Here is a 115,343-nt window from a genome sequence, read left to right as displayed (position 1 = left end):
TTTACCAGCTTCTACCAGCTTCTTGAGTACAGCAATTGTAGTACCTCCTGCGGTTTCGGTGAAAATTCCTTCAGTTTCTGCCAGCAACTTCATCCCTTCGATAACTTCTGCATCAGTGACGGATTCAATGTTTCCGTTAGTTTTATGAGCTATTTCTAGAGCATAGATGCCGTCGGCTGGGTTTCCAATCGCAATGGATTTAGCAATGGTGTTGGGCTTGACTGGAGTAATAAAGTCCCGTCCTTCTTTGAAAGCTTGAGCGATTGGGGAGCAACCTTCTGCTTGAGCACCACTGAAGCGCACTGATTTATCTTCTACTAGACCGACTTTGACGAATTCTTGGAAGCCTTTGTAGATCTTGGTGTATAGGGAACCTGATGCCAAGGGAGCAACAACATGGTCCGGTAGTTGCCAACCTAGTTGTTCAGCCACTTCAAAGCCCAGAGTTTTAGAACCTTCTGAATAGTAGGGACGTAGGTTAATGTTCACAAATCCCCAACCGTGGCTGTTAGCTACTTCACAACAGAGGCGGTTGACTTGGTCGTAGTTGCCTTTGACTGCCATTAATGTGGGGTTGTAAATCAGAGTGCCCATCACTTTACCCGCTTCCAGGTCAGCAGGGATAAACACGCAGCAGTCGAGTCCAGCATGAGCTGCGATCGCAGCAGTAGAATTCGCTAAGTTTCCAGTACTAGCACAGGATACCGTTGAGAAGCCTAACTCCCGTGCTCTACTTAGAGCTACTGATACCACCCGGTCTTTGAAGCTGAGGGTGGGCATGTTGACCGCATCATTTTTAATGTAGAGATTTTTTAACCCTAAGCGTCTAGCCAAGCGAGTCGATTTCACTAAGGGAGTCATTCCTGTACCCACATCAATATAGTTATCAGTGGCAAGGGGTAAGAAAGAACGATAGCGCCAGATGGATTTCGGACCTGCCTCAATGCTTTGCCTGGTTACATGGCGTCTGAGGGTACCGTAGTCATATTTTACTTCCAACGGACCAAAGCATTCCTCACAAACGTGCATTGCCTTGGGCTCATACTCCGCACCACACTCTTTACACTTCAACTTGGTAAATGCGGTAGATGCCTGGGTTTTGGGAGTAATTGTGGCTTGGCTCATGGGTATATCTCTAATTACGCTCTCTAATTACGTTCAGTCAAGACTTGATTAAAAGTAACATACCTCAAAATGTCCGTCAAACATACCCGACTTTTTTAGTCGGGATTAATTGCAGGGGTTAAAGATTAACCATTAACCAGTCAAAATTACTGTCAATTGAGATACAAACGTTTGGTTCGATTAGTGATACACGGCTGTGTGTAGGCAAGAGGCAAGAGGCAATAGGCAAGAGGAACCCACCCCTAACCCCTCCCAGGAGGGGAAGGCAAGAGGCAAGAGGAACCCACCCCTAACCCCTCCCAGGAGGGGGAGGCAATAGGCAAGAGGAACCCACCCCTAACCCCTCCCAGGAGGGGAAGGCAAGAGGCAATAGGCACCCACCCCTAACCCCTCCCAGGAGGGGAAGGCAATAGGCAATAGGCAAGAGGCAATAGTAATCCCCCCGACTCCCGATTCCCGATTCCCGATTCCCGATTCCCGATTCCCGACTCCCGACTCTCGACTTCCAACTCCCTAGTAGCGCTGGTGGAAACCGTTATAGTATCTTTCCGAAAGCGGAAAATCATTTCCAATCTCTCACTATTCGATCAACTATCCTATGGGCAAGATCGCCAGAAAATATAAATTCATCATCATTTGCCTCACTACTCTAATTTTCATTAGTGCTGGCAGTGCCTCTGCTCAAGACACAGTTATCTTTAGCAGAAAAGATATCTTTCATCCCGTTATTGCTAACAACGGTATGGTTTCCTCTCAAGAACGCTATGCCTCACAAGCTGGTTTAGCGGTTTTAAAAGAAGGTGGCAATGCTGTTGATGCTGCGGTAACCATTGGGTTTACCCTAGCGGTAACCTTACCGCGAGCTGGGAATCTCGGTGGCGGTGGCTTTATGCTCTTACATCTGGCCAAGGATAACCAAACCATTGCTATTGATTATCGGGAGAAAGCACCACTAGCTGCTACTCGTGATATGTTTCTGGACAATAATGGTGAGGTTGACCCAGAAAAGTCTCGATACAGTTATTTATCTGTTGGTGTTCCTGGTACCGTAGCTGGGTTAACCATGGCACTGGAAAAATACGGCACTATTTCCTTAGAACGGGCATTACAACCAGCTATAGAATTAGCAGAAAAAGGGTTCCCAGTTTCTGAAGATTTGTTCCGCTCTCTGAGAGACGTTAAGAAACGAATGCAGTCTTATGAGGCGAGTATGGCTATTTTTTATAAGCCAGGAGGTGTCCTTTATCAGGTAGGGGAAATCTTAGTACAAAACGATTTAGCCCGTAGTTTAAAGCTAATTGCTAAACATGGGGCTAAAGCCTTTTATGAAGGTGCGATCGCATCGGCTATCGTAGCAGACATGGAAGCCAATGGTGGTCTGATTACCAAAGAGGATTTAGCTACCTACAAGCCCGTGATTCGAGAGCCGATTCGAGGCACTTATCGGGGCTATGAGATTTATTCTATGCCACCTCCAAGCTCTGGGGGTATCCATCTGGTGCAGATGTTGAATACTTTAGAAGCCTTTCCGATTCGGAAACTGGGACATAATACTGCCCAAACCATTCATTTAATGGCGGAAAGTATGAAGTTAGCCTATGCTGACCGTTCTAAATTTTTAGGAGATCCTGACTTTGTTCCCGTTCCCGTTGCTGAATTAACCTCTAAAACCTATGCTGAACGAATCCGTCAACGGATTAATCCCTATCGAGCAACCCCCAGTTCAGAAATTGCCCCTGGTAATCCTACTCAACGGGTAGAAAGCAATGATACCACCCATTATTCAGTGATGGATAAGTATGGCAATGCTGTTGCTAATACCTATACTTTAAACTTTAGCTATGGCAGTAAAATTACAGTACCGGGAACGGGTATTCTCCTCAACAATGAAATGGATGATTTTTCAGCTAAGCCAGGGGTACCCAATGCTTATGGATTAACTGGAGCAGAATTCAATGCAATAGCACCGGAAAAAAGGATGCTGAGTTCTATGACTCCAACAATTGTGCTCAAAGATGGTAAGTCGTATCTGGTCACTGGCAGTCCAGGGGGGAGTAGGATTATTACCACCGTTTTGCAATTGATTATGAATGTAATTGATCACCAGCTCAATATTGCTACAGCTACTAATGCCATTCGGGTACATCATCAATGGTTACCGGATCAACTTTTTGTAGAACAGGATTTAAATGGTGATACAATCCAGTTATTGAAGTATAAAGGATATAAGATTTCGGTGCGTAATGCTATGGGGAGTACCCAGAGTATCATGTACATTAACAATTCATTTGAAGGTGCATCTGATCCTCGCAAACCTGGTGCCTTAACCTTAGGTTATTAACATAGCATTTACTTTAGCAATCCGTGTAGGAATTGTGGGAGTTTTTGATCGTAAGTTCCCTACGGTGCGCGTTCACCCTTAGCTTTTAAAAAGCGCGGGGTCGCACCGCTCCCTACTCCCTACTCCCTACTCCCTACTCCCTACTCCCTACTCCCTTTGCTATTACATGCCTCCACCTGAGCCTAAGAATAAATGCCTAGATTGCTTAGGGATGAAATTGGAAGGAATGCTGATTCCGCCAAACAAACAAAAACGTAAGTTTTGGCAAAAACCCTCTAAAATGCCGCAGATTAATTTATACCTAACCATCCAATTTAACCAGCAGTGGGAAGAGTTGCTCGAAGGTCGTGTTAAATTTGGACTCAAAGGTGGAGTACTGCGTCTTCATCTCCAACATGGTAATATCCCCTATGAATTCCGTGAGCTTGGTGGTTATATTCAACTGGCAACAGTAGGTAATCAACAGCAACAAGGGCCTAGTTGTGATCTAAACCACCGTCCAACAGACCCTAATGGCAACAGGGAAAGAGGGGGAGGTAATGTTACTCCAGAAGCTACCCAATCGCAATCCCACGAGACATCCCAACTAGAATATCAACCAGAATCCTGCAAGACATCCCACGAGACTGACCAAGTTTCCTGGTGCCACATTACCAATCAAGTTTCGGCAGAAAATCCTGCCTGGATTTTTGAAGAACAGAAGGGGAATGGTGTTTTATTTGGTTCCCTGAATCGGGTAAAGCTAGCAACTGTCAATGTCACTGCTTTACCCTGTCGTATCCAAGCAATCTTTGAAGTATCCCAGCGAGATATTTGTCTAACTGAAGTTGAGGGGTTGTGGTCCTCAAACCTTACCCGCAATAAAACCGTTGTGCTAAACAGACTGATTGTGGAACATTTGTTGGTAACTAGACTTAAGCCCTATCTGTCTCTCATGGAATTGCAATATGGGTGAGGAAAAATCTCAACCGATTCTGCTAAGCCTGATCAAGCGGGTTTTAGTGGCAGAAACAGACAATCTTGAGCAGTTGACCGCAATGGTTGGGCTGAATCTGGCTGAGGACTTCACTGCAGCTGACTTAAGTTACACTGACCTCAGCCAAGCTAGGTTGATGGAAGCGGATTTCAGAGGAACGGATTTCCGGGGGGCTAACCTCCAAGGTGCCAACTTATGTAATGCTGACTTGAGGGGGGCTGATTTCAGTCGTGCGAATCTAAGCATGAGCCACTTCAGGAATGCTAATCTCCAGGGGGTAAGCCTTGGTGGTGCTGACTTGAGGGGGATACGATTAGATGGTGCTAATGTCAGGGATGGTGACCTCAGTGGTGCTGACTTGAGGGGAGCTGACGTCAGGAAAACTGACCTCACTGGTGTTAATCTTAGCGAGGCTAAATTGGGAGGTGCTTACCTCCAGGGGGCTAAACTCAGGGGGGCTAATCTGGGTAGTGCGATTTTGAGCAGAGCTAACCTTCAGGGCACTAACCTCATCCGTGCCCACCTGGGGGGGGCTGACTTGAGGTGTGTTGATTTATCTGATGCTAACTTGAGCCGTGCTCAGCTTAGTGAAGCTAATCTCAAAGGTGCGAAACTGAGGAGAAGTAATCTTAAAGGTGCTGATTTAAGTTTAGCAGACATGACCCAAGTCTGCCTGATTCGTGCTAATTTGAATTATGTCCATCTGATTCGTGCCAACCTACGCAAAGCCGAGCTGATTCGTAGCGACTTAAGTAATAGTGATCTCAGGAGAGTTGATCTTCAGGGAGCTGACTTGAGTTTGGCTATCCTTGAAAATGCTGACCTTAGGAGTGCTAATCTCAGAAGTGCGAAGATGAATCTTACTGAGTTAGATGGTGCCAATCTCAGAGGAGCTGATTTTAGTCATGCTGACATTAGGGGGGCAAGAGTGAAAGGGGCTAGGTTCGCTAAAAATAGAGGTATTTCTAATCAGATGAGAGGGGTTTTGATGCGGTTAGGGGCAATTTTTGAAGATGAATAGCTCTAGGGTGATTATTCCTCGTTAAGTTAGGGAGTATCTTTCAGGAGATTCTAGCGCTGGGGGCAGGGAATCGGGAATCGGGAATCGGGAATCGGAACCCACCCCTAACCCCTCCCAGGAGGGGAACGGGAATCAGGAATCGGGAATCGGGAATCGGTAAAAAGTTATGAAAAAACTTTTTATATAAAGGTTTTAGCAATTCGTCTTGATGCAGTAGCGAGTAGGGTGCGTTAGGCAAAGCTAACGCACCGAGATGATAGCGATCGCATTTTTTCAAGCAACGTTATCCCCTGAGGTACCTAAGGGAATTAGAGGCAGCAGGGGACACAGGGGAATCAGAGACACGTTTGAGGTTTCAGTCTTGGCAGGCTCGGGTGCTTGGAAAGGTTCCTCAAATTGCTCAAAGTGCATTTCGGACACTGGTTCCTGTAACAATTTTTCTAATACAATTTGCGGTTTGACTTCAGCAATATCTTCTTCGAGGATTTGATTCAGCTTAATTTTGTCTTCTATTTCCAGAGTAGTGATTGCTTCGATAATAGACTCGAAAGGAATTAGCATTTTGACAGCAGCTTGTATCATGTTTACCTTCCGGGATTATGTTTATATGATTACTTAAGTTACTATAGTAGCCCCAATTTACCGCTGTGGTAACGGGAGTTTATGTTTATTAACATTTCATTCCCACTGATCATCTTAACTGTTGACTATTTTACCAAAATGTGTTTAATCCAGCCATAAAATTCTACCAGCTATGGTTATTGTCAACAGATCAGGACATAGTATGAAAATGAGCAAAAATGTAGTTAAATATACTCTTAACCATGGAAAACTACTTTTACCTAGCTTACTAAGCAGGGATTATAGGATGTCTGTATAATTACTCTAATAAAAATTTCCCGATCTCCCGATCTCCCGATCTACCCACACTTCCCACACTTCCCACACTTCCCATACTTCCCACAGTTCCCATCTCCCTATTAAACGAATGCTTACTTGTTTTATTCAAAACCTGAAAGGTAAGCAGTCAGCAGTCAGCAGTCAGCAGTCAGCAGTCAGTTTAAAATAAACCTCGTTCCTAGCACAGGCTTTGGCCTTGGCCTTTCGGCCACGCTACGCGAATGGCCACGCTGTGCGAACGACGCTCTCACTTGACTCAGATTAAACTAATGCTTACCTCTTTTATTCAAAAGCTGATCACTAATCACTAATCACTAATCACTTATATAGCACTACGCATTTAGATTAGGACATTCCTAAACTCCGAAACGTAAGTAATCGCTTACTTTTAGGTGCGACCCGTGGCGAATTTAATTCGCCTACGGAAAGCGCACCTTTGACTTCTGACTTCTAACTTCTGACGCTAAGCGTAGCGCTATAGCTGATGGCTGATGGCTGACAGCTGACTGCTGAATGCTTACTTTGGGAGTAAAATCACCAACATCCCTATTAGTTCGGTCGGGTGCGATGGAACCAACAGAAGCACAATATCTAATTCTCAATGCTTTGGATACCTTAGGATTACTAGAAAATACTGTTTATGACCAAGACAATGGCATTTGGTACATCAGCACTGCCAGCCTTCTTCTGCCCTTTGCTATGCTTTTACCAAATGGTGAAATTACCCCGATTACACCTCTAGCCGAATTATGAAGCCCTTAAGTGAATTACAACAACAGCAATATCAACGAATGGTAGAACTCTCCACTCTGGCCCGTCAGCGATATCTGGACTCCGGAGGAGATCCAAACCGAGCCTCAGGGAGTCTACACAATGAAAATTATATGACTGCGGAAGAACAGCAGGAATTCTTGGTATTAGCTAGGGCACTTTCCGGGATATACATTAATAATGGTTATGTTTACTGTCAAGGGCGGTCTTGGAAATTACCCGAAGTGTTGAATCACGACTAGAGGGGGAGTGTGGGGAGAGGGGGAAGTGTGGGAAGTGTGGGAAGTGTGGGAAGTGTGGGGAGACTTAAAAACTCTTGAAAAGATTTATTAAAATAAGCTATAAAAATAAGCTACAATATAATATTTATCTAAATAATTATACCCATTTCCCTATCTCCCTATCTCCCTACTTCCTGCTCCCTGCTCCCTATTTCCCGATTCCCGACTCCCGACTCCCGACTCCCGACTCCCCTACATACCACAAATTTCCCTTAATTCTTCTTCGTCTTGATGAGTGACAAGGTAATCATGGAGCCAATCACAACTCTGTTCCACTAAATCCTCTAGATCTAAATTCCATAAAATTACAGTATTGTCTGCACTAGCAGAAGCAAGAGTCTGGCCATCTGGGCTAAAGACCACGCTATTGACCCAATCGCTATGTCCGGTGAGGGTGTGCAGGTCTTTGCCTTGGTGATTCCATAGTTTCACCGTCTTGTCCCAACTAGCAGAAGCAAGAGTCTGGCCATCTCGGCTAAAGACCACGTTATTGACCCAATCGCTATGTCCGGTGAGGGTGTGCAGGTGTTTGCCTTGGTGATTCCATAGTTTCACCGTCTTGTCCCAACTAGCAGTAGCGATAGTCATGCCATCTGGGCTAAAGGCCACGCTAGTGACATTTGCGTTGTGTTCGGTGAGGGTGTGCAGGTGTTTGCCTTTGAGATTCCACAGTTTCACGGTGTTGTCCCAACTAGCAGAAGCGATAGTCATGCCATCTCGGCTAAAGGCGACGCTATTGACAGGTTCGCTATGTCCAGTGAGGGTGTGCAGGTGTTTGCCTTTGAGATTCCACAGTTTCACCGTGTTGTCATCACTAGCAGTAGCGATAGTCATGCCATCTGGGCTAAAGACGACGCTATTCACCCAATTGCTATGTCCGGTGAGGGTTTGCAGGGGTTTGCCTTCTCGATTCCACAGTTTCACCGTGTTGTCATCACTAGCAGTAGCGATAGTCATGCCATCTGGGCTAAAGACGACGCTATTCACCCAATCGCTATGTCCGGTGAGGGTGTGCAGGTGTTTGCCTTGGTGATTCCATAGTTTCACCGTCTTGTCCCAACTAGCAGTAGCAATAGTCTGGTCATCTCGGCTAAAGGCCACGCTAGTGACATCTGCGCTATGTCCAGTGAGGATGTGCAGGTCTTTGCCTTTGAGATTCCACAGTTTCACGGTGTTGTCCAAACTAGCAGAAGCGATAGTCATGCCATCTCGGCTAAAGGCCACGCTAGTGACAGGTTCGCTATGTCCAGTCAGGGTGTGCAGGGGTTTGCCTTTGAGATTCCACAGTTTCACGGTGTTGTCATCACTAGCAGAAGCGATAGTTTGGCCGTCTGGGCTAAAGGCGACGGTTATGAGATATTGGCTATGTCCGGTGAGGGTTTGCAGTACTTTGCCTTGCAGATTCCACAGTTTCACGGTGTTGTCCAAACTAGCAGTAGCGATAGTCATGCCATCTGGGCTAAAGGCGAGACTAGTGACATCTGCGCTATGTCCAGTGAGGGTATGCAGGTGTTTGCCTTTGAGATTCCACAGTTTCACGGTGTTGTCCCAACTAGCAGAAGCGATAGTTTGGCCGTCTGGGCCAAAGGCCACGCTAGTGACAGGTTCGCTATGTCCAGTGAGGGTGTGCAGGGGTTTGCCTTTGAGATTCCACAGTTTCACAGTCTTGTCCCAACTAGCAGTAGCGATAGTCATGCCATCTGGGCTAAAGGCCACGCTAGTGACAGGTTCGCTATGTCCAGTCAGGGTGTGCAGGGGTTTGCCTTTGAGATTCCACAGTTTCACGGTGTTGTCAAAACTAGCAGAAGCGATAGTCATGCCATCTGGGCTAAAGACGAGGCTATTGACAGGTTCGCTATGTCCAGTGAGGGTGTGCAGGTGTTTGCCTTGTAGATTCCATAGTTTCACCGTCTTGTCCAAACTAGCAGAAGCGATAGTCATGCCATCTGGGCTAAAGGTGACGCTAGTGACAGGTTCCCTATGTCCAGTGAGGGTGTGCAGGTGTTTGCCTTGTAGATTCCATAGTTTCACGGTGTTGTCCCAACTAGCAGAAGCGATAGTCATGCCATCTCGGCTAAAGGCCACGCTAGTGACAGTATCAGTATGTTTATCCAGGCTATTATACTGGTTGACGCCATAGAGAGATTGCTGCAACTTAGCGATCACTTGTATTCTAGTATCACCTTTTACCCTTTTTGTCTTTTGGAGTTTTCCTACTGGCCTTAAACTCTCTTTTAGAGCATCAAAGGGTTGCTTTGAGCTAAACAAGAGTTCTGAAGATTGACTCAGGGCTTTAATTTCACTTTCTTCTGCCTTTCTCGCCTGTTTACTAGACTCCAATCCAAAAACCGTTGAAACAACTGTCCCCAATACCAACACAGCAATAAACCCTGCCACCCCTAACCAGCGGTTACGGGTCATTTGCTTGTGCTTGTGACGGCTGACCTCAATATACTCCTCCGCCAGCCCATTCAACATCCCCAATTCACCATACTTTCTTAAATACTCCTGGGCTTCTATTAACCTCCCCCCAAGCAACAGTAAACCGGCATCATCACGCTTCTTTCCCTTCTCTTGCCATTCAAGCGCCGCCGCTTCCAGCTTGCTTTCGATCACCATCGCTTCTGTGTAAGTCTGCTTCCACTCCAGCAACCTTCCCCAGTGGCGAATCAAGGCTTCATGTACCACATCCAAAACCACATCCTGGGAATTTTCTTGATGACTTCTAGTAATCAAGCGGTTGTCTGAACTGGCTAAGGTCTGGCTAACAGCATCGAGCAGTTCTAAACTGTGATGAGAATTGACTAACTCCCCCAGGCGTACTCGTCTACGGGTATCGAGAGTCTCTCCCACTTGAGTTAATTCCAACAACAAACGCCTAGCCACAGTTTGTTCTACCTGGGAGAGACTATCAAATACCTGATTTGCCTTCTTTTCCAGAGTTCCCTCAATTCCCCCTAACTGTTGATAGGTTTCTAACCGTAAAAACGTTTCCTGCTGCTGTCTTGACTGTTTCCATAATTCCGTCAGAGTATATTGGAGCAGGGGAAGGCTACCTGGATAATCTTCGACATCGTTAATCAGTTGCTGTTTTAATCTCCCCTCAATCCCTAATCCTACTAATTCCGCCGGTAGTGCGATCGCTTCTTCAATTTCCTCATGGTTCAAGTGGTCAACATTAATTAATGGTCTATTAATCTTCTCTACTAATTTAGGATACTCTCGCAACCGCCCCCGAAAGTCAGAGCGCATGGCAATTAAAACAATTAAATTGTCTGTATTCTCGATTAATTCAATTAAACCGTTAAAGAATTCCTGGCGTTGGTCAGGTTGAATCATAGTGAAGCACTCTTCAAACTGGTCAATAATCATGACCATCGGAGTTTTACTAAAATTCTCTGGCTGGGCGTTGCTGATGGGAATGCCCCCTAAATCCCCCAACTTTGGGGGACTTTGAAAGTTTTGTTCCCCAGAATCAGCCACACCCTCTCCCTGCTTCTCTAAAAGCTCCCCCTTTTCCAGGACCTCCTGTAACCTTTGCTTTGGTGCAACACCTGGAGTGAAAGGTTCTAGATAATGCCAGCGATCGCTTCCAACAATTGCCTGACCTAACTTCAGCTGATACAATAATCCTGCTCTGAGTAAGGAAGACTTGCCACTGCCGGAAGCCCCTAACACTACCAGCAGACGGTCTTGATTTTTCACTCGCTCAATTAACTGCTCGGTCAACTGAGAACGACCGTGAAACACCAGAGCATCTTCTGGTAATGCGGTAAAATAAGACAGAGACCGGTAGGGGCACTTATCCTGAAAGCTCAGTTTCGGAAACTGAGTAGTCAGTATAATGGCTTGTTGTGAGTTAGCGATTAAAGGACGTTGCTGAGTCATTGACATCCGCTGCTCAATAAACAAGGCCAAATTATGACTATTAACAATACCATCCGGGTAATTTTCCGGATTCAATCCTGCCAGTAACTCCTTGGTAAATACTCCTTGTTCATGGCTAATCTCTACTCCCGGCTCGTAGGAACGAGTAGCAGTAATCAAGCAGTAAGCTTTATCAGTTGGGATAAATTTCAGTAACTCGCCACTGTAGCAACAATCTAACCAAATCACTACCTGTTTCACTGGGCTAGTTGCGATTTGCTGACCCAATTCCTGCAGAGGATAGCCATAAATTCCCACATCCGGAAAGGCATCACTAGTCACTAAGAAAACCTCTTCAATGCCATCCACCTCTTGTCTACAGCCATGGCCTGAAAAGAAGAATAGGGCGGTTTCTGGAGCTTGGTTAGGAGCAGGAGGATTAAACAGATTAGCAACTGCTTCCCTTAATTCCTCTAATTTTACTAGTCCTGTGCTCGATAGTCCCCGTGGTCCTTTTTGGGTCAACCCAAGGGGTAAGTCCTGAATCCGGAACGGTTCATAGCCATACTGTTGTAATCGTTGAGCGACATTTTCCCCGTCTTTAACAGCAACGGTCAGGTCGTTAAAGTTGGTGTATTCTGGATAACGGTTAATCCCAACGATTAGGGCTTCCCATTCCGGTGTCATTGGAGCGAGGTTGTGAAATTTTTATTAGCATAACATAATATCGCAATTTCGAGCACTCGGCTGATCCTTCATGTATAAAGATAGTAGATAGTGATCGAAGTAGTGACAGTGGCTGATGAATACCAACAAAACCCTATTAGCTTTTTTACTTGCTCTGACCGATTTAGACACACCCTTGAGTCAACCTGAGAATAAGAGCATCAAAGAAATTGGCGATCAACTTGATGCCCAACCTCTGGCCTGGGAGAAGTATACCAAACCCAAGCTGCTAGAGATGATTGCCGCCAATCCTGAGTTAAATCAACGTTACCAAACCTATTACAACCAACTTGACACTACGGTCGATATTCCTCCAGACTATCTCCCCACAGAAGCCGAAATCCAGCCAGTCAATACACCTAGCCGTACCTCGATCATGAGAGGACATAAACCTAAGTCATCACCTACAGGCTATGACCAACAAATTAATAATATTGTGATTGTCGTCAGTCGTTCAGAACAGCCACAAGAAGTTGTCCAAAAATTACCCTTGGAAAAACTTAAAGGGTTTTTAGGGGCTTCTAAAAAGTAAATTACCCAATTCGGGAGTCGGGAGTCGGGAGTCGGGGTAATAAAATTGAAGGGTGCATCTGATATTTGTAAAAAAAAAGATAACTGTGGGAATTTTATGATAATTTTTGCCTAATTGCAAAAGCGATGAAGTCGCTACCAAAAATCCTTAAATCCTTATAGAGTTGATTAACTCTTGCCTGTTGCCTGTTGCCTGTTGCCTGTTGCCTTTCCATAAGGTAGTATGTTCACAACTAAAATAAAAATGCTATAGTGAGCGATATAATCTTTCCAACTCTGGATTTATTTTTATATGACTTACGAGATGCTCTCAACCTCACTGAAGCTGAGAAGCAAGAAAAGCAAGCTAAGTTCAGAGCTAAACTTCCAGCAGATAGTCAATTCTCCGATCCTGATTTAGAAACCAAATATTTAGAACTACTCCCTAAGCAAAAGTATTATGACTTTACTACAGCCAACGATACCCTACAAGGGTACTACTACCCTGTCCGCTTAAATGATACCTATGGCTTGCAAATTGATTGTTCCATTAACAATCAAACCGACCCCCAAACCCCTGAGTGTTTTGCCAGACTCCGAGCCGAAATTGAATGGAGATTACAAGGTGAAACAGCGACCCTAGGGCAAACTTGGATGCTTTCTGGATGGTTACCGAAAACGTCGAGCAAAAGCTACGAATACATTGCTAAATCCTGTTATCATGTTTTCCAGACAGCGGCGAATTGGTCACAAGATTTACAAGGAGTATCAACACCAGAAAGTTCGACCAAACCGGAAAAAAACATTGCCAAATCTGGTGCTCAGGTTTTCGATAAAGCAGGTAATTGGTCACAAGATTTACATGGAAAAGGCAGCTTATTTGGTGGTGAAGTTTTTGAGCTGTGGCGATATCAACCCCTGAATCAGGTCAACTGCCATGTAATCATTATGCTCTTTTCTGACCAAGAAAGTATGGAAAAAGCAGCGGAATTGTATACGGATTGGATGGGTCTGTTTAGTTATAGAAACAAAATTTTATGGGCTTACAGCCAAAGTCGCTTAATCAAAAAAACCTTGGTAGCTTACTATAAGCAGGTTGAAGCCAATCAGAGACTTATCAGTGACGAAAACGCTTCTAGTTTTAGAGACCAAACCATCGCCGCAAAACTCGATGACATTCAAAATTATTTAGGGAATTATACCCTGGATTTGCCTAAACTAAATTTTCAAAACCAAATTATCGAGATTAATTTATTCAATTATCAAACCCGTTTAGAAATCATCAACCAAAAATGCCAAAAATTAGGTGCCGATAATAACCTAGAGTTTTTAGAAACGTTTAGTAAAGAGGTAAAGGAAAATTACCTATTGCAGGTTACTAAAGACTATGATATAATGGAGATGGCATTACGGCTGCTAGAGACCAGGCTCAATGCCATCCGTAGTCAAATTGAGCTGGAAAAAGCAGAACGCGATCGCACTTTTCAGACTCTAGTAACGGTAGTTGGTGCGGGGACAGCTGTCACGGCTTTAATGGATTTTGACGCTAAGCAGTGTGATACTTTATCCACGCTGATCCCACCCTTCAAAAAGAGCTGTGACAACCCTTGGATCAATAGTGTGATAGTACCAGTTGGGCTAATCCTGATATTTGGAGTAATTGCCTTGTGCTTCAAAAAAATCTTATCAGGTAGTAGGTTGGGTTGAACTGAGCTCTTGGAAGGCAGAAGGCAGAAGGCAGAAGCCAGATGGCAGAAGCCAGAAGCCAGATGGCAGAAGGCAGAAGCCAGATGGCAGAAGCCAGAAGCCAGATGGCAGTTCCCGACTTTTGGTGGGCAGTGCAAACCCAATGCTATGGCTAGTCAGTGAATCTAACGGATGCACTGCCCACCCTACATGAATTCCCGACTTTTGGTGGGCAGTGCTTAGCAATGCTATGGCTAGTCAGTGAATCTAACGGATGCACTGCCCACCCTACATCTGTTCTCGACTCCCGATTCCCGACTCCCGACTCCCAACTCCCGACTTCTGCAACAAGTCTAATCAACTGCTCCCAAAGCTTTCAGGGAGGTAATAGTTGCTTTTGTTAAACCAGTAACACCGGCGATATTCATCCCCTCATAGGGTCTAGGCACTCTCAGGGTTTTGATACATTGACCCTTCTCGATATCCCAAAACTTAATGGTGCCATCGTTGCTGCTACTGGCTAGCATTAAACCATCTCGACTAAAAGCAACAGACCATACCACATTAGTATGTCCATGGAGAGTTTTTAAACATTCACCTGTCTGAACATCCCAGAGCTTACAGGTTTTATCATAACTACCACTAGCGATCAGTTTACCATTAGGGTTGAACGCCACTGAGCGTAATCGATGGGTGTGTCCACGCAAAGTGTTGAGACACTCACCAGTGCCAACATCCCAGACCCTAACAGTGTGGTCTTCACAGCCACTAGCGAGAATTCTGCCATCTCCACTAAAGACAACGGACTTGATGATATTCCGGTGTCCCTGCAAAGTACTTAAACAGTCACCGGTGCCAACATCCCAGAGTTTAACGGTTTGGTCTTCACAGCCACTAGCGAGGGTTGTGCCATCTGGACTGAAAGCCACTGACCAGACCAAACTCGTGTGTCCTAATAAGGTCTGGAAACACTCACCGGTGCTAATATCCCAGAGTCTTACCCTATCGTCATTATGACCACTGGCTAAGATTTCTCCATTGGGACTAAAGGCGACTGAAAGTACCCACTTGGGTCCGTGGAAGGTGTTGAGACATTCACCAGTGCTAATATCCCAGAGTCTGAGGGTTTGGTCTTTAGAGCCACTAACTAAGATTGCACCATCTCGACTGAAGGCAACAGAAAATATCAAATTGGTATGTCCTCGTAAGGTATCGAGGCATTCACCGGTACCAACATCCCAAAGTCTTACGGTTTGGTCTTCACTGCCACTGGCGAGGGTTGTCCCATCTGGACTGAAAGCAATAGACCATACGCCATTGGTATATCCTCGAAACGTGTTGAGGCATTGACCAGTGTTAATATTCCATAGCCTTACGGTTTGATCATCACTACCACTTGCTAAAGTTACGCCATCTGGACTCAAAGCAATAGACCATACACCATTAGTATGTCCGTACAACTTATTGAGGCATTCACCAGTGCTAAAATTCCATAGCCTTACGGTTTTATCATCACTACTACTGGCGAGAGTGGTTCCATCTTTACTAAAGCCAATTGACCGTATGCTTTTTGTATGTCCCCGCAGCATCTTAACGCATTTACCGGTGCTAAGATTCCATAGCCTTACGGTTTTGTCATCACTACTACTAGCGAGGGTAGTTCCATCGGGGCTGAAAGCCACTGACCTGATCTGATGAGAGTGTCCTTGTAAGGTGCTGAGGCATTCACCTGTATCAGAGTCCCAGAGTTTGATAGTTTTATCTTCACAGCCACTGGCGAGAATGGCACCATCGGGACTACAAGCTACGGCTCTTACGGTTTGGGAGTGCTCTGGCAAGATGTTCAAGCATTCACCGGTACTAACATCCCAGATTCTAACGGTTTTATCGCCACTGCCACTAGCAACAATTGTGCCATCTCCACTGACAGCAACTGACCATATTCTACTCCTATGTCCTCGCAAGGTGTGGAGGCATTGACTGGTAGCAATATCCCAGAGCCTGACGGTTTGATCTTCAGAGCTACTAGCCAAAATCTGAGTCTCTTCACTGTTACCATCATCTAGCCTAGTAAAGGCCAAAGACCATACCCAACTGGTGTGTCCCTTCAAGGTTAAACGGTATTGACTATCAGCAATTTGCCACAGATGAATCTTGCCCATGCTATCACCTGCAGCCAAAAGCTGGCCATCGGGGCTAAATGATACTGACAAAATACTACCAAAAGGTTGAGTAAAAACTGATTTAGCGATGGTAGCATTAGCGAAGTTTACATCTAGCAACTCTACCCCCTGAAGGTAAGCTTGCAAAATAGTGAGATTAGAAAAATCATAACCCCTTAAATCAGTTTTAAGTTGGCAGAGCAGATTAAGGATATTACCGGCTGCATAGCCTACCCTTGGCACCAAGTTTTCTCTTATTTTCGAAAGACTATTATTTAGAGTTTCCTCAAGACAACTTTGACTACTCAAACTAGCGATTAGCTGAGCGATTAATGGTTTGAGGAGCAGACGGGATTGACTTTCCCGAATGTACTGTTTTGCCAAAGCCTTCAGCAAACAATGAGAATTAAACAGAGCTATTTTATCGGTGAGTATTTCCTGACTAACCTTGTCAATTACTTTCTCAGTCATGTACTCGATCAGCACAGGTTGCAGGGTAAAGCCTGCTGAACTTTTTTCCAAAGGTAAACGTCTTTGTAGGGATTGCAGTGTTACTGGTAACTGTTGTTTAGCGACTGGTGAGAGAATATCATCTCGGAGTTGGGCAAGGGAAACAGCTTCCCGATTAATTGCCAACCAGTACAGAATTTCCTGTTCGTAGTCTGACAAGTGCTCAAAGTGCCAGGTTAACACTTCACGAAAGTCATCGAAGACTGGTTTCCCTTCTGTTAAAAAGTCGCCAATATTACCCAAAAATACTTCATCAATATGCTTGGCAACAATTTCTAGGGATAAAGGATTACCGTTGTAAAATTCAATCAGTTCTTGCCATTGCTGATCTGAACCAGAGAACGAGGCAATGGAATTAAAGATTTTCTTGCCATCTGAAACTTCAAAACCGCTTAATTCCAGGCAACGAACCGGTCGTGTTTTGCCTTCAAGTCTGGCAATGGCATGGGGCTTTTCTCGGCTGGTGATCAACAAGCAGCTTTGATGGGAGACTTCTCCAATTTGTCGGAACAGTTGCTCATACTCCTCATATCCCTCTCGATATTGCCCAGGCTTGTCACCACCTTGTAGAATTGACTCCACATTATCCAGGATTAGCAAACAGCGATGCTCACGCAAATAGTGAAGTAGTCGTGATAGTTGAGCATCTATGGTGTCTGGTAAATTGCTTTCTACCTGGTTGGAGAGAAATTTGATCAGCTCTTCGAGAATTTTTATAATGGGAGGAGCATTAAGTAGCGTACGCCAAATGACGTACTCAAACTCATCCTGAATGCCATGATCTAGCTTGAGGGACTGATCAGTTTTGCCAATTCCACCCTTACCTAGCTTCAAAGAGAGTCCAGTTTTGCCAATTCCACCCATTCCTAAAATTGCCACCACTCGGCAACGATCCTGGAGAATCCATTGCACTAAGGTAGCCAATTCTTCGGTACGTCCAAAGAAAACTGGCACATCCGGCGCTGCTGACCAATCTACTCGATTTGAGGGGATTTTAGTGGTTGTCTTCTGGATTGAGGACTTAGGGAGGCTGTTCTCAATCACATATTCCCAGTTAAGTCCTAAAACTTGGCAAAATACCTGGAAAACTTGGGCATTAATCGGCTTTCCTTGCAAGAAGCGTTTCCAAGTAGCTAGGGAGACACCAGGAGCATAGATTTCTTGCAACCCATACTCGGAGGATGCCCAGTCGATATCTGGATTTAAGATCTTACTCGCCTCGACCAGCCATCTGTGATCCTCTATCGTCCATCCCTTTCGGTTTCGATACTGTTTAATTGTTAGTCTTCCCTGTCGAGACGCTTGTAAAGATGGCAAAATCTCACCTCAGCTATAGGATTTACAAATAGGTCATGAACAATCTTGATGATTTCTCATAACATCAAAAACTCTTTGGAGCTCTTTCCTACTGTTCCCTGTTCCCTGAGCCGAAGTTACCTGTTTCGACGGGTCCGCTGTTTACATCTCAAATAAAAATGCTATATTCAAATCGAAGCAAAACCTAAGCTCAAGGGAATCGCAGGTCAACTCTGGCAAACACCCTTAGGCATATTCCAGGTCTAAGAGGGTATTTTAAAGATGTTGGATCCGACTCGAAAGGCCCCCCTAACCCCCCAAAGCAAGGGGGTAAGTTAGTACAAAGTCCCTAAGATTTGGGATTATGATGGCTTATTACCAACATTTGGTACTTCTCAAACATCCTCGCGACCCAGAGAATCTTAATGCGCTACGGGCACCCTAGGCGATGAAGCGTTCGCTTCCGCGTGGCCTACGGCCTCAGCTTCCGCGCTTGTGCAATCGGAGCCTCTGTCAGTAGACATACTGCCAAAGTCAGTCACAATATCCCACCAACACTTAGGTGCGCAAGACCCATTAAGAATTAAATTCGCCACTGGTCGCACCTCAGGAAACCTCTTCACAATCCTGTTCACAATGCTTTGCTACTTGATGTTTTAATAATTCAAATTAGAGCCAGCTGAGAGCTCAAAATTATTATACTTTATTATACAAATTGTCAAGTGCCAATTTTGGATCATCTGTTGTGATCACGAGGTGATCCAAACCTGATCCAAAACTGTGTCTAGCACAGCCTGGGCAAATCCGGAATTCTGGATAATGTGTAATTCAGGTTTAAGTAGTCATGGCACAAACAAGGTCAGAACCCCCATTACTGATCCAAGCAATCCTTGAGGGGTTTGTGGATGGGGTGCTGATTCTAACTACTAACCAAGATTGGTTTCATGCCAATGAGTGTGGACGTCGAATGTGTTCTAAAATCACTCAAGGTAGGTCACAGATAAATTCTATCCCTGACCCAATTTGGCGAGTTTGCGAATCATTAATTGATAGTCGTGAGTGGTTTTGCGATCGCAAACTAATTATCGAAGCTGAAATTCAAGTGGATAAGTCAGTTAACTTTCGGGTTAGGGTTAGATGGTTAACGTTAGAGTTATCTCCAGAACCTTACCTCTTAGTAACCCTAGAAGATCAAAATCAATCTTATCAAATTTCCGCTAGCACTGATGCTCTAAAATATGGCTTAACGCCCCGGGAAGAGCAAATATGGTCACTTAAAAAAGCCAACTTTACTTACCGAGAAATTGCCCAGCAGCTATTTATCAGCATCAATACGGTTAAGAAGCACCTAAAAAATATTTACGCTAAACAAAAATAATGATAGGCATCACCATTATTATATAGCAATACTTGTTTGATGGACTTTATTAATTGGTTTTATGGAGTAGGTATTGGTAGAAAATAAATTTAAATTTGTTCAGGTTTTTAATTTATAATTCAACGAATAAAGTTATGACTATATAGCGTTGATTGCAGTTATGAGGTACAGTCTTTTTTGACGTTGATTCCCTGTTTTGATGCAGCGCATTCCTATTCCCTATTCCCTGTTCTCTCTTCCCTGTTCCCTGTTCTCTCTTCCCTGTTCCCTGTTCCCTGTTCCCTGTTCCCTAAAATCCCGAAATTTTGTACCTCATAGCTATGATAATTGCTATAAGTTTACTTAAAAAAATTAATAATTTAAAAAATATGGGATAAAAACTCTATGTCAAATCAAGAAAACCGAAAGTTGGATAAGTGGATTAATAGTAATCCAGATTCAAGAGAATTAAAAAGAGCGCTAGCTGTAAAATTTGCCATACAAGGCTGGAACTATCAAGCAATATCCGAATCATTAAATGTATCAAAGAGCTTCATTAGTAAGTGGAAACAAAAATTTAATTCAGCGGGTGTAGAAGGATTAAAATTATCTTACAAAGGGGGTAAAGGCTATTTAAATAAACAAGAAAAAAAAGAAGTTATCACTTGGATAAAAAAACGATATAGATGTAACTTTGAGCAATTAGAGGGTTATTTACTTGAAGAATATAATGTAGTTTTTAAATCCCCAACTAGCTATTATAAATTACTTTCTGAAGCCAGGATGAGTTGGGAAGAATCAAAAAAAAATAATCCTTATAAAGATCCAGATTTATTGGATAAAATACTGAATCGTATTTACAATCAAGCCTAGTTTTACATCTTACTTAAGAATGCTATAATATTTTAATATTAGGGTTTATACAAAAAACTTATAACAAATGAATCCTCACTTAATCTTGCCAGTCGGTACCCAAGTGGTAACTCGTGTGGCTGCTAAAAACTCTGCGGGTGAAACATTATGTGTACAAGGAGCAGTCGGTGTAATAGTCAAGGCACCAACAGATGATTCCCATGCCTATCGGGTGCGTTTGCCTGATGATAGGGAAGTTACCCTACGTCGCCATGAATTTAGTATTCGTAAACACTTCCAAAAAGAAGGGTTACAGCTCTCGGAAGACTTACTCACAGAGTTAAATTTATATGATCATGTTATCTACCGCTGTGTAGTAGGGTCGAGAGCATTTGGTCTCGATGATGAAAACTCTGATATAGACAGACGGGGTATTTACCTGCCACCAGCTGTGGTTCACTGGTCACTGTATGGGATTCCGGAACAGTTAGAAAAGCACGAGACTCAGGAGTGCTACTGGGAGCTTCAAAAGTTTATCATTTTGGCACTGAAGGCTAATCCAAATGTGTTGGAATGTCTCTACACACCACTAGTGGAAACAGCCACTCCTCTAGCAGAGGAATTGCTAGCTATTCGAGATATTTTTCTGTCTAAGTTGGTTTACCAAACCTATAATGGGTATGTGATGTCCCAATTTAAAAAAATGGAGCAAGATTTTCGGACTAAAGGAGCAGTTCGATTAAAACATGCTATGCACTTAATCCGTTTATTGCTCTCAGGTATCACAGTTTTGAAAGAGGGGTTTGTACCAGTTAAAGTTGAGGAGTATCGGCAACAACTCCTAGCCATCCGTCGGGATGAAATGCCATGGGAGGAGGTTACGGCTTGGCGATTGAGTTTACATCAAGAGTTTGATACTGCTTTTGCTAACACCAATTTGCCAGAACGTCCGGATTATGAAGCAGCTAATGGGTTTTTGATTAAAGCACGTCAAAGTATGGTTTAGTTATATATGAATTTAAACCAAAAACTACTATCTGTAATTTATACTCAACCCCATCCACTGTTATTCGCTACCCTCAGTGGAGCGCATTTGTATGGTTTCCCTTCACCAGATTCTGATTATGATTTGCGTGGTAGTCACATTCTGCCAGTACAGAAAGTTATAGGACTAGAGCCGGGACCGGAAACGATTGAAGTTTCGGAAATTCGGGATTCCATAGAACTGGATCTAGTCACTCACGATATCAAAAAGTTCTTTGAGATGCTGCTGAAAAAGAATGGTTATGTCTTAGAGCAGCTGTACTCACCCCTAGTGATTCATACTACACCGGAGCATGAGGAATTAAAAGCGATCGCAAAACAATGCATTACTTGCTACCATGCCCATCACTATCTAGGATTTTCCCGAACTCAATGGAAACTGTTTCAAAAGATGAGTCCATGTCGGGTCAAACCTTTGCTTTATGTCTATCGGGCGCTGTTGACTGGTATCCATTTAATGAAAACTGGCGAAATAGAAGCTAACTTGGTTAAGCTCAATCAGGTGTTCCAGTTACCTTATATTCCAGATTTAATTGCTCGAAAGCTAGCAGGAGCAGAAAAGTCTGTATTGGAAGATACAAATATTGAATTTCATGAGGGAGAATATAGTCGTCTACAGAGTCAATTAGAGGAAGCTTCTGAGTCTAGTTGGTTACCAAAAGCACCATCAGCTAAGGATGCTTTGAATGATTTGCTCTGTAGATTGAGGATGGCAAATTTAAATTGAAATTGCTATATAGCAAAGGGAACAGGGAGCAGGGAATAGGGAGCAGGGAATAGGGCGCAGGGAATAGGGAGCAGGGAATAAAATTTATAGGAAACTCTATAATAACTATTCGCAATTGTGACATGAGATTAAAAGGATTAGCAATTCCTAGTGTTATGGTTGGTTTCGTTGTGCTTGCTTGTGGTAGTGAAACCCCAGCAGATAAAACCCAGCCTCGGAACGTAGCAGGGGATTGTAGCGAACGCCAATGTCAGGAAGTTTTAGCTGACCTTGGCGATAGTTTTCCTGAACAAATAGCTGAATGGGAAAGGGAGTGTAGTGATAGCAAACATTTAAGTTTAAAGGTTTTTCAGAATCAAGGACAACCCCAGCGAGTCAGCTTTTTTTGTTGGGATAAACCTATAGGAAATGGCAGTCGCACTGGTACATGGTTAGGGGTTTTGCCCTTAGTAGCCAATGATTCTACGTTTGTGAAGCCATTAGTTTGCTCTACTTCTGACCAACAGTGCCAGAAAGTATTGCCTCAATTACGAACAAAGGCTCCAGAGCTAGTCCAGAAAGCAGAATTTAAATGCGCGACTAAACAGGGGTCTCTATTTTTGAGAGTTTCTGAGCAGGAAATCGATATTATATGCGGTTTTTTCGCGACCTCTGTTTGGGATGATAATGGCGATGGTTTAGTGGATAATGAAGACCCAGTTAGTGTTGATATTTCAGTGGGTACTTTTAAACCCTAAGGTAAGCATTCAGCGGTCAGTGTTCAGTGGTCAGTGGTCAGCCGTTGGCCTTTGGCTGATAGCTGATAGCTGATAGCTGATAGCTGATAGCTGATAGCTGATAGCTGATAGCTTACGCTAATTTAGTATAATATCAAAAAATACTCCCAGCTCTTTACTACGATTCCCGATTCCCGATTCCCGATTCCCGATTCCCGATTCCCGATTCCCGATTCCCGATTCCCGATTCCCGATTCCCGATTCCCGATTCCCGATTCCCGATTCCCTATCTCCCCGAAATTGCTATAATTATCAATTATGACTGCTCTTATTCTCAACTTAGCTCCCACGATTAAACTAACAGATGAACAGTTCTTCCAACTCTGTCAGGACAATAAAGATTTACGTCTTGAGAGTACCAGCAAGGGAGAACTAATTATCATGGCACCAACGGGATGGAAAAGCGGAAACCGGAATAGCCGACTGACGCAACGTTTGGGTAATTGGGCTGATAGTGATGGAACCGGATTAGTGTTTGATTCTTCAACGGGCTTTACGCTTTCTAATGGTGCCAATCGTTCTCCTGATGCCTCCTGGGTAAGGGTAGAAAGATTAGAAGCACTTAATCGGGATCCTGATAAATTATTACCAATGGCTCCTGATTTTGTGGCGGAACTCCGCTCTGTTAATGACAACCTGAAGACGTTGCGGGAAAAGATGCAAGAGTACATGGACTGTGGTGTACGTCTAGGTTGGTTAATTGACCCTCAAAATCAACAGGTAGCAATTTATCGCCCTGGGCAGGATAGGGAGGTTTTGGAATCCCCGAGCAGCTTGTCAGGAGAGGATGTGTTGTCTGGATTCGTGCTAGATTTATCACAAATTTTGAGCTAATGTTGTTTGTTAAGATAAACCTTAAAATTATCTCCGGATAATTACCCTTAATAAAAATCTCTCCTATGTCCCTAAACTTCCCAAACTTCTCCTACTCCCTACTGTCTACTCCCTGCGCGGAGCCCTAATAAATGTCTATAGATGGAATTAACAATGCCAATGCCTTAATTATCGGTTCCAGCGGAGGTATTGGTCTGGCTTTTGTCAAACAATTGCTGCAAGATGAAACGTTTACCAAGATTTATGGCAGTTATCGTAACCGTGATTCTAGTTCGGAATTAATTGGGCTTGAAAACAACTATCCTAATCGATTAGTTTGTCTATCGATGGATATTACCGACGAGTTGCAAGTATCTGAAGCTGTCAAACAAATCAGTGTAGAGATAGACAAACTCCACTTAGTGATTAATTGTGTTGGATTGCTTCATGACGGCAGCTTACAACCAGAAAAAAGCCTGAAACAGATTAATTCAGAACACTTGATCCGTTACTTCCAGGTGAACAGTATTGGAGCAGTGCTGCTGGCTAAACATTTATTACCATTATTCCGTCATAGCGATCGCAGTATTTTTGCTAGCATTTCTGCCAAAATTGGCAGTATTGGTGATAACCAACTGGGAGGATGGTATGGCTATCGAGCATCGAAAGCAGCCTTAAATATGTTTATGCGAACAGTGGCAATTGAATACAGTAGAAAAAGTCCTCAAACTATCGTTGTTACCTTGCATCCTGGTACAACCAATACGCGCCTTTCTAAACCCTTTCAAAAAAATGTACCTGCTGATAAGTTATTCCCAGTAGAGCGTACTGTTACTCAACTACTGGCGGTGATCGAAAAGCTGGATAAAGGGGATAGTGGACAGTTTTTCTCCTGGGATGGAAGCGAGTTACCTTGGTAAACTACTGTAAGCTATCAGCTATGAGCTATCAGCTATGAGCTATCAGCTATGAGCTATCAGTTATCAGCTTTTGAATAAAACAGGTAAGGATTAGTTTAATAGTCACGAAAGTCTTTTGAATAAAACAGGTAAGGATTAGTTTAATCTGAGGAAAAAGGTTGATTTTAAGCTGACCACTGACCACTGACCGCTGACCGCTGACCGCTGACCGCACCTCAAGTAGCGCATATGCTTACATAAAAACTTAATTCAGTCTTGATAACTGACTAGTTTGAGTCGTCTTTGGCCACCTTATCTCTGGGAAAACCGGATATCAATCCGCTTTCAATCATCAAACCAATCCCGGCATTAATCACAACTAAGCTTAAGGTTCCTAACCAAAACCAAGGCTCTCCTTCAATTCTTTTAGAAACGGCTTCTCCAAATAAGCATAAACCTAAGGGAAAAAGCAGAACTCCAACTTGAGATTTGATATACCAAATTACTTTCTTGTTCATATTAGTGGGATAGTCTTTACCAAGATAATATAGTACCTTAACAGTGATAAATTTAAAAGGGGCGTATTTACTAACTGTTTAGCAACTGTTGTTAAAAAAACGCGAAATTGTAACGGGCAAGATGCCCATTCCACATTGTGCTACACGGCCAAGATGCCCATTCTACATTGTGCTAAACGGGCAAGATGCCCATTCCACATTGTGCTACGCACACGCTACGGGAACGCATCTGATAATAGCAGATAGATGGTACACTAACCTGATAACTGAACACCATTATTAAAACCCGTGGCCAATTCCCCAGGATCTCCAGAGTCCCAATCCGAAACCCCTAAACTGGCTCGCACTCCCCTCTTTGACCAGGTGGTAGCACAAAATGCCCGCTTGACAGCTTTTGCCGGTTGGGAAATGCCAGTACAATTTAGCGGATTGAAAAAAGAACATGCTGCAGTACGAACTGCTGTCGGAATTTTCGACATCTCCCATATGGGTAAGTTTGCTTTTAATGGTAAGCAACTACGGGAGCAATTGCAGTCTCTAGTGCCTTCGGATTTAACCCGCTTGCAACCGGGTCAAGCTCAATACACGGTGTTGTTAAATCCGAATGGTGGAATCATTGATGACATTATCTTCTACTACCAAGGTGAGGAGGAGTCTGGGGAGCAGCGGGGGATGATGATTGTTAATGGAGCAACCTGCACCAAAGACAAAGACTGGTTGTTAGCTCACCTGGATGCTGACTCAGTTACCTTACAAGACCTCTCAACATCAAAAGTCTTGATTGCAGTACAGGGACCATTGGCAATATCACATCTTCAGCCATTTGTCAAAGAAGCCTTAGCACCAGTCAAAGCATTTGGACATCTAGAGGCAACGGTGTTGGGGAAACCGGCATTTATTGCTAGAACCGGTTACACAGGGGAAGACGGATTTGAGCTGATGCTAGACCCAGATGTCGGCATAGAGCTGTGGCACAAACTTTTAGAGTCTGGTGTCACTCCCTGTGGTTTAGGTGCCAGAGATACCTTGCGCCTAGAAGCGGCTATGGCACTCTACGGACAAGATATTGATGATACCACGACACCCTTAGAAGCTGGGTTAGGTTGGCTAGTGCATCTTGATAGCAAAGGAGACTTCATCGGACGCTCGGTGCTAGAGCAACAAAAAGCAACGGGGATCGAGCGCAAGCTAGTTGGGATCCAGATGCAAGGAAGGCAGATTGCTCGCCATGGTTACCCAGTCCTAGCTGATGGTGAGGTGGTAGGAGTTGTTACTAGTGGTACATTAGCACCAACCTTAGGAAATGCGATCGCACTAGCCTATGTTCCCAGAAAGTTGGGCAAAGTTGGACAGCAGCTGGAAGTAGAAATCCGGGGTAAATCCTATCCCGCCGTTGTGGTCAAAAAGCCTTTTTATCGCTCTCAAAATCGTCCATCGGCAAAGTAAAGCTATCCATCCCTGACAGATAACTTTAAAGTTTAAAGTTAAAAGTTTAAACTTTAAACTTTCGATAAATTTAAAATCGAAACTAACAATTAACAAATGACTAATGCCTAATATATTTCTGCACAACTTCCCAACCAGTAAGGGAAACCCAGGTAAATCCCACTAGCAAAGCAATGTTAGTAGCAACGTGAACAGCCCTTGCTAAGGGTTCTTGAGGGCTAATTTGGGTAGCACTAAAGGCTGAGAGTAATACCAGTGCTACCACAGACCATCCAGCTATTAAGTGGGCTGAATGGCCTAGATGACCGTAATGGCCGATGGTACCTACTAAACCAATCCCCAGCAGAACCAAGACTAGAGCGACCATGATCCAACCAATGATGTAGTGCAGAGGGCGTAACCAAGTCGGTCGTGGACGTCCAGAGTGACGTTGAGAAAACACAATGCTGCCGGTGATTGCCAGGAGTACATAGGCAAAGAGGGATAAACCCATAGACCAAGCAGCAATTTTCCAGAGCCAGAGAAAAGAAGGCAGATTCACAGGGTGATGGAGTGATGGGGTGATGGGGTGATGGGGTGATGGAACAGAATCTCAAGATCTGTTCTTGTTCACTTTTGAATTACCCTTGCTATGGTTACAGACCAAGTGACAAGTTACAAGTCTAGCACTATAGCCTATTTAGCTTGAACTCTCAACCTACCTGACAAGGGACGCCTGGGCAAGAACAACCTTCAACCTTCAACCTTCAACCAAACAACCTTCAACCTTCAACCAAACAACCTTCAACCTTCAACCAAACAACCTTCAACCAAACAACCTTCAACCAATGAAAAAGGGGTTGCTCCTGTTGTAAGCAACCCCAACGTATAGAGATAGTAACTAGACCGCGCTAACCAGGGTAGGCAATTTTTCAGTGAACACTCTTTGACTATCAACTGTTTCTGGATGTGGCTTGATATCGGCAGGTTGGGCTGATTCGGCGGAAACAGGATAGCCATAAGCATTACCACTTTGGCTAACCAATAAGCGGTCACAAGGGATAGTATCTGAGAGAATGGCACTTGCCATCATCCCTGTATGTATTTCTAGAAGAGCCTGTGGCGGTGCTTCAAAAACTAAGCGCTGCCCTGGGAAAACAACTCTTTCAAAGTACCAGTTAGGTATATTCGTTATTCTAGCAATCTGGATCTGGCTAGTGGCGTTCACATAGCAGCACAGAACGGAATCTTGGCTATCTGAAGGAATAGGATCAAAAATTTGTGTCATATCTATTAATTCTCTAAAGGTTAATTTATTACAAACACCAAGGTAGCATTTATGATCCCGGCGAGCTGTAAACATGGCTACTAATTATTGAAGTCTACCTCAGCCTATCACCGACAAAACCGCGTCAGTATGCTAATTATTGGTATTATTTAGGATTATTTGCTTTTTTTAGCGATATTCAGTATAAATCAGGTCTAATGCTCATTCTATAAAGCCTATTATAGTACTTTACTCTATTAGATGACTTGATGCTGATTTTTGATCCCTATAGACAAAACTACCATAAGGTTGAGGTAAATCCCTAATTTTGGTAAAGTTAAGATATGTAAAAACCAATTTCATAATTGTTGCCCACCCTTGGTAGCTTCTGCCCGCCGTAGTCTCAAAGTAGAGAAAATGGCGGTAGATAAATCTGTCTATAACTCTGGGTATAGATCTGGCTTGAAATCTTGAGCTTAATTGGCCTTTTGGCCTTTCGGCCACGCTACGCGAACGGCCACGCTACGCGAACGGCCACGCTACGCGATGGGCTTTGCCCGCGCCAAAGGCGATCGGAATTGGTCAAGAATAACCCAAACTAACCTTACTGATAAAAAAAACTTATAATAACAAAAAAACATTACTATAAACAGTTACCAATGGAACAGAAAATACTATATGTTCGCCTTCCGTGTAATCCAATCTTTCCGATCGGGGTGGTTTATTTAGCTGACCATGTTCATAAACAGTTCCCGGGTGTAGAACAGCGCATTTTTGACTTGGGAACTGTACCTCCTCTAGACTTTGCCAGCGCCTTGGATACTGAGATAGACCAATTTAAACCAACCCTGTTGGTATTTTCCTGGCGCGACATTCAAATTTATGCTCCAGTGGGTGGTAGGGGTGGTAACCCGCTCCAAAATGCCTTTGAGTTTTACTATGCTCGCAATCCCTTGGTGAAATTACGGGGAGCGTTGGGGGGTCTGCGTTTAGCGGCGTCTTACTATGGCGAACTGTGGGGGAACTTGGGGTTAATCAAACAAGGACTCAAACGGGCTAAACGATATAACCCAGACGCTCGCTTGATTGTGGGGGGTGGAGCAGTTAGTGTATTCTATGAGCAGTTGGAAAATAAACTGCCAACTGGAACCATCGTTTCCGTTGGAGAAGGGGAAACCTTACTCACGAAAATTCTCCTGGGTCAGAACTTCGATGATCAGCGCTGTTATGTGGTAGGGGAAGCTAAACCACGCGATCGCATGATCCATGAGTCTCCCACTCCCATTGAAAAAATTGCTTGCAACTACGACTATATTCAAAGCATCTGGCCCAGCTTTGATTATTACTTCCAACAGAACGACTTTTACATTGGAGTTCAAACCAAGCGTGGGTGTCCCCATAACTGCTGCTACTGTATCTATACCGTTGTAGAAGGCAAACAGGTAAGGATTAACCCGGCAGATGAAGTGGTCGCAGAAATGCGCCAACTCTATGACCGAGGCATCCGCAAGTTCTGGTTCACTGATGCCCAGTTCATTCCTGCCAAAAAATTCATTGGTGATGCCGTTGAACTGTTGCAGAAAATCCTTGATGCTGGAATGAGCGACATTAACTGGGCAGCATACATTCGGGCAGACAATCTCACCCCAGAATTATGCGACCTGATGGTAAAAACCGGGATGAATTACTTTGAAATCGGGATTACCAGTGGTTCTCAGGAACTGGTGCGGAAAATGCGCATGGGCTATAACCTACGCACCGTACTGCAAAACTGTCGTGATTTAAAAGCAGCGGGCTTCAATGACCTAGTTTCCGTCAACTATTCTTTCAATGTAATCGATGAAACCTTTGACACCATTCGCCAGACTATTGCCTATCACCGGGAACTAGAGCAAATATTTGGTAGGGATAAAGTCGAACCAGCCATTTTCTTCATTGGTCTACAACCCCATACCCATTTAGAACAGTACGCCTTTGACAAAACTATGCTCAATCGGGACTATGATCCCATGAGTCTGATGCCCTGGACAGCTAAGAAACTCCTATGGAATCCCGAACCCCTAGGGTCTTTCTTTGGTGAAGTTTGTCTGGAAGCTTGGCGGCAAAATTCCAATGATTTTGGCCGTGAAGTGATGAAAATCCTTGAAGAAAGACTAGGAGTCGCTCCATTAGAAGCAGCCCTCACTGCCCCAATAGTAGCAAATAAACGCCAAGAAAAACAACTGGTCAGTTTAAGTAAATAGAAAGGTGAAATGGCAAAATTTAATTAACAAAATTTAATTAACAATTTTTTAGTAACCATGCGCTCAGGTTCGATATTACAAAAACTAGAACAAGCCCATCGCGGCACCAAAAAACCTTTAAGCTTTGGAGTTTATTACAAAAATACCTTAGTATCGCTGTGCCATGCCCTAGAAGACTTTATCCTAGAGTCCGACAGTGCTCCACTAATGATTACGGCCTTCCAGCGGGGCCAATGGTATCTTGAGGAAGCTGAACGCTACGGCGATATAGCGGTAAAATCATCTCAGGTGGTAATCCTAGCAGCACCAGATACTGGCTTTGCTGAACATCCCACCAGCCAGCGGTCGAATGTTGCCCTAGTTAGTTTAGATTCCTCCGATCCTGTAGCTCAAGAGTGGCACTTGATTATTATTTCCGAGACATACACAGCAATGGTGTTATGTCAAGAATTATCTGAGTCGGATTATGGCACTCAAGGACTGCCAGAGCAAGACCGAGAGCGCAAATTCTACGGATTCTGGACATTTGAGCCAGACTTGGTCAGGGAGACAGTGGAGTTTGCGATCGCTCACATTGGTAAATATAAGCCAGACTTGCAAGCCAGCTTAACTGCACAACTTCAACAGATTATCGAAAGCACCAAGCCACGAGACTATATTGGGGCAGTGGTGAATCGGGTCGTGAACTATCTTCAGAAGGGTCAACAAGAGTTACCTTCCCATACCTCCCCTAGCCATGTTCAGGTGTTAGACGATAACCTGGTTTCTAATGAAATGCAGGCTTTCTTGCGTATGGCCCAGCTAATTGACCAAGCGGATGCTGTCAATCCCAATGCTGGCGCTGAGGTAAAAACCTTGTGTGAGACTATCGGGCAGTTGCTGGATTTACCAGCATGGCAACTGAAACGTTTAAGTCTGGCAGCACTCTTGCACCGTCTATCCCCCTTGCAGGGGGTTAACATAGAACTACCCCCTAAGTCAGCTGCTCAGAAAGACGTAATCGAGAAGCAGGAATCTCTTCCGAGGGGATCGGTGTTACGGATTATGCCTCGATTACAGGCTGTCGCTAACATTATTACCCATCAAACCGAATCCTGGGATGGTTCAGGACAACCGGATGGCTTAGCTTACGATAATATTCCCTTGGAATCGAGGATTTTGAGGCTGATGGCCTATTTTCAGCAGCAACTCAATACCCATGAATCTGAGGAGGATGCTCTGTCTATTGCCCTAAGAAGCTGTCAGGCATTGTCAGGGGAAGCGTTTGACCCTAAACTGGTGGAAACCCTGGGACTGATAGTGATGGGAATGCAGCAGGGTATGAGTTTGCAGGCTAATCAGCCTAAAATTGCTTCAGGAATGTGGTTGCTTGATTCCTTATCTGAGGAAAGAGTAACGGTTGAAGGATGAAGGAAGAAAAGTTGAAGGTTATATGGTTGAAGGTTATATGGTTGAAGGTTGAAGGTTGAAGGTTGTTCGCGTAGCGTGGCCTTTTGGCCAAGGTTGAAGGTTGTTCGCGTAGCGTGGCCTTTTGGCCAAGGTTGAGGGTTGAAGGTTATTGGGTTGAAGGTTATTGGGTTGTTCGCGTAGCGTGGCCTTTTGGCCAAGGTTGTTCTTGCCCAGGGGTCCGGTGTAGGGTAGGGTGAAGGATGAACAGTTGAACGCGTAGCGTGGCCTTTTGGCCAAGGTTATCTGGTTGATGGAAATTGAAGCAATTCGGGCGGGGAAAGTAAAGCAACTGCCAGGAGCAGATTTGGAAGATGAGGATCTTTCCGGTAGCCAATTGGAAAAAATTAATCTTGCTGGTGCAACACTTGTGGGGGTAAATTTCTCTGGCTCTAATTTGAATGGTGCTCGTCTCGATGGTGCTAACTTAATTGGTGCCAAACTCGAATCTGCTGACTTGCGGGGGAATTTGCTAGGAGCTAATTTGATGCAGGCGGATTTGAGTGGTGCGGACTTGCGGGGTGGTAATCTCCGAGGCGCTAATTTGATGGGGGCTAAGTTGAGTCAGGCTTCCTTTACCGGTGCTTTTTTAAGTGGTGCCAATTTGATGGGGGTGAATTTGCAAGGGGTAGATTTGCGAGGGGCAGATTTGCGAGGAGCTAATCTTAATAGTGCCAATTTGAAGGGAGCCGATTTGTCTCAGGCAGATTTACAAGGGGCAACCTTAAGTGAAGCAAATCTGGAAGAGGCCGATCTCCGTGGAGCTAATCTATCTGGTAGTAATCTCAGTGGGGCGAATTTGCTTTGTGCTGAGATGGATGGGGCTTCTTTGAGTGGTGTTAATTTGGATCGAGCTTGTTTAGTGGGAACCTGTGTGCCTGAGAAATAATTGGCAATAGTGGGTAATCGATTGGGGTCTTTCGTGAATGGCAAGGGGGGACATGATTTCTAAATTTCCTTGATAGTAGGTCAGCCGCACTTGTCGCTTTTCCCCAATTTCCTCAAGAATTGTTTCAAAGTCTTGCCATTTAAGGTTATCTATAGTAATGACACTACCGGGTGTGAGTTGGATAGCTTTGATGGGTATATTGACACTCACCGCCCTGGAAGGACGGGGATTCTTGCTTCCACGGGGTGACTTGTTTAACCAGGCCGGAGCCAGGAAAAATAGAGGTCTCCTCTCCACAAGCGTATTTGGTCTTTGACCTAGGTTTCGGTGTGCCCCACCGTACCTTTATGTTTATCTATTTAACTAGATACTTTTTTATCTAAATTCTTCATAGACATTTAAGTCGTTAGACCCAATTACGCAATATGTACGCTCTACATATTTTTTACGTTGCCTACTTATGTTTAGATAGTATCTAGCTGGTACAAAAGTCTATTGCTTATAATTTTAGAATAGCACATCTAGTGTAAACTTTCAATACGAAGTCTAAAAGAAAAGCCGTCCTATAAGGACGGGGCTTTAAACCCAATAATTTTGGTAACGGTCATGGTTTTTGCTCAACTTTACCAATGCTAACCAGTCGGTAAGTTTAATCCTAGAACAAATTAGTTTAGTAGGGTACGTTATTAATTCACCCTAGTGGCGTGGCATACCTTAAATGTTGCTTTAGAAAAATACCATAATCTACTTTTAACAAGGGTTTAGCAGAAAAAACTATTGCACTATTTTAGCTGTGCCACGCCACTAGAGGTAATGCACCCTAAAGGTAGTGTTACTGCGTAAGTCCTGTAACCTTAGCCAAAAGGCCACGGGTGCGCGTTCAACCCTATAACCTTGGCCTTTGGCCACGCGTTCACATTCAACCTTCAATCTTCAACCAAATAACCTTCAACTAAATAGGGCTTGCTGAATAAGTCTACAAAGCGACTTTAGAGGCTACACAGCTTGAGAAATCTGAGTTTCACCCCTTGGTTTCCCAAGAAAACCCAGGGATTTCCGACAAAAGTACCAGGTTTTTGAGCGACAAGATGCCTATTCCTTGCACTTGTTTTGGGAAAAAAGGCTTGAAAGCCTTGTCGGGTATGCCTTCTGCATTCATGCAGCCAGCCCTAAATAACCTTGGCCAAAAGGCCAGGCTAGGCGAACACCCTTCAGCAGTCAACAAAAAATCTATTCCACAGTCACCGACTTCGCCAAATTCCTGGGCTGATCCACATCCAATCCTCGCCTTGCCGCAATGTGATAGGCTAACAACTGCAACGGAATCACTGCCAGAATTGGTGAAAGCAACTCCTCGACTTCTGGTACAGGTAACAAATCATCAAAGATATCCATCGCCTCTTTGCCATTGCTCGGTGTCACCCCAATCAACCGAGCATCCCGAGCCTTAGCTTCCTGAGCATTAGAAATTACCTTCTCATAGACAGCACCAGGCATTGCGATCGCAACCACAGGCACCTTAGCATCCAGCAGAGCAATCGGACCATGCTTCATTTCCCCAGCTGGGTAGCCTTCAGCATGAATATAGCTAATTTCCTTAAGTTTCAGCGCCCCTTCTAAAGCAATCGGAAAATTAATCCCGCGTCCTACAAAGATAAAGTCTTGGGTTTCCGCAAACTCATGGGCTAATTCTTCAATATACTTTTCTTGACTTTCCAGCACTTGCTCAATCTGAGTAGGCAATTGCCGTAAGTCTGCCATAATTGCTTGAATTTTTTCAGGGGCGAGAGTATTACGTCGGTAAGCTAACTCTAGCGCTAGACAATAAAAGGCCACTAACTGGGTCACAAAGGTTTTAGTGGCCGCCACCCCAATTTCAATACCTGCCTGGGTATCAATCACATCAGGCACCAACTGAGCCAAAGAACTTTCTGGTCGATTCGTAATTCCCAGGAGTCGGGGCTGATAGAGAGGGTCTAATCCACTGCGACGGTGTTTTTCCATCTCCAGTGCTGCTAAGGTATCAGCAGTTTCCCCAGACTGAGTTACCCCAATGGTTAGGGTATTCTTAGTTAACGGACCTGGTGCATAACGAAACTCAGATGCATACTGCACCATGGTGGGAATTCCTGCCAACTGCTCCAACAAATATTTACCCACCAAACTAGCGTGCCAACTGGTCCCACACGCCAGAATCTGAATCTGTTCTACATCCCCGTACAGTGACTCTGGTATGCCTAACTGAACTGGGGAATTAGCCAGGTCTGCCTCTGCCTCTGCCTCTGTAGGATTAGCATGCCAATGACTATTGAGATACCGCTCGAAACAGTTGCGCACTACCCCTGGTTGCTCATAAATTTCCTTAAGCATAAAGTGTCGGAATCCTTGCTTTTCCACTTGAAAGGGATTCCAACTGAGGGTACGGGGGAACTTATTCAAGCGACGACCCTCAAAGTCGTAAACTTCTGCCCCTAGGGGAGTTAACCGTGCGATTTCCCCATTGTCTAAGTTCAATACTGCCCTGGTATGGGGTAACAATGCTGGGGTATCTGAGCCAAAGAAAAATTCCCCTTGACCAAACCCAATAATCAAAGGAGCCTGTTGCCGCACTCCAATCAATTCATCAGGATAGTCAGCACAAAGGATAGCTAGGGCAAAAGCTCCCTCTAATCGATTCACTGTTTGCCGCACTGCTTCTAGGAAAGGAGAAAAGAACGAAGAGGAAGAAGCAGAATTTTGCTGTAAACACTCAGCAATTAGATGGGGAATAACTTCTGTATCGGTATCGGAGCGGAATTCATGTCCCCGCTGGATCAATTCCTCCCGCAATTCCCGGTAGTTTTCAACAATGCCATTTTGTACCACTGCCACCCGCATTGCCATGTCCATGTGGGGGTGAGCATTATACTCTTCCGGTTTACCATGGGTTGCCCAGCGCGTGTGTCCAATGCCAATCCGCGCCTGGTTTTCGATTTGTACCAGTTTTTCGCGCAAATTGTGCAATTTTCCCTTAGCACGGACACAATGAACATCCCCTTCCGAAACTGTAGCAATCCCAGCAGAATCATAACCCCGATATTCGAGTTTCTCTAATCCTGCCATTAAAATTTCTGTAGCGATTTGCGGACCGATATAGCCGACTATTCCACACATAGTGTTGAGTTTAGTAAGTAAGCATAATACTCAAACTATAGCCATGCTATGAGTGGAGTGTCCTGTGTTGACGGTTGACCGTCAACGGTTGACCATCAACAGTCAACCGTCAACATCGGATAGATTGCGCTTGTTAATGCTTAGTAAGCCAAGCCCATGCTGCGAGTTGTTTCAGCTCCCAGGTAAACCCGGACGCTCAAGAAGTCAGTAGGACAAGCAGTTTCGCACCGCTTGCAACCAATACAGTCTTCTGTACGAGGAGAAGAGGCAATCTGACCAGCTTTACAGCCATCCCAGGGAACCATCTCCAATACATCTAGAGGGCAAGCCCGAACACATTGGGTGCAACCAATACAGGTATCGTAAATTTTAACGCTATGAGACATTGATTTAAGAACTCCTACATTTTTTTATCGGACATTGCGGAAAAACCGCTTACCTGTCTCCTTGGGAAAATTGGGGATATTCCCGATGATTCCACCAGGATTATCTTTGCCTAGGTTCGTATTGTCGGCGTTTGAGGCAAACGACAGGGAATTTTAAGGATCAAGGGCTAGTTTACCGCAGGGTTTTGATAGTCTTGCGCCAGAGGTTACAGAACTTTAAATTCTTTAATATATCAGTATGTGAAACTATTGTGTCATCGAACCTAATCTATGGGTCAACCTCAGGAAGAACGATAACGGGGAAACCTTGGTAATTCAATAGACGCTAAGGATTTGCGCCCTTTGGAGGGACGTAGGGGATAGAGTACTGGTGATGGCGACTTACCGTGAGACGGAAATACGTCATTGGTTTGATTTGACTTTGACTCAGCCTCTATGATATCTTCTGGCAATTCCTCACTCGGTGGATTGGCTTCAGGCTCCAAGGTCTGAGTATGCTCTGACCTACTGGTTTCCTCAAGGTCACTAGTCAATTCAACGGTTTGGTCAGATTCATCTAAGTTAGCGGTTTCTAGTGTGGTTTCTAGTTCTGATGTGCCATCGACTTTGGTATCAGCCCACTCTGATGGCAACTCGGACAACCCAAATTCCTCTGCCAGGGCAGACATTTGTTCAATTAACTGTTGTGCTACTTCTAACTCTTTGGCTGTCACATTTTCAGGGGAGATTACCTGAGTTTGCCCTGGACCTAAGGCATCTGCTGGGGATATAGGATCAGTTTGGTTAGGTTGGCTGCTGTCAACCGATAATGCTTCTGTGGTAGATTCAGACTGGGCAGGAGAATTACCAGTACTGCTGAAAATAAATTCTTCTGCAAATAACTCTGGGTCAGCAGACCAGGGTCTAATGGGCTGGGCTTTTTGTAGCAGAGATTGCTGAGCAATGATGCTCCGACTCTCTTGCTGTTGTACCACAGAACTCTCAGAGGCAGGCATTTCCAGACACTTTTCTAAGGCTACCTTAAATTGCAAGGTTTGCTGTTGTTGTCGGTATAGACGGGTTCTAAGTTCTCGACAGGTATCTTTCAATTGCACCAGCTGATGAGATTGTTCGTTGTAGCGCTGCTGGGTTTGGGAATAGTCCTGTTCGAGTCTGGCAACTTGATCCTGAGAGCTTTGTAACTGTTCTGATAAGGTTTCGACCAAAATTTGCTGGCGTTGACCGGATTGATGGGATGATTCTAGAGTGTGGAACAAACGGGTTAATTGGTCTTGAACTGTATTGAGTTCCAGATCTTTTGTGGACAGGAGTTTGTCGTACTCTCGCAATTGCTTAGCTTGTCCGTTTAACTCCTGCTGTTTTTCCTGGAGTGCTTGCTGCAGCTGAGTCACTTGCTGCTTTAAGCGATGATTGTCCAAGCTCAGTTTTTGGGCTAAGGCAAACCATTCACCATCCTTGGCTAACTGTTCCTCAGAAACATCAGCTATCTCAGTGTCAATATCAGTGGTATCAGTATCATCAGTGCCATCAGTATCCGTTTCTGTAACTGATGATGCCATGGTGGTAAGGAGTGATTCTATAGTCTGTTCTAGTATTGACTGTTCAATAAGATTATCTATATCATCAGATACTATCGTGAAATCATCAGGTACTGGTGCGAAGCTGAGCATTTTTGGGTTATGGTCGGTCTGCTGCTGATCTTGCTTCTTAGTATCCTGGTTATCCATTTCGGTAGTAGACTCAGGAAGGGGAAGGTTATTGGGGTTTTCAGATTCACTCATTGCTCTTCATCAAGGGGTTCACAATTTCACCATTGGGGCAAGGAGCCAAAAAGTCAATCGCTCAAGATGATTTTAGTCTTGAGGGGCAACTTTGGGTCAAGATGCAGACTCTCGAAATTGCCGATGGCTTGGTATTGACTTAAGTTTGGGCGCAGATGGTTGACATTACCTTACAACTTACTAACCCAAGAGTAATGCCTAAAAATTGACTGGCTAAAAATTTTGAGACCAAAAATGGATGGTGATTAGAAAACAGGAGCTAGGGAGCAACATTTTAATACAAATGTACTATCATTGAGCAATGAGCTAATGCGTTACCGTAGCGTGGCCGTAGACCAATCGCCATTTCAGTTTTTCATAAATCTGATTACTATATAGCGTTTAGCTATGAAAAATTAGCAGTATTTTTCATTAGCTATTTGGCAATTATATAGATATTAAATGTATTTAATTTTCCTTGATTATACCATTTTTTTTATTAAATTGTCAACTAGTAAAATTGTAAGCATTCAGCTATCAGCTCTCAGCTATCAGCTCTCAGCTTATGCGCTACAGATGGTGCTACTTGAGGTGCTCTCAGCTCTCAGCTCTCAGCTCATGCGCTACAGATGGTGCTACTTGAGGTGCTTTTGAATAAAACAGGTAAGCATTGGTTTAATTTCTGTTACGTCAGCTGACGGCTGACCGCTGAATCCTTACGTAAAATTTCAATCCCTTCATCTGTTTTAAGGATAGGGCAATGGGTTACAGGGAGGGCAAAGTTTGGCTTGAAATAAGACGAAGCGGGATTGATATGAGAGTTGGAAATACCCCCTGGCTGATAACCAGTGAAAAAAGCGATTGGCCTATGGCCACGCTAAGCGAACGCCTTGGCTTAAAAAGCAATATAGCTGTTGCGAGTTAAGGGATTGACCTTTGGTCACGCTACGCGATCGCATAACCAGTATGGGGACGAACTTCTGGTGGGTGAAACCCTAGCACAATATCTGATTTGGGAACCCCTGCAGCTACTAGTTCTTCGGTGATGCCATCTTCGATACCATCCCGTTGAATCCAGATTTTTCCATCAATAATTTGAACATGGGTAATGCAGCCGTGGACTCGACGTTTGCCATCCCAGCCAACAACCATGAGCATAAAATGATTGTTTAGAGTATCGGCAATCGCATAACTTTGGATATCTCCGTGACTGTAACTAATCCGAGCGTAACGCTCTAGAATTTCTCGAATTAATCTGGAATACTCATCTAATCTATCCATTGCACTATTTCCTCGCCGTTGGCCTCAAAAATTAGCAAATTTAACTGATTGCTCTCAATAGCAATTCGAGCAATTTTATCTTGAAAAAAATCTAAGTAAACTGCATTGCGAATCGCTAGATATAATGTTCGTTCTCGATGGATAATCGATTCTTTTAACAAACTTCTATAAAGCACATATTGACCAAGGGCATTTTCTAGGTCTTGTACAGGAGAAGGACGAATAAAACTTTTTACCTCAACTGCAATACGTCGCCAATCTTTTTCTGCTGCAAAAAGTTTCTCGGAGCCCATATCTACGTAAACGGTTCGCTCTCCAACAGCTAATGCTAGGGGATCGTTAGTAATCATCCATCCGTCTTTGATCAGAGCCGTTTTCACGGTTTCGTGGTAGATATCCTTTGCCATTAAAAGTAGCTCATTCTTGGGATGCTCAAGGCTATCTCCATGGTAGCTTGATCACGCTTTAGGTATTGGTCACAAGCATAAATTTGGAATCTTGAAATAAAACGTTACACAAACCGGCAGATTTTGACTATAGCGCTTTATATCCTAATGAGGTACACATGATTGTTTACCTCTTGCCTCTTGCCTCTTGCCTCTTGCCTCTTGCCTCTTGCCTTCCCCTCCTGGGAGGGGTTAGGGGTGGGTTCCTCTTGCCTCTTGCCTCTTGCCTCTTGCCTCTTGCCTTCCCCTCCTGGGAGGGGTTAGGGGTGGGTTCCTCTTGCCTCTTGCCTATTCCCTGCTCCCTGCTCCCTGCTCCCTGCTCCCTGTTCCCTGCTCCCTGCTCCCTGCTCCCTGCTCCCTCAAAAAAAGTACCTCACCAAATTGAAAAATACTAGACTGAACAAGTGCTAATTAATCCATGGGCAAGTCCCGCAGGAAGTAAAAGCAATCACTTTTACTATCCGTTTCCTTGATTCTCCCCAAGTAGCCAGTTAAGGGAGAAGAAAGCTCAATCAATATTTCGTGTAGTTCTGCCTGAGTCAAGGACTGGGGTGGATTGGAGAAGTTATAGGCTCCATAGATCATCTCTACTCCCACGGTGTGATTATCTCTATCGTCAATCAGCTTTTTCACCAGCTGGACAATATGCGATCGCAATTTCAGTTTTTCAGAAACATGATTAATATATTTCTCAACTTCCTGATCAGCTTGACCAGGTATCAAGTAATCCTTTAGTATAATTAAATCAACGGAATTGGGATACTGGCTTTGAAGTTTCACCAGCTTCTGAAGAGTTTCAGGATTAATAATTGCCATACCATGTACAATAGCTGCATCCATAAGTTGTTTAGTCGGCTCACCAGGGCCAATGATTAACTTAGCCGTTTTATTAAGTAGTTCTTGATTGTTTAAACGTAATGTTCCTAAATTCAACAGTTGTACTGCCGTATCGTTAGGAATTTTTTTCCCAGCCTTGCACTCACCCACCAAGGGATAAGGTTTTGAGCAGAATAAATCTAAGCCACCAGCACCACCTTTGTGAGCATGGTCGATGGTAAATCCTAGAAACTTAAGGCTATCACGAACAATATTTTCAAAATCTGTACCAGCTTGATAATTAGTTTTACCTTGATCCAACTCTTTGCTGCGATTTCCCAATGCTGCGATGGTATTTATCCAAGCTAAATCTGGATTAGATGAGGTTAACTGCTTGTTGCTACTCCAGCCTATAAATTTTTTGATCTCTTCGTCAAGGGCTTTAGCAGCTGGGTTAGTAATTGCCAGGTTAGCGATTTGACTCTGTAATTCTTCCAATTCCGGATACAGTGGCGGGAGTCGATTTTCTAGCTGGTGTCGCCGTTGGCTGAAAATGCGATCGCTTAATACTGGCCAATCGTCAGTAACCCTAATATTATCACCTAAACTAACAAACTTTCCAAGGGGCTGACTAGTAGTATTTCTAATATTACTAATACTATCATGTCTAGGTACTTCAAGAACTTTAGGCAACTGATAAACCCGCAAGTAAGCCAGGAAAATACCCTGCTGTTTCTCAAGTCTTGCTTGTAATCCGGCTGCTGTCCATACCGTTAACAGTGATAACTTCTCCAAGGATTCAGTTTTCTTCAGGTGTTGGCAAAGTTCACACCTAGCCCAAGCCTTAATCAAAACTGTCTCAGAATTCAGTGCCGTTAGACTTTTTTGGGCTATTTCTCTAAAACTAGAGCGATAATATTGCTCAGGATACAGGCAATGACTTGATGGATTATTCCTTGATATCTTATTAGTTAATATCTTAGACGGATATAGGACAAATTTTCGCCCTGGATTGATAAATAGCTGAGGTATAGCAGCAATCATTCGCCCTTGAATTAAGGCTTCGATATCTGGTGCCGGTAAAAGTAGGGCTATTGAAATTAAATCTTGCTGACTCATTATCTTGCTGACTCATTAGTAGATATCTAGATCACTTACTATCAATCAATCTCATCCCTAGCGTCAACTATGTAACTCCTGTCAACTCTAGCATTTATAAATCAATTATACCAAAGAAAGTTACTTTTTTGATATTACCAAAAATCCCTATATATTTTCTTAACTCTTGCCTCTTGCCTCTTGCCTCTTGCCTTTCCTTAAGGGAGTATGTTCACAAATCAAAGGAAAATGCTATAGATTCATTGACTTACTCATCCTTTAACTTTCCGACTCTTCATCCACTGCCTCTTCAGGAATTTGTCCCGATGGAGCACTCAAAATTTTTCGCAGTAATCGGTTATCTATGGCTAGCTTTGTGTTAGAGATAAAATCCTTAATCTGCTCTTCACTCAACTCATAGTCTTCACGACTCTCATAAACAGAGCGAATCGCAATTAAGGGTTTAACCTCCTCTGTTTTCAACACTACCCATTTTCCTTCTTGAGCCTTCAGGTTATTCAAACACTCTTGAGCCTTCTTAGCACTTTGACTTATGGGTTTAGAGCGGACTAAACAACCACGGGTCAGATCATATTTTTTATAATTCCCAAGATGAGATAACCCAGCCGTTACAGTATTTCCAACAGAGGCTTGGATCACCGCTAGTCCGATTTTGACCGTATTCCCGTCTTCTTTACCAACTATCTTGAGCCCTAAGTATTTATTTTTAGGTTTAACTGGAGCTTCAATTTTTTCGATTGTGACTCCTGACACTATCTGTCCTATGAGTTGGTTGAGGCCAAACTTGATAGCGTTAGTGAGCTGAGGGTCATCCTCCATATACTCTTCATTGTCAATATTTTTGATCTCGTTATTATAAGCAGAACTAACCGGATTTATAGCAGGTCTATGGGATGAAACTTGCTGACCATTAGGTAATCCCCAGTTAGTTTGACACCATTTAAGAACATCTCTTGCTGTTGGTCGTTGTTTCCCAAATTCTTTCAGTTTTTCTTCGGTAAAGGGATAAACCCGCTGAGGAGGAGTTAGTTTATTCTGATTATAAAACGCTTTTAACCGTAGGGACACTAGATCAATTATCTGCTCAGAATTTAGAGGATTTAACTCAACTTCTCGCTCGCCTATTCTGTCAACAACTGCCTCATTTAAATCTAATGCTCTGATTTGATGTGTCCAAGTGTCAGGATACATAGCGGTCAGCAGCACACCCCGTTTAATGCTATTGTATAAATCTGTTGCTAAGCTGGCAATAACTTGTGCTCTGGTAAACCCTCCATCATCACATTCTGTACTATCTAATTGATCAAAACACACCACCAAGGGATTGTAATCACTAATTAGGTCTAAAATCTGACAAGTTATATCGAAAGCGTCTTTGTCATCTTCCGAATTGTTGGGTAACTCCATCTCGTCAGCTTTTTTCTGGGCTAAACTTTGGCCAGACAGCCATTTAATAGCATAAGGGGCATGCTGCTTTGATAATGTCCATAAAATCGCTCTGATCAGATCCGGATTGTCGATGTCTGTCTTGATTTCAAGAACTTTATCAGTCAGTTGATCAATTAGCTTGGGATTTTTAGCCAAGGCATTGGGAAATACATTGACTAACTGCTGAGATGTGTAACTTCTTTTCATCGCCTCATTGGCTAAAGCAGTCCCTAAATCTTGCCACTGACTCACCCCCTGGCTACCAACCTCCTTGAGACTTAATGCCAGGGTCTTAAAAAATTCCGGCTTGATCCGGTTAAGGTCATTGTAATCAGTCATATAGACAAACCAAGCACCGCCATCAGATTGAAGTTGATGGCGAACCCTACTGAGCAAATGAGTTTTGCCTAACCCTGGTTCAGCCTTGATGGTAATGCCAATAACGTGACGCTCCCCGCCACGAACTTCTTCAATTGCCTTAAAAACCGCGTCGGAGGCATGAGCATTTATAGAAGGAACGTGAGGGAATTCTTTTTTCCATACATTTTGCTTCTTGACAACCAACTCTCTGTTAAAAGGGTTTTGTTTTTTGATGGCATTCTGGAGTTGTTCAAGGGGAGATGAACTATTAGTCATGATAAACTGTTAGTCATGTTAGTGTGAGGAAACGCTACAAACAGTCAACAGAGATTTATTACAATAACCAGGCCAGCCTAGGATTATAGCCGCTTAGCATAGCAGCGTAATCCACTCAGTTCTGTGGTGATGGAATCTTCGATTTGGGATGGATCGCTATCCGGTAAGCTACCGCCTTGGAGTTGCAAAATATCCTTAGCCTGCATTTCCAACAACCACTCATTAAACTGGGAACGACTGACACTATCCCCAATTTCCCGTCTAATCCGATAAATCGGTACGAGATCATCAAGGTTATAGTCCTGATTTAGCTTGTCGTAAACCTCCAAGACCACCGACTCAAAGGTTTCATAAGAAGCGATCGCATTTTCCCCAGTTTTCTCAGCATCAGCGCCTGGGTCAACGACCTTAGCCACTGAGCTTCTTTCTCGAATCCAATTTAGAACAGCCTTGACATCCTTGGCTCTGACCAGACTACCGTCAAACTCAAAATCAGCGCTTTTGATGCCAGCGTCTAGCACGTGCAAGCCTTGCTCTGTCAAAAACACATACTCGATTCGGGCTTTTTTTGTTTTCTTGATCGTCCCATCTGTTTCCAATGTTTTAAAGATGTCAGTATAATCACCAGACCTCTCATTATTCAGTTTCACTGTATCACTTAAGTCTTTTCTTTTGACTTCTTGCTTTGATCCTCCTAGATTCCACAAGTGTAACAGGAGGCGAGTTGTAGCTTGGGCTGGGGTCCCTCGTAACCCTTTCTTATTTTCTTTCTTATTTTCGGGTTCAGGGTTTGTTGACATTTCCGTTTGTTCTGTTTGTTCTACTGTTGACATTTCCATTTGTTCTAGGTATTTTGTTCTAGTATTTACGTAGATCAGATTATGGCTTGTCACCTCTCTATCCAGTGATAGCCTAACCAATAGTATGATGCCAATTCGGCACGATTGAGTCAGAAGCCATAAATTTTTATGGCTAGCCTAGCCTCAGGCCAGCCAAATTAAGCGTCTGCCTTTGTATAGCCCTAAAATTGCATTTTGAGGGCTATGAGTCATAGCTAAGTCAATCACAATTCCCCATGGGATTGCCCCTTGGGGTGCTGCGAAAAGCGAAATCGTACTCTCTTGCCTCTAGGATCATAATTTCCAAACTATCCAGTCTTTCCCCCCAGAAAGCGATCGCATTTACTGGGAAAATCTCCAATTCTGCTAGCTTGAGTAGAGCAAGGTAGTCGAGTCTCGATATTATATCACTTCTGTTCAGTCCTAGGTTACTTTCAACTATTATTTCTGTGCCCCCTCTGGTTCCTCTGCTCCCTCTGTGCTGATAGGATCACACTTCTCTAATTAAATAGGTTTGAGCCAAATCAGCTGGACTCATGGACTCATACGGTTCAAAAGGCTGATGAATCCAAGGATTATCTGGCAAATAATCCACATAGTAATCAGGAGCAATCCCAGAACAGCCTTTATACCAGATCACAGCAGTACGAATCTCCTCAATTTCTGTACCATAATGACTATAAAGCCATTTAATCCCCTCTCGTAGACTAATACCAGAATCCACTAAATCATCCACCAACAGGATCCGAGTACCTAATTTTGCCGTCGTCATCGCCAGGTGGCTCGAAAACGTAATCGGTCTTCGGATCCGATTGTCTGGTCCGGTATAGGAAGCAGCAGACATAATCCCTAAGGGCTGATTGTAAATGCGGCAGAGGATATCACCAACCCGTAATCCTCCCTTAGCAATACAGACAATCTGGTTGAAATCCCAATCGGCTTGATAGACTTTGACAGCTAGCCGTTCGATTTTTTCATAGTACTCTGACCAGGAGACGTAAAGTTCTGACATAGTTCGCGCAATTGATATTGGTTAGGTATTGGTGAGGGAATCGACCATTAGCAAAAGTCGAAAACTATTCGACCATTACCAGCGGTTGTTCCGAATTTCCCAAGTTCGGAATTTCCCTACTTCTACAAGAAGTCTAATGTTAGAAATGGCTTATGAGTGATTCGTTTTGCTAAAAAAATTCCTATCACCACATTGCCTAGCTCAATTATCTTATCGGTTATGACTGATGTTTCTAGTTCTGATGCCAGTAATCGTCCCCAAGTCTCCGGTGGACTCGAAAAGCTTAACTTTACCACCAAACTAGCTTATGGTGCTGGAGATATGGGTCCAGCCATGACCGCCAATCTCTTAGTCTTTTACCTCCTGCCATTTTTAACCAATGTGGCTGGTTTACCAGCCGGTTTGGCAGGGAGTATTCTGATGATTGGCAAAGTTTCCGATGCCATCAATGATCCCATGGTTGGGATTATGAGCGATCGCACTCGTTCTAGTTGGGGGCGTCGCATTCCCTGGATGCTGTTTGGGGCAATTCCCTTTGGTTTTCTGTTTTTCTTACAGTGGATTGTCCCCCACTTCAGCAATAACAATACCATTAATAACTGGTTACTGTTTAGCTACTACCTTCTGATTGCTATTCTGTTCAACATTGCCTACACTGCAGTTAACCTACCCTACACCGCCCTCACCCCAGAACTCACCCAAGACTACAACGAACGCACTAGCCTCAACAGCTTTCGCTTTACCTTTTCCATCGGTGGCAGCATCCTAACCTTAGTTCTAGGGGGATTAATTTTTAGTGCCTATGCCGGTGATAGTGGGAAGCAATATCTAGTGCTAGGGTTAGTCTGCACCTTGCTGGCGGTGGTGCCGATATTGTGGTGTGTGCTGCGCATCCAAGAACGAGGTGCACAGCCTATATTGGGAACTCAGCAGAAAAAGACTCTAGGAACTCTGCTGACCCTAATTGGACCCCTATCATTTTTCTATGGCATTGCCCGGATTATCCCAGTGACTGCCAAATTATTGGGTGCCACTAGCAACCCTGATATCACTGGTATCTTTCTGAGTCTTCTTGGTTTACTAATTACCGTCTTTGGTATAACTCTGATATTTTCTACCCCAGAACCCCACCTGAAAGATAGCTTTGCTTTCACAGAGCGCTCTGAAGCTGACACTTCAGCCTCCTTATCCTTTTTTGAGCAACTGCGGATTGTATTCAGTAACCAGCCTTTTCTCTATGTGATTGGCATCTACCTGTGTTCCTGGTTAGCTGTCCAGTTAATCGGTTCTATCTTGCTTTACTTCATAGTCAATTGGATGGGATTGCCCGAGTCTAGCTTTTCCTTAGTCGCCCTTGCGATTCAAGGTACTGCCTTATTGATGCTGTTTTTCTGGAAGATGGTAAGTGAGCGATTGGGCAAAAAAACCGCTTACTTTATGGGCACTAGTCTCTGGGTTATCGCTCAAGTTGGTATATTTTTGCTACAACCTGGTCAAGTGGCCTTAATGTACTGTTTAGCTGTTATGGCTGGTTTTGGGGTTTCTGTGGCTTATCTCATCCCCTGGTCCATGGTGCCGGATGTGATTGAACTTGATGAATTGACCACAGGTCAGCGTCGGGAAGGGATATTTTATGGCTTCATGGTTTTGCTGCAAAAACTTGGTTTAGCCCTAGGGTTGTTTTTAGTCGGTATTGTCCTAGAGTGGTCAGGATTCATCTCATCTACTGCTGGGCAACCAGTCCCCACCCAACCCGATTCCGCACTGCTAGCCATCCGTATCGCTATGGGACCACTGCCAACTCTATTCTTGATTGGTGGTGTAGTACTTGCTTACTTCTATCCCATCACCAAGGAATTTCATGCCCAAATTCTCTTGCAGCTAAGAGAGCGTGATCAAGCTACTAGGCAAGGGGAATAGGAATTGATCGGTTGTGTTAAAGATCTAGTTTGACTCAGGAGTAATGTTATAACTGGGGGAAATTTGCCAATCAATAGACTTCGCCGCAGTTGTCAGGCAAAAAGCTTGCATAAACAACAATTGACGCAAACAAGATCAGAAAACTACTAAGTCTGGCAGGTCTAATACCAATCAATCAATCAATCAATCAATGATGAAAAAGGTAGATGCGTTATGGCTTGAGTCGTAGCAATTAACCTAAGCAGCTTGGGCGTCGCTTAAGACGCCTGCCATTCTAATTCAGGCAGACTCTCCCAGGCTTGGACAACCAGGTCATTGAGTAATACTCTTTGTGAGTGATCAAGCCAATCGTCTTCTGCTAAGACTTCGGCAGTTAAATCGTCAAGAGACTGTCCTTCTTGACGGGCAATTTGAATGACACCAGCAATCGCCATTACCACCAGTTCTTCATCAACTGGTTGTTGACGTAGGGCGACTATTTCTTGTGGACTAGCTGGAATGGGATAATTCATACCTAACAAACAAGGGCACCCTTGACTATAACTAAACTGAAATCAATGTAAAGTATTTTTACGAATATTAAACAAGTCGATACTTGGAAGCTTAGCGTATTTTCATCACTGATTACCTCCGTCTCTCCTCTTAATGAAATTTGTGATCACATAACCCCTATGAAAGAGATTCTGTACGTAGAAATCCCTACACCAGACACCAAGACTGTGTGCCAATGGTTGCAACAGGAATGGCAGCCTAAGCTCGGGGATAAGATAATCACGCCAGATGGTATTCGTCTGCAATGGGAGACTACTCCTGATGAGAATTCTAATCACAAGACTACAGTTGCCCTATCTTTGATTCCAGAAATCTCGATTTTTGTGTGGTCTGTGCAGCGAACCACCTACCTCAAAGCTTTTCGTTGGTCCGAAAAGCCCCTGAGCGGCGAAACGCTAATTCTAAGACAGCTGACCCAGAGTCTTCGGGAGCAATTCCCCTACCACTATCCAGAACCACCGGATGTAGAGTTATCTGAGCAATCCATCTTTGAAGCATTAGCACCCTATTATCCTCAGACTGTGCACTTTTTCCGGAAAATGCCTAGAGGAGAATATGACCTGAATCGAGTTTATTGGTGGGAAAAGCGCTGGCGTGAGGGGGTTCGTAACCCCGAGCAGCCCAAGCAGGTAGTGTTTAAGGGGTTGAAGGCCACGCTACGCGAACAACCATCTAACCTTCAACCGACTAACCTTCAACCATCTAACCTGCAACCTTCAACCCCTAAGTACGACGTAATCTACATCGGTGGTGCTTTGGGAGTGATCCATGCTGCAACAATGGCGCAGCGGGGTTATCGGGTATTGCTGATTGAGCGGTTAACCTTTGGGCGGATGAACCGGGAATGGAATATTTCACGGGATGAGTTTCAAAGCCTGATTGATTTGGGTTTATTTACCCCAACTGAGTTTGAAGGGATCATTGCTAGGGAATACCTTGATGGATTTAATAAGTTCTTTGATAGCAACAACCCACCCCACTTGAAAGCAGCCATCTTGCACACGCCAACGGTGCTCAATATCGCCATTGATTCTGCTAAGTTTTTGCAACTGTGTGGAACAAAGCTCACCAGTGCTGGGGGAGAAATCTGGGATGAGACAGAGTTTATCCAAGCAACTATCACCCCAGAGGAAGTTGTGGTGGATTTGCAACACTTACCGACTAAATCTCACCGACAAGCGAGTGGTCGTCTGTTAGTAGATGCCATGGGAACGGCTTCACCAATTGCTTGGCAACTCAATGGGGGTAGGGCGTTTAATAGTGTCTGTCCCACGGTGGGGGCTGTGATTGAGGGATTAGAGCCTCAGGTGTGGGATCCCGATTATGGTGATGTTCTCAATAGTCATGGGGATATTTCCCGGGGACGTCAACTGATTTGGGAGTTGTTCCCTGGTGCAGGTCAGGAATTGACAATTTATTTGTTCCATTACCATCAGATACATCCTGAGAATCCCGGCTCTTTATTAGAAATGTATGAAGATTTCTTTACTATCTTACCGGAATACCGCCGATGTGATATGGAAAAATTGGTGTGGAAGAAGCCAACCTTTGGGTATATTCCCGGACATTTTACGGTGGGAAGTCGCGATCGCATTGTGGCCTTCGACCGACTGGTTGCCATTGGTGATGCTGCCTCCCTTCAGTCCCCCTTGGTGTTCACTGGCTTCGGTTCCTTAGTGCGTAACCTCTATCGCTTAACCGATCTCTTGGAAACTGCCTTGCGGCACAATCTTTTGAGTGCTAAGGATTTAAATCAAATTCGTGCCTATCAAAGTAATATTGCTGTGACCTGGCTCTTTTCCCAGGGGATGATGGTACCAACAGGTCGTCATCTACCACCCCAGCGGATTAACTCCATGCTCAATACCTTCTTTGGTTTGTTGGCAGATGAACCACCGGAGGTACCAGATACGTTTATTAAAGACCGTTTCAGTTGGTTAACCTTTAATCGACTGGCACTCAAAGCAGCTCGCCGAAACCCTGCCCTCATCCCCTGGATTTTGGAAATGGCTGGTGCAAAGGATTTCTTGCTTTGGGTAGGCAGTTACTTAAGTTTTACTAGCAATGCCTTTGTCAGCGGGTTGCTCAAAGGTTGGTTTCCCAGTCTAGTTCGACGGTTACAGCCCTGGCTTGAAAAGCGTTATCCACGGCTTTGGTTACAGTTGTTGGCTCAAAGTTATGCCATCACAGCTGGGATGGGGCGTCCTGAAAAAATAAACCGTGAGCTCAAGTTCGATTGAATACTTATCATTTAAGGTTATTCGTTAATTGTTAATTAGTAATTAACAATTTTTTATTAACCAAGAAGGTAAGCATTCAGCTATCAGCTATCAGCTATCAGCTATCAGCTAATGCCCTAGGCGCACGCTACACCGAACAGCTAAAGGTCTGTGGCCACGCTACACCGAACAGTTTATGCCCATAGCGTACGCTACTAATGGTGCTTTTGAATAAAATAAGCTGACAGCTGACGGCTGATAGCTGAATGCTTACCCAAGAACTAAAATGATGATGATTCAAAGAAAGACTTTAGTAATTATCTGTCTAATTTTAATCGCTGTTGTCGGTGTTGTCATTAATGTCAAACTTTTACAAGTTTGGAACTATAACACTGAAGGACATGATATTTACTATAGCTGGGTAGAAGGGAAGCGAATTTTATCGGGGCAAAATCCCTACGCTAGAGTCTTATCGGGAAATATGAGATAAAATCAGAAGTATGCTACGTATTTACCCATTTTTTATTGGCTTTCAGCATTAACTCAATTATTGGGATTCCAAGACTACTCAGACTGGATTTCCCTATGGCGACCGATATTTTTAATGGTTAATATCGGGATTGCTGGTCTAATTTTCTATCATTTGTATAACCATAAATTATTTATTTTTGGCTGGTTTGCTGCTTTATTATGGTTACTGAACCGATGGACGCTTTATGTTAGTATCGACGCTAACTTGGATTTCCTAGCCATATTTTTTATGATTCTTTCCCTGATGTTACTGCCGAAACACAAGTCCAAAGCTTTCTTGATGTTTAGCTTGTCTTTAGGGATTAAACAAATTGCTATATTTTTAGTACCACTTTATCTGATTTGGGCTTGGCAATCATCAGAGGATAATCCTGTAAAGGATACCTTCATCGCTTTGTTGTTAATACTTGTTATCCCTGGGATAACGTCACTACCATTTATCTTATGGAATGCAGAAGGATTCTTTAAATCGATTCTATTTTCAGCCACTAGAAATCCAGACGGACATGTTAATGCTCCTTCCTTAGATGGGTTAATTACATTATCAAATCCTGATTTCATTGGTATCAAAGCTAAGTTGCCAATGGTGTTGGTAATGAGTCTAGTATTTCTGAGTGCCATGAAGCGACAAATTGGCATCTATACTAGTGCTTTGCTGAGAGGTTGTCTGAAAAGTCTCATTTGCTACATCCAAGCCCCCTAAATCCCCCAATTTTGGGGGACTTCTACCAGCAAATTGATTCTTGTTCCCCCCAGAATTGGGGGGCTAGGGGGGCAAAATTCAGTATCAAAAAACTTTTCAGATATCCTCTGACCATGTCCGTATTTATTGAGTTCAATTCAGTAATATTTAACCAATATTTTTGTTGGGTGGTACCTTTGTTGCCTGCTACGAGAAACTGATATAATGCGGTACAAACCGTATTAAAGTTCCCTTCCTGCTTCTTTCCAGTTACCTGGTTTTTCATAGGGTGTCGGCACTTCCTATTCCACAGGCTTAGACCGAATAGCCTTCGGCAAAACGTTCGCGCGTTGAGGCTGGCGTTATAGTCACGGTCTTTGACTTCACCGCAAACCTCACAATCAAAAACTCGTTCTTTAAGTGGCATTTCCTGAACATGACCACAACTAGAACAAGTTTTAGTGGATGGGTAGAATCTATCTACAAATACCAATGAGCAACCGTACCACTCAGACTTGTATGAGACTTGACGACGAATTTCATAAAGAGCGGAATCGGCTATCGCACCTGCTAAGTTCTGGTTTTTTAGCAGACCGGAAACATTTAGATCTTCTAACCCAATGACTGCGTGGTTTTTGCAAAGCCAAGAGGTTAATTTGTGAATTGCATCTTTCCGGATGTTAGCAACACTTTGATGGACTTTAGCTAATTTCAGCTTGGTCTTATTTCTATTGGCAGAACCCATAGTTCTTCTAGATAGTTCTCGTTGAAGTCTAGCCAGCTTTTTATGAGCTTGTTTGTAAGCTCTAGGATTAGGAAATACCGTCCCATCTGAACAGGTGGCTAGAACTTTAACCCCGACATCAACACCTAGATATTCTCTAGATTTAACAGTGGGTTCAGGTTCCAACTCGTAGGCCAAAGAAATATACCAAGAATCGGCTACTCGACTGATTGTGACCCGCTTCGTCTGGATTTCAGGTAAAGGTTCATAAGTGCTAACCCACCCAATAAAAGGGAGTTTCAACCGAGTTCCTGAAAACTCCATGACCTTCCCACAATTATCTAGGGTGAAGCTATCATTTCTACCTTTCTTCTTGAACTTAGGGTGTTGAGCTCTCCCTTGAAAGAATCGGTTAAACGCTTCTGATAAGTGCATGAATACGAATTGATAAACCCTAGAACTTAAGGTAGACTGCCAAGGATATTGAGGTTTAACATGATTGGTGTAGAACTTTTTCAGCTTGTTAGCAGAAGGCTTTAGCCCGGCTTTATAGGATTCGTTCCACATATTTAAAGCCCAATTCCAAAGCCACCTAGAATACCCAGCGTGTTGAGCCATCAAGGTTTTTTGTCTATTATTAAGTTTTAACTGGGTCTTGAAGCCTCGTTGCATAAGTCTGGGTCATTCTTCATTTTGGTTTGATACTAAGCGAGCAGATCGGCGCTGTCAGTCATGGAGTTTTAATGGCTTTGATTATCCCTGCCGTTTCCCATCAAGCTCACGTTCTGACATTGACCCCGACTCACTCAGCAGCAACTATGAGGCAGGAGGTACTTATTCACCGAGCTACTGTTGACGACATACTGATCGTATCGTTTTGTACCGCAAATCGTCAACTAAGTTACTCCTCTCGCGAGTTGCGAGATTCTTCCTAAGAAGGATGCCAAATGATATATAACGCGATGCTCGGTACAAGCCGCTACGCGATTGGCCTACGGCCACGCTACGCGAACGCATCGGGATAGCAATACAAGATATAGACTTTCCCTGTTGAGTAACTTTTATTGCTTTGTCTGTTGGGTCGAACATAGTGAAACCCAACCTTGGCAATGGTTTTGTTGGGTTTAGCTATCGCTCCACCCCTGCCTACATAAAATCCAGGGTTTTTGCACTCAAGTCAGTCAATCAGGCAGTTATCAGGGTCTATCACGACGCGGCCACCCCCTCAAGGGTGGAGCTATAGAAACTTTCGTCTGCACCTCAAGGACTTAAAGAAAATCATTGGTGTGGTGAGCCTCAGTCTGCAACCTTAGTTTGTGTAGTCACTACCTATCCGTTACATGCACTTATCCGTTGCCCCATTTATCCATCACCCTGTCAGCCGAAACCCTTATTTATACCGCACTTCGGAGGGATTAGTTATTTTTATACCAGATTTGTTAAGTATTGTGACCTTTCCCATGATATGATTACGTCTGGTTTGTGAAAACAAGCCAGATCACTGGACTAGCATTTGCTGCTACCGGTGAACTTGTCAGATGACCCTCTTGAGAAACCATTGACCATGGAGGAAAACACGCAAACAAGTTACTTATCCCCTTCAACGAGTTCGTCAATGCAGGAGTATTACCAACTCAAACAAACTCTGTTGTTGGTCACCCTAGTCGCGACAGGGATTATTTTCATCTGTGTGTGGCTGGTTTACTCCCTCAACATTGCCTTAAATTATTTGATCGGGGCGTGTACTGGTATGGTTTACTTGAGAATGTTGGCTAAAGACGTAGAGCGGCTAAGCCAACAAAATAGACGTCCGAGCATGGCTCGGTTTGCGGTTTTTATTGGGATAATTGTAGTAGCCAGTCAATGGCAAAAATTACAAATACTTCCTATATTTTTAGGGTTTCTGACGTACAAAGCCGCAATTATCGTCTATGTGCTGCAAAGCCTAGTAAATCCTACCTCTAAGTAAGATTTATTTAAGTCGGATTTATTGGTAGGATAAACAGACGTTTCACCCTTGACAGAAATCTGGGTAAATCTCCAGAATGGAAATGATAAATGCTTTAAACGTTCTGAATTCTTTACCCCTTGCTTCCTTAGAAGTTGGTGAACACTTTTATTGGCGGATTGGCAATTTAACATTACACGGTCAGGTTTTTCTCACCTCCTGGGTAGTGATTGCTATTCTGGTAGTAGCTTCCCTTGCGGCAACTCGAAATGTCCAAATGGTTCCTGGCGGTATCCAAAATGTGATGGAGTACGCCCTAGAATTTTTGAGGGATTTAGCGAAAAACCAGCTGGGGGAAAAAGAATATCGCCCTTGGGTACCTTTTATCGGTACACTGTTTTTGTTTATCTTCGTGTCAAACTGGTCAGGAGCCCTAATTCCTTGGAGTATTATCGAGCTACCATCCGGTGAGCTGGCGGCTCCTACCAATGACATCAATACCACCGTTGCTTTAGCCTTACTAACATCCTTGGCGTATTTTTACGCTGGTTTGAGCAAGAAGGGTTTAGGTTACTTCGCTGGCTATATTCAGCCAATACCAATCCTCTTGCCGATCAAGATTTTAGAAGACTTCACCAAGCCCCTCTCCCTAAGCTTCCGTTTATTTGGCAATATTTTGGCAGATGAACTGGTAGTAGCCGTGTTGGTGCTGCTAGTGCCTCTGTTTATTCCCTTGCCAATTATGGCGCTAGGTCTATTTACCAGTGCAATTCAAGCCCTGGTCTTCGCTACCTTGGCAGCTGCCTACATTCACGAGGCAATAGAAGTCGAAGGCGAAGAACATTAAGGGATAACCTTATGATGGGAATGGCACGGTAGCCTTAAATTAGGAATAGTTGGAATTGATGACTCCTTCGGAGAATCCTTCTGACTAGTAGCTCTGTATTTTGTTCTTTAATCACGGATAAGAAAAATCATCATGGATCCAATCGTTGCTGCTGCTTCAGTTGTCGCTGCTGCTCTTGCTGTCGGTTTAGCTGCTATCGGCCCTGGTATCGGTCAAGGAAACGCTGCTGGTCAAGCTGTAGAAGGTATTGCTCGTCAGCCGGAAGCTGAAGGAAAAATTCGCGGTACTCTGCTGTTAACCTTGGCATTCATGGAATCCCTGACTATCTATGGTCTGGTAATTTCTCTGGTACTGCTGTTTGCTAACCCATTTTCTTAGAACCTGATACTTTATGTAGAGACGTTGCAGGCAACGTCTCTACATGGTAGGTCTGATACGGTCAATTGTTCGGTTTTATTCCGATTGGGAATCTGTGAAAAATGTTTGATTTTGATGCTACTCTGCCTCTGATGGCATTGCAGTTTCTGGTTTTGACAGTTGTATTAAATGCCATATTCTATAAGCCACTGACAAAAACCCTCGATGAGCGTGACGAATACATCCGGAATCAGGAATCTGATGCCAAAGAACGCTTGTCTAAAGCCGAAAAAATGGCTAAAGAGTATGAAGAACAGTTGGGTCAAGCCCGGAAGCAGTCTCAAGCTGTGATCGCTGCTGCCCAAGAAGATGCCAGAAAAATGGCAGCTCAAGCGATCGCTGAAGCCCAACAAGAAGCTCAGGCTGAACGAGCAAAAGCTCAAGAAGAAATTGATCAACAAAAACAGCAAGCAATGGCTTCCCTCGAACAACAAGTCGATGATCTATCTAGCCAAATCCTAGAAAAATTGTTAGGGCCAGCGTTAGTAAGATAAATGGTTGGGCCTTGACCGCCTGACCCATATATTTACTACAACTCCTAAGAGATTGGCGATGTGGGAGTACTGTCAAACTATGTCAAACTATTAATTATCTTGAGATAATTGTCTTGAGATAATTGTCTTGAGATAATTATCTTGAGAGTAGGTGGACAGGTCATAGCTTAGCAAGATTATGCGTTCAAAACAATTGTAAACGGATATGATGGGGAATTTAGTATTATTGGCAACAGAAGCTCATGGAGAAGGTGGTTTCGGATTAAACTTTAATATTCTTGAAACCAACCTAATCAACCTGAGTATTTTGTTGGGGGTACTGTACTACTTCGGTCGCCAATTAGTGGGAAACGTTTTGAGTGAGCGACGCTCAAAAATTGAACAGACTATTAAAGAAGTAGAAGCTCGTCAAAGACAAGGAGCCGAAGCCTTAGCAGATCAACAGCAGAAGTTAGCTCAAGCCCAAGTCGAGGCAGAAAACATTCGTGCTGCAGCAGAAGTTAATGCTAAAGCAGCTAAAGAGGCAATTTTGGCCGCTTCGGCTCAAGAGATAGAACGGATGAAAGAATCAGCAGTTCAGGATTTGAACTCGGAAAGGGAACGAGCCATGGCCGAACTACGTCAGCGAGTTGCTACTATGGCAATGGCTAAGGTGGATTCCCAACTAAGAGAGACATTAGATGACTCTGCTCAACAACAATTAATTGACCGCAACATCGCTCTGTTGGGAGGTGGCTCATGAAAGGTGGTTTTTTGAGTGGCCAAGTACTCGAACCTTATGCAGAAGCTTTCCTCGATTTGGCTAAGTCCGATAACGAACTCAAAGGCAAACTGAGTGAGGATGTAGATACTCTGCTGAATCTTTTGAAAGAATCGCCACAATTGCAGGAGTTTTTAGGCTCTCCTGTGGTCAAAGCTGAGGATAAAATCGGGGTGTTGCAACAAATTGCTGGGGACCAACTTCACCCCTACACCATGAATTTTTTAAGAATTCTAGTAGACCGTGGGCGCATTGTGTTTTTGGAAGGCATTTGCCTGAAGTACCAAGAACTTCTCAGGGAGTTAGATCAAACTGTTTTGGCTGAGGTCAGTTCAGCAATAGAACTCAGTGAAGCTCAGCAAGAATCAGTTCGTGAGAAAGTTAAGTCCCTCACGGGAGCCAACCAGGTGGAACTGCAGACAAAAATTGACCCGGATGTAATCGGTGGTGTGATCATTAAAGTCGGGTCTCAGATATTTGATGCCAGTCTCAAAGGACAACTACGTCGCATCGGTATGGCTCTGACCAGTTGAAGTACGTCACGTTGGTGGTTGTTAGCCTGAGGCTTCCCTTTTAGGGTAGGTTAGTAAGTTAAAAGTTAACCCCTTGGGAAATAACCTTGAACAGTTAATAGTCAACAGTCAAAAGTCAACAGTTAATAGTTAACAGTAAACAATTAGTTAGTTAACGATAAAAACACATCATGATTAGCATTAGACCAGACGAAATTAGCAGCATTATTCGGCAGCAAATTCAAGGGTATAACCAAGGTTTTGCGGTTTCCAACGTTGGAACGGTTTTGCAAGTTGGTGATGGTATTGCCCGGATTTATGGCTTGGAAAAGTGCATGGCTGGGGAACTGCTGGAGTTTGAAGATGGCACCGTTGGCATTGCCCTGAACTTAGAACAGGACAATGTGGGTGCAGTGCTGATGGGGGATGGTTTACAGATCCAGGAAGGTAGCTCGGTTACTGCTACTGGTAAGATTGCTCAGGTACCCGTCGGAGAGGCACTGATTGGTCGGGTAGTTGATGGCTTGGGTCGTCCCATTGATGGTAAGGGGGATATTCAAAGCACTGAATCCCGTCTGGTGGAATCCATTGCCCCAGGGATTATTGCGCGGCGTTCAGTTTGTGAACCCATGCAAACTGGAATCACCGCTATTGACGCTATGATTCCCATTGGACGGGGTCAGCGAGAGTTGATTATTGGTGACCGACAAACCGGGAAAACTGCTATTGCTGTAGATACGATCATCAACCAGAAACAAGAAGATGTAATTTGTGTCTATGTTGCTATTGGTCAGAAGGCATCTACGGTAGCCCAAGTGGTGAATACCCTCCAGGAAAAAGGAGCATTAGACTACACTGTGATCGTGGCAGCGAATGCCAATGACCCAGCTACTCTACAGTTCTTGGCTCCCTACACCGGTGCCTCGATTGCCGAGTACTTTATGTACAACGGTAAGGCAACCCTAGTGATTTATGATGACTTGTCTAAGCAAGCTCAAGCCTATCGCCAGATGTCCCTACTGCTGCGCCGTCCACCAGGACGGGAAGCTTATCCAGGAGATGTGTTCTACGTCCACTCCCGGTTGTTGGAACGGGCAGCTAAACTGAATGATGAACTGGGTGGTGGTAGTATGACCGCACTGCCTATTATTGAAACTCAGGCTGGTGACGTATCAGCTTACATCCCGACTAATGTAATTTCTATTACCGATGGTCAAATCTTCCTCTCCTCTGACCTATTCAACTCTGGTGTCAGACCAGCGATTAACCCTGGTATCTCAGTGTCACGGGTAGGTTCTGCTGCCCAAACCAAGGCCATGAAGAAAGTGGCTGGTAAGTTGAAGCTAGAACTAGCCCAGTTTGACGACTTGCAAGCTTTTGCTCAGTTTGCCTCCGACTTGGATGCCGCAACCCAAGCTCAGTTGGCTCGGGGTCAACGTTTACGGGAAGTGTTGAAGCAACCTCAGAATTCACCCCTAGCTGTGTTTGAGCAAGTGGCAATCGTTTACGCTGGACTCAATGGCTATCTCGATGATGTGCCTACTGATAAGGTGACAACTTTTACTCAGGCACTGCGGGAGTACTTGAAAACCAGCAAGCCAGAGTACGTTGAGATCATCAAAAACGAGAAGAAGCTCACTGATCAAGCCGAAAGCATTCTAAAGGAAGCGATCGCAGAATACAAACAGACCTTCCTAGTCTCTGCTTAACAGGTTAAAGATTAGTTTCGGTTGCAGGTTAATTTCCGTTGCAGGTTACCGGTTAGTAGGTTGCAGGTTAGTAGGTTGCAGGTTAGTAGGTTGCAGGTTGCAGGTTAATTTCAGTTGCAGGTTAGTAGGTTGCAGGTTCTCTAAAAAACAGTCAACCTACCCTACACCGAACCCCAAAGGCCAACAACCAGACAACCTTCAACCTTCAACCAGACAACCTTCAACCTTCAACCAGACAACCTTCAACCTTCAACCAGACAACCTTCAACCTTCAACCAGACAACCTTCAACCTTCAACCAGACAACCTTCAAGCCGAGACAACCGTCATCCTTGAACAGATTATGCCTAATCTAAAAGACATTCGCGATCGCATTAAGTCAGTCAAAAATACCCGGAAAATCACCGAAGCGATGCGCCTTGTGGCTGCGGCTAAGGTACGTCGTGCTCAACAACAGGTGACTGCCACCCGTCCTTTTGCTGACCGCTTAACACAAGTTCTCTACGGTTTGCAAAACCGGATGCAGTTTGAAGATGCCAATCTGCCCCTACTAAAAGAACGGGAAATCAAGAATGTAGGCTTGCTCGTCGTTTCAGGGGATCGAGGACTATGTGGCGGTTACAATACTAACGTTATCAAGCGTGCCGAAAACCGTGCAAAGGAACTACAGGAGAAAGGGGTTGGCTACAAATACGTGCTAGTTGGACGCAAAGCTATTCAGTACTTCGAGCGCCGCAATCAGCCAATTGATGCCAAGTACACCGGTTTAGAACAGATTCCCACAGCATCAGAAGCATCTATGATTGCTGACCAACTCCTCTCCCTGTTTCTGTCTGAAACCGTAGACCGGGTGGAGTTGATATACACCAAATTCGTCTCATTGATTAGTTCTCGACCTGCGGTTCAAACCCTGCTACCCCTAACAGCTAAGGGACTAGAATCACAGGATGATGAAATCTTCAGACTGACAACTAAAGGTGGTGAGTTCAAGGTGGAGCGGGAGGTAGTCACAAGGGGAACTACCGAGACTTTCCCCCGTGACATGATTTTTGAACAAGACCCCGTGCAAATCCTCGATGCCCTGTTGCCTTTATATCTAAACAACCAGTTACTACGGGCATTACAAGAGTCAGCAGCTAGTGAACTGGCTTGTCGGATGACAGCAATGAGTAATGCCAGTGATAATGCATCGGAACTGACTGGTAAACTAACCCTAACCTACAACAAGGCACGGCAAGCCGCAATTACCCAGGAAATTCTGGAAGTTGTGGGTGGTGCTGAAGCACTCGGTTAATTTCATTTTATTTAATTTATTTTATCAAAAAAAATTGGGTCTAAAACCCCGTCCTTCTAGGACGGCTTTTTTTTTGGGGCTAAGACTTGACGATTTGTGCTGGGCGCGTTAGCATAATGATATAACAGAAAAGGTCGATTTCTGATGATAATTCTTGAATTTAAGGCATACGGCAAAAATAGTCAGTACTCAGCTATAAACGAGGCTATCCGGACTGTTAAGTTTGTCCGCAATTCCTGTCTTAGGTTGTGGATTGACAATAAGGGGATTACAAAATACGACTTAAATAAATACTGTAGAGTCTTAGCTAAGAACTTTTCTTTTGCCAATGAATTAAATTCGACCGCTCGGCAGGCTGCTGCTGAGAGAGCATGGTCATCGATTGGCCGTAGGCCACGCTACGCGAACGCCCGTTTCTATGAAAACTGCAAGAAGAAAGTACCTGGAAAGAAAGGGTTCCCCCGATTCCAGAAGCATTGTAGATCGGTCGAATACAAGCAGTCAGGATGGAAAATATCCCCTGACAAAAAGTCGTTCGCGAAGCGTCGGCTTTGCCGAATCACGTTCACTGACAAGAAAGGAATTGGGAAGCTCAAACTCAAAGGTAAGTGGGACTTATGGCGTTTCGATAAGAAACAAATCAAGCGAGTTAGGATAGTAAAAAGAGCAGATGGCTACTATGTCCAGTTTTGTGTCTCAGTTGATAACAAGGAGGAACTAAAGCCATCAAGGAAAACTATCGGATTAGACGTTGGACTGAAAGAGTTTTACACAGATTCTGATGGCAATTCAGAATCTAATCCCCGATTTTATCGAACGGGGGAAAAGCGACTTAAGTTTTATCAACGTCGGGTATCCCGCAAAAAGAAAGGCTCAGCCAATCGTAGAAAAGCCATTAATAAACTAGGCAGGACGCATCTCAAAATAAGTAGGCAGCGTGAGGAACATGCGAAGAGACTCGCACGTTGCGTAATCCAGTCTAACGACTTGGTTGCCTATGAAGATTTGAGAGTAAGAAACTTAGTAAAAAACCACTGTCTTGCAAAATCTATTAATGACGCAGGTTGGTATCAGTTCAGGAAATGCTTAGAGCATTTTGGGAAAAAATTTGGTAGGGTCACTGTTGCAGTAAATCCTGCTTACACTAGTCAAAACTGCTCTGAATGCGGTGAGGTCGTGAAAAAGTCTCTATCAACTAGAACTCATACTTGCAAATGCGGTTGTCAATTAGATCGCGATCACAATGCCGCAATTAACATCCTTAATAGAGCCTTGGGTACGGTGGGGCACACCGGAACCTGGATCATCGATCCGAACGCTTTAGGAGAGGACACCTCTACTTTGCCTGACTCTGGTTTGGCTGAGCAAGTGACCTCGTTGATTAAAGAATCCCCGTTCTTCTAGGACGGGGAGTGTCAACGTCAGCTGCAAAGATTACCCGCGTCTGGAATTAACCAGGCGCATTTTTACTTTTTGCTAATTTTATAAGCAATTATAGTGTTTATAGCATTTTTCAATTAGGTGAGGTACACATTCCTGGGTTTTAGGGAACAGGGAACAGGGAACAGGGAACAGGGAACATAAAAGAGGCAAAAGGCAAGAGGCAAGAGGCAAGAGGGAAAAAAATATGTGTACCTCATTAGGATATAAATAGCTATAGTAACAAAGGGTATAGCGGATTATATCATGTTAATATAATCAGTTATCAAAAAACTTAGCTTCCTTATTGTAAGTAATCTCCCTGCTCATCGCCTGTTCCCTGTTTCCTGTTCCCTGTTCCCTATTATCTACTAATTATAAGTGTTCAACCGAAAATGATATTACATCATGAAACAATTATGGAATCGCCAGCCGGTTGAGATTAGGCACACAATATTGGCTGCTATTTTAGTATTAGTTATAGTAAGTTTTTTTTATTTTGTCAAATTTGAAGGAAATATTACTGGCTTTTTCAGAATTGGGTCACTATTTCCTATTTCTCCTTATCTCAATAGTCATAAAGTATTGATTTATCAGGGAGAGCAGGGATATGATGGTCAACAGTTTCTGAGTATTGCTCTCGATCCATGGTTAGAAAACTCAGGGACAATAGAAGCCATTACTCCTCCGCAATATCGCTACAGAAGAATTCTCTATCCACTGCTAGGTTATCTATTAGGTTTTGGGAATCCCCAGTTAATTCCCTACGCAATGGTTGGGATTAACTGTCTAGCTATTATTCTCATAGTATTTGTGAGTAGTTTATATCTGAAACAATATAGTGGTAGAACTTGGCACTCACTCCTGGTTCTTTCTATACCAGGAGTTTGGATGGTTTTATCCCTTTCAACAGCTGATTTAATCAGTAGCTTGCTGCTAGTAACAGCTATCTATTTTTATCGCAATGAAAAACCGATTTACACAGCAATAGCCATCACAGCTGCTTGTCTGACAAGGGAGACAATGCTATTAATGTGGTTGGCAATTTTATTAACCAGTATATGGGAGCGCAAAGGTCGGCAGCTGCAACATCTATTATGGGCTTGGATACCAGTAGCTGGGTGGGCTATCTATGTTTTCTATCGTCTAGAGGCTCAAGAAAATCTAGAAGGTAGTGAAAATTTTGGCTACCCCCTATTTGGCATAGGTCAAAAGCTGATTAATAGTCTCACAGGAGGACTAGGAGGAAAAAACCTGTTTGAAGCTTATTCGTTTGCCTTATTAATAGCAGCTTTTGTAGTCACTATACTGCTAGCCAGTCAATCCCTACGAGAAAACAAGGTTATCCTAATCAGTGCAATTATTTATGCTGTGCTATTTTCCATGACTAGCATGACTATCTTAGGTTATTATTTAGATTATTCTCGTGTATACCTAGATATCTATTTCTTACTATTACTCAGCAGCAGTAACTCAAAACGCTATTTAAACTATTTAAAAAATATCCTCATGGCTGGTGCCAGCTTGGCAAGCATCACCTATTTACTTGCCCATTCATGAAAAAGCGGAAAGGTAAAATGAAGATTTGGGAAAAATTTGATTTAGCGTTTGTATTTGAGATGTAAAATTTAACACGATAAATAAAGATATAATGTCAGGTGTACTTTGGGCTAAAAAGCGACATCATGAATAATATCAAGTCAGGTTGAATACCCATAATTAGAGGGAGGGTGGGAAGTGTGGGGAGGGTGGGAAGTGTGGGGAGGGTGGGGAGAGGGGGAGATAAGAACCCACCCCTAACCCCTCCCAGGAGCGGAATATCGGGAGATGGGGGAGATTTTTATTAAGGGTAATTGTCATAAAATTATATTAGCTTTCTATTGCCGAAGAGTGTTTTTGCATGCATTGAGATGCACCCCTTCTAAAATACTCAGCCCTGGTGCTAATGGTTTAGTAAATAGGAGCACTTCCTTTTGAAAATAAGCTTGATATTCATCATAGCATCTATGAATAATCTTTTTGACCCTTGGATAATCACTTTTTGCTAACTTAAGAATACCCGAATCATAACGGTAATGGTCAGAGTCAATTAAGATAAATAAATTAATCATTAAAACAATAACCATGCCAGTTCGTGACTACTATCATGATATTGTACGCAATGCCCTTCAAAAAGACGGTTGGACAATCACCCACGATCCCTATCGTTTAAAACTCACTAGAAAAAAGAATTTATATATTGACTTAGGGGCAGAACGACTCATTGCTGCGGAAAAAGGTGTCCAGAAAATTGCTGTTGAAATCAAAAGTTTCCGCAGTGCATCAGAAATGAAAGATTTAGAGGAAGCAGTGGGTCAATTTGTCTTGTATGAACACCTACTGGCACGCTACGAACCCGAAAGAAAACTCTATTTAGCTGTTCCAGAAGATGTGAGATCATCAGTGTTTGAAGAAGAAGCAGGACAAGTTTTAATCGAAGATAAAATAATTCGCATTTTTACCTTTGACGTCAATCAAGAGGAGCTTATTACATGGATACCTTAAACAAAACTAATCTAAAACAAGCCATTATCAAAGTCTTACAAGACTACGTTGAATTTTTAGGAAATGACCCCGAAAGCGACCTTCAATTAATCATTGACGAAAATAAAGATCACTATCTCCTCATGGAAATAGGTTGGCACAAAAATCAAAGAATTTACGGCAGTTTGATTCACATTGATATCATTAACGAAAAAATTTGGCTTCAACAAGACGGCACAGAAGAAGGAGTCGCCAACGAACTGGTAAAACTAGGCATTTCACCCCAACAAATTGTCCTTGCCTTTAAAACCTTAGAACGCCGTAAAATAACTGACTTTGCCGTTTCCTAATTCAAAACTAAGTACCTAGGCAAAATTGCTTACACATTGAAAGTCTTGCTAGGCAAGGCTTTCAGCACTACTTTAAGTTAATTTCCTTAGTTTTATTTAGACCAAAACATTATGATTGTGATGCTTTTATCCTAATTCAATTAAAAATAACTGCTATTACCACAATTGACTGGTCAAGGTATTAAAAACGCTAAATGTTCACCCTCCAATTGCTGCAAATTTTTGGTATTCCCTTGTAATCTCAATGTTCCTTTATCTAAGCAGGTGCACAAAATTAATTACACATTTTCCAAAACTCAAAGCCTTACGATGTAAGGGTTACAGAGATTGGTAGTAGGCAATTAATTTTGTTTAGGTGCTTAACAATACAATCCAATCAGCACGCAAGATGACTCTAGGACGTTGACTAATCATAATCTCAGCATTTATACGGATTTAGAGTAGCAGAGCGTCTTTCGTTTCAAACGAGCTAAATAATGTCAAAAAGCGAGTATTTTATCCTTGAAGCTTATTCATTTGCCTTATTAATAGCAGCTTTTGTAGTCACTATACTGCTAGCCAGTCAGTCCCTGCGGGAAAACAAGGTTATCCTAATCAGTGCAATTATTTATGCTGTGTTATTTTCAATGACTAGCATGACTATCTTAGGGTATTATTTAGATTATTCTCGTGTATACCTAGATATCTATTTCTTACTATTACTAAGTACCAGTTACTCAAAACGCTATTTAAGCTATTTAAAAAATATCCTCATGGCTGGTGCCAGCTTGGCAAGCATCACCTATTTACTTGCCCATTCATGAAAAACCGGAAATTCGTCAGCTAATGCGCTACGCCCACGCTACTTGAGGTGCTATCAGCTAATGCGCTACGCCCACGCTACGCGAATAGGTTTTTAATAAAAGAGGTAAGCATTAGTTTAATCTGAGTTAAGTCGGCTGAGGAGTGACAGCTTATGGCACATCAAGTAGCACCTCAAGTAGCGCATTAGCTTACATTTTCATTAATCTCTCAACATTAAATTATCCCTAAAGAGATTTATGTTAAGCTGACGGCTGACAGCTGACGTAAATTGTTTAAAGAAAACTCCAACAAAGAAAAAAAAATTACTTAGATAGCTTCTTTCATCGCGCTGTAATTATATATTAGACCTATTGGATAAGTCTCATAAACCGTGGGTGAAGACAAGGCAAAAGGCAAGAGGCAAGAGGCAAAAGGGATAGATACAGCATTTTTAATAACTCTCAGATGTGCTCGAAGAATTAATAATTAAATTCGCCACGGGTCTCACCTCAGGTACACAGGATTTTTTCCTTTTCCCCTCTGAACTCTTACCTGCTCCCTGCTCCCTAAAACCTTAGGTGCGCTTTCCGTTGGCGAATTTAATTCGCCACGGGTCGCACCTCAATAATTTGTACCTGACCGAATGGCAAAACGCTGTAAATGCTTTAAAGGACATGAATGATCATCCAATTAAAGCTTTTTATAAATTATCTAAGTGAAGTAAATTTATTTCACAACATCTTTAACTAATCGATACGTATAATTATGCTGATTTTATAATCAATAGCAATTTTTTCGCTTATTCTGAATCTATAAATTGAAACATTCAGCTATCAGCTAACGCCTTAGGCGCATCTACGCTGACTATATATCAGCCCTTGCCTGAGCTGAATGCTTACCTTTTTTCACAAAAAGGTCAAATTTAACTTGATTAACTTAACTATTAGAGGCTGAAAACTACTGTAGTTTTCAGATACAACCTCAGATACTACCCAGGTGTGCATTACATAACAACTGACAATTCATTAATTACGGAGCAAACATCAATGGTTTCTAATGATAACTTTGCCGACCGGGTATTGTTAAACGGTACATCAGTTAATACCACAGGCACTAACGTGAGTTTCACTGGGGAGCTAGGTGAGCCGGATCATGCAGGCATTAGCAGCCCGTTAAATTCTGCTTGGTGGTCTTGGACAGCTGCCGCTGATGGTATCGTGACCATTGATACTTTTGGGAGTAACTACGACACTAGCCTAGCAGTCTATACCGGTTCAGCAGTTAACAGCTTAACTGAAATTGCCAGTAATGATGATAATGGCATGACTTTGCAAAGCGCAGTTCGATTTACCGTTAGCGCTGGTACAACCTACCAAATTGCTGTTGATGGCTTTTTTTCCAACACAGGCTTGATTGATCTCAACATCAACTTAGATGAGGGAACATCAATGGTTTCTAATGATAACTTTGCCGACCGGATATCGTTAAACGGTACATCAGTTAGTACCACAGGCAATAGTCTGGGTTTCACTGGGGAGCCAGGTGAGCCGGATCATGTAGAAGTTAGCAGCCCGTTAAATTCTGGTTGGTGGTCTTGGACAGCTGCCGCTGATGGTATCGTGACCATTGATACTTTTGGGAGTAACTACGACACTACCCTAGCAGTCTACACCGGTTCAGCAGTTAACAGCTTAACAGAGATTGCCAGTAATGATGATGATAGCATGACTTTCCAAAGCGCAGTTCAATTTACCGTTAGCGCTGGTACAACCTACCAAATTGCTGTTGATGGCTTTTCCTCCACCACAGGCTTGATTGATCTCAACATCAACTTAGATATTGACGACACTCTGATTTCAGGAACATCAAACGATGATACCCTGTTCGGCACTGTCGAAAACGATCAGATTGAGGGTTTGGCTGGCAATGACACAATCTTTGGTAGTGAGGGAATTAATACCCTTCTTGGGGGTGATGGTAATGACCTGATCTACGGTGGTTCACAGCTGGATGTGATTCGTGGTGGTAGCGGTAACGATACCATTTTCGCCAGTGAGGGTAATAATGAAATCTTTGGTGATGCTGGTGATGACATCATCTATTCTGGCTCTGGCAATGATTTCATTAATAGTGGCAGTGGTAACGACACCCTGTGGCTAGGGGGTGGTGAGGATCTAATTGTCCTCGAAAGCGGCAATGGCTTTGATACCATCAATAACTTCCAGCTTGGTCTGACTACCTTTGATGCTGGCGATAGTGATCAGCTGAGCATCGTTGATGGTGCTAATGGTGCCGAAATCTCGAGCGGGGGAGACCTCTTGGCTGTGGTGCGTTTCACTCAAGCTACTACTCTCATTGATAATCTCTCTGAGGTGTTTGTCTAGGGTTTTTCTGCAAGGCTTTGGTAAAGCAAAGCTTGCCGGAGCATAAAATCATGATTTGATTAGCATAGTGCGTCTGAGTTAACTCAGGCGCATTTTTGATCAGGGTTGGTGTGCCCAGGGCTTTTGTTAAGAAAAATTACAAAAATCTGCCCTTTTGTGGCAAAATAGCAGATTTAATTTAATTTTCCATTAGAGCCTGAAAAACACAGCAGTTTTCAGATACAACCTCAGATTGATCAGGGAAAATATTATGGGTGTTAAGCGTTCTGGAAATAACGATATTGATGCTTTGTTGGATGATGATTATTGGGTTGATACAGGTAAACCAGTTTCTCTAACTTACAGTATTAATTACTCAACTGGAAGTGATGGGCTTGATTTGAGTGAAAGATCAATGGTGAGAGAAGCCCTGACAAGATGGAGTGAAGTCGCTAATATTACATTTCGTGAAGTATCAAACAAAGGAAATCTACGTTTTTCTGGACAAAGTGGAATCAGTGGAGTAGCAAGTCAAAAAAACGCACGAAAATGGTGGAAGCCTAGGAGTTGGAGGTCAGATAAACTAGACCATGTAAATATTAAGCTTGGAAAAGATTCTGCTACTGGCAGAGGTCATAGGTTTCTCGACGTGGCACTACATGAAATTGGACACGCACTTGGATTAAAGCATCCAGGTGACTACAACGGTGACACCGGAAAAGGTAGTTCGCCCTTTTTACCGTACTATAAAGACAATAACACAAATACTGTGATGTCTTATAACGATGTCGGTGACTATGCAGCCACACCAATGCCTTATGACATCAGGGCTGTACAATACATTTACGGGAGTAATAATTTTAATTCAGGTAACACTTATTATAGGTTTGACAGTGTCAATGGTTATTCTTACGATAATGGTTTAGCTCGTCGTGGTAGTGAAAAACTACCTATGAAGTTGTCTATTTGGGATAGTGGTGGAGTTGATACTTTAGATTTTTCTAAACTTGGCCCAGTTATTTTTAATATAAGTAGATCTTCTGGATATTATTTTGACATAAGAGGAGGAGGTATACTTACCTCTCAGCATGCTTATAAATCAATCACCTATCAACCGATAGATAACACAAACAATACCAGTTCATTGCGGTATAAGACCACTCGTTATGGAACCTCAATTGCCTATGGGGTTGTAATTGAGAATGTTATTGGTAGTTTGACTAGCGACACTATTATTGGTAATTTTAGTGCTAATCATCTGAAAGGTGGTAACGGTAATGATAGTCTTTATGGTAATGGTGGTAGTGACTCCCTATTTGGTGAAGCAGGTAATGATTCTTTAATTGGTGGAACTGGTCGCGATGAGTTATATGGTGGTACAGGTAATGATAGTCTTGATGGTAATACTGGTAATGACTACCTGAGTGGTAGCTCAGGTAATGATTTTTTAAGAGGTGGAACTGGTCGCGATCAGTTACACGGTGGTACAGGCAATGATACACTTAGTGGCGATAGTGGTAGTGATATTCTCAGCGGTAGTTCAGGTCATGACTACTTATACGGTGGAATTGGTAATGATTACATGTACGGAGGCTCTGGTAATGATACCTATACTGTTGATAGTTCAGGTGATCACGTATTTGAATATGCTAACCAAGGTATTGACATAGTTTACGCTTCAACGACTTATGGTCTTAGTGCTCATTTAGAATACCTAAACCTGACAGGTACAAATTCTATCAATGGTTATGGTAACAATTTAAATAATGTCATTAATGGCAACAGTGGTAATAACAATATTTGGGGTGGTCTTGGCCTAGATACTGTCAATGGTGGTGATGGTGATGATATTATTTACGGTGATTATATCATTGCCAGCACTGGACAATATCTATTTAGCCTACCAGGAACTTGGCTCTCTACCCAAGCAGAAGCTCAACGCCTTGGTGGTAACTTAGTTACGATTAACAACGCCACGGAACAAAGCTGGCTAAACACAACCTTTGGAACTAATGAAGTGTTTTGGATCGGTCTGAGCGATCGTACTATAGAAGGTCAATGGCAATGGGTTAGTGGTGAAACCTCAACCTATCGTAACTGGTTTCCCGGTGAACCTAACGATTATCGTAGTTCCTCAATTCCCGATGGTGAAGATTATGCAGTGATGGGTTGGGGCAATCAGGGTTGGAATGACCTTCAAAATTATCCCAACCAACATTTGCGAGGTATTATTGAAATTCCTTCAGTATCACCAGAAATAGGTGAAAGTGATATTTTAAATGGTGGTGCAGGCAATGACCGTATCTATGGTGGTGGTGGTGATGACCAGTTGTATGGGTCTTATGGTAATGATAACCTCTATGGTGGTTTTGGTAATGACTTGTTAAAGGGTGAAAGCGGTAGAGATCGCATGAAGGGAGGTTTTGGTGATGATCAATATGTTCTTGATGTTGATAGTATGGGTGATACCATAGTTGAATATGCAGGTCAAGGTATTGATAAAGTTTACACCTCCATTACCTATCACCTTGGCGATAATTTGGAAAATCTAGAGCTCGATGGGACAAATCCTATCAATGGCTACGGTAACAATCTCAATAATGTTATTCAAGGCAACAGTGCCAGTAACAATATTTGGGGTGGTCGAGGTCATGATACCGTCAATGGTGGTGATGGTAATGATATTGTTTACGGCGACTATCTCGTCACCAGAAATGGACACTCTTATTTGTTGAGCCAACCGGGCACCTGGTTCAATACCCAAGCAGAAGCTCAACGCCTTGGTGGTAACTTAGTTACAATTAACGATGAAGTGGAACAAAACTGGCTAAACACCACCTTTGGATTTAATTACGATGGATTTAATGTTGAAGCTAATCGATTTGAAGCTAATCAATTGTTTTGGATAGGCTTGACAGATCATACTACTGAAGGTCAATGGCAATGGATTAGTGGTGAAACTTCAACCTATCGTAACTGGGCATTCGGTGAACCTAACAATTACACTGATGATGAAGATTATGCAGTTTTGGTGAGTTGGTTTAATCAAAACTGGGAGCAAACCTGGTTTTGGGTTGGTGCCCAAAATTATCCTAATAAAGTTTATTTACATGGTATAATCGAATTACCGTCAGTTATACAAGAAATTGCAGGGAATGATAGTTTGTATGGTGGTGCTGGCAATGATCGTATCTATGGTGGTGCCGGTGATGACCTTTTAAATGGGGGTACTGGAAATGATGTCCTCTCTGGAGGTGCTGGTGCAGATAAGTTTGTCTTGAATATCCCTACTGAAGGGATAGATTACATTAGCGACTTTGTCAGTCAGCAGGGGGATAAACTACAAATTTCGGCTAGTGGCTTCGGCAGTGGTCTTGTTCAAGGAATTTTAGATGTGGGTCAATTTGTTTTAGGTGCTGCCGCCTTAGATACAAATGACAGATTCATCTATGATCGTTCATCAGGATTACTATCATTCGATGCTGACGGTTCAGGTACACTAGGTGCTGTACAAGTTGCGAATTTCTCTAACAAAACTGCCTTAACGAATACTGATATCCTGATTGTATAGGATACATTAGACATCTCCATAAATTTGGTGTTAAGCTAGAGAGGATAATGGTTTTATATTCTCTAGCCTATTGCCTATTGCCTATTGCCTATTGCCTATTGCCTCTTGCCTTTTGCATTTCTCAAGGTAGACTATGTTCACAACTGAACTAAAAATGCTATATCAACGCCACAACCGCTTAATTTCTTGCCAAATTTGTGATTGTCCTAACTGAGTATTCGGATGAGTTAAAACTCCCTGACTGGGACTAAACAAAAATGCCAGCATAAATAAACCAAAAGCTACTAAAACAATTGCTGGTCCAGAAGGCAGATTAAAAAAATAACTCAGGTACATACCAGTAATACTAGCTACTACCCCAAGGGCTGAACCCAAAATCATCATCTGGTGCAACCGATGGACTAATAAGTAAGCTGTTGCTCCTGGTGTGATTAACATCGCTAGCACCAAGATCACTCCAACTCCTTTGAGGCTAGCGACAATGGTCAAGGCAATCAAGATCATCAGACCAAAGTTCAGCAAGTTAGTTGGTAAACCTGCTGCTTTTGCCCCTAAGGGATCAAAGGTATAATACATTAATTCTTTGTACAGCAGGAGAATGATTGATAGTACAATCGCGGTGATAATGGCTGTATTGATGACTTCTTCATTGGTGACACTCAGAATATTGCCGAATAGGAAGTGATTGAGGTCAATTTTGTTATCTTTCTGCATCACCGTAATTAAAGTGATGCCTAGGGCAAAGAAAGCGGAAAACACAATCCCCATGGCGGCATCTTCTTTAATTTGCGATCGCGTCCGGATCCAAGTAATCACCACAGTGCTAACCACCCCAGCAATAAAGGCTCCCACAAAAATGTCAGCACCGATCATAAATGCGATCGCTAATCCCGGTAGTACAGAATGACTGATAGCATCTCCGAGTAACGCAAGTCGCTGTACCATTAGGTAGCTACCAACTGCGGCACAAACGATGCCCACTAACACCGCAGTAATTAGCGATCGCTGCATAAACCCATAGTGCAACGGCTCAATTAAAACCTCTAACATATAGCATTTTTAGGTTAAATGTAAACATAAGATTGAGATAAAAAGGGAACAGGGAACAGGGAATAGGGAACAGTAGGAAACAGGGATGGAAGGATTTTTTTGTGCTATCATAAATCAGCTTTTGCCTTTTGCCTTTTGCCTTTTGCCTTATTTCACTTTACAGCAACTGGATCTAACCAAAAAACGACTTGACCACCATAAGCCTGTTGCATATTAGCTGCACTCAATACCTCTTGCCTAGAGCCACTAGCAATTAACTCCCGATTCAACAAAATCAAATCATCAAAATGAGTGATCGCTTCTCCCAAATCATGGTGAACTACCAGCACAATTTTTCCGGCATCGGCGAGTTGATGGAGGATAGTAAAAATTACAGCTTCAGTTTTTTTGTCAATACCAGCCATCGGTTCATCAAAACATAATATATCTGCTTGTTCAGCTAATGCTTTAGCGAGAAAAACGCGCTGCTGCTGTCCTCCCGATAGCTGTCCAATGGGACGATTGCGGTAATCCCCCATGGCAACTTGTTCGATGGCATCCGCTGCAATCCGCCGGGATACCGTGGAAAAGCGACGAAACCATCCTGTTTTCCGGACTCTACCCATTAGCACAACATCCCAGACAGTAGCGGGATAAGTCCAGTCAATTTGCGTCCGCTGTGGCATATAAGCCACCTTTTCTAACTGTTCTATCAACGGTTTTCCCTGATACATAGCTTTGCCTGTGGCAGTGGGAACTAACCCCAGCATGGCTTTGATCAAAGTACTTTTCCCAGCACCATTCGGACCAATAATTCCAGTTAATCGTCCTGGTTTGATCTCACAGTTGATATCCCTGAGTGCTTCTACTAGGCGGTAGTGTACACCCAGTTGCCTCAGGGTAATGGTTCCTGTCTGGGACAGATTGCTATATCCAGCTTGGTGTTTCCTCTTGGGAGAAGCAAGGTGATGAACCGAGGCAGCATCTGGCATAGAGGGTTCCGGAAACAAAAAATTAAACAAATATGAAAATAGTTTACCATGAAATATGAAAAGAATATGATAAGACTTATGCTGCAAACCTAGTTTCTTAGCAAAATTACACCGATTTCAGCCTTTGATTGATAGCGATGCAGCGAGGTAGTGCGGTATTGGGCGTTGCTGAATTGAAGTATGAATGCGCGATCGTCTGGTTTTGGTCAAGCCCCCTAAATCCCCCAACTTTGCGGTGCGACCCAAGGGCGATTTACTCGCCCATTGGAAAGCGCACCGGGGGGGACTTTCAGAGTTTTGTTCCCCCCAGAATTGGGGGGCTAGGGGGGCGGAATCATACCCAGAATCAGCAACGCCCGGTATTGGTGCGTAAGTTCTGATCAAAAGATAACGATTAAGCCGATGAGAGTAATTACTAAGTCCTACAGTAGAAAGCGCCAATGGTGGCTGACAGTAGTAATCATTTTAGGAGTCTGGATAAGTGGGTGTGATACCACCGGAACAAAGCAGAGTGGTATTGATGGCGATGATAAGCCGAATGTAGTTACCACTAGCACTATCATTACCCACTGGACGAAACAAGTAGGAGCAGATGAAATTGAACTGACGGGTATCCTAAAACCGGGAGCAGATCCCCATGTCTATGAGCCAGTCCCAGCCGATACTATAGCGTTGGAACAAGCTAATCTGATTTTATACAATGGCTACAATCTGGAACCAGCACTGATTAAGCTGATTAAGTCTGCTGGGGTTAAGGTCAAGACCTTTGCAGTTGCGGAAGTGGTGTCACCCTTGAATTTTGAACACGAAGGCAAGACGGAACCGGATCCTCATGTTTGGGGGGATGCTAAAAATGCGATCGCAATGGTGAATGCCATTCGGGATCAGTTGATTGAACTCTCACCGGAGGACAAGGAAGAATTTACCAAGAATGCAGCACAGCTAACTGCTGAATTGAAAACGCTTGATGCTTGGATTATCCAGCAGATTCAAACTATTCCTCAGAAGCACCGCTACCTAGTCACAACTCATGATGCTTTTCAATATTATGCTCGTGCCTATGGCATACCAGTGGCTGGAACCTTAATTGGCATGAATACTGAGGAAAAACCCAGTGCTCAGACTGTCAAGGGTTTGGCAGACGCTATCAAAAAAATTGGGGTTCCAGTGATTTTTGCGGAAACCACGATTAACCCAGCTTTGATCAAGACTGTGGCTCAGGAAGCTGGGGTGAAATTAGCGCCAGAAGAATTATACTCTGATTCCTTAGGTGTACCGGGTAGTGAAGCTGATACTTACATCAAAATGTTAATCACTAATACTCACACAGTTGTTGAAGGCTTAGGAGGGAACTATCAAACGTTTAATCCAGTTGAGTAATGTACTTGACTAATGTACTTGACTAATTGCCAGAGACTTGTTTGAGTTTTTAATCATTTAGCTACCTGCTCTCTAGATGCCAGCAAAGGTAGACGAAGAGATAAATACAATGGTCAGATCTATGGATTAATTAGGTTTTGGAACCGTTGCTCGTCTTTAATCATGTCAAAATCCGCATCAATATTAATGATAGACTTAAGTCTATCATTCAAACTCATCGCTTGTTCTAAACTGGCAATTGCTGAGTCAATCTCACCGTTTAAAACATAATAACAAGCTTCATTGTAGTAAAGATTAGATGAATTTGATTTTAGCTGCCGTACTCTTTCCAAACTGTCCCAGGCTTCTTGATAGCGACCAAGTTTGATCAAGGCATAGGCTCTATGGTTCCAAGCATGATGAAAATCTGGGTTGAGCTGAATCACCTGATCATAGGAAATCAGTGCTTCTTCATACTGTTCCATGTATCTGAGAGTATAACCTTGTCCAAACCAACTCCTAAAGTTGTTCGGATTAATTTTAATCGCCTCGGCATGGGCAGCGAGGGATTCCTCATATCGCTTTAATCTCTGCAGGGCTTGGCCTTTTCCTGACCAAGCCACATCGGAATCTGGCTGGAGCTGAAGCGCTTTTTCATAGGATGCGATCGCATCTTGATAGCGATTTTCAATCCACAGAGCGTGTCCTTGATTGATATAGTCATCAACTGTTAAGTATAGCTGGGGATTAGCAGACTTTAACGACTCCAGCTGTTTAGTTAGCTCTTCCAGTTTTTGTTGGACTTCTGGAGCAACAAATTCTTCTTGGATAATCGACGGAGTAATTCGAGAAATTTCGTTAAAAATCTGCTCTTTCTCATGTTGAGCAGCCACAACTAGATGCTGGAGTTGAGAAACAAAATCAGATTTCAGCGTTTCCAGCTCCTGCTTAAAAGCTTCAACTTGTCGTTTTAATTCCGTAGTGACTTCAGCATCAATTTGCTCTTTTATTTTTTGTTCAGCTTCTTCTTGGAATTGCTTTTGCGTCTCAGACACTAATTGGTTGATGATGCTACGACGTAGCAAGAGCACTGCCAGACTAGTAACAATAGGGATGGCGATTAGTACTGTAATTAAAAGGTTGAGCAGGTTAATCGTCCAGTCAAAGGTTCGATGAACTTCCGATTGGATATGATTGCGAATTGTGTAACTTTTCTCTAGATGATCATTAATTAACCTTTCCACTTCCTCCCGTTCTTGGTTCGACAGTAGTGGAGTTGGTGGTGTAGCGTTAGGAAATGATGAATTAGGTTGAGCAATTGCCCCCTCAACTGATAGCAGTAAAGTAGCCAAAGTAATAGCAAGGTTAGGCTTGATTTTCATAACAACTCATATCAAGTGTTGCCAATCCGAATCAACTGTGTTTTTATAATTGAGCGACAAGTAATTACATTTTATATACGAGCACGAACATTTCGGATGCTAGGCAGTACAATTTGGATCTTATTGATGGGCTTTTTTGGGGGTCAACTTGCCCGTCGCTTGGGAGCACCTCCTTTGATTGGCATGATTGTGGTGGGTATCGTGATCGGACCAGAAGTGGGGGATGCGATCGCACCACAAGTCCTAGTTATTGCTGATGACCTACGCACCTTCGCAGTTATGGTCATTTTAATGCGGGCAGGACTGGGATTGGATCTCGAGAAACTCCTGGAGCAAGGAACTGTTGCGCTAAGGTTAGGCTTTTTGCCCGCCATCACCGAAGCGATCGCAGTAGCTGTTGCTGCGATAATACTGTTTAATTTCGATTTTCCCACTGGATTACTCCTAGGTTGTGTAGTCGGAGCAGAATCCCCCGCCGTGATTGTGCCAGGAATGCTGCGACTCAAAAGTTTAGGCTGGGGCGTAGCTAAAGGGATACCGGATGTGATTCTAACTGGGAGTGCCTTATCCGATGTCCTAGTATTGCTACTCTTTAGTTTGATGGTGAATTTCTTGGCACAAGGAACGATCAACAGTAATGCTATCCAATTCCTGCCCCTGCAAGTTCTAATCCAGGTCGCCCTTGGTGTCTTAATTGGATATATCGCTGCTCAGTTAATTATTTTCCTATTAACCAAACAAAATTGGACCGAGACTATCGTCCAAGATACCTTAATTACCGCAGCAATTGCCTTATTATTAGTAGTGTTAGCTAAAAGTCTGCCATACTTTTCTGGCTATTTAGCTACCATGGCAATGGGATTTTTCCTAATACAATTAGACCCTCCCTTAGCACGACGCTTGCGAGTGGAATTTAACCATCTGTGGGTAGTAGCAGAGATTATTCTATTTGTCTTGATGGGAGCTAGTATCCAACTGCGGGTATTAGAAACAACCCTGTTACCTGGCATTTTAATCCTCGCCATTGGCTTATGTATCGGTAGGATGGTCGGGTGGTATCTCTCCACATTGGGGAGTAATTGGACTTGGCGAGAGAAACTGTTTTTGTTACCCGGAAACTCCGCAAAAGCCACAGTACAAGCAGCCATTGGTGGTATTCCCTTGAGTCAAGGGCTAGAAGGAGGTCAGACAATTTTAGCGATCGCAGCCCTCTCAATTTTGATTACTGCACCTCTAGGGGCTTGGGCAATTCCCACCTTTGCCCCTAAACTCTTATCCCAAGACCCTGTAGACCCCACCAAAGTAACCGTTGCCTCTCATACTCTGCTACTAGCCGCTGTCGATACCTCTAATTTAGCCACCCACGTATTAACTAAAGTAGCAGATTTAGCAAGACGAAGTAATGGGGAAGTTATTGTTTTACATGTGATCACAACATCAAATCAGCCAGAAGTCAAGCAGTTACAGAACCAAACCAAACGCTTGCTCTTGGATATTCGGCATCAGTTTATTACCGTAACCGGTTCGATTCCCGAAGAAATTGTTCGCATAGCCCAAGAGCATCAAGTAACAGATATTGTGATCGGAAAACGGGGACATCAACCCTGGCAGCAAGTGCTGGTCGGTTCCGTATCTCAGGCAGTGTTAGAAACCAGTCCAATTCCAGTAATTTTGGTTGAAGAATTGGAACGAACCAAAGTAACTTATCCTAGCAAATAACAAGTATTGTAGTGTTCGAAACGCTATCAGGTGCTAAGCTTTAATTACTAAAACTTAACACCTAAAATCTAACACCTAAAATCTAACATCTTGCCCTAACCATAAAAACTAAATTGACAGGGTATTAGTACTTAAGCTATCAGCTATCAGCTAATGCGCGTAGCGCAATCGGTGATTTTGAATAAAATAAGCTGAGCCCTGACGGCTGACTGCTGAATACTTACATTAGTACCGCTCCCAATAAGGCTGAAAACCTCGTCGTTTCAGAATATCAACCTCCAGCCGCAGGATGCGATTATCGAGCTTAGGATTAGCTGTCCCTGTAGACTCTTTCTCTTCCGAGTTGAGTCCTTCAAACCGTTGGAGGGCTGTAAACGGAAAATCTTGGGCAACACTTAATTCAGCCAAGTTTTGGCGAGCCGATAAATTCTTGGGCTCCAGTTCTAGTATCTGTTTATAAAACCCCGTTGCCTTAGCATAGTGCTGTTGAGTAAAGCTAATCCCTGCCAACGCTAGTAAGGCACCAATTTGATCAGGCTCCCGTTCTAAAATTTCTTCGTAAGCATTGCTAGCTAATCGCAAATCCCTCAATCCCATAGCCAATTCTCCCTGCACAAAGTAGGCATCGATATTATCAGGATTACCGGCAATCCACTCAGCTATTTCAGCTTTAGCTAACTTAGGGTCTCGCTGTGCTAAAACCTGTAGCCGTCGCAATTGTACAGGAGCATTATCTGGTGAGACCTCTAGTAGAGTAATGTACAGGGTTTCTCGTTCTGGGTCAGCAGGCAAAACACCCACCAAACTCAACAATTCCGGCGGTGGATCAATAGAAGGCTGAGTCTGTAGCCATTGATTGAGTACCCCTTCCGCTTCCTCTTGGTCAATACGTTTAGTTTGATATGCTAAACTACTGCGCCCCAGCTGGGCTAATAAATCATTGCGATCGCGAGATAGCAGCTGGTCATAGATAACCAGAGCTTTCTGTGGATCACCTTGGGCAATGTGGATTCCCGCTAACCCCCGCAAAGCACCATAGAACAAATTATTATTTGGGTTACTCTGAATAATTCTCTGATACCGCTGGATAGTGGCATCGAGATTTCCCTGGCGACGGTCAATCTCTGCTAGCAATAATTCCGTACTCTGGTCCGATTCACCAGTAGAGGTTGCCCTGTAACTATCAATCGCACTTATTGCCTGGGCTAGTCGATTCTGCTTTATCAAAATCTGAGCAACACGGAAATGCAAAAACGGTACATCTACCCCTGTAGCCAGCAAATCTTGGTAAACACTCAGCAGTTCTGGATCAGGAGGGTCTAGACGCAACAAAGCTTGGGCTAAATCTCGCTGCTGAGCTGCTTCACTCGGTAGGGTTTGGGTTATCTCAAGCAGCCGCTGTCGCCGTTGAGTTCGGGATAACTGACCCAATTTACCTTCTAGAATAATCTGCTTCACCAACAAGCTTTGGTTATTCGACTTCACCAACAAGCTTTGGTTATTCGACTGCTCCTCGGTCAACTGCTGATAAAGCTCTAGAGCTGATGCCCACTGGGTTGGTACCTCACTCATCACATCAGCCACTTCCCTGACTAAAGCAGAAGATGGCTTTGATGTTGAGGCCAGTACCTGACGGTAGAGAGTAACCGCGTCTTCGGTTAGGTCAGAGCGACCCTCACGACGACCAATTTCTGAAAGGGCCCGGGCTAAGGGTAAAGCCGCTTCATCCCTCCCTCGCAACGGTTCTAGGACAGACAAAGCTTCTGTGAGTTGCCCAGAGGCTTGATAAGCTTTAGCTAAATCAGCCCGTAGATAGCTATCATTGCCATAGAATTGGGAAAATTGATTGAGCTGGGCTTCCAGTACCTCTACCGCCTGAGCAGGATTGCCAGTTTCTCGTAGAGCCAGAGCATAGGCTCCCGCTGCATTTCCCGGAATTGGCTTACCGCTAGCTTGGTAACGATCAAATAGCTCCAGCCCTTGCTGATAGTCACCACTATAGGTATAGATTTGAGCAGCACCAAGAATGATTTCTGGTGTAGGATTGCTCTCCAGCACAATTTGATAATCAGCTAGGGCTTCCGGAAAACGACCTTGGTAGCCCAGCAGTAAAGCCCGCTGAGCACGAGCAGCAGTATCATTAGGACTTAGGTTTAATAAAGTCGTTAGGGCTTCAATCCCATCCGGCTGCCATTCAGGACGATAACCTCCCAATTCTCCTACCGCTTCCAGAGCCTCTTTATTGTTTGGGTCGATGGCTAGGACTTGTTGATAAGCAGCCCAAGCATCCGCATCTCGCCCTGCTCGCTGATACGCTATCGCTAGACCTAACCTCCCTTCCTTCGATTGGGGAGAGCCTTTTAGAGCTTGTTCAAAGGTTGCGATCGCATTATCCACCCATCCTTTCTTTAACAGAGAGTAACCTCGGCGTACTGCAGAAGTAACTTGTGCTTGGAGCGCTGGTACCACCGATTCAACTGGGCTGAAGATTAATACTCCTGCTAACCCAAAAACCATCAAAAAGACCCACCAACGCTGCCAGTGGAAATTTTTTTTGCCAAGAGAATCGTTATTCATTGGTCAAAAGCATGAAGTATGAAGAATGAAGTATGAACTATCAAGGATGAAGGATAAACTATCAAGGATGAACTATCAAGGATGAACTATCAAGGATGAATCAGTGTCTATGTTCTATCTATCTGAGTAATTCTATGAGCGAGTAGCTTTAAAAACCCATTACTCAGCACTGACGCACTCAGCACTGACGCACTGACGCACTGACGCACTCACGCACTCAGCACTCAATCCCAGAGATCACTCACATCAAAATCAGCCCTGACTCGAACACCAAGAATTGTATCTGAAAACTGATCTCGTCCTTGCAAAGTCACACCTGCACGCACATTAGGTGAAACACGCACGTCATAGAACAATTCCCAAACATCTGGTACTTTATTACCTTCGTCCCGGCGCAAGTCATCATTAGACAATTGCCGACCATAGCCAAGCCCTAGTCGGTCATCATCCATAAACAAATCTAAGAGGTTCAGACCCACACTGTAGGTATCCCCGCTTTCATCTAAATCAAGATTTTCGTACCAACCATAGCGCCCAAACAGTCCCATCTTGAGAGCAGGAATATATAGTTCTCCATTAATCCCGTAAGCTTCTTCGCGGTCAGAGGACTTCGGACCAAACTCGTTATCCCCTCGGTTCAAAGAAAAAATTTCCTGGAATCCATCTTTCTGAGCATCCCGAGCCGATAGGTAAGTCCCCCGAATGATTGCTGTACCTACCCGGAAAGCTAGCTCTGAAGAAAACCCATCAAAGGCAAAATCATCCAGGTCTCGGTCTGAAGAAAAGCCCGCAGCTCTTACTTCCAGGTTGTCGGTTAAATTCCAGTTGAGCAGCACCCCCGGACGGGACGCTATACCTGCTGCTGCCAGAGCAGGATTCGTCTGAAACACCGGGTTAAAGAAATGGGTCGTGCTATCTTTAGCAAAGCTATTGCGGTCAAAATAAGATGTCAAATCCATTAGACCAACCACAAAGCGCAGATTAGAATAGCTAGGCACAGAAGTGGTAAAGTAAAGTTCATTGAGACTTAATCCCGTTTCCTCGGTGTCGGAAAAGCCATCCCCAGTGGTGAGGTCAACTGTGGCACCAAACAAAGCATGGGGAGAAAGGGGATAAGTTCCTTGCAGCCGTAGTCTTGCTGATGTGTCTACCTGATTCAGAAAGGCACCTTGTACGTTTAGGGTCGGAGCTAACGGGTTATCATCCTTAGGGTCAATTTCTGGAATTAATGGACGCTCTGGTGCTTCCTCAAAGTTGGTTTGTGCCAGCTTCTTAGGCTCAATCGATACCCAATCATCTTCACTGGGGTAGAAGCTCTTAGGCTCATATTGCTTGGATAAACCTACAGTCTTATCAAAGTACCTCAGGCAGCTTTCGTTTGTGTAGCCACAACCAAATGCTTGTCGGCTGCTAACCGAGTAGTATTGGCTGTTCGGGTTTGCTTGAAACCTAGCCATCATCCTCGTGCATGAATCCTTAACAGACCAGTCCTCCTGGGCCTTTTCCGACAAATTGCTAGAGTTGAACCTGTCCAGCCGGTCTTGGTCTGTATTGCTCCAGACGTTATGCTGTGATGGTTTCGACGTTTCGCTCTTAGGGCTAAGAGGTTTTTCCGAAACAATTTGATCCGGAAGACTAGGACATAGCCCCGAAAAATAAGCATGGGCTGGTTCTGTTTTCAGACTAGCAACACCTAACAAGAGTGATAGGGTGATCGGGGCTATAAAACCCCATTTGGCTAAGGGGGAAGTCGAGCCAATGGATAATAAGTAACTTAGCTCAACGGAACGCTTTGAGGCGCTCATGCTTGGTTGATTATTAGTATCAATAGCAATAGGGATTTGATTTATGTCTCTCATGAGCACCACAATCAATGAAATATAATTGTGCTTAGTTAACATTTATGGCCAATACAGCGGTTTGCAATTCAGTTAGGTACAAAGTTCTGGGTTTTTAGGGAGCTTCGGAGCTGGGAGCTGGGAGCAGGAAAGAGGGAAGAGGGAAGAGAGAAAACAATCCTGTGTACCTGATAGTTATGCAAACCGCCGTAAATGTTTTACCAGCCGAGAAAAGCTGCTCCGTTTTTTTTAAAATTGGGGCTAATTATATCATATAATTAAGTAAGCTTGATTAGTTTTTTCAAAGTCTTAGGTTTAATCCGATATCATAAGGTTTGGTAACTTCTGAATGTTATTGAATACCAATGCTACTATACTTAATGTCACTTTCAAATTCATACAACAAAAAAAAATATGATTTTTAGGGGATATTTAAATCAATGAAAATATTCATCATATAAATAATATAAATAGCTGGCTAAAACCCTAACAAAAAAATATAAATGAATAAAAATTAACCAGGCCAAGCATTAACATTAATCATCCCCAAAAATTACCAAAATAAATTTTGATTTGTTAAACTTTAATTTAATCACAATTTTATGCAACTATCGACTATGCACAAAACCTTTATTTTTATTTGTACAAAAAAAATAGTCAAACAAAATATGACCCATTTGTTAAAAGGGGTATTTAGCATCTTTATACTCTTACTTTTAAGTAATGGATGCACCCAGCTTCCATTACCAGGACGGCAATTAACTAATCGATTACTCGGTCAATCTTCCAAAGCAATTTTTCAGCTTAGGGTGACCAAATCAGACCGTCCGGGGATCTACACCGTAGCAGGAACCACGAATCTTCCCGAGGAAATTCCCATCACGGTAGCAGCGATTCGCTATTTGCACCCTAATCAACAGCTCTCTTTCAACAGAGACGCAAATTTTATCTATTCAATTCTGGCTTATCAAAATGTCGATGTAAAGAAGGGAAGATGGCAGACCGACTTGAAACTATGGCAAATTGCACCAGACGGTCAGTTTCAAGAAGTCTGGCAAATGGATCAGTCCAAACTTGGGTTATCACTAAAACCAGCAGAGGAAGTAACCTTTGTAGCCACCCTCGCCCCCAAAGAGTCCCTCTGGGAACTAGAAGAGGACTTAAAGAAGCAGCGAATAACCCTAGCAAGCAGCCTGATCAACAATACATCGGATGGTCAACGGTATGTCCAGGCACGTCAAATTCTGTCCGTTGCCTTACCCACCGGTCAGACCAAACCACCTGAACCTAGACCTGAGGATATTAATGATGGCTGGGGCAAGCGGTATCTGCTGCTACCAGAACCACCGATTATTTATAAGCTTGACAAGCCTAGTCAACGTCGAATCGATGCTCCCCTTTCAACTCCTGAGTTTTTACAATGATATCTGGTTTAAGGAGTGATGGAGTGATGGAGTGATGGAGTGATGGGGTGATCACTCCATCCCTCCGTTCTTGTGCTTGGACAAAAGATAGTGTGGAAAGGGAATTTTCCTCACCTGTTTATCCCCTCATCTGTTCATCCCCTCACCCCTTGAGAGTACTGATACTAATATCGCCCATCACAACACACTGGCAAGCTAGACGTGCGTGAGGATTGTCTGGAGCTAACACATCAAGCAAATCCTGCTCATCAGCTGTGATAGGTGTCAGGTTTTCAATGCCCCTGACTACCTCCATTAGACAGGTTCCACAGGATGCTTCCCGACAACCAAAAAGAAGGGAAATGGGATGCTCATCGCAGATGTCAGCTAGGTTTTGGTTAGGTTCGACCTCAAGGGTTTTTTGATCGTCTTCAACGTGAATACTCACCATAGCAACAATTTGGGTCTTTCATTTATAACATTACTGGAGCAGGAGCTGGCACAAGTTTGGGCGTTGCTGAATCTTCGAATGAATAGGAGTAGAGTGGGCATCCTGCCCGCCGGAAAATATATTGAAACTGGCAAGATGCCAGTTCCACCAAGATGCCCATTCCACAGGTGCGACCCGTGGCGAATTTAATTCGCCAAGGTCAAGCGCACCTAAAAACTCTTAAAATCATTCCATTATTAAGCAACGCAAGGTGCATAGCCAACAACTATGGGATTGCCTGGAAATTCTGGCAAATATTCTGGATTAACTCCCCAACCTAAAGTGATTACTAATTGAACATCTAATCCCATACAAGCTTATGCAATCATTTTAAAAACCCAAAAAGCCGAGTTTTTAGATTTACCATAGAAGCATAAATTAACGGTTATCAAGTTAATTTTTCAGAAGTAAAGGGAATTGATTCTAGACTAACTTAATTTGAATAATGATACGGACATGTAAAATTAAAACAAGACGGTAGTTCTTTTCTGGGAAATTCAAATTCAGCAGGCTGTTGACTAAGTTGAGCCAATTGATAATAGTGTTGATTCACCTTATTATAGGGAGATAAATTCCACTGTTTACGATGATCATGAATAACTTTTCCCAGAGATTTACCCAGAAAAGAAACCAGTGCATAACCTAGTCTGTTCCGTAGAAGTTCCCGCCATGAAGGGTCATAATTTCAGGATGTGGTAAAGGGAGGAACACTTATTTCCCGATTCAGCATTAAGGCAGTGGATACACTAACAAAAGGAATGTTTAGATAGTCAGCGATAGTTCCTCCTTCTGGAGAAGCTTGATCGACTAACAATACCTCTATACCTGCTGTTTTAATTACTTCTGGGGTATCCCTAAGAGACATTTTGGCTACATTTAAAAACCAATTCATTGTATAATGTAATGCCTTAATTCCACTCAGATTACCTAGTTGAGTAAATACGTCTTTTGTTGTTCCTTTGGGAAAATCAGACTTGCCAATCACCTGAAATTATAATCCTCTGGCTAGAACTTTTGGTTGAGGGTCTTCAATTCCTAATACGGTGACGCGATGACCACGCTGTTTCAGTTCGTAACCTAAAGTAGTGATAGGGTTAAGATGACCAGAAGCAGCAGGACAAATTATGCCAAAATGAGTCATGATATTTGATCAGCAAAATACGTTTGGAATGGGTGCATCTCAGTTTTGCAATTATGCAAAAATTCGGGAGAAAATTCCCGCGCCCCCGCCCCGCGCCCCCGCCCCACAATTGAGATCTTTTTTACAAATATGAGATGCACCCTTTGGAATTGAGTTTATAGCTATAGCCCGATTTAATGGGACTTGAGAAAAAATTCAGCTCAAATGTAACCTAAACTGGCTTTGTAAGGGATGAATAGCTTCCCATACTTGTCTAACCAATTGATAAAACGACAAGATATGGGGTAGGAACTGCTTCCGCAGCATTCCTAGCCTTGATTGTTAATTGTTAACGATAGCTAGCATCGAGATCAGTTTATTCCTAAAGTTATTCCTATAATGGGGGACAATTACTCCCAGGATAGACTGCGGCAGTAACGTCTTATTTAACCTAACTATTTTTTTTGCGTCTCCCTGTAGAGCGGGAAACGTCTTGACCAAATCACCCTGCTGATGGAAAGCACTTCTTTGCTGGCAATCACACAAAGTAATTACTATATTAGTATACTAATATACCTCATATCTTGCACTAGCCCCCCAAACTCGTGCATAATAGGGTTATATAGGGGCTATATAAATGTAGACGCTTTCTTCGACTTGCCGTAGGCTAGTCCTACTTCAGTGTGCAAGTTAAGTGTGTAACAGCTGATTCGAGCTCCACCAACTATAACTTGAAAATAATGCTATTGACAAGTGCAATTTTGGTTATATTAACTAACTTGTCGTTAATGTCATTAGCCAAATCTTAAAGTGATTTTAGCTAAGCTCCTGATTGATTAGAGCAGTACTTCTGACTATCACGATAAATTCCGAGACTTTTCCCCTGACCCCTTGTTAGGTAATATTTTCTGCCAGCCAGTAAATAGTCACTGATTAATTACACTAACTTCATCCATTGAAAAAACTATTTATATAAGCTTTACACAGATGATAGACAACCTTGTTATGATAATGGACAACGAGTGAATTTTTGGTTAATCTAGTGTTGGGAAAGTTTTTCTGTCCCTACAGGGTGTATCCAAGTTTACTATAGTTACCCTTCACTCTTGGATGTCATGGTGCAATGCAAATGACGATTCACCCCTCAATTTTTTTGGAAAAACTTAAAACCGTTTAATTTTTGAATCTCAGCTCCCATTCATTTCTGAGATATAGAATTCAGGTAAGCAGCTACTACCTAAGTTAATTAGGTAATTTTTACTAGTCACATCACATGACCTATTGTACAGTTTTAGTTTGGGTATGGCTGTTATTTGTGTAGAAAATCGATTTTTAGTTAAAAAAATAATTTAACTTCAAGAAAACTTTCCGGAATCTACTCTAGCTAGGATGTAGCTAACTATTAACCCAAGCAAATCAATCATTAGTATTGATTTTTTTCATCAATTGATTTACAGCGGATTAGAGAAAAATGAACTCCACCTACATCAATAGCTACAGGCATGATAAAAAACTAAACCCCCTTTCCTTATTGGCTCAATTATCTAGTCGCCATGCCAATGGATGTTTACAAGTATCTAGTGGTTCAGTTTCTTGGTCAATCTATCTAGAAAATGGTCAATTAATTTATGGCTCAAACTCGATCAACCCCTTTGATCGCCTAGACCATTACTTATCTCGTCTAAGTCGTAGAATTCCTACCCTTGTTAGTGCGGTTCGGGTTCAGGTTCGCCTGATCTTTGAAGCCAACTTAAACAGTCATTCAAATTATCCTTCAGATTACCAAGCAATTTGTTGGTTGGTCAATCAACATTATCTGAATTCCGTTCAGGCAGCAAGTCTGATCGAAGAATTGGCTGAAGACGTAATCGGTTCTCTGCTGTCAGAGAAAGAAGGAACTTACCAATTACTGGAAACTAATCCATCTGAGGATTTGCCTAAATTTTGTAGGCTTGACCTTCGCACAATTGTTGAACACTGTTACGAACAGTTACAACATCAGCACTCTTCTAACTCAAAGCCAGTGAATAATCCCTATAGCTCTAATTCTGTAGTCCCAATCGGAAATTCTACACCATTGAACTCAATTCACGAATCCTCTCTAAATAACTCGGCTCCATTAGAGCAGAGATTTCAGCATCATACCTCGGTTAATCAACAACCAACGTCTACCAGTAAAACTTACAAGATTGCTTGCATTGATGATAGTACAAGTGTTTTAAATGCCATCAACTCCTTCTTAGAAGATAAAAGTTTCTCTGTTGTCATGATTAATGACCCAGTTAGGGCATTAATGCAAGTTATCCGCATTAAGCCTGACCTAATTTTGCTCGATGTTGCCATGCCAAACTTAGATGGTTATGAGCTATGTTCTCTGTTACGAAAGCATTCACTTTTTAAACATACCCCAATTATTATGGTAACAGGGAATACTGGTTTCCTAGACCGAGCTAAGGCTAAACTTGTTGGAGCATCTGGTTACTTGACTAAACCGTTTAACCAATCCGATCTCCTCAAGATAGTGTTTAAACATCTCAAATAATCATTGGGTAACTATCTACTTTATATCTATGAAGGATAAAAAGCTGAATTCGGTGTTGATTTATTAAGACATTTAGGGTGGTTTTATAAATACATATCCCTCTATAGGTTATTACTATAGATTATTTTATTGGTTATAGTTGACCTAACCAATACTTTGACAAACTCACCAATTATAAACTCACCAATTATTGGTCTCCTCACATAGGTTAACTTGTGAATTAATGAATACCTCAGCCCTAGCCCATACCCCCCAGACCTGGTCTCAGTTAGCTAGTATAACCAAACCATCTGAAGAACACAATAATATCGGGGATGCTTATCTTAAATTTTTGTTAAATGAACAAACCCCTGCGGTTATATCTATGCATCAAGCCCAGGAAGTTCTAGTCTTGCCCCAAGAGCGTCTGACCCCCATGCCAAATATGCCCTTCTACGTACAGGGGTTGATGAATCGGCGTTCTCGTGTGTTGTGGGTCATTGATCTAGCTCAAATGCTAGGTTTACCGACGGTAGAAACCAATGTTCAACAGTACAACATAGTGACGCTCCGTAATCAGTCAGCGTCTTTAGGGGTTGCCGTCCAAAGCATTGAAGGGGTGTTGCGACTAACACCCGATTGTATTCAATCTCCACTGGGACAAGTGTCATCGGGTTTGGTTCCCTACTTACGAGGATGCGCTTTGCAAGAGCAAGAAATTTTGTTAGTACTAGATGGTTTGGCAATTATGGCTTCATCTCTTTTACACAACACCTAATTTAACGGGAATTGACTTAAGCTCAATGGGAGCTGTTAATTGTTGATTGTTAATTTAATACTATCCGAAAATAGACCATTTTTTTAAAATATAATAGATATATCAATGCTTTTATAAAAACTAAGTTAGTAGCCAGGTAATGGTGCTTTTTTATGGTGAAACAGTTTGATAAATCAATATATAATAATGAAATTAATAAGGATTTAACTAGTCAGGGGGTAACCCAAGACAGGTATCGTCACCATGCCGAATTGGACTCAGTTATAAATGTGACTAGGACAGAAGTAACCCAAAACTCCAATCAGGATGGGGTTGAGCTTATAGGCTCCACTGAACCACCTAGCACTTCCAAAAGCTCTGGGGGTCTTAAACTCAGCTTAAAAACTAAAGTAACATCATTATTAATCACCCTAGGCACTATTCCTGTACTACTGATTGGCTCTATTGCCTATAACTTAGCCAACCAATCTATTACCGAAGAAATTTCCCAAAACAACATTGCTAGGGTAGTTAGCCTAGAAGACAAACTCAACGGCTTCATACAAGAACGCTATGCGGATATTCGATTTCTAGCTACGCTCCCAGTTTTTACTAATTCCAGTCAACAGCAGACCAGCTCCCTTTCGGAAAGACAAGCCTTATTATTAAACCGCTACCAAGACATTTACCAGGTCTACGACAGTATAGCTGTTTTCGACTTAACCGGCAAAGTCATTGCCAAATCTAATCAGACTCCTGTAGATAATCCCAGCTCCCGGTCTTATTTTGAGCAGGTGATCAAGACCAAACAACCGGCGATTAGTCAACCGATACACTCGGATGCGTCTGGTCAGTTATCCCTTTACTTAGCTGCACCGGTACTTGACCAAAATACAAAAAAGCTGGTCGCAGTTATCCAATCCCGGATGCCCATCCAATACCTTCAAGATTCGATCAACCTGATGGGCCGCGGACGCGAAGAACTTTACTTAATCAACACCAGCAACGGTAAAATTTTTCTCTCCAACCAAAGCAATATCGTTAATCAGCCCCTAACCAAGGTATTCCCTGACGCCAAGGAACTGCTAACTGCTGATAAACCAAATACTCTAGTCACATCTGATCAGGTCAAAAAGCATCAGGATCTGCTAGCGTATACCCCCTTTAGTAAAAACAACGATTTAAGTAAAATCAACGATTTACCAGACCTGCCCTGGGTCGCAGTGATGGCCACCCCAGATGCGATCGCATTTCTGCCCCAGCGGCAATTACTCCTCACCCTGACCCTGGGAACCTCCCTGACCACCTTATTAGTTGCTGCAGTAGCTGTCTATCTCGCTAACCGGTTGACCAGTCCCCTGCTAGCAGCTACCAAGGCAGTGAAAGCCCTTGGCGAAGGGGAACTGGATACCCGTTTGGAGCTGCTGGGAACCGATGAGCTGGGGGTACTTGGGTCAAATATCAACCGCATGGCATCTCAGCTACAGACCCTAGTTGCTAACCAACAAGCTTCCCTAGACAAGGCTCGGTTATTTGCTGATGTTGTCACCCATGCTGCCAAACCTGATGAGAAAGCCCATGCCTTTGATTTAGTGGTGAATGCTGCTAAGGAAAAGTTAGCTGCCGACCGGGTGGTGATCTATTATTTTGACCCAGGCTATCGGGGAACCATTGTGGCTGAAGCGGTAGACTCCCATTGGCCAAAAGCGATCGCCCAGGAAATCACTGATGCTTGTATTCCCAGAAAATTGCTGGAAGCCTACCGCAAGGGACGGGTTGTGCCCACCAGTGATGTCCAAGCAGAGAAATATTCCTCGGGCCATATGCAGTTGTTGAACCGACTGCAAGTCAAGGCAAACCTGGTCGTCCCGATTGTGGGGGTGGATAATCTAATTGGCTTATTGGTAGCCCATCAGTGTTCTAGGACTCGGGTATGGCGCACCGATGAGATTGACTTTATACAGGAATTAGCCACCCACTTAGGACTAGCCTTAAGCAGTGCCAGTCTCGCCACAGTGAAGACCGCCGAAGCCGACCGAGCTGGGCAAGTCATTGAGATTACCTCCCGTATCCGGAAATCCTTCACAGTCGAGGAAATCTACCAGTCAGCCATCAGTGGCATCCGAGAAGCTCTGAAAACCGACCGAGTCCTAGTCTATCTGTTTGACGAAAATTGGCAAGGAACCATTGTCGCCGAATCCGTGGGTCATGGCTGGCCCAAATCCCTAGGAGCAGAAATTGCTGACCCCTGCTTTGCCCATCAATATGTGGAAAAGTATCAGCAGGGTAGAGTTAGTGCCTTGGATAACATTTACCAGGCAGACTTGAGTGAGTGTTACTTGGGTCAACTTGAACCGTTTAAAGTCAAAGCTAACCTAGTCGCCCCCATCTTAGGGGAGGACAAATTACTGGGACTGTTGGTCGCCCATCAGTGTTCCGGTACCCGGCATTGGCAAGAATCAGACATCAACTTTTTCAGGCAGATGGCGATTCAATTGGGCTTTGCCCTTGAGCAAGCCAAGCTAGTGGACCAGCTCAAACAAGCCCGCATTGCTGCGGAAGTAGTTTCCCAGGAACAACAGCAACAACGGGAAGCCCTACAGTTGCAACTGTTAGAACTGGTTAATAAAGTGGAAGGAGCTGCCCAAGGTGACCTCACGGTAAGGGCTGAGATCCTCAGTGGAGAAATTGGCACTGTGGCTGATTTCTTCAATGCCGTAATCGAAAGTCTAAGAAGGATTGTTACCCAAGTCAAAACTGCTGCGACTGAGGTACACCAGTCCGTTGGGGAAAATGCCGGAGCTATTCATCAACTGTCTGAAGCCGCACTCCAACAAACCCAGGAAATCACCCACACCCTAGATTCTGTGGCTCAAATGACTAGTTCTATTCAAGAGGTAGCCTTTAATGCCCGCCAAGCCGCTGCTGTCGCCCATACCGCTGCCAACACCGCCCAAAGCGGCACCCACGCTATTGAGCGCTCTGTTGCCAGTATCCTAATCTTGAGAGATACTATAGCAGAAACTGCCAAAAAAGTCAAGCGCCTCGGGGAATCCTCCCAGCAAATTTCCCAAGTGGTGGCATTTATTAACCAAATTGCCCTGCAAACCAACCTATTGTCGATCAACGCTGGCATAGAAGCCGCCCGGGCTGGGGAAGACGGGCAAGGATTTGCAGTGGTTGCCGAAGAAGTTGGGGAACTCGCTGCTCGCGCTGCCACGGCCACCAAAGAAATTGAACAAATTGTAGACAACATCCAACAAGGCACCTCCGAAGTGGTGGAAGCCATGGAACTGGGGACTACCCAAGTGGTCGAAGGCACCTATCTAGTTCAAGAAGCCAAAGACAGTTTTCGTCAAATCCTCAACGTCTCCACCCAAATCGACCAATTCATTCAATCCATATTCCAAGCTACCGTTTCCCAAGCGGAAACCTCAAGCGCTGTGACAAACGTAATGAAAGACATTGCCCAAATCTCAGAACGCACCTACCAGTCAACAGAACATATCTCCCACTCCCTCCAAGACACTGTCAGTATTGCTGAAGAATTACAAACATCGGTTGGCAAGTTTAAAGTTGATCAGAATTATGACCACTAACCACTAACCACTAACCACTAACCACTAACCACTAACCACTACACATGTCACAGGACAAAGAACTGGAAATTCAGCTACAGTTTCTCGAAGAGGCAAAGGAATACTTAGATACCATTGAATCGGTGCTGCTGGGTTTAGCCAGCGCTCCCATTGATAGTCAGAAAATGGATGGGATTCTGCGAGCGGTTCATTCTGTCAAAGGGGGAGCTGGGATGATGGGATATGGCACCTTGAGTCACCTAGCTCACCGTTTAGAGGATTCATTTAAAGTTCTCAAGGCTAAGAAAAATGCGATCGCAATCGAAAACCAACTCGAAACTCTACTCCTACAGGGGGTAGACTGTCTGCGCCAGGTACTTGATATCAACCGCCAGGGCAATCGGGTAGACTGCCAGTGGCTAGAAACCATAGCTAACCCAGTATTTGATCAACTGCACGAGATTCTAGGGGACCCGGTCGCAGATGATGCTACGACTATGCTAGGAGCAGAGGATGGCACTAATGTGACTGCCATGCTGTTTGAAACAGAAGTGGAAGGGTGTCTAGCTCGCCTAGAAGGGGTGTTAGCAGACCCCGAAAGACCCTGCTTGCTTGAAGAAGTGTCCATCATGGCTCAAGAATTAGGCGGGTTAGGCGAAATGCTGCAGCTTGAGGCTTTTAGCCAGTTGTGCGAAGACATCAATCACCAGCTAGAAGCTGCCCCACACCAAGTGGAAGCGATCGCCCAACAAGCTCTAATGGTGTGGCGGCAATCCCAGGCTTTGGTACTGGTAGGTCAACTGACTCATTTACCCCGCCGCCTGGAACCTAGGGAGTTTCAGGAGAATGAAGGAGGAGTTACAGACCCAGGGGTGGCAGAGGAAGCTATATTAGTTGGGGAATTGGAAACCGATCAGCCAGAACTAGTCGGACAAGGGGATGAGGCAGACCAGCCAGACCAAGAAGACCAGCCAGACCAGCCAGACCAGCCAGACCAGCCAGACCAAGAAGACCAAGAAGACCAGCCAGACCAGCCAGACCAGCCAGACCAGCCAGACCAGCCAGACCAAGGGGAAGTAAAGGTATTTCAATGGGTGGATAGCAATCTCAACATCTCTTCCCCCTCTGCCTTCTCTTCCCCCTCTGCCTTGTCTTCTCCCCCTCCCTTGTCTTCCCCCCCTTCCCCTGAACCCATCTTCCTGAGGGAGAACAATCAGGAAGACTCCTCAAAAGACCCACACCAGGAAAATACTGTGCGCATTCCTGTGCGACAGTTGGATCGACTAAATGACTTGTTTGGAGAACTGACTATCGAGCGCAATGGTCTTTCGCTGCAACTGGGACGACTGCGCACCCTAGTAGACAACCTCAGCCGCCGGGTCAATATTCTCGAAGCTTCCAATCACAAGCTGCGCACATCTTATGACCAGATTGCCACCCCAAGAGGAATGGCAGCAAGACAGGGGGATGGGGAAACCAGCAAATCTGAGGGACTTTTCCTGCCATCTTCTGTATCTTCTCCCGCCGCTTCTGACACTTCCCCTGCTTCCCCTGCTTCCCTAGCTATTACTGTTCAAGGGTTTGATGCCTTAGAGATGGATTCCTACAGCGACTTGCACCTGCTATCAAGGGAGGTGATGGAAACCATTGTTCAAATTGAAGAAGTTACCAGCGACTTGGAATTGACCCTAGACGATACTGATAGCATTGCCCATGAATTAAACAAAACCGCCAAGCAGCTGCAAACCAATCTTACTCAGGTTCGGATGCGTCCCTTATCTGATTTAGTGGGACGATTTTCCCGAGCTTTGCGGGACTTGTGTGTCGAGCATGGCAAACAAGTAGAACTGAAGGTAATGGGGAAAGGTACCCTGATTGACCGCACCATCCTGGAAACCCTGAGTGACCCCCTAATGCATTTATTGCGCAATGCCTTCGACCACGGCATTGAAGACCCTAGCACCCGTCAGGCTATGGGGAAACCGCCAAAGGGAACTATTGAAATCAAAGCCACCCACAGAGGGAATCAGACCCAGCTTACCCTCCGTGATGATGGCAAAGGCATTAATTTAAGCAAAATCCGAGCCAGAGCAGAGGAAATGGGATTAGACCAGGAGCTGCTCGCCAGCGCCAGTGACCAGGAATTGCTGTCCCTGATTTTTGAACCCGGATTTAGTACCGCTGATCAAGTCACCGACCTATCTGGTCGTGGTGTGGGGATGGATGTAGTGCGCAACAACCTCAAGCAAATCCGGGGGGATATCCGAGTCGATACCCAACCCGGTTGGGGAACGACCTTTACCCTCACCGTCCCCTTTACCCTATCGGTAGCACGCATCCTTTTAGTGGAAAGTAACGGTATGCTCTTGGCATTTCCCATCGACGTGATTCAAGAGATGCTGATGCTGAAATCCCAGCAAATCTTAACCACCCTAGGCAACGAAGTCATAAACTGGCAAGGGAAAATGGTGTCCCTGATTCGCCTGAAAAAGTGGCTGAAATTTTACTGTCGCCGTCGGGTCACCACCCTAGAAGAAACCCCGAGCATTAACGAACCTACTATTCTAATTATCAATCAAGCCGAGCAATTAATCGGCCTGTGTGTAGACCGCTCCTGGGGAGAGCGAGAAGTTACCGTGCGTCAAGTAGAAGGAACCCTAGGGTTACCTGATGGATTTAGCGGCTGTACCATTCTCGGCAACGGTCGAGTGGTTCCCCTGGTAGACGCCAATGCCATGGTACGCTGGATAATCAGTTGTCAGCGCACCAGTAACCTAGAGAGTTTATCCCCACAACATTGCTCCACCTCAAAGGGATTTGTGGAGCAACAACCTCCCTCCCTCGGGATACAACCAAGTACCAAAGACACTATCTTAATTATTGACGACTCGATTAACGTGCGCCGGATGTTGGCATTGGGGTTAGAAAAAGCTGGGTATATTGTAGAACATGCCAAAGATGGTCAGGATGGGATAGAAAAACTGCTTCGGGGATTAGAGGTGAAAGCCATTATTTGTGACATCGAAATGCCCCGGCTGGATGGCTACGGCTTTTTAACTCGGGTCAAAGAAGAGCCGAGCTTAAAGACCTTACCCATTATTATGCTCACCTCCCGGAGTGGTTCTAAACATCGGAAACTAGCCATGACTTTAGGCGCATCTGCATATTTTTCTAAGCCTTACAATGAGCGGGATTTATTGAAAACTTTAAATGAAATGATTGTAGAAGACGTATTGATTTAATATTGCTGGTCAGATCATGTCCGGTTGACTACTTATCATTTTTAGTTGTTCGTCAATTAATAATTAACGATTAATAATTAACGATTTACCTAAAGACGAAGTGATTAACCGGACTCGACTCCATCGCTTATTTAGTCAAAGTTTCAGCGTTAACGAGGGTGCTATTGAGATCAGACTTAAAAAATAACTCTTCCTAGCTCAACTCCACCAAACTCGACGATATTGCTTGAGCTTCTCCGAACCAGGGAAGTCTGCACATAGTAGTAGTAATTGAAATGGTCAAAGGTATGACCTGATTCACTACTGGTTGAACTTCCCTGGAAGGTATAAGCAGTTTCGCTTCTGGTATCCGAATTAAAAACTAATCCAGAGACAGTATTAACAGCACCATCACGCTTTCTAATGCGTCGTAGTGCTGCTGTGACACGAGCATTCGTACTTCTTCCCGTCGAATCACGGTAGGAAACACTAATGTTGTTGGCACTTTTAACATTAACAGACACTGGACAAATGACAGTAATTGAACCGGTTTTTCCTGGTTTGAACTTAATCCGTCCCGCCGTGATCAGATAAAGGTCTTGTTGTATAGCAGAATCAATGGGAACACATCCTGCTCCATCCATCACCCAATCAGGAACCTGAGCCAGGGCTTTACTCGCACCAAATATTGTAGTCTGGGCCAATAAAGCTCCGATTAATAGTGCTTTTTTCATGTTTATTTCCTCATCACAACTTGCTCAAGTCAATCTGGGATGCACCTATATAGTTATCACCCAAGTCTTTCCTTTTTACGCAAGAGGATAAATTTCACCTAGAGCAGGGGTGGAGGAATCAGAAAACTCACCCCCCATCCTCTCATACCTGATTAGATATACAGATATAGCAGAAGTCAGAAGTCAGAAGTCAGAAGTCAGAAGTTAAACTCAAGCCAAACTGTAGTTTGAGACTTTTGTCATGTCCTAATTACCCTGGCGACTGCTATATATACAGAGTATGCGATCGCATTCGCTAGTTTTGCGTTGTTTATTTTGCGTTGTTTATTTTGCGTTTTTTGTTTGGCGTTGTTTTTGAATGAGTACACACAGCTTTTGAGATATCCTGCATCGATCCCTTTCCCCAAAAAAAAATAAGAGAGCCGTCTTCAAGCTCTCTTGATCATCAGGGTGCATCTACCAAAAAATCCGGGAACGTGAGAGCCTCCCTTTTTTAAAGGGAGGATGAAACGGTTAGAAGTTACCGTAAGGATAGGGTCGCCTTATTACAAAAAATTTAACCCTTTTATGCAAGAGAGATTGGCCGTAGGCCACGCGGGGCGCGTTCACCCATAAAGGCGACCCTATCTATCGGTTTCGTCTCCGGACGCGACGGGTTTTAACCCGCCGTATCCGTTAACTTGGGTTCGGGTAGTCTGGCTATTAAGCTTGAGATCAATTCAGACTGAGTCATTCCGGAGACGAAACCGTAAGAGTGGGTCGCCTGGCTACCCTCTTCAAGGCGCGCGTCTGTGCCCTCTCTTACGGTAACTTCAAGCCGCGCCGTTCGGCCTCTTGTTTTAGTTGTCGTTTCTCGAAGCTAGTAATCCTAATCATTAGTCTTTCGGTTTTCATTTAGTCAAGTCATTGAGGCAGAAATCTGCTAAGATTATAGTAATAAACAAGTATTACGTCTTACCTTGACTCCGACAGCCTCTAAAAAAAATGGTGAAAAACCCAAATGATGGAAACCGTCAAAAAAAAGAGGTATGACGTGAAATTGCTAGGCAATTGATGCCAAAAAGTAGCCACACAGTTAGATTAAATTCTGACCAAGGTGGGTAGGGGAGTTTGACACTCCCACATCGGTTTATACCGAACAAGAAGTGGAGAGGCGCGGTTTCAACCCGCCTCGTAACAACCTTGTAGAATCCCCCGTGTTTTAACCGGGGGAGATGTCAAATAATCACAATATAGCAGATTCAATGAGGGGTGTCACCCCTCATTTTTATTTTGCCAAATTGCTGTGCCTTCCACTTCCAGTTAACCATTGGCACTACCTAGGACAGGTGATGAGAAAATTTAATCAATTTTGGACAGATTTTCCCTTAGAGCGTTGGTCAACTAATACAAGCTAACAAAATGCTGAACATATGAATCAAACGAAAATCTATATCATCCCATGCCCTAATTTACCCATTTACCCCTATACCCATGATCAAATTCGATTCCGGAAGAGTTACTGAGGGTGGAATATTCTCCAATCAATTTAATAAAGGACTTAGACACCAAGACCCTTAAAACCCGGTTTCTCTTATCAGTCAAAGGCTGAAATCGGTGTAATTACCATCAATAACCTGGTTTGGGGCGTAAGTCCTATAGGATTTGTCCAATGTTACGAATTCATAGGCTTTTTAAACAAAGTTTAAGTTAAGCAAATTTCTCTGAACAGAGCCTACCAAAAGTTCGGCCAAGTTGATACATTCATAAATAGGCACACAAACCAATCGCAATTCAGGACTGTGCCTCCTGTCCTGAAAAACTTACAGCCCTAGAAACTTAGTCGTAGAGATTAACAAGACAGGTAGGGTAGGGTAGGCGTTAAATAATCATGAATGGGAGTAATTCAGTTTAATTCCCACCTACTCAAGACAACTAAAACCATGTCTAGCCCTAATTGGTCGATGTTTTAACTAGCTAGTGCTCATGATCTGAAGTATCTTTATTCAGCGTCTTAGGCTAGCCAAACTGTTAAAACATCAAAAGCCAAACCACTCAGGAAAGTAAGTAATGGAGGAATATACTTTTTTGTTGAGCGTCGGCTGTAAGACTCTGTAAACCCTAGCTAGATATTTTGTTGAATAAGTATAGCCATGAACCAGGTACCGTTACCTGGTTCATGTTCGTTTTAGCCACTATCAAAAAAAACCTAACACTTTACTAATTAGAACAGCCACCCCTTTTTCAGCTCGATTGGCCTCTTGTAGGGCGCGTTATGCTACCGCTAACACACCAATCTAATACGAGATAGATGATCGAGCTGTCTGCCTGTAGAATTGAGATCGCTATTCCTGCATCCCGGCATACAACAAACGTGCAAATAGCCGTACCCCATCATCCTGCTTCAGCTCTTCATAGGAGGGGGGCTGCCGCAAGCCCACCACCCGCAGATCTGCCAGCAATTCGGGATGAAACTGACAGGTAAACGATCGCCGAACGGTTTTACTTTCAAAATCTCTGTAATTGATGCAAGTCGCAGAACACTCTGTCAAAACCTCATCATCATCCGCCGTCGAGCACAAAATTTCAACAGCATCAGGGAGCTGGATCAGCCAATACAAAGCACTATTTGCCACAATATGAAGGCTGGGAATGAGAGTCGATCACTTTTTCGAATGGCTGCCCCTTGCCCCATTCACAGCTGGGATTCTCGGACAGTAAAGAGCGAGTCGATAGAGGATTAGACGAATGGCGATCGGCCAAAAACCGTCCCAAAAGAATGTGAACGGACTCAAACTGAGAGCCACTATAGCTCAGATAACCTGGCTTGAGTCGCCAGTTACTGGGTACCGAGTGAGTAATCATAAGAATAATTTCACATTCTCTTCAGTATCTTTGTCTTCTGGAACCCAACAAGAATCGGTTCCTAAGAAACCAAGTCTAATGGCCTTGAGGCTAGAGGTGCGACACCGAATACCAGGTAAAAACAAATTACAACACCCGCCAGAAGTTATGCTGCGGTAAATGGTGTGCGATTTGCTGGCTTTAAATCAGTATCGATAAGCATTTAAGTAAAATATCATACTCAGGGACAAGTGGCAAGGTTTCGCGCCTTAACAACTGAATAACCGTGAGGGTGGTTGATGGATTTCTGTTCCTGTCATTATTATAATTTCATACTTATCCCCTTGTTTATATAAATACACCATCCAGAGTCGAAACTTGCTTTCTTAAAGCCAATTCAATTTGTTGTGCCTTCTCAGACAACCTCTGAGAAGTATCATTTGCTACATAAAAGCCCCCGTGGGTCCCCCGAGCGAGCAATCCCTCGCTCGGGGGACTTTTACCAGCAAATTGATTCTTGTTCCCCCCAAGCGAGCAATCCCTCGCTTGGGGGGTGCATCTCAGTTTTGCAATTAGGCAAAAATTCGGGAGAAAATTCCCACACTCCCCGCGCCCCCGCCCCGCGCCCGGGCCCCACACTTGAGATCTTTTTTACAAATATGAGATGCACCCAATTTGGGGGGCTAGGGGTGCAAAATTCAGTATCAAAAAACTTTTCAGATATCCTCTCAAGAGAATAGCCAGCCTTGGTAAAAATTATTCTTGCTCATCTTATCTTATCCATTACAATAGGTATTTAGGAATATTTACTGGAGCAATAATTTCATTTTTACATAGTTTAATTGTTAATATCGTTATCATCAAAACTTAAATTTCAACAATAAAATTACCTAAAACGTACTTACTATTATATTTAATATAGACTGTGTATAAAGCAAATTTTAACAACTAAGAGCTTCCTGTATCTTATCTCCTTCCTAGCACCCCTTGAAACAGCTCTGCCTTTTTAAGGCGGACGGAAGGGGGTTATTCAGCCAGAGGGATTTAGGGGAATCAGAATTTTTTGACAAACAATATATTAGCAACCGCCCCAATACTTCTGTAACTGCTACAGGACATGGTTGCTTGCTCTTATTCACAAGGCTTTTTCTTTATAGTAAGTTGTATTCACCAAAAGCTATAGTAAAAGAACTGGCTTCAACGCCTACTACACTATGCTAGAATCTGGGAAACTCCTCCAAAATCGCTATTACCTCCAGCAGCAGCTGAATGACAATCCAGTGCGCCAGACTTGGCTAGCACTGGATTCCGAGTCTGACACGCAAGTCGTAGTCAAGCTTTTGGCTTTAGGTGGTCCCGTACAATGGGACGATTTGAAACTATTTGAGCGGGAAGCGCAAATTCTCAAACAACTGGATCATCCTCGGATTCCCAAGTATCGGGATTATTTTTCCCTCGATGAGAGTATCCTGTGGTTTGGACTGGTTCAGGAGTATATCCCTGGTCTATCCCTGAAACAACAACAGTCTCAAGGGTTTAGATTCTCTCAGCAGCAGGTAAATACTATCGCAGCTGATATTTTAAAAATTCTTCAGTACTTACATCAGCTCAACCCCCCAGTCTTACACCGAGATATCAAGCCCAGCAATCTAATTTGGGGTGAGGATGAGCAGGTATATTTAATCGATTTTGGAGCAGTGCAGGCTCAACCAACTACTGCGGGTGCCACATTTACAGTGGTGGGAACCTATGGTTATACTCCCATGGAACAGTTTGGGGGTCAAGCTGTGCCTGCTTCTGATTTGTATGCCTTAGGGGTCACCTTGATTGAACTGCTGACTGGAGTGGCACCTGCTGAGTTACCTCAGGAAAATTTGCGGATTCAATTTCGTCAACTACTCGGTTCTACTGTTGAGCCTGGCTTAGTGACCTGGCTAGAGAAAATTACAGAACCAGCTGTGGAGCGTCGCTTCAGTGATGCTAAACAAGCTACTGAAGCGCTATACACTAACCCAGTGGTTCCATCAAACAACACCTCCCCAACTGGTCTGCCAGACACTGTTGTCCGTATCCATAAATCAGCAGAACAACTGATCATTGATATCCCCTCCCACTGGGAAATGATAGTGTTCAAACCCCTCAAACATGCCCTAAAACAAGCTAGAGGGGTGCTAAAGGGGGTATTTTCTTACTCACTACAGCGGTTCAAGACCTTAGAAAAGTCTAGGCAACACCGGATATTAGTTGGTGTTGGGTTGGGAGTAGTCGTAGCAATTTTACTTGACTTATTTAAGCACCTTATTCTTCAAATATTAGTAATTTTGTTAGCAATTCCAGTATCATTACTGCCTTTAGCTATCCCAATTTTTTTAGTGATGTGGATAACATCATTAAACTCAGAAAAAGACTTTTCTGAGGCAGTTCGTATTTGTTTTGATAACAAAAAATTTGAAATTACTAAGGCATCTTTGAGCCGCAAAAAATGGGATCGAGGAGAAAATTCACAAATTAAAGAGGTTTATATTACTGCCTATAGGGATGCACAAGGTAGATACCATCGGGGGATTGCGATCACTACTCAGGTAGAACGACCATCACCCTTTGGTCAAAAATCCCAAACCTACATCTTTGGCGAACAATTACCAGAAGCTGAATTGAATTGGTTAGTTGAAGAAATCCGAGCTTGGTTAGATATCAAATCTAGTGATTCATCACCAAATGCAGAAGGTTGAAAGTTTAAGGTTGAAGGTTGAAGGTTGAAGGTTGAAGGTTGAAGGTTGACGGTTTAAGGTTTAAGGTACAAGGTTCAAGGCAAAATAAAAAACCAATCAATACCGAAATTCAGCAACTCAGGACTCAGAACTCAGCTCATGGATGACATGAAAAATGCGAACAGAAACCCCATAATCGTGGATAAGACAACGGAACTGCCTCCCAATTCATAGGCTTCTGGCATCATGGTGCTAGCCAACATTGCCAAAATTGCTCCACCAGCAGTAGCCTGAGCTAAGGCTATGAATAATTCTGGGGTATGGCTTTCTAAAACATGACCTGCCACTGCACAGATTCCGCACAGCATCACCGCCCCCATCCATAACCCAAGAATCTGAGTGGTTTTAGTTCCAGCTTGTTTCATCCCAGTAGCACTGGATAATGCTTCTGGGAAATTGGAAATAAAAACTGCTAGTAAAAATGACAAGCTGAAGTGAGAGTCCCCAGCATTCATACCGATAACCGCAGATTCAGGAATATTGTCAATCAAGGTACCGATGACAATAGCAAAAGGAGCAGAATTCTTAACTAATTTTTCTAGTATAGCTGGATCTTCTCTAATTAATAGATCCAGTTCTGCTTGAGCAATCAACTGTTGTCGCCAACGGTCTAACTTATGTTCTACGGCCACCCTAGAGTCAGTGGCAAATTGGAGTCGGCGTGCTAAGGAACGGCTGAGAGCCCAAGCTAAGTGGGGAGACCAACTCAGCACATGATTAAAATGTTCTTGGTGTAGTTGATATAACTCCATGGGAGTTTGGGCAATAACAGTGGCTGAACGGGGTTCTCCCGTGAGCAATGACACTTCACCAAATACTTCCCCTGAACCCATAGTATTAATTAATTTTTCACCTCTGAAGACTTCCGCTTTTCCGTCCACAATCATATACAGGTGATCACCAGGGGCTCCCTCCTGACAAAGAATGTCTCCAGGTTGAGCATAGACTGGTTTGAGGTAGGGAACAATAGCGTGCTTTTCCTGGGAGGGAATATTTTGCATCACCTCCACGTGGGCAATGCGATTAAGTACATCGGATACCTGTTCCTGAGTATGCTCAATTAAATAGCGACGACTAGAGGCAGGTTTGCGTAGAAAACCACCGTGCTGGTCGATATATGTGGTGATTCCAGTAAACAGGCTACCCCCCACTAGGAATCCTAGCAGGAGGGGTAAAAATCCACCATTTTCGTAAGCAGGTATGGTGATTTCAAATGCGATCGCACAAATTAAGGTTCCACTACCAAATGCCATGATGGCAGCAGAAACAGTGCGGTTCGGCTGCCAGAAAACCCCAACTAAGGCTCCCAATGCCAAACTCGAAGCTCCTAATATACCTTGAAAAAATGCGGCGGTTGCCATAGGCGGCTGGCTGCTTCCAATACTGCTTATTTTATAGCTGCATACAATAGCTCGATACAAAGTATAAAGTCTGAAGACAAAAACCATGGATGCCAAAAAATTCAGCCTTGGCCTTGGCCATAGGCCAAGCTACTTGAGGTGCCTTTATCCTTCATCCTTTGGTTGGTAGGTCATGATCGATAGAGGAATACGGAATAGTGTAGTGGCTAGTTTGGACAAGCCAAACTTAAATTTAAGGGATTTAGGTAAGTCTTGCCAGGATACTGACACAAAACCGAAACGGGTGTAAAACGGCGTCAGCCAACCCATACATTCGAGATAAAGAGGGAACTCAGCCTCTTTGATTAAATTTTCCATCAGATAACTCCCCAAGCCCCGATTGCGCCACTTAGGTGCCACAACCAAACTCCCCAATTCTTGGGCATCGGGAAAGTTGCGCAATTGTCCACAAGCCACCACACGCCCCTCAAATTCAATCACCCGAAACTGGGTCCAACGTAACTGGGTAGGCTCTAGTTTAGCAATCAGAATTAATTTAAGAATTGCCCAGGTATCCTTGGCACAGGCAGGGCGGAAAATGCATCCTGGTGGTAACGATGGAGATGCTTTACTCATCAGCTGTTATAAATTGAATTTTTGTTCATGGTTGACCATCAACCGTCAACCGTCAACCGTCAACCGTTAAACCTCAACAACAAACCACTCAATAACAAAGCACTCAACAACAAACCATCAGCATCCCAATTTATCAGTTACCGATTTCATAGGTCAGTTGTGATCTCCGTCAGTCCTGACCCAATACAATTATTGCTACACTCAAAGAAAATTCTGTAGTGAATGCAAGAGACTGCTCAATATTCCTGTGCCTATTATGGTGAAACCATTTTGACCTTTGTAGATCTAAGCGCTGGTGAACAGCAATCCTATATCGAAGATTGTCAAGTCTGCTGTCGTCCAAATATTTTGTATGTAAGGGTAGATCAAGAAACTCTCGATATTGAGATTGACAGTGATTATGATGGCTAACTAAAAGGCAGATTGACCCAAGTTCACTCTTGGTAAGGATTTATGATTAGATTTGTGGCTAGCATGGTGCGTCTACCCAGAACCTTGCTACTGATAGGGACAGTGGCGAAACTCACCCATTTGCTCAATCTTAAGGTAAATGCCCATGCCCACTCATGCACTATTATGCTCCAAGCAGTTGCTAGGGGGACTATACGTTAACGAAGAGGAGCAACATTCGGTATTTCCTCTGAAACATACAGACGTTTACGCCAAAATTACCGGTCACCTGTCACGGGTAGAGGTGACACAGACCTTTGAGAATCCTTTCAGCCAACCCTTAGAAGCGGTCTATATCTTTCCACTACCGGATGAAGCAGCAGTGGATCAGATGGAGATTAAATTAAGCGATCGCATAATTGAGGGCAATATCAAAAAACGGGAAGACGCTCAAACTATCTACGAGGAAGCTTGCAGCCAGGGGCGGAGTGCGGGACTCTTAGAGCAAGAACGGGATAATATTTTTACTCAATCTCTAGCTCACATTAAACCAGGGGAGCAAATTGAGGTCACCCTTCGCTATACCGATCAGCTACAGTTCCAGGGGGGTAACTATGAATTTGTCTTCCCAATGGTAGTTGGCCCCCGTTTTATCCCTGGTACTCCCATTGATGAGAGTGGGGATACTGACTTCGTTCCCGATGCTTCCCGGATCACTCCACCCTTGATTCCGCCAGACATTCGCTCAGGTCATGATATTGGAGTAACCGTCGAGATTGACGCTGGAGTAGCAATTACAGAGGTTTATTCTACCTCCCATCAGATTAACATTGAACAACAGGGGCAAATCCTGCAGGTCAAACTGAGTCAGGAAGACACGATTCCCAACAAAGACCTGATTCTACGCTATGGGATTGCCAAGGAGCAAACTCAGACAACAGTACTTACCCACTCAGATCAACGAGGCCATCATTTTGCTGTGTATCTTATCCCTGCGTTGGACTATAGCACCGATGAGATTGTGCCAAAGGATGTGGTGTTCGTGATCGATACCTCTGGTTCTCAAATGGGGGATCCTCTGCTAAAGTCTCAGGAATTGATGCGTCGGTTTATTAATGGACTCAATCCCAAGGATACCTTTACCATTATTGATGTTTCAGATACTGCTACCCAGCTATCCACCAAACCCTTATCGAATACCCCCCAAAACTGTAGAAAGGCGATTAACTACATCAATCAATTAAAAGCCAACGGTGGTACTTATTTACTCAAAGGTATTCGTAACTTGCTGAATTTACCGGCTGCACCAGAGGGACGACTACGGAGTATTGTACTGCTAAGTGATGGCTACATTAGCAATGAGAATCAGGTACTAGCAGAAGTACAGCAACAGCTTAAACCGGGAAATCGCATCTATAGCTTTGGTGTCGGCAGTTCTCCGAACCGCTTTCTGCTGAATCGCTTAGCTGAAATTGGACGGGGAATAGCTAGAATCGTGCGTCAGGATGAACCAACTGAAGCAGTAGCGGAACAGTTTTTCCGTCAAATTAATAACCCAGTGCTAACCAATATTCACGTTACCTGGGAAGGCCTAGGGGAAGCGATAATTTATCCCAATCCCACTCCGGATGTATTTACCCAGCAGCCTTTGGTTATCTGTGGACGTATTTCTCCGATTCAAGAGTTCCAGGCAGAACAGTTGCAGGTTAGCAAGTTGAAGGTTAAAAGTTTGGAGAATAACCTACCGGACTCGAAGGCTACAGGCCAACAACTTTCAACCAAACAACATTCAACCCTAACCCCAAACCAACCTTGGCCAAAAGGCCACGCTACCCGAACAACCCCTACTGGTACTCTCAGGATTACCGGTACTAGGGCGGATGGTAGTTACTACGAGAAAAGATTTAACCTCAATTTTGATCAAGCCGACAATCCAGCCATTGCCCAGCTGTGGGGTAGAGCAAGGATTAAACACCTGATGCAGCAAATGTTGAGCTGTGAAACCAAAGCTGGGGTAGAGGCAGTTACGGAAACAGCGTTGAGTTATCAACTATTGTGCCAGTACACCGCTTTTGTAGCTGTCAGTGATCAGGTACCGGTTGCAGGAGAAAACCACCTCATATCCATGCAAGTACCAGTAACAATCCCAGAAGGAGTTAACTGGGAAGGCATGATCAAAAGTACTTTTGCTAGTGCAATTCAGGATAGACTCAGGCTACAGAAGTGCCGTTCAGGCTTGAGAGCAGGGGATAACGAGAGCAGGAGACAAGCAGCAATTGACATCAATTCCAAATTCTTGCCTGATGAGCAGGGGAAAAAGGGGAAACCGAAGAACTCTAAGATCAACCGATCGTTACTGTTTTCCCTCTCTCCCTTGTCTTCTCCCAACGCCTGGTCTTCTCCTATGCCAAGGTCTGTGTTACCAATAAGTGAATATAGGAAATTGGGGGTTAAAAGCAAAGCTTGGATTCAACAGTCAGAGTATAGGCAAAACAGGTACGAAGAATCTAAGGTAAACTGTGATAATGATAATCCCTATGATAACCATCAGGCATCAGAAATTATCCCTCAGGATTATATTCTTTCTAAGACAGTTCAGGATAGCCTCACTGATAATGATAATCCCTATGATAACCATCAGGCATCAAAAATTATTACTGAGGACTATTTCGGCACTCAATCACCAGATAATTTTGAATTGACCTTGGTCTGTCCTAGATTAATTAAAAAGGTGAAGTCAGAGATATTAAGCTCAGCGGCAATCAGCCATCACAGGTTACAGTTGGTCAGAGTTAAGGGATTAGATGAAATAGGGACAACTTGTTTAACTCAACATCTGCAAAGGTTGAACCTACCCCTAGGGGTAGCTGGTGAAATTGTTTTTGAGTTCCTAGTTCGTAGAGGTCGCGTGATCAGGGTGATATGGGATGAAGCAGCCTCTACTCTGACCGAATCCCAAATGATTGATTTGATTAAGCGATCGCTTTCTTGTTGGCGAGTTCCCGAAACCTCTGTAAAGAGCGTGTGTTTAACCTTACGGATTAACGAAGCTGCAACTCAATGACATCTTGCTTAATCGTGATATCATAATCTTGATAGAAATTGTGTCCTAGCAGTCCAATTGACAGGGATGGACTAACAGCAACCAGTAGGTTGTTAGCCACAATACCTCCTGCGGCAGCGGAGCCCAACCGACCCAGGGGTACATCAACTGTACCATTAGCTGTATCCATCGTGGCAGTTCCTTCTGGCTTCAATGCCAAAGCTTTTGCCATTTTTGGGGTAATTGTCACGACGGATGCTCCTGTATCAACCACCATTTCAAAGGTTCGTTTACCATTAAAAGTCACATCAATCACAGGAGTGTTATAAACTCGGCGTTTGATCGGGATTGTAATCACTCCTGAACTGTTTTGCTTTGATATGCCGCAAAGTTTGCCAAGGTCAATCAGATTGCCATTGGCATCCCGCATGAAACAGGGTAAATCGATTTGAGCCTTAGAAACAGCAGGAGTCAGGGTGCTGGTTGTGATTAAAAATAATGTTGTTAATAGTTGGATTGGTAAATAGGGTTTCACCTGATTTATCTACTCCAGTATTTTTGATTAGTACAAACTTTTAGGAAAGATTAAGGATGAAGGCTGACTCTGGACTTATCGCCTAATCCTAGATTACCCAGGGAAACTCTTAAACCAACACTACTCTTAGAGAGAGTTTATAGATACACTTTAATAATAGCTAATCGGTAATAAATCAATTAGCAGATAGGGAATCGTTGTTGGCTCGTTATCGGGAAAAGTTTGGGGAGTTATGCTGATAGCTGGCACTATTACAAAAAAACTTAATAAAGGAAGTCATAACAATCGATTTGAGTACTGAAATCGATGCAGCAAGGGAACAGGGGAGTCAGCGCCAGCTGCACATCGACCATCGGCCAGCAATCCCCACTAGGTCAGGGATTGCCCATTGGCGCACGCTACGCGATTGGCCGTAGGCCACGCTAAAAGCGATCGCCTTTAGTGCTCAAACAGTTGAGCTAGCAATGGGCTAACTGTCTATTGTGATAGTGCGATCGCACTCAAGTGTGGCCACTATCGGTTATTCAGAACTATCTTCTGCCACATTGGTGGACTCAGACTCTTCGGTCTCTACTGCCTGTTGTTCCGATATTTCCTCGACCACAGTAGTGGATTGATATTCCCTTGGTGCTACCGCCTTTTGTTCATAACTATCTTCGACCACAGTAGTGGACTCAGACTCCCCGGTCTCTACTGCCTGTTGTTCCGATATTTCCTCGACCACAGTAGTGAATTTATATTCCCTTGGTGCTACCGCCTTTTGTTCATAACTATCTTCGACCACAGTAGTGGACTCAGACTCCCCGGTCTCTACTGCCTGTTGTTCCGATATTTCCTCGACCACAGTAGTGAATTTATATTCCCTTGGTGCTACCGCCTTTTGTTCATAACTATCTTCGACCACAGTAGTGGACTCAGACTCCCCGGTCTCTACTACCGCTTCTTCCAATATCTCATCAACAACAGTAGTGGACTCAGATTCCCTTGGTGCTACCGCCTTTTGTTCATAACTATCTTCGACCACACTAGTGGACTCAGACTCTCCGGTCTCTACTACCGCTTCTTCCGAGATCCCCTCAACAACAGTAGTGGACTCAGATTCCCTCGGAGCTACCACAGGTTCCTCTGATGTAATGTCGAGTTCCTCTAGCGGTTCAGGTGAAGGGCTAGAGGTGACAGCGGAACGTCCGAAGAAAATGCCAAAGCGACTCCAGATGTTTAATTTTGGCTTTTCTGACGGTTCAGCTAGAGGGGTTACTGATTCAGCCCCAGTAGTTGCTTCCTCAACTGGTGCTGGGGTTTCAGTGGCAGGAACCAGATCTTCTGCTTCCAAAGTTGTTTCCAGCTCAGGTAGGTTGGGCTCAACCTCAGGGGTTGCTTCCTCCAGAATTATTGGCAGTTCACTGGGTGTTACAGATTCCTCTAGTTCTGGTATTTGCTCTGTTTCAGTACTGTCTAATTCCCCTGGTGGTGTAGTTTCTTCTTGTGTAGTGTCTTCTTCTGTAGTTTCTTGTTCTAGGGAAGTCGGTTCAGAGGTGAGAGGTTCTTCAACTATAGGAACAACCGAGGGTATTGGTGTTGGCTCTACTGTAGGCGAAGTAGTCAGTGATGGACTTGGAGCTGGTGTCTCTTCTGGTACAGGTATTGGAGTTGGAGGTGGCTGATAGTTGGGGTCTACAATACCACCAGCTTGCTCAGCCGAGAGTTGACCCAGTACTAGCTGGGAAAGAGTGTCTTCACCATTAGGCTGGTAGTTAATCACCTGTACTGTGTTGTTGAAAACATTCTTGACTGGGTTGCCCTCTTCATCGAGAAACTCTAACTCTACCCAGTTTTTGCCCTCTTTAAACCCTGTCAGATAAATCGATTCCCAACGGTCGAGTAGGAAACTTTGACCGTTCACCGTAACCCGAATCTGCCAATCAACACTATCATCATCTAGATTGTCTTGAGCCACTACCTGGAGAGGGGTATTACTCAAGGGGGTATTCCTCAAATAGAAGTCCAGCAGAATCGGCTCAGCTCCGTAGTTACCTTTTGGAGCGCTGTAAGTTAGCAGTGGCAGGGCTGGATCTGGGTTGTTGTCGTCAGTTTTAGTAAAGATATGAAATGTGGTCTGGGCATAGGCACCTTGATTTTTGAAGCTCTCATCCCAGGGGCGAGAGGCAAATGCCCGCAGGGTATGGGTGCCAGGGGATAAATCCTCTAGGATTAGAAGTTGGTCTAGGTCATAGATGGCTTGGTAAGGTTGGTTGTCCAGGATGACGTTCAGATGAGGACCTATACCTAGATCGGGATCTTGGAAAATTGGCAAGTCCTGAACCTGAAATTTCACTGATACTGTTGTATCTTCAAGCACCATGTCATCACCAGGTCTGACAATGATGACTTGAGGCTGGTAAGCCTCTAGGCTCTGACTAAGCTCTTGAATAGCTAGGGGTGGCCCTACTTCTGATAACTGATTAACTTGGTTGGTTTGGGAGCTGGCATCGATGCCAAACCGCTTCGATGTCTTGATGCGATCGCTACCGCAGGCCACCAGACCCCAAACTAAAATCGTTGTGATTAGGAAGAAAAAAAGTCTTTTCACCATGATTATCTGGCTGTTCCTACCCAACAAGCCATCTCCTTTGATCACCAGCCTTTAATCTTAACTTACAGGTTGACCTCTAGTCTTGCTCCTTGTCTTTAGGTGTTGGTCTATGAGCGTTGGGGTTGCCTATTGGCAGGATGATCAAGTCTGTTCTAACTTTCCCCCTCTTGGTGCGCATTTCCTTGGCAAGGTTACCTAGCCTGGGTCCCACCGCTCTTCCAAGTGTTCCGCTTTTCTATAAATCTTCCGCTTCTCTATCAACCATACCCCTACACCTTCAACCCTTGAGGGTCGTCCGTCTAGATCGGGGACACTTTTTTCAAAAAATATTTAGCATTTATTTACATTTTTTAACATTTTGAAAAAATTATCATTGAATTTTTCTATAGTTAGTTTTGATTTGTTGTGATGGCGGCTTAGACACAAACAGTGGTATACCTATTAATACTGCTAATTGAGAATAGTTAACGATTATCCAAAAAATTGTTAACTATTTTTAACTGAATTCAAAAAGCGCCTGAAGCAAGACCTATTATCTTCTAAGGGAGGTATCCGTTTTGACGTAAATTCAGAACAGGTCCTTGCTTCGGTTAGAAAGCAGTGATTAAAAAAGTGCTTTCTTATCCATAAAAATAAAACTCCCCTAGGGGTATTAGTCGTTCCTTGTCTAGAGAGGAGATTCCTCATGCCACTCGAGGTCGATAACGACCCGGTACCAGCTTCCTTTGAGAAGTGGGGTAAGCCAGGTCATTTTGATCGAACCCTAGCGAGAGGTCCCAAAACCACCACTTGGATTTGGAACCTTCACGCTAACGCTCATGATTTCGATAGTCATACCAGTGACTTAGAAGACGTTTCTCGCAAAATATTTAGTGCACACTTCGGTCACCTAGCCGTTGTCTTTGTCTGGTTGAGCGGCATGTACTTCCATGGTGCTCGTTTTTCTAACTACGAGGCATGGCTGAGTGATCCCACTAGTATTAAGCCCAGTGCTCAAGTGGTTTGGCCCGTTGTTGGTCAAGGCATTTTGAATGGGGATGTTGGTGGGGGCTTCCACGGCATCCAAATCACCTCTGGTTTCTTCCAGCTGTGGCGTGCTTCCGGTATCACCAATAGCACCCAACTGTACGCAACAGCTATTGGTGGTTTGGTAATGGCAGCCCTGATGCTATTTGCTGGCTGGTTCCACTACCACAAGAAGGCTCCGAAACTGTCATGGTTCCAGAGCGTGGAGTCGATGATGAACCACCACTTAGCTGTGCTACTGGGCTGCGGCTGCCTAAGTTGGGCAGGTCACCAGATCCATGTGTCTTTGCCCATCAACAAGCTCTTGGATTCTGGGGTGGCTCCTAGTGAGATTCCACTGCCCCATGAGTTCTTATTCAATCAGGGCTTGATGGCAGATCTTTATCCCAGTTTTGCTAAGGGCATAACCCCCTTCTTCACCCTGAACTGGGGCGTCTACTCTGACTTCCTCACCTTCCATGGTGGTCTGAATCCAGTAACCGGTGGATTGTGGTTGTCAGATACCGCTCACCATCACTTAGCTCTAGGAGTCCTGTTCATCATTGCTGGCCACATGTACCGTAATACCTACGGTGTTGGTCATAGCATGAAGGAAATTCTAGAGGCTCATAAGGGTCCGTTCACTGGCGAAGGACACAAAGGTCTTTATGAAATCCTGACTACTTCTTGGCATGCCCAGCTAGCCATTAACCTAGCTATGGTAGGCTCCCTGAGCATCATTGTGGCTCATCATATGTACGCGATGCCTCCGTATCCGTACATTGCCACAGACTATGGTACTCAGCTGTCCCTATTCACCCACCATATGTGGATTGGTGCCTTCTGTATTGTAGGAGGTGCAGCCCATGGTGCTATTTTCATGGTGCGGGACTATGACCCAGCCAAGAATGTGAACAACCTACTAGACAGGGCTATCCGTCACCGGGATGCAATTATCTCTCACCTGAACTGGGTGTGTATCTGGTTGGGTTTCCATGCCTTTGGTCTGTACGTTCACAACGATACGATGCGGGCTTTGGGTCGCCCTCAGGATATGTTCTCTGATACGGCGATTCAGCTACAGCCAATCTTTGCCCAGTGGATTCAAAACATCCACAACCTAGCGCCGGGAGGAACTGCTCCCAATGCTTTGGAAACCGTTAGCTATGCCTTTGGCGGAGGCATGGTAGAAGTAGGGGGTAAAGTGGCAATGATGCCGATTGAGCTGGGTACTGCGGACTTTATGGTCCACCATATCCATGCGTTCACCATCCATGTCACTGTACTAATTCTGCTCAAAGGGGTACTGTTTGCCCGTTCGTCACGTCTGATCCCCGATAAATCTGAGCTAGGCTTCCGCTTCCCCTGCGATGGTCCAGGTCGTGGCGGTACCTGCCAGGTATCCGGTTGGGATCATGTGTTCCTAGGCTTGTTCTGGATGTATAACTGCATCTCTGTGGTTATTTTCCACTTCAGCTGGAAGATGCAATCTGATGTCTGGGGAACAGTATTCCCGGATGGGACTGTGTCTCACATTGCCAATGGCAACTTTGCCCAAAGTGCGATCACCATCAATGGCTGGTTACGGGACTTTTTGTGGGCACAAGCCTCAAATGTAATCACATCTTACGGCTCAGCTCTGTCGGCATACGGCATAATGTTCCTAGCTGGTCACTTCGTCTTTGCCTTTAGCCTGATGTTCCTATTTAGTGGTCGTGGGTACTGGCAAGAACTGATCGAATCCATCGTTTGGGCTCATAATAAATTGAAAGTAGCCCCATCGATTCAGCCTCGTGCTCTGAGCATCACTCAGGGTCGGGCTGTGGGGGTAGCTCACTACCTCCTGGGAGGAATCGTCGTTACCTGGTCATTCTTCCTAGCACGCATCCTGTCAGTGGGATAACTGCTTACCAGGAATCGATGCCAAACCTTGAGTGGGATACCATAACCTGTGTCTCGCCTGTCGATACCCTAAGCAACCTGGAACTTCGGTTCCAGGGGGTTAATTAAGAAAAAACAATGAGCAGCATGATTGCATAAGTCTCATAGGTCAGCGAGGAGAATTTCCTTAAAGCATATGGCAACAAAATTTCCAAAATTTAGCCAGGACCTCGCTCAAGATCCGACAACACGTCGAATCTGGTACGGGATTGCCACAGCCCATGACTTTGAAAGCCATGATGGCATGACCGAGGAGAATCTATATCAAAAGATTTTTGCTTCTCACTTCGGCCATCTTGCAATCATTTTCTTGTGGACTTCTGGCACCCTGTTCCACGTCGCCTGGCAAGGTAACTTTGAAGAGTGGATTAAAGATCCTGAAACTGTCAAGCCCATCGCCCACGCGATTTGGGATCCCCAATTTGGCTCAGGGGCAATTGATGCCTTCACCCAAGCTGGTGCTTCTAGCCCCGTAAACATCGCCTACTCCGGTGTTTACCACTGGTTTTACACCATTGGCATGACAACCAATAACCAACTGCATGGTGGTGCCATGTTCTTGTTATTGTTGTCATCCCTATTACTGTTTGCAGGTTGGTTGCACTTACAGCCTAAATTCCGCCCCAGCTTGAGCTGGTTCAAGAATGCAGAGTCTAGGCTGAATCACCACTTGGCAGGTTTGTTTGGTGTTAGCTCCTTAGCTTGGGCAGGTCACTTGATTCACGTGGCTATCCCCGCATCTCGCGGACAGCGGGTTGGTTGGGATAACTTCCTGAGTGTCAAACCCCATGCAGCTGGATTAGGACCTTTCTTTACCGGGAATTGGGGAGTCTATGCCCAGAACCCAGATACCGCTGGACACATCTTTGGTACCTCTGACGGTGCAGGGACAGCGATTCTGACCTTCTTGGGTGGCTTCCATCCCCAGACTGAGTCCTTGTGGCTGACCGATATCGCTCATCACCACTTGGCGATCGCAGTGATCTTCATCATTGCCGGTCATATGTACCGTACCAACTGGGGTATTGGTCACAGCATCAAGGAGATTCATAGTGCCCACAATCCTCCAGCAAGTACTCCCTTTGGGGGCATGTTAGGTGAGGGTCACAAGGGTCTATATGACACTATCAACAACTCTCTCCACTTCCAGTTAGGGTTAGCTCTGGCTTGTTTGGGTGTGGTTTGTTCCTTGGTAGCCCAACATATGTATGCGCTGCCGTCCTATGCATTCATAGCCAAGGATCACACCACGATGGCAGCACTGTATACTCACCATCAGTACATTGCTGGTTTCTTGATGGTTGGAGCCTTCGCTCATGGTGCTATCTTCTTTGTGCGGGATTATGACCCAGAGGCTAATAAGAATAATGTGTTAGCCCGGATGCTGGAACACAAAGAAGCTCTGATTTCTCACCTGAGCTGGGTAACTCTGTTCTTAGGTTTCCACACCTTAGGAATCTATGTCCACAACGACGTCGTGGTTGCTTTCGGCACCCCCGAGAAGCAAATCCTGGTTGAGCCAGTATTTGCTCAGTTCATCCAAGCGGCTCACGGTAAACTGCTATACGGCTTTGACACTCTGCTGTCCAATCCCGATAGCTTAGCTGCTGGCTCTGGTGCAGCTTACCTACCTGGCTGGCTCGATGCCATGAACAGCGGAACTAACTCCCTGTTCCTGACCATTGGTCCTGGTGATTTCTTGGTACACCATGCGATCGCTTTAGGTCTGCACACCACCACCCTGATTCTAGTCAAGGGTGCCCTGGATGCCCGTGGTTCCAAGCTAATGCCCGATAAGAAGGACTTCGGTTATGCCTTCCCTTGTGATGGTCCTGGTCGTGGCGGTACTTGCGACATCTCTGCTTGGGATGCCTTCTACCTCGCCATGTTCTGGATGCTCAACACCCTAGGCTGGTTGACCTTCTATTGGCACTGGAAGCATCTGTGCGTCTGGCAAGGTAACGTGGCTCAGTTCAATGAGAACTCTACTTATCTCATGGGCTGGTTCCGGGATTACCTGTGGGCTAACTCTGCTCCGTTGATCAATGGTTACAGCCCGTTTGGAACGAACAACCTGTCGGTCTGGGCTTGGATGTTCCTGTTGGCACACCTAGTTTGGGCAACTGGTTTCATGTTCCTGATCTCGTGGCGTGGTTACTGGCAAGAGCTAATCGAAACTTTGGTCTGGGCACACGAGCGTACTCCTCTGGCTAACTTGGTTAGCTGGAAGGATAAGCCTGTTGCGCTGTCCATCGTTCAAGCTCGTCTGGTTGGTTTAACCCACTTCACGGTTGGTTATATACTTACCTACGCGGCATTCTTGATTGCCTCGACAGCTGGTGCATTTGGCTAATGGTTGCTGAAACTAGCTTTTTAGGTATTTAAATTGTAGGTAATTAATTGAAATCTCCTGCCTTCTGGTGGGGGATTTTTTATTATTTCCTCAGTTTTAGATCTACTGAATAGAATTGCATGGCTTGGCAGCATCAAAAATATAGCGCTATATAAAAAATGGTGTTCTGCGAATAATTTTGACAAAAAATATAAAATGTGGTAAAGAAAAGACAACTAGTGAATCATTTAAATGAACAACTATATCGCTCTGTTACTGATTGCCCCACAATC

At 43.9% G+C, this 115,343-nt stretch carries 94 protein-coding genes and 1 pseudogene (1 of these 95 only partly in view); 56 read left to right on the top strand and 39 right to left on the bottom strand.

Going from position 1 to position 115,343, the window contains the following annotated elements:
• On the bottom strand, positions 1 to 1,125 hold the 5' portion of the coding sequence (thrC, locus tag F6K64_RS00955; protein WP_287264701.1) for a threonine synthase. Its footprint begins 180 nt before the window's first position; only the first 1,125 of its 1,305 coding nucleotides appear in the window; it begins with the start codon at positions 1,123 to 1,125; its stop codon lies beyond the left edge, outside the window.
• A 383-nt stretch (positions 1,126 to 1,508) separates the two neighbouring features.
• Positions 1,509 to 1,691, bottom strand: coding sequence for a hypothetical protein (locus F6K64_RS00950; protein ID WP_131826951.1), 183 nt, complete (start codon positions 1,689 to 1,691; stop codon positions 1,509 to 1,511).
• 32 nt (positions 1,692 to 1,723) lie between these two features.
• On the opposite strand from F6K64_RS00950, the gene ggt reads away from it, so the two are divergent.
• The 3 genes from ggt to F6K64_RS00935 all read left to right on the top strand — a co-directional run bounded on the left by ggt (position 1,724) and on the right by F6K64_RS00935 (position 5,463).
• Entirely contained in the window at positions 1,724 to 3,466 is a 1,743-nt protein-coding gene (gene ggt / locus F6K64_RS00945; protein ID WP_008181017.1) for a gamma-glutamyltransferase, read from the top strand.
• Between the two features lie 211 nt (positions 3,467 to 3,677).
• A complete protein-coding gene (locus F6K64_RS00940) occupies positions 3,678 to 4,421 on the top strand; it encodes a hypothetical protein (RefSeq protein WP_131826952.1) in 744 nt (247 codons plus the stop codon).
• A complete protein-coding gene (locus tag F6K64_RS00935) occupies positions 4,414 to 5,463 on the top strand; it encodes a pentapeptide repeat-containing protein (protein ID WP_008181020.1) in 1,050 nt (349 codons plus the stop codon). The genes F6K64_RS00940 and F6K64_RS00935 overlap by 8 nt, the downstream gene beginning before the upstream one ends.
• 40 nt (positions 5,464 to 5,503) lie before the next feature.
• Here the strand turns inward: F6K64_RS00935 and F6K64_RS00930 are convergent, their stop codons facing one another.
• On the bottom strand, positions 5,504 to 5,740 hold the full coding sequence (locus F6K64_RS00930; protein WP_131826953.1) for a hypothetical protein: 237 nt from the start codon (positions 5,738 to 5,740) through the stop codon (positions 5,504 to 5,506).
• Positions 5,737 to 6,045 (bottom strand): hypothetical protein, encoded by a 309-nt coding sequence (locus tag F6K64_RS00925; RefSeq protein WP_008181021.1) that lies wholly within the window; start codon positions 6,043 to 6,045, stop codon positions 5,737 to 5,739. Before F6K64_RS00925 ends, F6K64_RS00930 begins: the two co-directional genes overlap by 4 nt.
• Before the next feature lie 831 nt (positions 6,046 to 6,876).
• Between F6K64_RS00925 and F6K64_RS00920 the strand changes: the two genes are divergently transcribed.
• From F6K64_RS00920 to F6K64_RS00910, 3 genes are all read left to right on the top strand, one after another.
• Positions 6,877 to 7,116, top strand: coding sequence for a hypothetical protein (locus tag F6K64_RS00920; protein ID WP_008181022.1), 240 nt, complete (start codon positions 6,877 to 6,879; stop codon positions 7,114 to 7,116).
• Positions 7,113 to 7,376, top strand: coding sequence for a hypothetical protein (locus tag F6K64_RS00915; protein ID WP_008181023.1), 264 nt, complete (start codon positions 7,113 to 7,115; stop codon positions 7,374 to 7,376). The genes F6K64_RS00920 and F6K64_RS00915 overlap by 4 nt, the downstream gene beginning before the upstream one ends.
• A 74-nt stretch (positions 7,377 to 7,450) precedes the next feature.
• Complete coding sequence (locus F6K64_RS00910) at positions 7,451 to 7,654, top strand: hypothetical protein (protein WP_154659704.1); 204 nt, start codon at positions 7,451 to 7,453, stop codon at positions 7,652 to 7,654.
• Here the strand turns inward: F6K64_RS00910 and F6K64_RS00905 are convergent.
• A complete protein-coding gene (locus tag F6K64_RS00905) occupies positions 7,608 to 11,969 on the bottom strand; it encodes an nSTAND1 domain-containing NTPase (RefSeq protein WP_287264700.1) in 4,362 nt (1,453 codons plus the stop codon). The genes F6K64_RS00910 and F6K64_RS00905 overlap by 47 nt on opposite strands.
• 115 nt (positions 11,970 to 12,084) lie before the next feature.
• Here F6K64_RS00905 and F6K64_RS00900 point away from each other — a divergent pair, with 115 nt between their 5' ends.
• Together F6K64_RS00900 and F6K64_RS00895 are read left to right on the top strand one after the other, a co-directional pair.
• Positions 12,085 to 12,540 carry a hypothetical protein gene (locus F6K64_RS00900; protein ID WP_008181028.1) on the top strand — a complete coding sequence of 152 codons (456 nt, stop codon included), beginning with the start codon at positions 12,085 to 12,087 and terminating at the stop codon, positions 12,538 to 12,540.
• Between the two features lie 251 nt (positions 12,541 to 12,791).
• Positions 12,792 to 14,225 (top strand): hypothetical protein, encoded by a 1,434-nt coding sequence (locus tag F6K64_RS00895; RefSeq protein ID WP_287264699.1) that lies wholly within the window; start codon positions 12,792 to 12,794, stop codon positions 14,223 to 14,225.
• A gap of 332 nt (positions 14,226 to 14,557) precedes the next feature.
• On the opposite strand, the gene F6K64_RS00890 is transcribed toward F6K64_RS00895, so the two are convergent.
• Both F6K64_RS00890 and F6K64_RS00885 read right to left on the bottom strand, forming a co-directional pair.
• On the bottom strand, positions 14,558 to 18,193 hold the full coding sequence (locus tag F6K64_RS00890) for a WD40 domain-containing protein (protein ID WP_287264698.1): 3,636 nt from the start codon (positions 18,191 to 18,193) through the stop codon (positions 14,558 to 14,560).
• Between the two features lie 401 nt (positions 18,194 to 18,594).
• Positions 18,595 to 18,768 (bottom strand): hypothetical protein, encoded by a 174-nt coding sequence (locus F6K64_RS00885; protein WP_287251348.1) that lies wholly within the window; start codon positions 18,766 to 18,768, stop codon positions 18,595 to 18,597.
• A 248-nt stretch (positions 18,769 to 19,016) separates the two neighbouring features.
• Between F6K64_RS00885 and F6K64_RS00880 the strand changes: the two genes are divergently transcribed.
• The 5 genes from F6K64_RS00880 to F6K64_RS00860 all read left to right on the top strand — a co-directional run bounded on the left by F6K64_RS00880 (position 19,017) and on the right by F6K64_RS00860 (position 22,889).
• Positions 19,017 to 19,550, top strand: a complete 534-nt coding sequence (locus tag F6K64_RS00880; RefSeq protein WP_008181031.1) for a helix-turn-helix transcriptional regulator — start codon at positions 19,017 to 19,019, stop codon at positions 19,548 to 19,550.
• A 384-nt stretch (positions 19,551 to 19,934) separates the two neighbouring features.
• Positions 19,935 to 20,402: a helix-turn-helix domain-containing protein gene (locus tag F6K64_RS00875; protein ID WP_287264697.1), complete on the top strand. Its 468-nt coding sequence runs from the start codon at positions 19,935 to 19,937 to the stop codon at positions 20,400 to 20,402.
• A gap of 67 nt (positions 20,403 to 20,469) precedes the next feature.
• On the top strand, positions 20,470 to 21,387 hold the full coding sequence (locus tag F6K64_RS00870; RefSeq protein WP_287264696.1) for a nucleotidyltransferase domain-containing protein: 918 nt from the start codon (positions 20,470 to 20,472) through the stop codon (positions 21,385 to 21,387).
• Between the two features lie 6 nt (positions 21,388 to 21,393).
• Positions 21,394 to 22,152, top strand: coding sequence for a nucleotidyltransferase domain-containing protein (locus F6K64_RS00865; RefSeq protein WP_008181036.1), 759 nt, complete (start codon positions 21,394 to 21,396; stop codon positions 22,150 to 22,152).
• Positions 22,153 to 22,274: 122 nt separating this feature from the next.
• The gene (locus F6K64_RS00860) at positions 22,275 to 22,889 is read left to right on the top strand and encodes a hypothetical protein (RefSeq protein ID WP_287264694.1); all 615 of its coding nucleotides are present in this window, start codon (positions 22,275 to 22,277) and stop codon (positions 22,887 to 22,889) included.
• A 122-nt stretch (positions 22,890 to 23,011) separates the two neighbouring features.
• Here F6K64_RS00860 and F6K64_RS00855 read toward each other — a convergent pair whose 3' ends face one another.
• On the bottom strand, positions 23,012 to 23,206 hold the full coding sequence (locus F6K64_RS00855; protein WP_287264693.1) for a hypothetical protein: 195 nt from the start codon (positions 23,204 to 23,206) through the stop codon (positions 23,012 to 23,014).
• Here F6K64_RS00855 and F6K64_RS00850 point away from each other — a divergent pair.
• A complete protein-coding gene (locus tag F6K64_RS00850) occupies positions 23,187 to 23,762 on the top strand; it encodes a Uma2 family endonuclease (protein ID WP_008181039.1) in 576 nt (191 codons plus the stop codon). The two genes, F6K64_RS00855 and F6K64_RS00850, sit on opposite strands and share 20 nt — an antisense overlap.
• A 131-nt stretch (positions 23,763 to 23,893) precedes the next feature.
• Positions 23,894 to 24,661 carry an SDR family NAD(P)-dependent oxidoreductase gene (locus tag F6K64_RS00845; RefSeq protein ID WP_008181041.1) on the top strand — a complete coding sequence of 256 codons (768 nt, stop codon included), beginning with the start codon at positions 23,894 to 23,896 and terminating at the stop codon, positions 24,659 to 24,661.
• A gap of 266 nt (positions 24,662 to 24,927) precedes the next feature.
• Here the strand turns inward: F6K64_RS00845 and F6K64_RS00840 are convergent, their stop codons facing one another.
• Positions 24,928 to 25,158 (bottom strand): hypothetical protein, encoded by a 231-nt coding sequence (locus F6K64_RS00840; protein ID WP_008181043.1) that lies wholly within the window; start codon positions 25,156 to 25,158, stop codon positions 24,928 to 24,930.
• Between the two features lie 288 nt (positions 25,159 to 25,446).
• Here F6K64_RS00840 and gcvT point away from each other — a divergent pair, with 288 nt between their 5' ends.
• Positions 25,447 to 26,604: a glycine cleavage system aminomethyltransferase GcvT gene (gcvT, locus tag F6K64_RS00835; RefSeq protein ID WP_008181046.1), complete on the top strand. Its 1,158-nt coding sequence runs from the start codon at positions 25,447 to 25,449 to the stop codon at positions 26,602 to 26,604.
• 100 nt (positions 26,605 to 26,704) lie between these two features.
• Here the strand turns inward: gcvT and F6K64_RS00830 are convergent, their stop codons facing one another.
• Positions 26,705 to 27,145, bottom strand: coding sequence for a DUF4079 domain-containing protein (locus F6K64_RS00830; RefSeq protein WP_008181048.1), 441 nt, complete (start codon positions 27,143 to 27,145; stop codon positions 26,705 to 26,707).
• 339 nt (positions 27,146 to 27,484) lie between these two features.
• Positions 27,485 to 27,871 (bottom strand): DUF1830 domain-containing protein, encoded by a 387-nt coding sequence (locus F6K64_RS00825; RefSeq protein ID WP_044492458.1) that lies wholly within the window; start codon positions 27,869 to 27,871, stop codon positions 27,485 to 27,487.
• Positions 27,872 to 28,330: 459 nt separating this feature from the next.
• Between F6K64_RS00825 and F6K64_RS00820 the strand changes: the two genes are divergently transcribed.
• Genes F6K64_RS00820 through F6K64_RS00810 form a run of 3 tightly spaced genes read left to right on the top strand, consistent with a single transcriptional unit; the run spans position 28,331 to position 31,503 of the window.
• Positions 28,331 to 28,477, top strand: a complete 147-nt coding sequence (locus tag F6K64_RS00820; protein WP_154659707.1) for a hypothetical protein — start codon at positions 28,331 to 28,333, stop codon at positions 28,475 to 28,477.
• 32 nt (positions 28,478 to 28,509) lie between these two features.
• Complete coding sequence (locus F6K64_RS00815; protein WP_008181051.1) at positions 28,510 to 30,093, top strand: photosystem II high light acclimation radical SAM protein; 1,584 nt, start codon at positions 28,510 to 28,512, stop codon at positions 30,091 to 30,093.
• A 57-nt stretch (positions 30,094 to 30,150) separates the two neighbouring features.
• Complete coding sequence (locus F6K64_RS00810; protein WP_008181053.1) at positions 30,151 to 31,503, top strand: DICT sensory domain-containing protein; 1,353 nt, start codon at positions 30,151 to 30,153, stop codon at positions 31,501 to 31,503.
• Between the two features lie 33 nt (positions 31,504 to 31,536).
• Here the strand turns inward: F6K64_RS00810 and F6K64_RS00805 are convergent, their stop codons facing one another.
• A complete protein-coding gene (locus F6K64_RS00805; protein WP_131826956.1) occupies positions 31,537 to 31,779 on the bottom strand; it encodes a hypothetical protein in 243 nt (80 codons plus the stop codon).
• Positions 31,780 to 31,792: 13 nt separating this feature from the next.
• On the opposite strand from F6K64_RS00805, the gene F6K64_RS00800 reads away from it, so the two are divergent.
• Positions 31,793 to 32,428 carry a pentapeptide repeat-containing protein gene (locus F6K64_RS00800; RefSeq protein ID WP_008181057.1) on the top strand — a complete coding sequence of 212 codons (636 nt, stop codon included), beginning with the start codon at positions 31,793 to 31,795 and terminating at the stop codon, positions 32,426 to 32,428.
• On the opposite strand, the gene F6K64_RS00795 is transcribed toward F6K64_RS00800, so the two are convergent.
• From F6K64_RS00795 to F6K64_RS00770, 6 genes are all read right to left on the bottom strand, one after another.
• On the bottom strand, positions 32,399 to 32,638 hold the full coding sequence (locus F6K64_RS00795) for a hypothetical protein (protein WP_202799165.1): 240 nt from the start codon (positions 32,636 to 32,638) through the stop codon (positions 32,399 to 32,401). The genes F6K64_RS00800 and F6K64_RS00795 overlap by 30 nt on opposite strands.
• A 1,020-nt stretch (positions 32,639 to 33,658) precedes the next feature.
• Positions 33,659 to 35,581 carry a glutamine--fructose-6-phosphate transaminase (isomerizing) gene (gene glmS / locus F6K64_RS00790; protein ID WP_008181061.1) on the bottom strand — a complete coding sequence of 641 codons (1,923 nt, stop codon included), beginning with the start codon at positions 35,579 to 35,581 and terminating at the stop codon, positions 33,659 to 33,661.
• A gap of 140 nt (positions 35,582 to 35,721) precedes the next feature.
• Positions 35,722 to 35,967, bottom strand: coding sequence for a photosystem I iron-sulfur center protein PsaC (psaC, locus tag F6K64_RS00785; RefSeq protein ID WP_006616272.1), 246 nt, complete (start codon positions 35,965 to 35,967; stop codon positions 35,722 to 35,724).
• A 281-nt stretch (positions 35,968 to 36,248) separates the two neighbouring features.
• Entirely contained in the window at positions 36,249 to 37,748 is a 1,500-nt protein-coding gene (locus F6K64_RS00780; RefSeq protein WP_008181064.1) for an AAA family ATPase, read from the bottom strand.
• A 924-nt stretch (positions 37,749 to 38,672) separates the two neighbouring features.
• Positions 38,673 to 39,008 carry a XisI protein gene (locus F6K64_RS00775; protein ID WP_008181072.1) on the bottom strand — a complete coding sequence of 112 codons (336 nt, stop codon included), beginning with the start codon at positions 39,006 to 39,008 and terminating at the stop codon, positions 38,673 to 38,675.
• Entirely contained in the window at positions 38,996 to 39,415 is a 420-nt protein-coding gene (locus F6K64_RS00770) for an element excision factor XisH family protein (RefSeq protein ID WP_008181074.1), read from the bottom strand. Before F6K64_RS00770 ends, F6K64_RS00775 begins: the two co-directional genes overlap by 13 nt.
• A 158-nt stretch (positions 39,416 to 39,573) precedes the next feature.
• Here F6K64_RS00770 and F6K64_RS00765 point away from each other — a divergent pair, with 158 nt between their 5' ends.
• A complete protein-coding gene (locus tag F6K64_RS00765; protein ID WP_008181075.1) occupies positions 39,574 to 39,849 on the top strand; it encodes a hypothetical protein in 276 nt (91 codons plus the stop codon).
• 16 nt (positions 39,850 to 39,865) lie between these two features.
• Here the strand turns inward: F6K64_RS00765 and F6K64_RS00760 are convergent, their stop codons facing one another.
• The 4 genes from F6K64_RS00760 to F6K64_RS00745 form a co-directional block, all read right to left on the bottom strand.
• Positions 39,866 to 41,389, bottom strand: a complete 1,524-nt coding sequence (locus F6K64_RS00760; RefSeq protein WP_008181076.1) for a DUF1802 family protein — start codon at positions 41,387 to 41,389, stop codon at positions 39,866 to 39,868.
• Positions 41,390 to 41,647: 258 nt separating this feature from the next.
• Positions 41,648 to 43,453 (bottom strand): hypothetical protein, encoded by a 1,806-nt coding sequence (locus tag F6K64_RS00755; protein WP_008181077.1) that lies wholly within the window; start codon positions 43,451 to 43,453, stop codon positions 41,648 to 41,650.
• A gap of 83 nt (positions 43,454 to 43,536) precedes the next feature.
• Positions 43,537 to 44,292 carry a hypothetical protein gene (locus F6K64_RS00750; RefSeq protein WP_008181078.1) on the bottom strand — a complete coding sequence of 252 codons (756 nt, stop codon included), beginning with the start codon at positions 44,290 to 44,292 and terminating at the stop codon, positions 43,537 to 43,539.
• A 490-nt stretch (positions 44,293 to 44,782) separates the two neighbouring features.
• Positions 44,783 to 45,304, bottom strand: a complete 522-nt coding sequence (locus tag F6K64_RS00745; RefSeq protein WP_008181079.1) for a phosphoribosyltransferase — start codon at positions 45,302 to 45,304, stop codon at positions 44,783 to 44,785.
• A gap of 219 nt (positions 45,305 to 45,523) precedes the next feature.
• Here F6K64_RS00745 and F6K64_RS00740 point away from each other — a divergent pair, with 219 nt between their 5' ends.
• Positions 45,524 to 47,224 (top strand): MFS transporter, encoded by a 1,701-nt coding sequence (locus tag F6K64_RS00740; protein WP_044492460.1) that lies wholly within the window; start codon positions 45,524 to 45,526, stop codon positions 47,222 to 47,224.
• Positions 47,225 to 47,481: 257 nt separating this feature from the next.
• On the opposite strand, the gene F6K64_RS00735 is transcribed toward F6K64_RS00740, so the two are convergent.
• On the bottom strand, positions 47,482 to 47,736 hold the full coding sequence (locus F6K64_RS00735) for a hypothetical protein (RefSeq protein WP_008181083.1): 255 nt from the start codon (positions 47,734 to 47,736) through the stop codon (positions 47,482 to 47,484).
• 159 nt (positions 47,737 to 47,895) lie between these two features.
• Here F6K64_RS00735 and F6K64_RS00730 point away from each other — a divergent pair, with 159 nt between their 5' ends.
• From F6K64_RS00730 to F6K64_RS00720, 3 genes are all read left to right on the top strand, one after another.
• Positions 47,896 to 50,016 carry an NAD(P)/FAD-dependent oxidoreductase gene (locus F6K64_RS00730; protein ID WP_008181086.1) on the top strand — a complete coding sequence of 707 codons (2,121 nt, stop codon included), beginning with the start codon at positions 47,896 to 47,898 and terminating at the stop codon, positions 50,014 to 50,016.
• Positions 50,017 to 50,284: 268 nt separating this feature from the next.
• Positions 50,285 to 50,485 (top strand): hypothetical protein, encoded by a 201-nt coding sequence (locus F6K64_RS00725; RefSeq protein WP_131826957.1) that lies wholly within the window; start codon positions 50,285 to 50,287, stop codon positions 50,483 to 50,485.
• 60 nt (positions 50,486 to 50,545) lie between these two features.
• Complete coding sequence (locus F6K64_RS00720; protein ID WP_048815185.1) at positions 50,546 to 51,229, top strand: hypothetical protein; 684 nt, start codon at positions 50,546 to 50,548, stop codon at positions 51,227 to 51,229.
• Positions 51,230 to 51,251: 22 nt separating this feature from the next.
• On the opposite strand, the gene F6K64_RS00715 is transcribed toward F6K64_RS00720, so the two are convergent.
• Positions 51,252 to 52,604 (bottom strand): RNA-guided endonuclease InsQ/TnpB family protein, encoded by a 1,353-nt coding sequence (locus F6K64_RS00715; RefSeq protein ID WP_287264692.1) that lies wholly within the window; start codon positions 52,602 to 52,604, stop codon positions 51,252 to 51,254.
• Between the two features lie 892 nt (positions 52,605 to 53,496).
• Here F6K64_RS00715 and F6K64_RS00710 point away from each other — a divergent pair.
• The 11 genes from F6K64_RS00710 to F6K64_RS00660 all read left to right on the top strand — a co-directional run bounded on the left by F6K64_RS00710 (position 53,497) and on the right by F6K64_RS00660 (position 62,891).
• A complete protein-coding gene (locus F6K64_RS00710) occupies positions 53,497 to 53,901 on the top strand; it encodes an ATP synthase subunit I (RefSeq protein ID WP_229414363.1) in 405 nt (134 codons plus the stop codon).
• Between the two features lie 76 nt (positions 53,902 to 53,977).
• Positions 53,978 to 54,727, top strand: a complete 750-nt coding sequence (atpB, locus tag F6K64_RS00705) for a F0F1 ATP synthase subunit A (protein WP_008181099.1) — start codon at positions 53,978 to 53,980, stop codon at positions 54,725 to 54,727.
• A gap of 132 nt (positions 54,728 to 54,859) precedes the next feature.
• Complete coding sequence (gene atpE, locus F6K64_RS00700) at positions 54,860 to 55,105, top strand: ATP synthase F0 subunit C (protein ID WP_008181101.1); 246 nt, start codon at positions 54,860 to 54,862, stop codon at positions 55,103 to 55,105.
• 101 nt (positions 55,106 to 55,206) lie between these two features.
• The gene (locus F6K64_RS00695) at positions 55,207 to 55,638 is read left to right on the top strand and encodes a F0F1 ATP synthase subunit B' (protein ID WP_008181102.1); all 432 of its coding nucleotides are present in this window, start codon (positions 55,207 to 55,209) and stop codon (positions 55,636 to 55,638) included.
• A gap of 208 nt (positions 55,639 to 55,846) precedes the next feature.
• Positions 55,847 to 56,380 carry a F0F1 ATP synthase subunit B gene (locus tag F6K64_RS00690; RefSeq protein ID WP_008181104.1) on the top strand — a complete coding sequence of 178 codons (534 nt, stop codon included), beginning with the start codon at positions 55,847 to 55,849 and terminating at the stop codon, positions 56,378 to 56,380.
• Positions 56,377 to 56,931: an ATP synthase F1 subunit delta gene (gene atpH / locus F6K64_RS00685; RefSeq protein ID WP_008181106.1), complete on the top strand. Its 555-nt coding sequence runs from the start codon at positions 56,377 to 56,379 to the stop codon at positions 56,929 to 56,931. Before F6K64_RS00690 ends, atpH begins: the two co-directional genes overlap by 4 nt.
• A gap of 170 nt (positions 56,932 to 57,101) precedes the next feature.
• Positions 57,102 to 58,619, top strand: a complete 1,518-nt coding sequence (gene atpA / locus F6K64_RS00680; protein ID WP_008181107.1) for a F0F1 ATP synthase subunit alpha — start codon at positions 57,102 to 57,104, stop codon at positions 58,617 to 58,619.
• Positions 58,620 to 58,716: 97 nt separating this feature from the next.
• On the top strand, positions 58,717 to 58,974 hold the full coding sequence (locus tag F6K64_RS00675) for a hypothetical protein (RefSeq protein ID WP_131826958.1): 258 nt from the start codon (positions 58,717 to 58,719) through the stop codon (positions 58,972 to 58,974).
• Positions 58,962 to 59,912, top strand: coding sequence for a F0F1 ATP synthase subunit gamma (locus F6K64_RS00670; protein ID WP_008181110.1), 951 nt, complete (start codon positions 58,962 to 58,964; stop codon positions 59,910 to 59,912). Before F6K64_RS00675 ends, F6K64_RS00670 begins: the two co-directional genes overlap by 13 nt.
• 144 nt (positions 59,913 to 60,056) lie before the next feature.
• A complete protein-coding gene (locus F6K64_RS00665; RefSeq protein ID WP_287253965.1) occupies positions 60,057 to 61,316 on the top strand; it encodes an RNA-guided endonuclease InsQ/TnpB family protein in 1,260 nt (419 codons plus the stop codon).
• Between the two features lie 423 nt (positions 61,317 to 61,739).
• A complete protein-coding gene (locus F6K64_RS00660) occupies positions 61,740 to 62,891 on the top strand; it encodes an AZOBR_p60025 family cell surface glycopolymer formation protein (RefSeq protein WP_008181114.1) in 1,152 nt (383 codons plus the stop codon).
• A 317-nt stretch (positions 62,892 to 63,208) separates the two neighbouring features.
• Here F6K64_RS00660 and F6K64_RS00655 read toward each other — a convergent pair whose 3' ends face one another.
• A complete protein-coding gene (locus tag F6K64_RS00655; protein ID WP_008181116.1) occupies positions 63,209 to 63,457 on the bottom strand; it encodes a T3SS effector HopA1 family protein in 249 nt (82 codons plus the stop codon).
• On the opposite strand from F6K64_RS00655, the gene F6K64_RS00650 reads away from it, so the two are divergent.
• The 5 genes from F6K64_RS00650 to F6K64_RS00630 all read left to right on the top strand — a co-directional run bounded on the left by F6K64_RS00650 (position 63,456) and on the right by F6K64_RS00630 (position 70,921).
• A complete protein-coding gene (locus tag F6K64_RS00650; protein ID WP_008181117.1) occupies positions 63,456 to 63,875 on the top strand; it encodes a XisH family protein in 420 nt (139 codons plus the stop codon). The two genes, F6K64_RS00655 and F6K64_RS00650, sit on opposite strands and share 2 nt — an antisense overlap.
• Positions 63,863 to 64,204: a XisI protein gene (locus F6K64_RS00645; RefSeq protein WP_008181118.1), complete on the top strand. Its 342-nt coding sequence runs from the start codon at positions 63,863 to 63,865 to the stop codon at positions 64,202 to 64,204. Before F6K64_RS00650 ends, F6K64_RS00645 begins: the two co-directional genes overlap by 13 nt.
• 476 nt (positions 64,205 to 64,680) lie before the next feature.
• Positions 64,681 to 65,007, top strand: coding sequence for a hypothetical protein (locus tag F6K64_RS00640; RefSeq protein WP_008181119.1), 327 nt, complete (start codon positions 64,681 to 64,683; stop codon positions 65,005 to 65,007).
• Between the two features lie 1,026 nt (positions 65,008 to 66,033).
• Positions 66,034 to 67,371 (top strand): calcium-binding protein, encoded by a 1,338-nt coding sequence (locus F6K64_RS00635; RefSeq protein ID WP_287264690.1) that lies wholly within the window; start codon positions 66,034 to 66,036, stop codon positions 67,369 to 67,371.
• A 250-nt stretch (positions 67,372 to 67,621) separates the two neighbouring features.
• Entirely contained in the window at positions 67,622 to 70,921 is a 3,300-nt protein-coding gene (locus F6K64_RS00630) for a lectin-like protein (protein ID WP_008181122.1), read from the top strand.
• Between the two features lie 162 nt (positions 70,922 to 71,083).
• Here the strand turns inward: F6K64_RS00630 and F6K64_RS00625 are convergent, their stop codons facing one another.
• Both F6K64_RS00625 and F6K64_RS00620 read right to left on the bottom strand, forming a co-directional pair.
• Positions 71,084 to 71,971 carry a metal ABC transporter permease gene (locus tag F6K64_RS00625; protein WP_008181123.1) on the bottom strand — a complete coding sequence of 296 codons (888 nt, stop codon included), beginning with the start codon at positions 71,969 to 71,971 and terminating at the stop codon, positions 71,084 to 71,086.
• A 152-nt stretch (positions 71,972 to 72,123) separates the two neighbouring features.
• Positions 72,124 to 72,942 (bottom strand): metal ABC transporter ATP-binding protein, encoded by an 819-nt coding sequence (locus F6K64_RS00620; RefSeq protein ID WP_008181125.1) that lies wholly within the window; start codon positions 72,940 to 72,942, stop codon positions 72,124 to 72,126.
• 402 nt (positions 72,943 to 73,344) lie between these two features.
• On the opposite strand from F6K64_RS00620, the gene F6K64_RS00615 reads away from it, so the two are divergent.
• Complete coding sequence (locus F6K64_RS00615; RefSeq protein ID WP_008181130.1) at positions 73,345 to 74,322, top strand: metal ABC transporter solute-binding protein, Zn/Mn family; 978 nt, start codon at positions 73,345 to 73,347, stop codon at positions 74,320 to 74,322.
• A gap of 119 nt (positions 74,323 to 74,441) precedes the next feature.
• On the opposite strand, the gene F6K64_RS00610 is transcribed toward F6K64_RS00615, so the two are convergent.
• Positions 74,442 to 75,683, bottom strand: coding sequence for a tetratricopeptide repeat protein (locus F6K64_RS00610; protein ID WP_008181133.1), 1,242 nt, complete (start codon positions 75,681 to 75,683; stop codon positions 74,442 to 74,444).
• 96 nt (positions 75,684 to 75,779) lie between these two features.
• Between F6K64_RS00610 and F6K64_RS00605 the strand changes: the two genes are divergently transcribed.
• Positions 75,780 to 77,402, top strand: a complete 1,623-nt coding sequence (locus F6K64_RS00605) for a cation:proton antiporter (protein ID WP_008181135.1) — start codon at positions 75,780 to 75,782, stop codon at positions 77,400 to 77,402.
• Positions 77,403 to 77,627: 225 nt separating this feature from the next.
• Here the strand turns inward: F6K64_RS00605 and F6K64_RS00600 are convergent, their stop codons facing one another.
• Both F6K64_RS00600 and F6K64_RS00595 read right to left on the bottom strand, forming a co-directional pair.
• Positions 77,628 to 79,979 (bottom strand): tetratricopeptide repeat protein, encoded by a 2,352-nt coding sequence (locus tag F6K64_RS00600; RefSeq protein WP_287264689.1) that lies wholly within the window; start codon positions 79,977 to 79,979, stop codon positions 77,628 to 77,630.
• Between the two features lie 224 nt (positions 79,980 to 80,203).
• The gene (locus F6K64_RS00595; protein ID WP_287264688.1) at positions 80,204 to 81,838 is read right to left on the bottom strand and encodes a porin family protein; all 1,635 of its coding nucleotides are present in this window, start codon (positions 81,836 to 81,838) and stop codon (positions 80,204 to 80,206) included.
• A 647-nt stretch (positions 81,839 to 82,485) separates the two neighbouring features.
• Between F6K64_RS00595 and F6K64_RS00590 the strand changes: the two genes are divergently transcribed.
• The gene (locus tag F6K64_RS00590) at positions 82,486 to 83,241 is read left to right on the top strand and encodes a hypothetical protein (RefSeq protein ID WP_143764197.1); all 756 of its coding nucleotides are present in this window, start codon (positions 82,486 to 82,488) and stop codon (positions 83,239 to 83,241) included.
• 142 nt (positions 83,242 to 83,383) lie between these two features.
• On the opposite strand, the gene F6K64_RS00585 is transcribed toward F6K64_RS00590, so the two are convergent.
• Positions 83,384 to 83,671: a 2Fe-2S iron-sulfur cluster-binding protein gene (locus F6K64_RS00585; RefSeq protein WP_008181143.1), complete on the bottom strand. Its 288-nt coding sequence runs from the start codon at positions 83,669 to 83,671 to the stop codon at positions 83,384 to 83,386.
• Positions 83,672 to 83,847: 176 nt separating this feature from the next.
• Here F6K64_RS00585 and F6K64_RS00580 point away from each other — a divergent pair, with 176 nt between their 5' ends.
• On the top strand, positions 83,848 to 83,991 hold the full coding sequence (locus tag F6K64_RS00580) for a hypothetical protein (protein WP_154659709.1): 144 nt from the start codon (positions 83,848 to 83,850) through the stop codon (positions 83,989 to 83,991).
• A gap of 404 nt (positions 83,992 to 84,395) precedes the next feature.
• Here the strand turns inward: F6K64_RS00580 and F6K64_RS00575 are convergent, their stop codons facing one another.
• Together F6K64_RS00575 and F6K64_RS00570 are read right to left on the bottom strand one after the other, a co-directional pair.
• Complete coding sequence (locus tag F6K64_RS00575) at positions 84,396 to 84,695, bottom strand: hypothetical protein (protein ID WP_008181148.1); 300 nt, start codon at positions 84,693 to 84,695, stop codon at positions 84,396 to 84,398.
• A gap of 6 nt (positions 84,696 to 84,701) precedes the next feature.
• The gene (locus tag F6K64_RS00570) at positions 84,702 to 84,851 is read right to left on the bottom strand and encodes a hypothetical protein (protein ID WP_008181150.1); all 150 of its coding nucleotides are present in this window, start codon (positions 84,849 to 84,851) and stop codon (positions 84,702 to 84,704) included.
• A 1,450-nt stretch (positions 84,852 to 86,301) separates the two neighbouring features.
• Here F6K64_RS00570 and F6K64_RS00565 point away from each other — a divergent pair.
• From F6K64_RS00565 to F6K64_RS00550, 4 genes are all read left to right on the top strand, one after another.
• Entirely contained in the window at positions 86,302 to 87,372 is a 1,071-nt protein-coding gene (locus tag F6K64_RS00565) for a response regulator (RefSeq protein ID WP_287251932.1), read from the top strand.
• Between the two features lie 223 nt (positions 87,373 to 87,595).
• Complete coding sequence (locus F6K64_RS00560) at positions 87,596 to 88,129, top strand: chemotaxis protein CheW (protein ID WP_008181153.1); 534 nt, start codon at positions 87,596 to 87,598, stop codon at positions 88,127 to 88,129.
• A gap of 152 nt (positions 88,130 to 88,281) precedes the next feature.
• On the top strand, positions 88,282 to 91,707 hold the full coding sequence (locus F6K64_RS00555) for a GAF domain-containing protein (protein ID WP_287264686.1): 3,426 nt from the start codon (positions 88,282 to 88,284) through the stop codon (positions 91,705 to 91,707).
• Positions 91,708 to 91,751: 44 nt separating this feature from the next.
• On the top strand, positions 91,752 to 94,928 hold the full coding sequence (locus tag F6K64_RS00550) for a hybrid sensor histidine kinase/response regulator (RefSeq protein WP_287264684.1): 3,177 nt from the start codon (positions 91,752 to 91,754) through the stop codon (positions 94,926 to 94,928).
• 176 nt (positions 94,929 to 95,104) lie between these two features.
• On the opposite strand, the gene F6K64_RS00545 is transcribed toward F6K64_RS00550, so the two are convergent.
• A complete protein-coding gene (locus F6K64_RS00545; protein WP_008181158.1) occupies positions 95,105 to 95,641 on the bottom strand; it encodes a hypothetical protein in 537 nt (178 codons plus the stop codon).
• A gap of 2,324 nt (positions 95,642 to 97,965) precedes the next feature.
• A pseudogene (locus F6K64_RS00540) lies at positions 97,966 to 98,277 on the bottom strand (hypothetical protein); the annotation flags it as partial.
• 91 nt (positions 98,278 to 98,368) lie between these two features.
• On the opposite strand from F6K64_RS00540, the gene F6K64_RS00535 reads away from it, so the two are divergent.
• Positions 98,369 to 98,644 carry a hypothetical protein gene (locus tag F6K64_RS00535; RefSeq protein ID WP_008181161.1) on the top strand — a complete coding sequence of 92 codons (276 nt, stop codon included), beginning with the start codon at positions 98,369 to 98,371 and terminating at the stop codon, positions 98,642 to 98,644.
• Positions 98,645 to 99,678: 1,034 nt separating this feature from the next.
• Positions 99,679 to 101,196 carry a serine/threonine protein kinase gene (locus F6K64_RS00530; protein ID WP_008181165.1) on the top strand — a complete coding sequence of 506 codons (1,518 nt, stop codon included), beginning with the start codon at positions 99,679 to 99,681 and terminating at the stop codon, positions 101,194 to 101,196.
• 131 nt (positions 101,197 to 101,327) lie between these two features.
• Here F6K64_RS00530 and F6K64_RS00525 read toward each other — a convergent pair whose 3' ends face one another.
• Positions 101,328 to 102,596, bottom strand: a complete 1,269-nt coding sequence (locus tag F6K64_RS00525) for a cyclic nucleotide-binding domain-containing protein (RefSeq protein WP_008181167.1) — start codon at positions 102,594 to 102,596, stop codon at positions 101,328 to 101,330.
• A 144-nt stretch (positions 102,597 to 102,740) separates the two neighbouring features.
• The gene (locus tag F6K64_RS00520) at positions 102,741 to 103,211 is read right to left on the bottom strand and encodes a GNAT family N-acetyltransferase (RefSeq protein WP_008181172.1); all 471 of its coding nucleotides are present in this window, start codon (positions 103,209 to 103,211) and stop codon (positions 102,741 to 102,743) included.
• 222 nt (positions 103,212 to 103,433) lie between these two features.
• Between F6K64_RS00520 and F6K64_RS00515 the strand changes: the two genes are divergently transcribed.
• Complete coding sequence (locus F6K64_RS00515; RefSeq protein ID WP_008181174.1) at positions 103,434 to 103,622, top strand: CPXCG motif-containing cysteine-rich protein; 189 nt, start codon at positions 103,434 to 103,436, stop codon at positions 103,620 to 103,622.
• Positions 103,623 to 103,761: 139 nt separating this feature from the next.
• On the top strand, positions 103,762 to 106,665 hold the full coding sequence (locus F6K64_RS00510) for a VIT domain-containing protein (RefSeq protein ID WP_287264683.1): 2,904 nt from the start codon (positions 103,762 to 103,764) through the stop codon (positions 106,663 to 106,665).
• Here the strand turns inward: F6K64_RS00510 and F6K64_RS00505 are convergent.
• Positions 106,643 to 107,179 carry a retropepsin-like aspartic protease family protein gene (locus tag F6K64_RS00505; protein ID WP_287264682.1) on the bottom strand — a complete coding sequence of 179 codons (537 nt, stop codon included), beginning with the start codon at positions 107,177 to 107,179 and terminating at the stop codon, positions 106,643 to 106,645. The genes F6K64_RS00510 and F6K64_RS00505 overlap by 23 nt on opposite strands.
• 290 nt (positions 107,180 to 107,469) lie before the next feature.
• Between F6K64_RS00505 and F6K64_RS00500 the strand changes: the two genes are divergently transcribed.
• The gene (locus F6K64_RS00500) at positions 107,470 to 107,595 is read left to right on the top strand and encodes a hypothetical protein (protein WP_287264680.1); all 126 of its coding nucleotides are present in this window, start codon (positions 107,470 to 107,472) and stop codon (positions 107,593 to 107,595) included.
• Between the two features lie 104 nt (positions 107,596 to 107,699).
• Here the strand turns inward: F6K64_RS00500 and F6K64_RS00495 are convergent, their stop codons facing one another.
• Positions 107,700 to 109,772 carry a hypothetical protein gene (locus tag F6K64_RS00495; RefSeq protein ID WP_287264679.1) on the bottom strand — a complete coding sequence of 691 codons (2,073 nt, stop codon included), beginning with the start codon at positions 109,770 to 109,772 and terminating at the stop codon, positions 107,700 to 107,702.
• A gap of 685 nt (positions 109,773 to 110,457) precedes the next feature.
• On the opposite strand from F6K64_RS00495, the gene psaA reads away from it, so the two are divergent.
• Both psaA and psaB read left to right on the top strand, forming a co-directional pair.
• Complete coding sequence (gene psaA, locus F6K64_RS00490) at positions 110,458 to 112,680, top strand: photosystem I core protein PsaA (protein WP_008181182.1); 2,223 nt, start codon at positions 110,458 to 110,460, stop codon at positions 112,678 to 112,680.
• Between the two features lie 174 nt (positions 112,681 to 112,854).
• Positions 112,855 to 115,071 (top strand): photosystem I core protein PsaB, encoded by a 2,217-nt coding sequence (gene psaB, locus F6K64_RS00485; protein ID WP_008181184.1) that lies wholly within the window; start codon positions 112,855 to 112,857, stop codon positions 115,069 to 115,071.
• Positions 115,072 to 115,343 lie beyond the last annotated feature (272 nt).

This window comes from Moorena sp. SIO3A2, assembly GCF_010672265.1.
GTDB lineage: Bacteria > Cyanobacteriota > Cyanobacteriia > Cyanobacteriales > Coleofasciculaceae > Moorena > Moorena producens.
The sequence above is the reverse complement of the archived record's forward strand: the minus strand, read 5'-3'. Positions and strand labels throughout refer to the sequence as shown.

Excerpts from the sequence above, each read along its gene's own strand:
- F6K64_RS00515 (WP_008181174.1), top strand. The coding sequence starts at position 103,434 with ATGCAAGAGACTGCTCAATATTCCTGTGCCTATTATGGTGAAACCATT.
- F6K64_RS00935 (WP_008181020.1), top strand. The coding sequence starts at position 4,414 with ATGGGTGAGGAAAAATCTCAACCGATTCTGCTAAGCCTGATCAAGCGG.
- F6K64_RS00870 (WP_287264696.1), top strand. The coding sequence starts at position 20,470 with ATGAATCCTCACTTAATCTTGCCAGTCGGTACCCAAGTGGTAACTCGT.
- F6K64_RS00920 (WP_008181022.1), top strand. The coding sequence starts at position 6,877 with ATGCTTACTTTGGGAGTAAAATCACCAACATCCCTATTAGTTCGGTCG.
- F6K64_RS00815 (WP_008181051.1), top strand. The coding sequence starts at position 28,510 with ATGGAACAGAAAATACTATATGTTCGCCTTCCGTGTAATCCAATCTTT.
- F6K64_RS00755 (WP_008181077.1), bottom strand. The coding sequence starts at position 43,453 with ATGACTAATAGTTCATCTCCCCTTGAACAACTCCAGAATGCCATCAAA.
- F6K64_RS00590 (WP_143764197.1), top strand. The coding sequence starts at position 82,486 with ATGACCCATTTGTTAAAAGGGGTATTTAGCATCTTTATACTCTTACTT.
- F6K64_RS00510 (WP_287264683.1), top strand. The coding sequence starts at position 103,762 with ATGCCCATGCCCACTCATGCACTATTATGCTCCAAGCAGTTGCTAGGG.
- F6K64_RS00875 (WP_287264697.1), top strand. The coding sequence starts at position 19,935 with ATGTCAAATCAAGAAAACCGAAAGTTGGATAAGTGGATTAATAGTAAT.
- F6K64_RS00725 (WP_131826957.1), top strand. The coding sequence starts at position 50,285 with ATGATGATTCAAAGAAAGACTTTAGTAATTATCTGTCTAATTTTAATC.
- F6K64_RS00760 (WP_008181076.1), bottom strand. The coding sequence starts at position 41,389 with ATGAGTCAGCAAGATTTAATTTCAATAGCCCTACTTTTACCGGCACCA.
- F6K64_RS00940 (WP_131826952.1), top strand. The coding sequence starts at position 3,678 with ATGAAATTGGAAGGAATGCTGATTCCGCCAAACAAACAAAAACGTAAG.
- F6K64_RS00775 (WP_008181072.1), bottom strand. The coding sequence starts at position 39,008 with ATGGATAGATTAGATGAGTATTCCAGATTAATTCGAGAAATTCTAGAG.
- atpH (WP_008181106.1), top strand. The coding sequence starts at position 56,377 with ATGAAAGGTGGTTTTTTGAGTGGCCAAGTACTCGAACCTTATGCAGAA.
- F6K64_RS00925 (WP_008181021.1), bottom strand. The coding sequence starts at position 6,045 with ATGATACAAGCTGCTGTCAAAATGCTAATTCCTTTCGAGTCTATTATC.
- F6K64_RS00880 (WP_008181031.1), top strand. The coding sequence starts at position 19,017 with ATGGCACAAACAAGGTCAGAACCCCCATTACTGATCCAAGCAATCCTT.
- psaB (WP_008181184.1), top strand. The coding sequence starts at position 112,855 with ATGGCAACAAAATTTCCAAAATTTAGCCAGGACCTCGCTCAAGATCCG.
- F6K64_RS00710 (WP_229414363.1), top strand. The coding sequence starts at position 53,497 with ATGGAGGAAAACACGCAAACAAGTTACTTATCCCCTTCAACGAGTTCG.
- F6K64_RS00620 (WP_008181125.1), bottom strand. The coding sequence starts at position 72,942 with ATGCCAGATGCTGCCTCGGTTCATCACCTTGCTTCTCCCAAGAGGAAA.
- glmS (WP_008181061.1), bottom strand. The coding sequence starts at position 35,581 with ATGTGTGGAATAGTCGGCTATATCGGTCCGCAAATCGCTACAGAAATT.
- F6K64_RS00900 (WP_008181028.1), top strand. The coding sequence starts at position 12,085 with ATGAATACCAACAAAACCCTATTAGCTTTTTTACTTGCTCTGACCGAT.
- F6K64_RS00595 (WP_287264688.1), bottom strand. The coding sequence starts at position 81,838 with ATGAGAGACATAAATCAAATCCCTATTGCTATTGATACTAATAATCAA.
- F6K64_RS00735 (WP_008181083.1), bottom strand. The coding sequence starts at position 47,736 with ATGAATTATCCCATTCCAGCTAGTCCACAAGAAATAGTCGCCCTACGT.
- F6K64_RS00670 (WP_008181110.1), top strand. The coding sequence starts at position 58,962 with ATGCCTAATCTAAAAGACATTCGCGATCGCATTAAGTCAGTCAAAAAT.
- F6K64_RS00695 (WP_008181102.1), top strand. The coding sequence starts at position 55,207 with ATGTTTGATTTTGATGCTACTCTGCCTCTGATGGCATTGCAGTTTCTG.
- F6K64_RS00770 (WP_008181074.1), bottom strand. The coding sequence starts at position 39,415 with ATGGCAAAGGATATCTACCACGAAACCGTGAAAACGGCTCTGATCAAA.
- F6K64_RS00800 (WP_008181057.1), top strand. The coding sequence starts at position 31,793 with ATGGAAATTGAAGCAATTCGGGCGGGGAAAGTAAAGCAACTGCCAGGA.
- F6K64_RS00530 (WP_008181165.1), top strand. The coding sequence starts at position 99,679 with ATGCTAGAATCTGGGAAACTCCTCCAAAATCGCTATTACCTCCAGCAG.
- F6K64_RS00730 (WP_008181086.1), top strand. The coding sequence starts at position 47,896 with ATGAAAGAGATTCTGTACGTAGAAATCCCTACACCAGACACCAAGACT.
- F6K64_RS00520 (WP_008181172.1), bottom strand. The coding sequence starts at position 103,211 with ATGAGTAAAGCATCTCCATCGTTACCACCAGGATGCATTTTCCGCCCT.
- F6K64_RS00645 (WP_008181118.1), top strand. The coding sequence starts at position 63,863 with ATGGATACCTTAAACAAAACTAATCTAAAACAAGCCATTATCAAAGTC.
- F6K64_RS00610 (WP_008181133.1), bottom strand. The coding sequence starts at position 75,683 with ATGAAAATCAAGCCTAACCTTGCTATTACTTTGGCTACTTTACTGCTA.
- F6K64_RS00625 (WP_008181123.1), bottom strand. The coding sequence starts at position 71,971 with ATGTTAGAGGTTTTAATTGAGCCGTTGCACTATGGGTTTATGCAGCGA.
- F6K64_RS00850 (WP_008181039.1), top strand. The coding sequence starts at position 23,187 with ATGACTGCTCTTATTCTCAACTTAGCTCCCACGATTAAACTAACAGAT.
- F6K64_RS00750 (WP_008181078.1), bottom strand. The coding sequence starts at position 44,292 with ATGGAAATGTCAACAGTAGAACAAACAGAACAAACGGAAATGTCAACA.
- F6K64_RS00840 (WP_008181043.1), bottom strand. The coding sequence starts at position 25,158 with ATGAACAAGAAAGTAATTTGGTATATCAAATCTCAAGTTGGAGTTCTG.
- F6K64_RS00550 (WP_287264684.1), top strand. The coding sequence starts at position 91,752 with ATGTCACAGGACAAAGAACTGGAAATTCAGCTACAGTTTCTCGAAGAG.
- psaA (WP_008181182.1), top strand. The coding sequence starts at position 110,458 with ATGCCACTCGAGGTCGATAACGACCCGGTACCAGCTTCCTTTGAGAAG.
- F6K64_RS00555 (WP_287264686.1), top strand. The coding sequence starts at position 88,282 with ATGGTGAAACAGTTTGATAAATCAATATATAATAATGAAATTAATAAG.
- atpA (WP_008181107.1), top strand. The coding sequence starts at position 57,102 with ATGATTAGCATTAGACCAGACGAAATTAGCAGCATTATTCGGCAGCAA.
- F6K64_RS00545 (WP_008181158.1), bottom strand. The coding sequence starts at position 95,641 with ATGAAAAAAGCACTATTAATCGGAGCTTTATTGGCCCAGACTACAATA.
- F6K64_RS00745 (WP_008181079.1), bottom strand. The coding sequence starts at position 45,304 with ATGTCAGAACTTTACGTCTCCTGGTCAGAGTACTATGAAAAAATCGAA.
- F6K64_RS00915 (WP_008181023.1), top strand. The coding sequence starts at position 7,113 with ATGAAGCCCTTAAGTGAATTACAACAACAGCAATATCAACGAATGGTA.
- F6K64_RS00845 (WP_008181041.1), top strand. The coding sequence starts at position 23,894 with ATGTCTATAGATGGAATTAACAATGCCAATGCCTTAATTATCGGTTCC.
- F6K64_RS00495 (WP_287264679.1), bottom strand. The coding sequence starts at position 109,772 with ATGGTGAAAAGACTTTTTTTCTTCCTAATCACAACGATTTTAGTTTGG.
- F6K64_RS00650 (WP_008181117.1), top strand. The coding sequence starts at position 63,456 with ATGCCAGTTCGTGACTACTATCATGATATTGTACGCAATGCCCTTCAA.
- F6K64_RS00860 (WP_287264694.1), top strand. The coding sequence starts at position 22,275 with ATGAGATTAAAAGGATTAGCAATTCCTAGTGTTATGGTTGGTTTCGTT.
- F6K64_RS00780 (WP_008181064.1), bottom strand. The coding sequence starts at position 37,748 with ATGAGTGAATCTGAAAACCCCAATAACCTTCCCCTTCCTGAGTCTACT.
- F6K64_RS00630 (WP_008181122.1), top strand. The coding sequence starts at position 67,622 with ATGGGTGTTAAGCGTTCTGGAAATAACGATATTGATGCTTTGTTGGAT.
- F6K64_RS00765 (WP_008181075.1), top strand. The coding sequence starts at position 39,574 with ATGATTGTTTACCTCTTGCCTCTTGCCTCTTGCCTCTTGCCTCTTGCC.
- F6K64_RS00615 (WP_008181130.1), top strand. The coding sequence starts at position 73,345 with ATGAGAGTAATTACTAAGTCCTACAGTAGAAAGCGCCAATGGTGGCTG.
- F6K64_RS00525 (WP_008181167.1), bottom strand. The coding sequence starts at position 102,596 with ATGGCAACCGCCGCATTTTTTCAAGGTATATTAGGAGCTTCGAGTTTG.
- F6K64_RS00605 (WP_008181135.1), top strand. The coding sequence starts at position 75,780 with ATGCTAGGCAGTACAATTTGGATCTTATTGATGGGCTTTTTTGGGGGT.
- F6K64_RS00640 (WP_008181119.1), top strand. The coding sequence starts at position 64,681 with ATGTCAAAAAGCGAGTATTTTATCCTTGAAGCTTATTCATTTGCCTTA.
- F6K64_RS00740 (WP_044492460.1), top strand. The coding sequence starts at position 45,524 with ATGACTGATGTTTCTAGTTCTGATGCCAGTAATCGTCCCCAAGTCTCC.
- F6K64_RS00600 (WP_287264689.1), bottom strand. The coding sequence starts at position 79,979 with ATGAATAACGATTCTCTTGGCAAAAAAAATTTCCACTGGCAGCGTTGG.
- F6K64_RS00810 (WP_008181053.1), top strand. The coding sequence starts at position 30,151 with ATGCGCTCAGGTTCGATATTACAAAAACTAGAACAAGCCCATCGCGGC.
- atpB (WP_008181099.1), top strand. The coding sequence starts at position 53,978 with ATGGAAATGATAAATGCTTTAAACGTTCTGAATTCTTTACCCCTTGCT.
- F6K64_RS00825 (WP_044492458.1), bottom strand. The coding sequence starts at position 27,871 with ATGACACAAATTTTTGATCCTATTCCTTCAGATAGCCAAGATTCCGTT.
- F6K64_RS00585 (WP_008181143.1), bottom strand. The coding sequence starts at position 83,671 with ATGGTGAGTATTCACGTTGAAGACGATCAAAAAACCCTTGAGGTCGAA.
- psaC (WP_006616272.1), bottom strand. The coding sequence starts at position 35,967 with ATGTCTCATAGCGTTAAAATTTACGATACCTGTATTGGTTGCACCCAA.
- F6K64_RS00950 (WP_131826951.1), bottom strand. The coding sequence starts at position 1,691 with ATGATTTTCCGCTTTCGGAAAGATACTATAACGGTTTCCACCAGCGCT.
- F6K64_RS00905 (WP_287264700.1), bottom strand. The coding sequence starts at position 11,969 with ATGACACCGGAATGGGAAGCCCTAATCGTTGGGATTAACCGTTATCCA.
- F6K64_RS00565 (WP_287251932.1), top strand. The coding sequence starts at position 86,302 with ATGAACTCCACCTACATCAATAGCTACAGGCATGATAAAAAACTAAAC.
- F6K64_RS00535 (WP_008181161.1), top strand. The coding sequence starts at position 98,369 with ATGGCGATCGGCCAAAAACCGTCCCAAAAGAATGTGAACGGACTCAAA.
- F6K64_RS00560 (WP_008181153.1), top strand. The coding sequence starts at position 87,596 with ATGAATACCTCAGCCCTAGCCCATACCCCCCAGACCTGGTCTCAGTTA.
- F6K64_RS00715 (WP_287264692.1), bottom strand. The coding sequence starts at position 52,604 with ATGCAACGAGGCTTCAAGACCCAGTTAAAACTTAATAATAGACAAAAA.
- F6K64_RS00690 (WP_008181104.1), top strand. The coding sequence starts at position 55,847 with ATGGGGAATTTAGTATTATTGGCAACAGAAGCTCATGGAGAAGGTGGT.
- ggt (WP_008181017.1), top strand. The coding sequence starts at position 1,724 with ATGGGCAAGATCGCCAGAAAATATAAATTCATCATCATTTGCCTCACT.
- F6K64_RS00570 (WP_008181150.1), bottom strand. The coding sequence starts at position 84,851 with ATGACTCATTTTGGCATAATTTGTCCTGCTGCTTCTGGTCATCTTAAC.
- F6K64_RS00665 (WP_287253965.1), top strand. The coding sequence starts at position 60,057 with ATGATAATTCTTGAATTTAAGGCATACGGCAAAAATAGTCAGTACTCA.
- F6K64_RS00655 (WP_008181116.1), bottom strand. The coding sequence starts at position 63,457 with ATGGTTATTGTTTTAATGATTAATTTATTTATCTTAATTGACTCTGAC.
- atpE (WP_008181101.1), top strand. The coding sequence starts at position 54,860 with ATGGATCCAATCGTTGCTGCTGCTTCAGTTGTCGCTGCTGCTCTTGCT.
- F6K64_RS00865 (WP_008181036.1), top strand. The coding sequence starts at position 21,394 with ATGAATTTAAACCAAAAACTACTATCTGTAATTTATACTCAACCCCAT.
- F6K64_RS00635 (WP_287264690.1), top strand. The coding sequence starts at position 66,034 with ATGGTTTCTAATGATAACTTTGCCGACCGGGTATTGTTAAACGGTACA.
- F6K64_RS00660 (WP_008181114.1), top strand. The coding sequence starts at position 61,740 with ATGAAACAATTATGGAATCGCCAGCCGGTTGAGATTAGGCACACAATA.